Here is a 115,063-nt window from a genome sequence, read left to right as displayed (position 1 = left end):
GCTGTCTTCATCGTAACCCCATCTTGTACGGCTGTTACCGTGCCCTGGACAGAAATGACCCCTAAAAAAATGGTTAAAAAGATTCCCATTACAGCAAGCCCTGTCTTCCTAAGCAGTTCAGCGAGCTGATCAACTTTATAGGTATCATTCAACCCACCGATGATCAACAACAGTGCTGAAGATGCAAACAAAGGGATTAGAAGGTATTTAACCAAAAGCCCGCTCGATTGTACGAGTGCAACGATAATCGGATGGAAAAATGAAATCGACATCAGATGGCTAAATGAAGCCATGATGCCTAATAGTAAAGGAAGAAGTCCTATCATAAAGCTGCTCATTCTATCAATGGCATCAAGCGTATAACCAATCACTTGACGGAAACTTTCCAGTGCAAGTGTTAATAAAACCAAATAGATCACAAGATATGCAATTCTGCTCACAACAGAATTCTCAAAGGAAGATTGCACCGAGTGCAGCAATGTACTGAACAAAGTAAGAAACAATAGTGAAGCAAGGAGTTTACCATTCACCATCAGCTCGTGAAAGAAAAATTTTAGTAATCCAGAGAACCAATCCGACGATTTTATTGAGCCTTCGGATTGGATATATTCTCTAAAATTATCCATTGTGAAGGTAGGTACATATTCACCATATTTTTGACTCAATTCTTTCCAGCTAGCTTCCAACTCCTCTGTTGAAACATGATCTAGCATGGATGGTACTTCTTCTGGTGAAGTGGAAGGTGAAGTCGAAGCCAACGAAACCGACGGAAAACATATCAGAATAAATAGAACAAAGCTTATGATAGATAATCGTTTCATTGGATACCTCGCTATCTTATCCTAAGTGCCCGGGTATGAAATTCAGTATCGTTTCAATGACAGCTGTGACAATAGGAATCGCAAGCATGAGAATAAACAGCTTCCCTGCAAGCTCCACTTTTGATGCTAATGAATTCAAACCTGCATCTCTGATCAGTTGCGCTCCGAATTCTGCGATATAAGCAATTCCGATAATTTTTAAAATTGTTTTAAAATAGACAGGTTCCACTTGGGCCTGGTCAGCGATATAGGAGAGAAGAGTAAATATATATTTTACTTGGTCTAAGATGGACAAAAAGATAATAATAACCGTAAACAAAAGAAGCAAAAAAGCGGCGGAAGATTTTTGCTCTTTTAACAAGATAATTAAAAGTGCCGCTATTAAGCCCAGTGATACGACTTGGATAATATCCATAAGCTACCCTTGATACAGAAATACTGATTTTATTTGTTGGAACAAATCCGCCAGCCTGTAAAGTACGATAAAAAGTACAATAATGAAGCCAGTCAGCGTAACAGCTTGAGCAATTTCCTCTTTTCCCATCTGTTTTAAAATGCTATGAATCATAGCGACGATAATTCCGACACCTGCTATTTGAAAAAGAATCGTTGCATCCTGCAGCACAATGCCCCTTCCCCCTTTAAATGATAAGAATGATAACTAACAACCCACTCAAGACTCCCATTCCGCGTGCCATTCTTTGATATTGCTCGCAAACTTCCAGTGCTTCATTAAGTTCACGATCGAGATGATGAAGAGTTAGTTGGATCTGCTTCTGCTGCTGCTCTAAGTCGTGCTGTCCAAGAGTTTGGCCAAACTGGGTCAAAATTTCCCACTCACTCTTCGTCAGTGCATTCATGGACCAATGTTTTTTTAAATGACTCGTCCACCGTTCAGAGAAATCAGAACAATATTCTTTTTCTTCCGTGATACTTTTAAAAAATTTTCCAATCGGTTCAGGAAGATGGAGAGATAGGTTTTCACAAACTTCCCATAAGGACGATTGGCCGAACACCATTTCTGCTTCAATCATTTGAAGCGCATTTTTCCATTGCCTAATGTGTCCTGGCCTTTTTTTGTAACGAGCCGCTATATCAAAACCCGCCCAAGTGGTGACGGACAGGATTATTAGAGCTCCGAGCCACTCCATCGTTTCTCCTCCTTTCCATTTGTGCAATAACTTGTCCAGTTTCATCAAGAACCATTGTGGCTCCAGGTTTTTTGTCCGTAAGCCTCCCAAGTACTATATAACGATCAAACACTTTTTCCGTTATTAAAGAATTCGTTGACGGACGATTTCTTGCAGATTCGAAACTATCCCCGTGAATACTGCAAATGACCTCAACCCCCGTATAAGCAGCCTCTCGGACTGCATCAGCATCTTGTATCCCTCCAATTTCATCAACTACAATGACTTCAGGTGACATTGAGCGTATCATCATCATCATGCCTTCTGCCTTCGGACAGGCATCCATCACATCTGTTCTGGACCCTACGTCCAATTGAGGAACTCCTTGCAGGCTCGCTGCAATTTCTGATCTTTCATCGACAACTGCTACCTTTGAAGCTGGATAAATGCGGTTAGACCCTATCATTTGTGCCAACTCACGAAGTAAGGTAGTTTTTCCAGAATGTGGCGGTCCTATGATCAGAGTGCTTGTCCACCTGCCATCATGATATAGATAAGGCAGCAACGGTTCTACGTGGCCTCTTGTTGACCTTGCTACTCGGATATTCATAAAAGATACGTGCTTTACGGTATCCACTTTGTCGTTTATTGTGTTTACCTTTCCAGCAAGTCCTACTCTGTGGCCACCCTCAATGGTAATAAATCCATCTTTCAACTGATCTTTGAATCGGTAGAGTGAGAATTGACTGATCTGGTTTAAAACATAAGATAGATCTGCAGCTGATAAACAGCCTTGTGACAAACAAGCGTTAGTGGTCGAATCAAGGATTTCAATTTTGTGCTGGACTCTTAAACGAATTTCTTGGACTGTCTCCCAATTCACATTCTTTTTTAAGAGAAGTTGAAAGTGATCAGGAAACAACCTGATAATCTCTTTCATCCTTTCTAACTCCTTTATATGGTTTACTTCATATGTATGTCCCTCTCTCACTCTTATGACAGGTTAAATGATATAAAAATAGAATTTATAAGAGCTCTATTAAAAAAAGCCCGCTCCCATAAAGGGAGCGAGCTTATTCGTGTACTCTATTAATTTGCACGAGAAACATATTTTCCATCTGTTGTACTGATCACAAGAACTTCTCCTTGATTAATGAAGAAAGGTACTTGGACGATCAATCCTGTTTCAAGTGTTGCAGGTTTTGTGCCACCGCTAGCGGTATCACCTTTGATTCCTGGTTCTGTCTCTACAACTTCCAGTTCCACATTTTTAGGTAGTTCTACACCGATGGTCTCACTTTGATAGGACTGGATTTGCACTTCCATGTTTTCCTTCAAATAGTTCAACTGCTCTTGAATTAAAGCAGAAGGGATTTCCACTTGTTCAAAGGTTTCCATATCCATGAAAGCGTGCATATCTCCATTAGCGTAAAGGTACTGCATTTTTCTGTTTTCAATATGAGCACGCTCTACTTTTTCTCCTCCACGGAAAGTTTTCTCTTGGATATTTCCATTTCGAAGATTACGCAATTTAGAACGGACAAAAGCAGCCCCTTTTCCAGGTTTCACATGCTGAAAATCCATAACCTGCCAAATTCCTCCGTCTACTTCGATCGTTAAACCTGTTCGAAAATCGTTTACTGATATCATCAAATATTCCTCCTTAATTCCTTTTACAACTTACAACGTGATCAATTCTTTGGTGGATGTACTTAGACGTTCATTTCCTTCTTTGGTAATAAGGGCATCGTCTTCAATACGACATCCGCCTACATTAGGCACATAAATTCCCGGCTCTACAGTGACAACCATTCCTTCCTCTAACCGCTGGTCGGAACGGAACGATAATCCTGGACCTTCATGCACATCCAGACCGATTCCGTGACCGGTAGAGTGACCAAAGTATTCGCCATATCCTTTTTCTTTAATATAATCCCTAGTCAATGCATCCGCTTCTATCCCAGTAATACCTGCCTTTAACCCTTCCATACCCTTTAACTGGGCTTCTAGAACAGTATTATAGATATTTCTGAGCTCATCGCTGATTTCTCCAACGGCAACAGTTCTCGTAATATCCGAACAATAACCTTTATAAAGGGCACCGAAATCAAGAGTCACAAGCTCACCAGCTTGGATTTCCTTCTCAGAAGCAACTCCATGTGGTAGAGCTGAGCGATAGCCTGAGGCTACAATGATATCAAAACTGGAAGAAGTGGCTCCTTGCTTTCTCATAAAGAACTCTAGCTCATTGGATACATCAATTTCTTTTATGCCTGGTTTTATGTAGCCAAGGATATGCTCAAATGCATCATCTGCTATTTTTATTGCATCCTTTAATATACTAATCTCCTCATCCGTCTTAATCAAGCGTAACTTTTCCACAAGACCGGCAGTTGGTACTAGTTCTGCGCTCAATTCATCATTATATTGCTCATACGTATTATATGTAACATGATTTTTTTCAAAGCCAATTCGTTTTAAGCCTAGTTTCTCTACCTGATTCGAGATTTCCTTATGCATAGGATTCTTGTGTTCAATCACTTCAAATTCTTTTGCTTGCTCGGCTGCTTGACCAGTGTAGCGAAAATCTGTAACTAATTTTGCTTCCTTGTTCGTAATCAATAATGCAGCGGATGAACCGGTGAATCCTGAAATGTAACGCCGATTTTTAGGACTCATGATTAGTAGACCATCCAGTTCTTCTGTCATGATCGCTTTGCGTAAACTCTCCAACTTACTCATGAATCATTTCTCCCTTCATCCTCTATCTTCTTAATTAAACCGAGGGTGGCTAAACGATATCCATCTATTCCAAAGCCTACAATCTGCCCTGAACATACTGGTGCTAACATTGAATGATGGCGGAATTCCTCCCGGCTGTGCACATTCGATATGTGAATTTCGATAACTGGAACCGATATAGCACTAACCGCATCCCTCATGGCAATACTCGAATGAGTATAAGCAGCAGGATTGATAATTATTCCTGCCGCACGACCTACAGCACTCTGAATCTGATCTACTAGATCTCCTTCATGATTCGATTGATAAGCTTCAACTTCATACCCTTGTTCCCAAGCTGTATCTTTTACAAGGCGGACAACATCCTTGAGGGTATGGCGGCCGTATTTGTCAGGCTCTCTTTTCCCTAACATGTTTAAATTTGGACCATTGATCAATAAAAGTCGCTTCATACTGCCTTGCGCTCCCCACCTTTTTGAAATTGCTATTCACCTTCAGTTTATCATACTCCTTGCTCGTTTGAATACGATTTCGCAGTCTCATTGAACTCTCTGTATTCATACGAAATGGAATACCCTATAAATACACCATATAAAATGAACAAACACCCGGTTGTTACCCACGTGTCGCTATTCAAATCTAAGAATGCTGGGATTGCAGGAAACAAAGGTGTAAGGACGATGAAAATAAGCGCCCATAAGACTAATCCATAAACAAGGCCTGGCCATATACCGTTCTTGGTCTTTAGGAGCATGTAATAAATAATCGCACTTACCAGGGACAAAATACCTACTATGAGAATTGCAAGCACATCGGCAAGCCATGTCCCTGTCCATTCTGTCTGCAAGTAAGACCGAAATAGAAACGACGCTGGAGACACCTCAGTAAAGTTAAAATAATACGCAATGGTCGCTAGCCCGCTCCATAGAATGCCGGACGTAAAACCAGTGATCAGTGCTTTTGTAAAAACGCTTTGTTTTGGTTCTTGCTGGTTTTGTTGTTTTGGCTGATCTGTCATCTATATCACCTCATCACTTAGCATTTACCAACCTATAAAAATCATGCTAATATCGACAATTTTATCGCTAGTTATAGGGGCAGTTTTGAGGTAAAATAAAAGAAAGCTCAGCTTTATTACGTGTTTAATATTCCCCTTAAAATGGTATCGTTTAGAAAGACCGGTTGAGCTTTTGATAACATCATCCACATAGACTAAAACATCATAGTTTTGCATAATCCTAGAAAAAACGGAAAGACTCTAAAAGAACATGGGTGCTTCAAGCATAAATAATAAAACTACTCAGGCACTAAGCAAGTTGTCGAAAAAGCTCTATAAATGTTCTTGAGTATGATATAAAAAAAGATTTAGTGGTATATAAGTAATAAGACATATTTGATGATGACTTTCAAGAAGGGAGGAACTATAATATGCGTAATTGGATGACTCCTATCATCTATACACTTTTTGCCCTTGCCTTGCTATACGTAGGAATTCAGTTGTTTACAAACACATCAAGCTTTCTATCCTCAATTGCAATGATGATTGGGATTGCTGCATTGGTATATGGAGCCATTTACTTCTTGTTTCTTAGAAATCGAGGTTTCGGGGGCGGAGGCAACCGTACCGAGATGAAAAAATACAAGCAAGCTGTGAAACAATCGAAACAAAAATACAAACAGCCAGCACCGACTATCAAAAAAAGCAGTATGGCAAAACCGAAAGTAAAGCCTTCACCTGTAGGTAAAAAGACTCGTAAGCGCTCAAGCGCTCCTCACTTAAGAGTCATTGAAGGAAACAAAGACAAACATAAAAATCGAGCCACTTTCTAAGCCGGCTCGATTTTTTTATTTTTTCCATCTTTGCAGGAATTCTTTAGCGTGTTCTCTTCCTATTTCCATAAGGTATTCTTTTTCTTTCGGACTCATATTAAAATCTGTCGTTTGAACCCCCTTTACAGGTATGAATATCACGTCTTTACTAGACTTTGGTGAAATATACCTCGCATCATGAGCTTGCTGCATAGTCTTAAATAAAGCATGGAACATTTGAATAGCATTGCGGATTTTCTTTTCAGGGAGCTTATCCGGAGGATCGCTTAGCTGCATTCCAATTATAGGACGTTTTCGGCAAATCCCTTTCGTTTCCCATATCCAAATTGGAAAGTTACTCAAAACGCCTCCATCTACAATAACTGACTTACCTTTTTTCCCATGGATTTTAACCGGAATAAAAAAATATGGGAGTCCTGAGCTCATACGAACAGCCTTTGCTACTGAAAATGTAGCAGGGTCAATTCCATAGATACGTTTGAGATCATCGGGGAGAACAACAATACGTCCGAGGGTTAAATCAGAGCAGATAATCTTCAGGGAGTTGTTTGGCAAGTCGGCAAACGTTCGGACACCTTTCTCTTCCAGCCACTTCTCCAATGTAGCTTCTAATCGATTTCCTTTATATAGTCCTAAACGATAGTAGAGCATTAACCACTTCATAAAAGGGAGCAGCTGTTCTGTAAAAGGAATATCGACGAGCTTTTCAAAAGAGAGCGTTTTTAATTTCTGCTTTAGTTCTGGAGCGGTATAACCAGCTGCAGTAAGGGACGCTAAGATAGCTCCTGCTGATGTCCCGGCTACTCGAGCGAACGTGTATCCTTGATCTTCAAGCTCTTCCATAGCGCCGATAAAAGCGAGTGCCTTTACACCACCACCCGAAAAAACGCCATCAACCTTCATTTTACTCACCCCACTTATTTCATTTATAAACAGGTGAAGTTTGAATTAGAACACGTAAAAAAGGACGCATCCATATGCGTCCTTATTCTTCGCTATTTTGTTCTTCATTTTTTTGCTGGATTTCCCTTAATGCATCGACCCGCTTCGGTTGTTCATCGAAATACTGAACAAGATCACCGATCCTGTCTATTGAGTTCCAGCTCAAGTGGTGCTCGATACCTTCCACATCATCATATATGTTCTCATGGTCCACACCGATGATTTCTAAAAATTGTTCTAGAAGTTCATGGCGGTAGACAAGACGTTTGCCTACTTTTTTCCCTTTTGGTGTCAAAATTAGCCCTCTGTACTTTTCGTAATTCAAATACTGATCACGATCTAATTTCTGGACCATCTTTGTAACAGAAGACGGGTGGACCTGTAGGTTTTCTGCGATATCAGAAACACGAGCATAGCCCTTATCTTCTATAAGTATATAAATTTGCTCAATATAATCTTCCATACTTGGTGTCGGCATGATAAACCCCCAATATAACCTGTCCTATGTAGGTTCTTTCATAAAAAATCATACACTAGTTTCTTCGCTGTGACAAGAAAGCTACTGCTAAAAAAGGAAGACACCAGACCTTATCAGGTCTGATGTCTTGTTTGCTTTTGAAATTATAGTCCACATTTCAGTTGAGCATTACAATTCGTACATGTATTACATCCACCAATGTCCTCTACAGTTCCTTTTCTACAAACTGGACAAGTATCTCCCACTTCTGAACCAATGGTCACTTTCGTCTTTTCCAGTTCGTGAACAGTGTCCATAAGAACGACTCTCGGTTTCCTATCTTCTTCAAATTCAAAGGTTGTCTGTTCACCTTCGAAATCATTTTCCTCTGCTTTAAGAGATAGAACCTGACTGTCACGGCTGCCATCTACATATACCGTTCCACCTTTAGCTCCGCCACGATATAGTCTCTGATATACCTGCTCAACTTGTTCGACAGAATACCCTTTTGGTGCATTGACAGTTTTTGATATAGAGCTGTCAACCCAACGCTGAATAATGCATTGGGTATCTGCATGGGCTTCAGGTGACATTGTCATCGCAGTCACAAACCACTCTGGAAGCTGATTTGGATCTTGTTCAGGGTGTTCATCCAAATACTCCTTCACAATGTCAGCTTTAACTTCTATAAACTTCCCGAGACGCCCGCTTCGGTAATAAGAGAAAGAGAAATACGGCTCGAGACCTGTACTTACACCCACCATTGTTCCAGTACTCCCTGTTGGAGCTACTGTAAGCAAGTGTGAATTACGTATTCCGTGTTCCAGGATGCCTTCTCGGATATCTTCTGGCATTTCTTTCATATATCCAGTATTAATGAAATCTTCTCGAAGTTTGAATGTTTCCTTTTCTGTTTCTCCCACCAGGAACGGAAAACTTCCTTTTTCTTTTGCTAAGTCAATAGAAGCACGATAGGCTGTTGTCGCGATCGTTTCAAAGATCTGATCAACCAATTGGTTTCCTTTTTCCGATCCATATTCTGTCTCCGTATAAATGAGAAGGTCATGCAAGCCCATGACGCCTAGTCCTACACGACGCTCTCCTAATGCCTGTACTTTGTTTTCTTCCAGGAAATACGGCGTCGCATCAATTACGTTGTCCTGCATACGGACGCCTGTTCGAACAGTATGCTTTAATTTATCAAAATCGATGGATTTGTTTTTCTTATCGGCAACGGAAGCTAAATTGACCGCAGCTAGATTACAAACCGAATATGGAGCTAGCGGTTGCTCTCCACATGGGTTTGTTGCAACTACTTTTTGCCCGTAAGCCGTTGCATTAGTCTTCTCGTTCGCGTTATCGATGAAAAAGATCCCTGGCTCAGCAGAATATGTGGCGCAAATATTAATCAAATTCCACAATTCTTTCGCCTTTACTGTGCGGTAAGTTCGAATGCCGAACCCACGCTCCGCCCACTCACGAACATCTCCGCTCTGTTGCCATTCTTCATTGTAGATGTCCATCTCATCCATTGTATAGTTTTCTACATCTGGAAAACGAAGATGATACTCAGTGTCATTCTCAACAGCATCCATGAATTCTTTTGTAATACATACTGAGATGTTTGCACCGGTAAGGAACTCAGGGTTATGAACGGTATAATTACCGCCTGTGTTCAACTTGTCTTCTGCCTCCTGAAGGCTTTGTTCTGTGAACCCGCCCAGACCAGGCATATGTTTATAGTTTATTACACTTTGATACAAATCTTTTTCTGTCTCCGTAAGAGGGGTGAACTTCAATTTATCTTGTGCTAACTGTTTAATTTGTTCATCAGTCGTGTTTTCGATAAGGAACCTGAGAATTCTCGGATTTTGCATTTTAGAGATGATGAATTCAATGATATCTGGATGCCAGTCTGCTAGCATTATCATTTGTGCTCCACGTCTTGATCCCCCTTGTTCGACAAGGTGAGTCAGTTTTGCAATGTCATCAAGCCAGGAAACAGAACCGGAAGATTTTCCATTTACCCCTCTGGCTAGAGTATTACGTGGCCTTAGAGTTGAACCATTCGTCCCTACTCCGCCGCCGCGAGACATAATTTCCATCACTTGTTTACGGTGATCGGATATCCCTTCTCTTGAATCCTGGATATAAGGCATTACGTAGCAATTGAAGTAAGTCACGTCCGTGTTCGAGCCTGCTCCATAAAGTACACGGCCTGCAGGTATGAAATTCAAATTAGAGAGCTCTTCATAAAAATCTTTGAAGCTCTGATCTTTTTTCTCTGGGTCTACTTCTACCTCAGCAAGTCCTGTGGCATTCCTTAGTGCAATTTGCTCGTAAAATACTTCCAATGGTTTGTCAATCGTATCAAGATTTCGTGTAATTAGCCCTGTTTCCCTTTCTTCCTCACGATCAAGGACGTTTACGAATTCGTTCTCAACTTTTACGACAGCTTCGTGTTTTTGCCAGTCAATTGATTGTATAAAACCGAAACCGCGCGCTGGAAACTTAGGATCATCTTTTACCGTCAGAACGACAAAATCGCCTTCTGAAAGTGTAAGTTTCTCTGTGTCTTTAAAAGCATAACGGTCAAGCATGACCAGTCTTGATACCCCTTTATGGGTAATTGACATATCAGAAGTAATCTCATGAACTTGAGGAAACTGACGGATATCGGCGTTCAACCGTTCTAAATTAATTTTTGTATGGACGTCACTGGATGTAGTCGTCTGCATTGTAAACCTCTCCCTTACACTTAAAAATCAATCATTAAGTATCTTAATACTAGTAAGATACCACATATACAAAAAGTTAATCAATATATTGTGTTTGATATAATAAGTTTTTCTATATATTGTGTTTTTGAACGAATATGTAGAAACTTGTCAATCAGATAATCCTAAGGATATCATAAAGAACTGAAGATAATGAAAGAAAAAACATCATTTTATCATTCTGTTTACTTTTTTTATCGGTTGCACCATCTGCCTAGTTTAAAACCGCAACAGGACGAGAGTCAAAATATATGTACACAGAAAATTTTTTTTGAAATGCTGACCATTCCCTCCTATAATAGATTAAGGAAGAGAGAAATGGGGGGAAACTGTGATGGAATTATGGATCTTGATTGGAGCTGCTGTTCTACTAGTAGTATTCGGTTTGTATAGATTCTTCAAAGCCAGAAAAATTATGAAAACACTTACGGAAGAGGAGTTTCGCCAGGGCTACAGAAAAGCCCAGTTAATCGATGTAAGAGAGCCAAATGAATTTGACGGTGGTCATATTCTTGGAGCACGGAACATACCAGTTTCTCAAATGCGCAATCGTCTGGTTGAAATCCGTAAAGACAAGCCGGTCTATTTATATTGCCAAAGTGGAGCACGGTCGACACGTGCTGCAATGCTCCTAAATAAAAAAGGTTATGATGATTTAAATGTCCTGCAAGGCGGATTTAAGAAATGGACAGGGAAAATCAAATCCAAAAAATAGATCGTCAACCCTGTATGAACACAAAAAGATCGAAGCTCTCATTGAGCTTCGATCTTTTTGCTTATTACTCTTTTGAATACCTCAAAACAGGTTTACGAGCAGCTAATGTCTCGTCCATACGACTCACAATAGTCGTATGCGGAGATTCCTGAACCTTTTCAGGGTCTTCTTTTGCCTCTTCAGAGATTTGGATCATAGCGTCTATAAACGCATCCAACGTTTCTTTCGATTCCGTTTCGGTCGGCTCGATCATAAGTGCTTCTTCTACGTTAATTGGGAAGTAGATGGTAGGCGGATGGTAGCCGAAATCGAGTAGACGTTTGGCAATATCCAACGTACGTACACCAAGTTTCTTTTGACGCTTACCAGATAGGATGAATTCATGCTTACAATGACGATCAAATGGAAGGTCGTACTCTTCCTGTAAACGGCGCATCATGTAATTCGCGTTAATAACGGCATATTCACTAACCTTCTTCAATCCTTCTGGCCCCATTGTTCGGATGTAGGTATAGGCACGAACATTAATCCCAAAGTTGCCATAATAGGGTTTGACCCGTCCGATCGACTTAGGTCGATCATAATCAAATACATACTGCTCATTCTTCTTAGTTAAAATTGGCTTAGGTAAATACGGTTCTAATTCAGCTGTCACCCCTACCGGTCCTGACCCTGGACCGCCTCCGCCATGTGGTCCTGTAAAGGTTTTGTGAAGGTTCAAGTGAACGACATCAAACCCCATATCCCCAGGTCGTGCATACCCGAGAATCGCGTTAAGATTTGCGCCGTCATAATACAACTTCCCACCTGCACCATGCACAATTGCTGCCATTTCTTCAATGTCCTCTTCAAAAAGACCTAATGTATTTGGGTTAGTCAGCATTAGCGCAGCTGTCTGGTGGTCGACGACCCTCTTCAAATCATCTAAGTCCACCAAACCTCTATCATCTGATTTAACAGTGACAGCTTCAAAACCAGCAACAGTAGCAGATGCAGGGTTGGTTCCATGTGCTGAATCCGGTACGATCACTTTAGTCCGCTCGTAATCACCATTTGCTTCATGATAAGCTCTGATCATCATCAATCCCGTCCACTCTCCGTGAGCACCGGCGGCAGGTTGAAGAGTAACAGTTTGCATTCCCGTAATAGAAGTCAGTGACTCTTGAAGGTCATACATCAAGTGTAGCGCCCCTTGTACAGTTTCTACTGACTGATAAGGATGAATATGACTAAAGCCTGCTAAGCGCGCGACATCTTCGTTCATTTTAGGGTTGTACTTCATCGTACATGAACCGAGGGGATAGAAACCAGAATCAACACCATGATTCCTTTTTGAAAGAGCCGTGTAATGCCTCATAATCTGAAGCTCACTGACTTCAGGTAAATCTGGTTCACTTTTACGAATGAAACTAGAGCCAATCATACTGTCCACATCAGATTCAGGTACATCTAAATCAGGTAAGCTGAATCCTGTACGACTTTCTTGACTGAGTTCAAAAATTAATGGAAAGTCCTGATTAGTCATGAATATCCCCCAATTCTTTAACAAATTGATCAATCTCATCCTTAGTTCTAATCTCTGTTACAGCAATGAGCATATGACCTTTGAGCTCATCGTGTGTCTGACCAAGGTCATACCCGCCAATGAAACCTTTTTGAAGTAAATGACTGTTTAATTGAGTGACATCTTTTCCGATTGTAACTACCAGCTCATTAAAGAATGGGCCTTCAAACGCAACTTCAAAACCATTTGCAGTCAATTGCTTTTTCATATAGGTGGCTTTCTGAATATTCATCCAAGCCATTTTCTTAATTCCCTGTTTACCGAGTGATGACATAGCAACAGAAGAGGCAAGAGCATTTAGAGCCTGGTTTGAACAAATGTTGGATGTTGCTTTATCACGACGAATATGTTGTTCACGTGCCTGAAGGGTCAATACAAAACCACGACGGCCATCCTCATCCACCGTTTGACCCACAAGACGCCCTGGTACTTTACGCATGAGCTTTTTTGTAGTTGCAAAATAACCACAATGAGGCCCGCCAAACTGAGCAGGAATGCCAAACACTTGAGCATCTCCCACAACAATATCCGCGCCAAATTCCCCCGGCGGAGTAAGATAACCCAGGGCAAGTGGATTACTGGATGTAATCAACATTGCTTTTTTCTGAGAGTCAACGAGCGTTCTTACTTGATCAAGAGGCTCAATCTGTCCAAAGAAATTAGGATACTGCATAACAACACTAGCTGTACTATCATCCAATTCCTTTTCAAGCTGCACAAGGTCTGTGAGACCGTTTTTATGATCTATTTCAATTACCTCTACCCCAGGTCCTTTGACATAAGCATGAATGACCGCTAATGATTCCGGATGAATGGCTTTAGACACCAACACCTTCTTCTTTTTTGTTTGACCTGCGGAAAGGTTAACCGCTTCTGCTAGAGCTGTTCCTCCGTCATACATGGAAGAGTTTGCAACATCCATGCCAGTCAATTCGCAAATCATCGTCTGGAACTCAAAAATTGCTTGCAGTTCACCCTGAGAAATTTCCGGCTGGTAAGGTGTATAAGCTGTGTAAAATTCTGATCTTGAGATAACGTGATCTACAATTGATGGGATGTAATGATCATAAACACCAGCACCTAAGAATGAAGTGTGTGTTTTCAAATTTACATTCTGAGCGGCAAGTTCGGTTAATTCTTTCGTCAATTGAAACTCATTTCTTGGCTCTTTAATATCCAAATCACCTTTAAATCGGATAGATTCTGGAATATCAGAAAACAATTCCTCAGATGACTGAACACCGATGCGTTTCAACATATCTTTTTTATCTCGATCCGTCATTGGTAAATAGCGAAATTCCATTCGTGCTTCCCCCCAGTTCTTATCGTTTATAGAAAGGTGTAGCTACAACTTTAGCTTTAAGCTTCCTTTTACGGACTTGTACCGTTACCTCTGTCCCTATTTTTGTATACTCTTTGTTGAGCAGTGCTAAGCCGACATTTTTCCCAAGCGTAGGGGACTGTGTGCCTGTTGTCACAAAGCCAACTTTTTCATCACCATCCAGAACCTCATAATGGGTTCGGGGAATGCCTTTATCAATCATTTCAATTCCTACCAGCTTGCGGGAAGGACCTTCTTCTTTTTGCTTCTTTAACACTTCTTTACCAATAAAATCTTCCTCTTTATTTACTTTGACAGCAAAATTCAAGCCAGCTTCAATTGGTGATATGTCTTTACTGAGTTCTTGACCATACAGGGCAAGATTTGCTTCAAACCGCAGTGTATCACGAGCGCCAAGCCCAATTGGCTGGACTCCCTTTGACTCTCCAGCCTGTAAAATTGCCTGCCAAAGATCTGCACCCGAGCGGGAAGGCAAATAAATTTCAAAACCATCTTCACCCGTATATCCAGTACGAGATACGATGCCTCCATCTTTTACACCTTTGAATTGGACGTCAGATTTAAAACGGAAGAATTTGATCGTGGATAAATCTGTATCTGTTAACAATTGCAATGTTTCTTCAGCTGAAGGACCTTGAAGAGCGAGCTGTACATACTCATCAGATACATCTTCTAACTGAACGTCACCCTCAGCATGCTCTTTCAACCAATCAGAATCTTTCTTTCGATTCGCAGCATTCACGACAAGCAAGTAGTTCTCTACTTCTAATTGGTAAACGATCAAATCATCGACGGTCCCCCCGTCTTCGTAGCACATAATTGTATACTGCGCTTTACCTGGTTCTAGTTTGGACACATCGTTTGTAAGCATTTTTTGCAGGAAACTTAGACTATCTGTCCCTTTAACCGTTACTTCTCCCATGTGAGAAACATCAAACAGCCCTGCACGGCTTCGCGTTGCTTCATGTTCCTCTTTAATGCTAGAGAATTGCACTGGCAAGTCCCAGCCTCCGAAATCTATCGTTTTAGCTCCAAGCTTCTCATATTCAGGATAAAGCGGTGTTCGTTTTAGATCGGACATCCTAAATCACTCCTTCAAGACTTATTATTCCTATAAAAAAAGAGACTCCACCGTCATTTACGGGAGTCTCTGTCCGTTCACCAGAAAGTTTCACGACCGTCATACAACTAATGAAGCCGCTTGCTTCTTGGGTGGTTTACTTGATGTAAACTCTCTCCAGAGTTGCGTCCTACAGAGGTCTGTTTGCCTGAGAGATTCGCAATGTGCTTGCTCCTTCGGCGCTACAAGTGTAGTCTCTCCCCCTGCAGTCATTCGCTTTCGTATTTTCTAAGTTTCAGTTGGACATACTAACTGATAACGCATGGATTTACTCTTCATTATTCCCGTTCATTATATCACAGGGGATAATGAATTTGACATGTAATTCTACAATAATTCTCAATTTTTGCACATGAATACACAGAATCGATAGGGGTTTATGCATATGATCGAAATTCAACATGATAAAGCATTCATTCGTGCGCTGACCAATGACCTTGACCATCCTGAAAAACTGTCCAATTGGGATGGTTTTCGGCTTGCCTATCAGGCAGCAGGTTATAACACTGTCCCGCGATTCGATGGTTTACTAGCATTAGATCACTTGCCACACGTCAATTTCTTAGAGCATCAAATTAACGCTGCTGAAAAAGTCGTTCACCACATGAACGGAAGAGCCATACTTGCAGATGAAGTCGGGCTCGGAAAAACTTTAGAAGCGGGTCTGATCATGAAGGAATACATGATTCGAGGCATCGCACGTAAGATTTTAATTTTGACTCCCGCTTCCCTTGTAAATCAGTGGGTACAAGAATTAAATGAAAAATTTTATATTCAGGCTGCCTCTCCCAGGAAGAAGCAAGCGGCCTGGAAAGATTGGGACGTTACAGTCACTTCCATTGATATGGCTAAACGGGAAAACCATAAGGAAGAAATCTTATCAATATCCTATGATCTGATCATTATCGATGAAGCTCACAAACTGAAAAATCATCAAACGAAGAACTACCAATTCGTGCAATCTTTAAAGAAGACTTACTGTTTATTATTAACAGCAACCCCGATACAGAATAAGTTAAGTGATTTATTTAATCTTGTTTCAATATTAAAACCCGGTTATCTCGGCAATCTCACTCAGTTTAAGAAGAAATATCAATCAGATGCGAAAAAAGATCAAAACATTGAACATATCCATTCCTTAGTTGGAAAAGTAATGATTCGTAACCGAAGAAAAGATACGGGTCTTGATTCTTCTAAGCGTCTTGTAACAAATGAACGATTGACGTTTACAGATGAAGAGATGAAACTATACAGCGAATTAGAAACCTTAAAATCCAACCACCCTTCCTTTACTTGGCTTACGCTGGCTAAAGAACTATGTTCTTCACGTGAGGCTTGCTTTATGTCTCTAAAGCAAATGAAAGCTCAAGCGAATGGACAGCAAGCAGAATTATATGAGTATTTTATTGAGAATCTTGGTAAACTCCCCCATCACGCTAAAGCCAAACGTATGGTTGAGATTATAGAGAAATCAGATGATAAATTTATAGTGTTTACCGAATATCGCGCCACACAGTTTTATTTACAATGGTACTTACAACAGCACGGGATTTCCTCTGTGCCTTTCAGCGGCAAGTTCAATAAAAGTAAAAGAGATTGGATGAAGCAGCTTTTTAAAAATAAAGCTCAAGTAATGATTGCAACCGAAGCCGGTGGAGAAGGGATCAATCTTCAGTTCTGCCACCAAATGATCAACTACGACCTTCCTTGGAATCCGATGCGATTGGAACAGCGGATTGGACGTATTCATCGTTTCGGCCAGGAGCAGGACGTTAAAATCTACAATTTTGCCATTGAAGGAACAATAGAAGACCACATCATGCAGATGCTTTATAAAAAAATTGAGATGTTTAAAAACGCAGTGGGTGACTTGGATCAGATATTGGAGCAGATTCCTGGAGGTTCGTTTGACCAGCAAGTGCAATCGATTTTACATCAGTCTGAAAGTCAGGGAGAGATCGATATTAAACTGAAAAATCTCGTGAGCTATGTAGAATACTCTATAAATGAAAAGAGGGAATCGAGTTGAACGAAAATCCTTATTTTGATTTTGTCCAAAATTTCTTTATCTCGTACGGATGTTCAGTTGTCGAAAAAAGCAATTCCTTCTTAAAAATCCAATTAACTAGTGAAATGGACGAAGAGATTATGAACCGTCCTTTTTATTGGCATTACATGAAAAAAATGAAACGTGCCGGTGAACCGATGCAATTGACCTTCACCCATACTGATCGTTCAGAGGAAAAAGGGATTTATCTCCACGCAGGAACACCTAAGCTTCACACCCTTTATAAAACAGCTATAACTAAAGGGAAAACCTCCCGTTTATACGAATCAATCGATCAGCCTGTTGAGAACAGAGCTTTGACACCTTGGCTGGTCGTAAATATATTACTGCATTTTAGAGGTAAGCAGGCAAAAGATGAGAGGATTTCTATTGGCCTGAATCTTATCCACGGAACGATGCTTAAAGGAATGATGGAGCGTATTTGGGATATTGACTTTCATTCCACCGTTTCGGACTATACGTTTCCGATGACACCTGTCATTGGTATTTCTAGCGCTTATAAAAGAATTGAACAATATGTTGAAAATCATTTAAGTACCCTTGATGACCAGTGGGCTAAGGACTCTTTGCATCAAATGGATGAGGAAAGAGAACTATTGAATTCATTTTATGAATCAGAGGATATTGGGCTTGATTATTTTACAAAGGAGCAAGAGCAAATCGATAAACGCTATCTCCCCCGGGTGCAAGTAGAAGTCGTGAATGGAGGACTCTTTTACATTTCACAGCTAACCAGTCAAAATCTCCTCCAAAATAAAAAAGCCGTTCATTAACATCTGAACGGCTTTAAAAATTAGTGATTGGAAGTTTTCATTTTTCGACGAATCATTTTTAAGGCTAATGGAATCATTCCAAACCAATAGGAAGATGACTTCTTGGAGGGTTTTGCAGCCTTTCGCTGCTCTTTTTCCTGCTTTGACAATTGCATATATTTGACCATTTCCTCTGTTAAATACTTTACATAGTCATTACGATCCATGAAATCCCCTTCTTTTCTATACTAGTTACACTTAGTATGGACGGGATTTTAACCTTTTAGACATGCCTCAATCTCTTGAGCAATTTGCTTTGGAGTTTTTTTATCAACAGCAACGATGTAATCCGCGGTTCGTTCATAAATAGAAAGGCGCTCTTTGAACCTTGACTCTTTCTCTTCCAAATCCCCTTTCCAAAGCGGACGTTTTGTATCCTCTTCCAACCGCTCAAGAATCGTATGCCAGGAAGCTTTTAGATAAACCACCGTATTTTCTGACAATATCTCTCGATTTTCTTCTGACAGAATAACACCTCCGCCGGTTGAAACAATGCCATCTTCATTAATACTTTTTAGAAATTCTGTTTCTTTCTCTCTAAAATAAGATTCTCCATACTGGGAAAACATCTCAGCAATTGATAAACCCTCCTGTTTTTCAATACACTCATCCATTTCTATGTAGGGCCTGCCTAAGTCTGTACTTAATTGATGAGCCACAGTTGATTTTCCACTTCCCATAAAGCCAATTAAAAATATCACTATATACACTCCTTAAAAATATTTTTAGAAAAAGAAGGAAATTATCAAAATATGTCGAATACAAACTATTGTAAAACTAAAAAGTGAGGTGATCTTATTTTTGAAGTCTATAGCAATCTTTGCCCACGACATACTCATTTCCGCTATTCAGCAAACCGCCTCTGACATTCACTTCTCCCCGTACTCAGAAAATGCAAGTATTTATTTTCGCATTCATGGCGAAAGGATTTTCCACTCTTCTCTTCCATTACCACTTTACCAGAAACTTTTAGCATATTTTAAGTTCAAATCCGGGATGGATATTGGTGAACTTCAGCGTCCTCAAAACGGTACAATGCAGCACAGAGCTGACCAGCAGATTTTCGATTTAAGACTTTCCACTCTACCTATTACCGGAACAGAAAGCTTGGCCATCCGCGTCCTTTCTCCTATGAACTATACCCCACTTGAACAACTCTTTTTATTTCCTACACAAATTAAACGGATTGAGCAATGGTTGAATCATGCAAGCGGAATGATCCTATTTACAGGCCCTACAGGAAGCGGGAAGACTACAACATTATATGCCCTGCTGCAATCTCTGATGAACCAACGGTCCTTTCAAGCCATTACACTGGAAGATCCTATTGAAAAAGATTTGAATAACATTATTCAAGTTCAAGTCAATGAACGCGCAGGGATCACTTATGACACTGGCTTGAAGGCAGCACTCCGCCATGACCCTGATTTACTTATGGTCGGAGAGATAAGAGATCAATCTACAGCTCAATTCGCTTTCAGGGCAGCCTTGAGCGGCCATCTGGTTATCAGTACCATCCACGCGAAAGATGCTTATGGAACCATTCGTCGCTTGAAAGAAATGAATATCCAACAAGCCGATCTGGAACAGACACTGATTGCCATTGCAGCTCAGCAATTGATTCCCATCCATGGAAATGCCTTTCTTCCAAAACGAGCTGCAATCCTTGAGATGCTGGACGGGTCTCTGCTTGAACGTGCCGTTGGAGATCGTTCTCCTTACAATCATAAGAGATTCCAATCGTTTGCTGATCTAAGGAGGAAGGCTTATGCACTCGGTTTTATCGAGGATCTTAAAGTTTCAAATAAGGCGTGAAAAAATACTGTCCACTCCACAACAAGCCTTATTTTTTCACCGATTAAGTCATATTTTATCAAAAGGATACCCCTTACTGAACGCACTGAAAATGACCGGCTGGGATCCTGCCTTAAAACCGATTGCTGATGAGCTATCTATGTACCTTGTTAGAGGGGAGAAAATTGATACAGCCTTCCAAAAAGCAAGATTTTCATCAATGATTACTAACTTCCTCTATTTCGGAAGGGTACACCACGATTTACCGGTTATATTTAAACAGTGCGAGCAGCTTTTGCAAATGAAAAGAGATTATCAGCGAAAACTAATGCAAGTGCTTCGTTATCCTCTGCTGTTATTCGTTTTTCTCCTCCTAGCTTTTACGATCATCAAACAAACCATCCTCCCTAACTTTCTTTCACTTTTCCAAGACGACCAACAATCCTTATGGCTTATGATGGGAGTTAATTATCTCATCAATGGACTTGGTTTCATAGGTTTAGTCATTTTGTTTATCAGCATCACTTTTCCTTTGGTCATCCCTAGACTTCCCCTTGAAACAAAATTAAAGCTCTACCAAAGAGTGTTCTTCATCCAATATTACCACTCGTTCCATTTATCTTACCTCTTTACTACACACCTCCAATCCCTTCTGACAGCCGGTTTAACTCTAAAAGAAGCCTTGGAAGTTATAAGTGAACATGAAAAGTATGAAATCCTTTCTTATTATTGCAAGCTTATCCTCGAAGAACTTGGAGAAGGGACTACCATTGGACAAGCGATGCATTCCTGCCCTTTGTTAAGAAAAGAACTCACTTCTCTTTTCCACCATACCAATGACACCTATACACTGAAAGATGAATTAAGTATGTTGACTTCTTTTTTCATCGAATACTTTAACGACAAAGCAAGCAAGACGCTACAGCTCATCCAGCCTTTGTTTTTTATGCTCATCGCGGTTATAGTCATATGTATTTACGCTTCCATCATGCTTCCTCTCTATCAGTGGATGGGAGAAATATAAAACTTAAGGAGCCCTACTCATGAGAAAACTAATGAACCAAAAAGGATTTACACTTATCGAAATGTTAATCGTTTTGCTTGTTATATCCGTGCTCTTGATTATTACAGTCCCCAACCTCTCGAAGCATAATGAAACCATCAGAGAAAAAGGATGTGAAGCGTTAATTGTTACAGCAGAAGCTCAGGTAGAAGCTTATTATTTAGAAGAAAAATCTTACCCAACAATAGAGCAATTAACTACAGGGGGATACTTAAAAGACACTACATGTCCAAATGGGGATGAACTAACAATCAGCGATGGAAAAGTATCAGCTGTCACACCTATTGATTAATAAGTTATGACTTACAAGAATGGATATACTCTCACTGAAGTTCTAATTGTACTTACCGCCTGGTCAATCTTAATTGTCTGCCTCATCCCTCTTCATCTACGTACGTTCCTATCTGTTGAAGCCTCAACGTTCTTCGATCAGCTGGAGGAAGACGTCTTGCTGGCCCAGCAATTGACTGTACAAGACCACCCTTATTATTGGATGAACTTCCGACAAAGCTCAAATGATTATGTTCTATATGATGCGAAAGACAAAGAAACCATATTCATTAGGGAATTCCCTAAAGATTGGAGGTTTGATTTGATGACCCTTGAGAACCCAGTTCGATTTAATGCCAGAGGAATCATAGCAAAACCAGGCACAATGAAAGTTCACAGTCCTTCTTCTACTTATAAAGTCATCTTTCCTTTTGGAGCTAGCAGGTTATATATTGAGAAACAGTAGTGGATTCACTTTTGCAGAAACAGTTGCAGCCTTTAGCATCATAATGATTATCGCCTTCACTCTCTATCCAGCATTAATCGAGATTCGTCTTGAACAGAGGGAATTAGCAATTAAAAGGTATGCCATCGCAACTCTCCACGATCAGTTCCTGCTTCAATCTGAATCCCCTTCGTCTTATCCCCATTTGATAAGTGATTCAAATGATTATGATATCACTATCGTCTTCAAGAAAGAAAACCAGTTCATTAAAGGTTGTGCAGCCTGGACATCCATTGATCGGGAAAAGAAGGAGGTTTGTCTTAATGCTCCTCAATAGCAATAAAGGGTTCACATTGTCAGAGACGATGATAAGTCTGACACTACTCATGGTAATGCTTTCTCTTTCTTATCCTCTTCTACATTCTCTTGAGGGCCCCTCGTATTATAAAGAACTCTCTGCACGCCAGTTTTTCATATTCATCCAGCAGGAAGTTCATTATGCTCGTGAAGCATCGGTCGAGGGAAACAGTTTTCAAATAATTGATTCCAGGCATAGATCGATCACCATCGAACAGTATCAAAACATTGTAAGAAAAAGAGTAGGTGGCAAAGGACATGAAAGTTTATTATCCAAGGTAAAATTATTTACAGTCCAACAAACTGGTTCTGATTTCCTTGTTCAAGTTGAATTAGAAGGTGGTGAAGCTTATCAAAAAAGGATTCACTATGAAACTGTTCAATGACAAAGGAATGATATTCCCTTGGGCAGCAGGATTAGCTGCTCTTTTATTTATTCTGCTGTCCAGCTCACTTGTTCAATACAAGAACCAGATTATCGGAACAAAGGTGTACGAATCCCATATAAGAGAACAGCATTTACTATCAGTTGCAGAAACCCAATTTGTACAAGAATTGTCCAAGAACTATGCAGAGGCTGCCTATACCCCCTTCCACGTCTCTACACCAGACGGAAAAGCTATTGTTTCATGTATTGAAGAACAGGAAGACTCCATTGAATGTGAATGGCGTTTGACACCAATTGATAGAGATCCAAAAATCATAAAAATGTATTATCAAGTAAAAAATCAATAAAATAAAATAGGCATCGCTCCCACTTAAATAAAGGGGCGATACCTATTATGTCGCAAAGTTGGCCATATCTATTACCTCTTTGAATTGTTTATGAAATATTAGCTGTATATTCCATTCGATTATTCGTAATAGCTCTTAGTCCTTCTAAATTGTATCCAACTACAAGTTTTTCACCGTTTGTAAGGATGGGGCGACGAAGCAACTTCGGTTTTTCTATCACTAAATCTAAAAATTCGCTCAATGAGAGATCATCTACATCTATACCTAATTCTTTATATTCTTTACTACGTGTTGCCAATATTTCATCAATTCCTTGGGTAGTTAGAGACAAAATCTTTCTTAGTTCATCAACGTCAGGCGTCTCCCGAAATAAATGTTGCTCATTAAATTCTACTCCTTGGCTCTTTAACCAAGATTTTGTTCGACGACAGGATGTACAACTTGGGTAACTGTAAAATTTTAATTCATCCATTTTCAACGCTCCCTAATTAAGATTAAGTACATTTTATATTGTACAGTTAATGTATAACCTTTGTACAATATTTTAAACCCAATTTCTTAACTTTTTTTATTTAAGTCGTGTTTTTTCTACAAAATCAGGGAACGGTAATGAATAGATCCTCTACTTTAACACAGGAGGAACTCATCGATTTATTTACATTTAATTATAGGTCGTTTATAATATGAATGATAGTTTAACGATGAAAAAGGAGGGGGAAAAAGCATGGATCGTATGTTTAGAGTGCTGGCCTTTTGGACAGGTATTTTCGCTGTTATGTTTTATGCAGGCGATATGATGGAAGCGGCATTATTATCTTTAGTTCAAACGGCTTTTTTCCTTACTGTTGGCTACCTTAAACTGTCAGAACGTATGTATGTATACATATTTTTCTCATACTTGACAGTTTTCATGATTGGATTCACGTACTATTCATCATTTATTCTGGTACCGGGTTTCGGTGGTCACTAAAAAAATCCTGTTATCCTCATTGGATAACAGGATTTTTTTATTTTTTAAATAAAGAAAGGGTTCTCCCTTTTTTCCTCTTCAATTGTTGTTGGCAGTCCGTGCCCTGGATAAATACGCATATCATTACGGAGACTGAAAAGCTGCTCCTCGATACTCTTTTCGAGCTCTTCCCGACTTCCTCCTGGCAAATCAGTCCTGCCCATCCCTCGTTGGAATAAAGTATCTCCAGCTATCGTAAACCTTTGATTTCTAAATACAAAGGAAACACTGCCAGGGGAATGCCCAGGTGTATGACGAACTTCAAATGAGAATCCTGAGATTTCCATTTGTCCTATTTCAAAGAAAAAATCAGCAGGTTCTGCTTTGATTTCTCCTATTTGGAATAATCCTGAGCCATTTTGAGAAGGATCTGATAGCCAATCCGCCTCAGCTTCGTGTATATATACTGGCGCATTGTAAGCCTGTCTAACTTCGTCCCCCGCTCCAATGTGGTCAAAGTGTGCATGCGTCAAAAGAATCGCTTTTACAGCCAGTTCTCTTTCCTTAAGGAAAGCATCTAATTTGTTGAAATCTCCGCCAGGATCGATGACGACCGCTTGGTTATTTTCATATATTATATAAGCGTTTGTGGCCATCGGACCAAGTGGTAATCGAGAAATTTTAATCAATGGATGAACACCTCTCTGTAATTTAATAAAATCATCTAAGATCACTCGACAATTTACCTTTTATGCTATAAAATAAATATGGACTGAATTGAGCTACATATAGTATAACATCCGTACTTTAAGGATGATAATAAAGAAAAGGGATATTGGAGGTGCTGAACTTGGTAACAGCTATTCTTCTTTTACTCGTTGCAATTCTTTGTGTATTAGCCGTCTTCCGTGAGATGAAATCGAAAAATTTCTTTGCCGTTCTTTTTGCAGCCGTCTCAGCATTAATGTTTGGATGGTTCTCCATTATGACGATTTACTCTAATTTGTTTGGGTAAAAAAACAAATCGAGCCGCTCATAGAGCGGCTCGATTTTTTTATTTATCAGGATTGACTTCTGATTTCCTCCTCCGACTCTAACAACTGTTTACTCTTATTAAAGAAGTGCTTATACATCGTTAAAGTGACAAACATAGCACTTAATGAGACAGAAGAAAAAATGCTGAGGGAAATGACGAGTTGGTATTTAATCGCCATGACTGGTTCTACTCCACCTAAAATAAGACCTGTCATCATACCTGGCAATTGCACCAGCCCTATGGTTTTCAATCGATCGATATTGGGGATTAATGCCGCATTCAGCGTCTTTCGTACAATTAAATGTGAGGCATGTTTAGGCTCCGCCCCAAGTGATAAAGCAGCCAATAACCTCCCGTTGTTTTCCTTAAATTCACTTTTCATCCTTTCTAAAGCAAGTCCCATAGCCACCATACTATTTCCAATGACCATTCCACTCATAGGAATTACCTCAGATGGACGAAATTGAACCATATCAAATACAAGCCATAGTGTAAGCACACTTATTTCTATAATGACTAGTCCAATAAAAATGACAGGAAGCACATAAGGAAGCTCTTTTCCTTTCTGTCTTGCGTGGAAGGAAGCAACTATGATCATTACCCCAACCATTATGGGAATACCGACGATCGCCGGAAGGTCAAACAAATACGTCAATAAGTAGCCAATCGCAAATAACTGGACCGTCCCACGTAAGGTGGACCATATAACGCTTTTACTTAAGCCAAGCTGATAAATATAAGACAATGTTAATGGTACAACGACAAAAATAATTAGAAATAATAATGACTGGTTAGATACCTCGGGTGCCAAAATCCATCACATCCTCTACTCTTCCAAATACTTTGATAACTTTTCGGTTTTTGGATGGTCCAGCATATCAGGGATTAATCCATCTTCCTGAAGCTCCCCATCCATAATGAATAATCCTCTATCACCTAAACGCCTAGCTTGATTTAAGTTATGAGTTACCATGAGCATCGTAAGTTTATGCTCCCGAATTAACTCTTCTAACACTTCTTCTATTTCATCAGCTGTTTTGTAATCAAGTGCACTTGTAGGTTCGTCTAATAAAAGCACTTCAGGAGAATTAGCTAATGTCCTGGCAAGTGAGACTCTTTGCATTTCTCCGCCAGAGAGCTGATCAACATCACGTTCCAAGTAACTTTTGGGAAGTTGTACATATTCCAGTAATTTTTCCGCTTGTGTATCTCTCCATTCTCCGAAAAGCTGCGGCCCATATTTCAAATTATCCAGCACTGTTCCTGGAAATAAATTTGGAGACTGGAGCACTAGTCCGACATTTTTTCTTAGTTTGGTTATTGAATAATTCTCAATCGGTTCTCCTTTATAAAAGATAGAACCTTCTTCAGGATCACTCAAACGATTAAAAAGGAACAATAACGTACTCTTACCCGCTCCTGAAGGACCAAATAAAATGACCTTCTCATTTTTTTCAATCGAAAAATTAAGATTTCTTAATGGATCATGAGTAACTTTCTCAAATCGAAACATAACAATCCTCTCTTTCAACAAAACGATGTATGTATGTAAGTATCATTACCCGGTTGAGTATAAAAATATGTAATAAATAAAAAAACCACCATGACACAATGTGCCACGGTGATTTTTTAATAGCTCTTTTACTGATCGAAATCGTAAAAACGGAACAAGTCACCATAAATGATATTATCTGAATACTGTAATTCCTTATCGGCTTTTTCCTTTATAGGCTTACATGCCTCTGCTTCTTCTTCTTGAATTTGTTCTCCCGTAGAACGGTCGTAACATACCCCATCTGTGAAGACATACTGTTCACTCACAAAACTTCCGTCTCTCATGGCGATAAAATCTTTACGGTCTTTAGCAAACATATTATCACCAAAAGTTAAATCATCTTTATTACTAATACCAAGGAGATGAAGCAATGTCGGTTTCACATCAATCTGTCCCACGACTTCTTCCCTGACACCACCGTTTTCATATCCAGGAATGTGAACCATAAAGGGAACTTTTTGCAGTTGGATGTGTTCATATCCATTAATTTCTTTACCTAAGAACTGTCCCATAGCTTTGTTATGATACTCACTAATTCCATAATGGTCGCCCATTAGCACAATAATCGAATCTTCGTATAGTCCGGCTTCCTTCAATTGTTGGAAGAACTGCTCCAGAGATTCATCTGTATAACGTGCTGTTTGGAAGTAATGATTCAATGTTTTTGAACCGGAGTCGTATTGATCTATATTGGCTTTTTCCTCAGGCATCTCAAATGGAAAGTGATGGGTTAGCGTAATAAATTTACTGTAAAACGGTTGCTTTTGAGATTGCAGGTACTTGATCGATTGTTCGAAGAATGCCTTATCTTCAAGACCCCAGCCGAAAGAATTCTCCGGAGTCACTTCATAAGACTGTTCACCATAAAACTGATCATATCCTACATTCTCATACATAACATCACGATTCCAAAAGCTTTTATTGTTTGCATGAAATACGGAAGTTTCGTAACCTTTTTCATTCAGAATTTCAGGCAATGCATTATACTCATTTTGTGCATTCGTAAAGTATACAGCGCCTCTGCCAAGTGGATAGAGTGAATTTTCTACGATAAATTCAGAATCAGATGTTTTACCCTGAGCTGTCTGATGATAGAAATTCTTAAACCAAATGGTGTCTTTACTTTCTTTAAGATCGTTTAAGAATGGAGTAGTTTCCGTTCCGTTAATTTCAGAGTCAAACAGGAAATTTTGGAAGGATTCCACGCTGACAAAAATGACATTCTTGTCCTTAGCTACTCCGTATAAATCTGCATCTTTGGCTTGACCATCAGGAGAGTTTTTATCAAGATAGGATTCAATTTCACTAATCTCACTTCCGTCAGCTAAAACACGCTGCGCTTTCGTCTTTGTCTGCATAGAAGCATCATATAAATGATAATTATAAATCCCAATGTTTTTTACAAGGTATTCTCTGTCAAATGTCCTTACAAAAAGCATCGGACGCTCAATCTCTGCTAATACAACATTTCCAGCGAGCAACAAAAAAGTAACAGCCGTAGCAGCAATCTTCCCTTGAGTGGGCAGCTTAATGGACATATCAAGTTTCTGCTTACTTAAATACCAAATAATCACTACATCTAGGAAGATAAATACATCTTCAATGTGCAGCAAGGTCAAAAAACTTCCTGTTAAGTCAGCAGCATTATTCCCTTGAAACAAAACAGGGATGGTAATGAAATCCGTAAAGTTACGGTAGAAAATTAAGTTTACGAATAAAATTAGTGATCCAATCAATGAAGTCCAGCGCAAGTATTTCATTTGTCTTTTTGGATTAAGCCACACGCTTATCGCGAAAATTAAATACGCACTTGCGAGAGGATTCACAAAAAGGATGAACTCCTGCATAGAATTTTCAATTGATAAATCGAACATGAACCTGTAGACCACATAAGTTTTAATGCCGAATAAAATCGTGGCTAATATAAATAAAGGCATGCGAATTTTATTCAATTGCATGGTGGTTCCTCCCTCTTCTAATCTATCTGGTGGAAAAACGTTAACAGATCTTTTACCTCAATCCACAACTCTATTTACAAATTCCACTTAGAATAATTATTAAACAGCTTACTTTATTATGACGATTATTTTACCATAAAAGTTTCATAATAGGATGACATGCATATTACATACTTGTGACAGACAGATATTACTAAACGACTATGCACTTTATCTATCATATAAGAAAAACACTGGAAAATAAACTGTAATCAGAACTAAAACCATGAAAAAAGTTGGAGCATCTTCTGCTCCAACTTTTTTATTTTTGATTATTTTTTACTAGGTAAGCGCCGCCAATGACTCCTGCATCATTTCCTAGCTGGGCAATCTGAAAACTAGAAGCGGAAGCTGTTCTTCTCAAGGCATATTTTTTGAAGGCCTCTTGTAAAGGTTTTAATAGTTGTTCCCCTGCCTGCGAAACTCCTCCGCCTATAACTATCTTCTCTGGATTTATAGCAATTGCCAAATTAGCGATTGCCATCCCCAGTGTATCCATGACATCGTTTAGGACGGCTTGACTTGCTTCATCACCGTTTGAGGCCATCTCAAAAACATCTTTGGCTGTCAAAGTATCTGAGGATACGAGTGACTTAAGAGAAGACTCTGGATACTCTTCAGCTATGGCTTTTGCTTTCCTTACAATTCCTGTCGCTGATGCTTCAGTTTCTAAACAACCTGTTTTTCCACAATTACATGGAGCTCCACCTTCACGGATAACAGTGACATGCCCAATCTCTGCTGCCGTACCATTTGCTCCGTTTAATATCTGGCCATTAGAGATAATACCGCCGCCGACACCCGTTCCTAAGGTGACTGCAATGAGTTCCTGTGATCCATGACCTGCACCAAGCCAATTCTCTCCAAGAGCCGCTAAGTTTGCGTCGTTATCTACCCAGACTGGTAATCCAGATAACTCCTGTAGTTGATTGCCAAAATCAAAGTCCTTCCACCCTATATTAACTGCTTCATAAATGAACCCTGTATTGGTGTCAACAAAGCCTGGAGCACCTGCACCAATTCCAGCGATTTTCTCCTTAGTAATTTCTTGTGCAGCTAACGTTTCTTCAATCGATTTATGTATATCCTCTGGAATAGACTTTCCTTGGTTATCTGTGTTCGTATGAATTTCCCACTTGTATATAATCTCTCCGTTTTCCTTAATAATAGCTAATTTTACGGTTGTTCCTCCAATATCGGCTCCAATGAAATAGACTTCACTCATTTTATAGCCACTCCCCTTCTTTTTTGTCTCTCATCCTTGCTATTTCTCCCCGTAACAGGAGCATGGCCATTTGAAAGTCCTCTTGACTCATGCATTGAGATTTGTATAGCTCACGGACCTCATCTTCCATTAACTCAAGATCTGCCAGACGGTCGCCGACATATATGAAGGTCCCAAATTTTTTTAACAATTGTTGAATGTCATAAATCGTTTTCATTATTCATCACCTACTTCATTATACCAATTGCCAGTCACATTGAAAATGGAAAAAACCCTGACTTATTAACGGTCAGGGTCTTTAGGATGTAAAAACGCCGGTCTCCTGTTTTTGAGAGGAATTGGCGAACGTACAAGCACATCACGTAATGGCTTCCAAGAGAAAGGCAGAAAAGGCCAAAGGTAAGGCGTTTTAAATGTCTGCATGCTCGCAAGATAAATAAGCCAAAAGGTAACTCCGATGACATAACCTTTCAGACCAAAAAGGCCTGTGATAACAAGTAATGCAATTCTTGTAATTCGATCTGCTAACGCTAATTCATAACTTGGAGTAGCAAAGGTACCGATTGCAGCAAGTGCCAAATACAAGACAACTTCACTTGAAAACAAACCTACCTCGACCGCTACTTGTCCGATGAGAATTGCCGCAACTAAACCTAAAGCTGTAGCCAAAGATGATGGAGTATGGATCGCAGCCATTCTAAGCATGTCAATACCAATTTCCGCTATGAGAAACTGGGCAAGTAAGGGGATCACCCCAGCTTCAGAAGGCCCTAGAAACGACAAATTTTCAGGTAATAAATCAGGGTGCATTGACAAAAGGAAATAAAGCGGCAATACAAAGATAGAAGCAAAAAAGGCAATAAACCGAATCCATCTTAAGTAAGCACCGACAAGCGGCTTCTGTCTATATTCCTCGGCGTGCTGTAAATGATGCCATAGGGTAGCTGGTGTAATCATTACGCTTGGAGATCCGTCAATAATAATTAATATATGCCCTTCATATAGATGAGCGGCTGCTGTATCTGGTCTTTCCGTATATCGGATAACAGGATAAGGATTCCAATGCCGCCCACTGATAAACTCTTCAATTGTCTTCTCAGCCATTGGGAGTGCATCCGTGTCGATCTCTTTCAACACCCGCTGCAAGTGTTCTACTCGTTCCTGGTCAGCAATGTCTTTTAAATAGCAAAGACACACGTCCGTTTGTGACCTTCGCCCAATTTGAACATACTCCATACGAAGTGAACGATCTCTTATTCTTCTTCTTGTTAATGCGGTATTAAAAATGATCGTCTCAACAAATCCGTCTCGCGATCCTCTTACAACCCTTTCTAAATCAGGCTCTTGTGGTCCGCGAACAGGATAAGTCCTTGCATCAATCATAATGACTTCATCGATGCCTTCGACAACAAGCGCAGTCGGCCCTGCAAGTACGGTATCGGCCGCTTTGTTCAGATCCTTCTCCTGATCAAGCTCCACATAAGGCAAATGCGTTTGTAATAATTTTTTTAGGGGATCTGGATCAAGCTGATCAGGATCTAATCTTGACAAGAGCTTCATTAAATAGTGCAGAATGTCATCCTTTACGAAACCGTCAACTAGAAAAAGGGACATACCCCGGCCAGCGTATACGAGGTCGAGGTGAATCATATCAAAGCTTTCTTCCACACCTAAACGGTCCCGCATATAAGCTACATTTTTCTCGTAACTTTGAAAGAGAGGCTGCTTGTCTTCCATTGGATTTCCTCCTCTTTTCTTTATGAGGATTAGTTTTTGTTAATTGAAAGAAATCATACATGGAGACCGTTCGTTTTTTAGGCATGTCCCCTCAATTCCATACATATCTATAACCATATACATAACCACTTATAGGAAAGATTTTAAGGGGATGTTTTTATGAAAAAAGTGTGGTTGTACTGGGTGCTGGGTCCTCTTGTTCTAGCTTTGTTTATTGCTTTTTTGGGAGAGTATTTTCGTGAGGAAGCTGTCATTAAGTACTTTCCACTTGATGAAAAGAGTCAATTTACTTCCTATAAGACTAATTTACAATTTGCGTCGCAGGAAGATGAAGATGAGTATAAGGTTCTTTGGGATATGTCTTCAAAGACAGACGAGAAAATGTATCTGCGCCAAGATGTCTCTCTACTATATGTGAATGGGCGCTTAAAAGGAATTATGAGCAAATGGGAGGAAAACGTCTCAGAAATATCTAAGCAGACATCTCTGCATGGTGAGGATAGTAAGAAGTATGAGGCTATCAGTTTTCACCACGGCGAAATACATCGGGGAGAAGAACCGATAAAGAGTATCCAAGCGACGTCTAAAGATACTTTATATGTCATCGACTCCCCTCATTCTACTCGTACAGCATTCCATGAACCTTCTTCTTCTGAAGAAAAGGAATGGAAAAAGCGGCTGGACCATAGTATACAACAGCAAATCGAAGCTCAATGGGAGGAATTGCTTAATTACTACCAGGTTCCAAGAAACCAGTACACACTCGTTCCTCTGACAGCTTTAGCAGATTACGAGGACAAACCATTCCCAGGAACGACCGAAGAAAATTTCCAACGAATCAAGGGTCAGCTATGGGAAGGGCTTTACAAGAATTACATCCTGGGAATTGCTGATACACAAACCAATCATCCTATTCAAAGTTATATACCTTTAATTCTGTTCGATAAAAATGGCAAACATCTGATGGTCTTATTTGAAGATGACACAGGGAAAAAGCATCAGCTTATTCAATACTATTGAGATAGTTTATCTGCTAACTTTTTGAAATCCTCATTATCAGGGTTAAGCTCAGCAGCTGTTTTGGCAAAATCAGCTGCTTTTGCTTTATCTCCATTTTGCTGGTGTAAGATAGCAAGGTTGTAATAGGCTTCAGCAAGATCAGGTTCTTTTTCTACGACGACCTCTAAATCTTGCTTGGCCTTTTCTTTTTCTCCAATTTGAATATATGCATAGGACCTGTTGAACCTTAATGCCGCTTCGTAACTACCCGGTTCCTCCAAAGCTTGAGATGTAATTGAAATGACTTCTTCATACTCTCCACTTTTGTTCAATTCTTGAGTTTCCTGTACTTGACTAAGTGTCTGCTCGCCGTTAAAGACATTTTGAAGTCCCAAGTTAATCATTATAGCTAAAATCGCTAGGTAAGCAATAGAAGCAGTAGACTGAACGGCTATACTCTTCTTTTTAGGAAGACTGAAAATAATCGAAGCAATGAATCCTCCGACAAGTCCCCCCATGTGGGCACCGTTATCTACTTGAGGAACCAACACTCCAAAAGCAATATTTAACGCAATGACAAATAACAAATTCCAGCCCATTGTTCTGAAAAACAGCCTCCGGTTTCTCACTCCAAAATAAAGAAGAGCCCCAAATAACCCAAAGATAGCGCCGGAAGCACCTGCCGCAACGTGAGGGTTCAGCATGAAGCTTGCGATCCCCCCGAAGATCCCTGCTAAGAAATAGATCCCCGTGAAGCGAAAACTTCCATATATTCGCTCTACAGCATTACCCAAGTAAAACAAAGCAAGCATATTCATGAACAAATGGAGCAACCCGATATGAAGGAACATGGAAGTAACGATTCTCCACCATTCCCCATCTATTATTCCCGGGTTGTATTTAGCACCGAATTCGATAAGAGTCAAAACGGAGGTGCTGCTTCCCTGCCATTCTACATAAGCAAAAGCAAGCAGATTTATGGCTAACAGCACGTAAGTCATGATAGGCTTTCCAAATTGAAAAGCCTTTTGAGCTTCCTGTTTCCTTTCTTTATGTTTGGATACTATTTGCTGTTTCAAATAAGGAAGAATAGATTCCATTTCAAACTCAGTAATTTTGTGATCTAATATTGCATCCTCAATATCAAAGAAACTGTAGAAACGTGATCGTTCTTTCTCTTTATTCTCATCATCCAGATAGTAAATGTAAGAATCGAACCGTTCATTTTTTAATTCTTCTTTAATGTCTTCCCATTCGTCTACAGGGGGGAATTCAGATACATATAAATTGTGTAGCACGACTTTCCCACCACGAAAGAGCTGGCGATTCTGCTTCAATTGCTGATATGTAATCTGCACATCACGCTTCAGCTCATTTCTCCAATTGATTTGGTTATGCTTCAGTCTTACGACATGGGTTTTCCAATGGTATTCCTTTTCCAGCCATACTTCCTGGTCCTTCGTATTCATGTGAAGAACATCAAACTCCTGTACAACGACAAGGTCATGGATTAGCTTCCAAAAGAAATACTCCTGGTCTATATGCATCTCGTCTTCCCCCTTTCTTACACTCATCATACCATGGAGATTATCTCCCTCTCCATCGAACTGCTTTTAAAAAAAGCTGCCAATACGCTTGGCAGCTTTACTCTTTCCACTCTATTCCTGCTGAAAGATATTTGACAACAGTCGTTGTCTGAGCCACGGAATATTCATTGATGCTCTTACAAGTATTTTTCTTAATCCTGGAACCTGTGTAATGACATTCAACAGACGATACCGAAGTTGATAAAGCCCGAAAATAAAGGAACTAACAATAATTATCCATTGCATAAACCGGCGCAACACATCCACCCCTATTCGGTCTTTTGATGTGCTTATTTTCTGCCGGCATTGATGTATCTATACATATTGATTAAGTACAGGGGCCATGGTTTCTTTTAATACAGAAGCAGAGTTAGCGAATTTAGCTTTTTCATCTGGAGTCAAGTTCAATTCGATAATTTCATGAATGCCTTTTCGATTAACGATTGCAGGTACACCAATATATAAGTCATTCACATCATAAGGACCATCAACGTAGCCTGAGATTGTTAATACAGCATTTTCATTATGAAGAATAGCTTTCGTCAGTCTTACAAGTCCCATTGCAATTCCGTAATGAGTTGCTCCTTTTCGTTCAATGATGTGGTAAGCTGCATCCCTTACTTGCTCAAATATTTGGTCAAGGTCTTTTATATCATACTTCTCAGGATGGTCTTTGATCCGATCGAAAACAGAGCGACCAGCTACGTTCGCATGACTCCAGACAGGAAGTTCGGAGTCCCCATGTTCACCTAAAATGTAGGCGTGGACATTGCGGGAATCTAATTGGAAGTATTCACTTAATTGGAACCTTAAACGTGCTGTATCTAAAATGGTTCCAGATCCAATCACGCGGTGCGAAGGAAGCCCAGAGAACTTCCATGTCATGTAGGTCAGGATATCAACCGGATTCGTAGCTACGATGAAAATTCCATCAAACCCACTCCTCCTAACAGAATCAACGATCGATTTGAAGATAGCCGTATTTTTTTCCAATAAATCAAGACGTGTTTCCCCAGGTTTCTGGTTAGCTCCCGCTGTTATAACCACAATATCTGCCGACTGACAGTCTTCGTAATCCCCAAACCAAATCTTTTTATTGGCAGGTGCAAAAGCTAGGCCATGATTTAAATCCATAGCATCTCCTTCAGATTTCTCTTTATTGAGGTCGATCATAACGAGCTCATCCGCAACTCCCTGGTTCAGAAGAGCAAAAGCATAACTAGAACCTACAGCCCCTGTCCCAATTAAAGCGACTCGATTTACATGTTCCATCCATAACCACTCCCTATTTGATAACTTATCTATATTGTAAAACATTTCATGCTCGAATTGGGCAATAAAAAAAGATCCTTCATGAATATTTTGTGAAATCATTCACGTACTTTCAATCCCTTGTTCAGTTACAATATAGGAAACTTTTCTATCGAATTCTTCGACTGGAAGTTGTTCATGCCGTTGTTCTTCAGAAGCAATCATAACGGTAACACCTGGATAATCCGTTAAGAAACGGTCATAATAGCCTCCACCATATCCAATTCTATATCCTTCAGTGTTGAAAAGAAGGCCAGGCACGATTAATAAGTCAATATGCTGTTTCGGCAAGTGCTTGGTTTTAGCAGGATCGGGTTCCTTCAACCCGAAATAGACAGACTCTAACTCACTGTATTTGCTAAGCTGGTGGAAATTGAGCTCCTTAGTCTCTGGGTCGCATTTAGGTACGCTCACAATCTTTTGTTCAGCCCATCCCTGCTCGATAATAGGAAAAGTAGACCATTCATACGTTTGTGAGACTGTAACACCGATAGTTTGTGCCTTTTTCCATAAATCAGAATGAAACAAGTGTTTATACATAAATGCTTCCTTTTCTTGCTTCTCTGCTGGAGTCATGTTTTTCAGCACTATCTTACCTCGTTTTCTTAGCTCTGACTTGTCCATGGGCCATCCTCCTACAATATGGTATAAAAAAAACAGTAGGATGAATTCCTACTGTTTTACTTAGTTTCACGGTGAAGCGTATGCTTGCCTAGACGTGGGCTATATTTCATAAGCTCCAAACGTTCAGGGTTTTTACGCTTGTTTTTAGTACTAATATAATTACGGTCACCAGTTTCGGTGCAAGCAAGTGTAATATTTACACGCATTGTTATCCCTCCATGTCATCAAATCTTTTCACTGTCTTAATCCACATTATCAGACTTAATAATAATAACAAATTACACCCTTACTTTCAAGCACGATTATAGTTATTAACCTGTAGAATCTTGATGAATGATGAGAGTAATTATCCTTACCGATAGTAAAGGCTTAAGAAGGTAAGTGCTCTATTGAGTAAATGTCCCAGCCTTTCTTTTACATATACACCCTAATGATTTGTACGCTAATGCGTTAGTAGCACCCTTTATGCCCCAAACCGGCCAGATAAAGCCAGCAAATCTTCTTAAATCTATTAAATTAATATTTTTGCTTAACATCCTTCCAATTCAAGTCTTCTACTATCCAGCTATTATAATGAATAAAGCAATAACAGCACGCAGGATTATAAAATAAGAGGATGCCCCAAAGCATCCTCTCATTACATATTCTAATTTAGATCGTATTGCTTACCCTTAACAAGGTAAAAGATATTTTCACCGATGTTTGTAATATGGTCTCCGAAACGTTCAATATAACGTGCGATATAGGCCATTTGCATAATATGCTGAATTTGTTCATGATTGATGGCTGTGAGTTCAAGCATGTTCTTCACTACATCGCCGCATTTCTGATCTACAACATCATCCATTTCTCCTAGTTTATTGGCTAGAGAAATATCTTCATATTCGAAAGCTTTGATTGCTAAATCAACCATATCCATTACTAGAATCGCCATTTCACGGAGTTCTGGATCAATTTCAATTCCATGATCTTTACCCAGATGCAAAGTTGCTTTAGCTATATTCGTTGAGTGATCTGCCATACGTTCTAAATCCGATGAAATTTTGATAGCTGTAATCAGTCTTCTAAGGTCTCTTGCCACTGGTTGCTGCTTGGCAAGCATTAATATAGCGTCATCATTGATTTTTTCCTCTTTCTCATCAATGATGGAATCATCTTCAATTATTTTCTTAGCTTTCTCAACATCCCCCTGATACAGCACATGAATGGCTGAATCAAGAGAATATTTTGTATTAAGTGCCAAATCCTTAATTTGCTCTTTCAAATCATTTAAATCCTTTTCGAAATGAGCTCGAACAGACATTCGAATCCCCCTCTTTCTTAATATTTCAATTAACCAAAGCGTCCAGTAATATAATCTTCTGTTCGCTTGTCTTGAGGGTTTTGGAATAGGTTATCTGTTTCAGCGAACTCGATTAGTTCTCCATTTAAGAAGAACGCTGTCTTATCAGAAATACGTGCTGCTTGCTGCATATTGTGTGTAACGATGATAATGCTGTATTTTTTCTTCAATTCCTGAACAAGCTCTTCCACTTTAGCCGTGGAAATCGGATCCAGTGCGGAAGTTGGCTCATCCATCAGGATAACATCAGGTTCTACAGCTAGTGCTCGAGCGATACATACACGCTGCTGCTGTCCGCCTGATAAGCCGTAAGCATTCTCATTCAAACGATCTTTTAGTTCATCCCAGATCGCTGCATCTTTTAGACTTTTTTCTACAATTTGATCAAGCACTTCTTTCTTCTTAATGCCGTGGACACGAGGACCATACGCTACGTTATCATAAACAGACTTTGGAAACGGGTTTGGTTTTTGGAATACCATACCTACTTTCGTGCGCAGATATTCCTGCTTAAATTTACTGCTAAAAATTTCTTCATTACGATATTTGATAGAACCAGATGTCTTCACGATAGGTACCATCTCAACCATGCGATTCAATGTTTTTAAGAACGTTGATTTTCCGCAGCCAGACGGTCCAATAATCGCTGTCACCTGTTTTTCAGGCACATTCATATTCACTTCATACAAAGCCTGATCGGAACCGTACCAAAGATTTAAATCGTTCACTTCCATTACATTGTTTACTTTTTTTGGTGTGTGCTTCTTCTCTTTTTTTTCTACAGAAGGTGCAGTACTTGTAAATCCACCTACAGTTTCTTGATTCTCTTTAATTTTACTCATTATGAAACCCTCCTCATCCATAATTAAAGGCGTCGTTGAAATTTATTTCGAATTAAAACAGCAATTGAGTTCATTAATAGTAGAATAGCTAATAAGACAATAATTCCAGCACCAGCGACGAATTGCCATTCTTCCTGCGGTCTACCCGTCCAGTTGTAGATCTGGATCGGCATAACAGTGTATTTTGCTAATAGCGAGTCAGGAAGTGTAAAGATTGCCGTTGCTGCACCTACGATAATTAGCGGTGCGGTCTCACCAATTGCCCTTGATAAGGCGATAATTGTTCCAGTCAAGATCCCTGGCAAGGCTGCTGGCAAAATAACTCTAGCGATCGTCTGCCACTTAGAAGCTCCCATACCGTACGAAGCTTCCTGAATTTCTGAAGGTACAGACCTTAATGCTTCCTGAGATGCAACAACTATAACTGGCAAGATTAATAGTGCCATTGTCAAGCCACCAGCAATCAAAGTATAACCATAGTTGAACATATACACGAAGAAAGTCAGGCCTAGAAGTCCAAATACAATGGATGGTACTCCTGCCAGGTTTTGAATGTTCACTCTGATAAAATCAGTAAATTTATTCTGTGAAGCATATTCTTCTAAATAAATAGCAGATGCTACCCCTATGATTACTGATACAATCGCTACAATAACCATCAACATAATAGAGCCGATTAAACCTGCCCATATTCCTGCATCTTCAGGATAAGGTGCAGGGAAGCTTCTAATATAATCCCAGCTTAAATATCCAATTCCTTGAGTCAATACACGGTAAAATAGAAGCGCCAGGAATACAAGGCCTACGGTGGTCGCCAGGAAAAACAGCACCATCATGATCTTATTGAACAATACCCGGCCTTCCATACGCTTTTTAATTCCTTGTTCATTTTGTCCAAGCATTAATATTCCTCCCTGAACCTACGTGAAATATACTGTGCGATTAAGTTCATGATTAGGGTAAATACGAATAACGTCATTCCTACTGCATAAAGACTATAATAGATGGTAGATCCGAACGTCGTATCCCCTGTTGCTGCCTGAACGATAAAGGCAGTCATTGTTTGAATGGATTGTGTTGGGTCCATTGTGAGGTTTGGTGTAGCCCCAGCTGCAATCGTAACAATCATTGTTTCTCCGATCGCTCTGGAAATAGCAAGTACAATGGAAGCTACAATTCCTGAGAATGCAGCAGGTAGTACAACTTTAAATACAACCTCTAATTTAGTTGCTCCTAATCCGTAAGCACCTTCACGAAGAGCATTCGGAACAGAGTTCATCGCATCCTCAGATAGAGAAGCAACCATTGGTATAATCATAATTCCTACAACAAACCCACCACTCAATGCGTTGAATATTCCAAGGTCAGGAATAAATGACTGAAACATCGGAGTGACAAATGTCAAAGCAAAGTAACCGTAAACAACTGTAGGGATTCCCGCTAAAACCTCTAGAACCGGTTTGATAACGCGTCTCACCTTATCGTTTGCATATTCACTCAAAAAAATGGCTGACATGAGTCCAAGCGGGACAGCTACAACGGTAGCAATCAAGGTAATGAGCAGTGTTCCGCCAATTAATGGGGCGACTCCATACTCACCAGACCATGGTGACCAATTAGTGCCTGTATAAAAATTAACTAGTGATACATCTGAAAAGAAACCAATAGATTCACGCAATAAAGTAAATAAAATACCAACTGTAGTCAAAACACTAACAACGGCGCATAGCAACAAAAACCAAGGGATTATCTTTTCTATTTTTTCTCCTAGGCTTGTCTTTTGCTTTCTTTGTTCTATCATTTGTTGGACATTCAATCTATTTCCCCCGGATTGCAAGCTTTTGTCCATCAATAAAACTCCTTTCATCCATAACCATAAGGCAAGGTGAGACCAGTTAGGGCCTCACCTACCTTGATAGATTTTTAAAATCAGTCGTTACTCAGCCCAGCCTTCAACTTTATCAAGCTGTTCTTGATATTTTTCTTCTGGAAGAGCTACGTAACCAACTTCTTCAGCTGCTTTACCTGCATTGTTTAGCGTGTATTTTACAAAGTCCTGAACTTGTGGCTTTTCTTTATAAGCATTTACATTAACGTAAGTGAATAGCGGGCGAGAAAGCGGAGTGTAAGAACCGTCCTGGATTGTTTCACCACTAGGTTTAACAGCTTCTCCTTCGCCTTCAGAAATTCCTAGAACTTTAAGGCTGTCTTTGTTCTCAGCGTAGTATGCATAACCAAAGAATCCGATAGCGTTAGGATCGTTTTGGATTCCACGTACTAGTACGTTGTCATCTTCAGAAAGAGTTGTGTTTTCTCCTTCTTTCATTGGCTGTTCTTCAAGGATTACTTCGTTGAAGTAGTCAAAGGTACCAGAATCGTGACCAGGAGAGAAGATTTTAATTGTTTCATCCGGCCATTCCGGATTAAGATCAGACCATTTTTTCACATCAGATGATTCAAGGAAAATTTGTTTAAGTTGTTCAACAGAAAGCTCATCAACAAAATCATTCTTAGAGGAAACTACGACAGAAAGACCATCGTAAGCAAGAGTTAGCGGCTTAAGTTCAACGCCATTCTCTTCAGCAATTTTTTCTTCTTCTTGCTTGATTTCACGAGAAGCATTACTCAAGTCAATTTCACCTTTAGTGGATTTCTTGAACCCTCCACCAGAACCGGAGCTGTTTACAGTAGCGTTAACTTCTGGGTTTTCTGAGCTGTAAGTGTAAACTAGGTTTTCCATGATTGGGAACACTGTAGAGGAACCATCAATGGCAATTGGTCCCGATACTGATTCGGAAGAACCTTCCTCACCATTTGAAGATCCGCTTCCTTCTTCTGTATTACCTTCATTAGATCCGCAAGCTGCAAGTACTCCTAGTACAAGGATGAATGCTAGCATAAGAGCTAAACTCTTAAAGTTTTTCATGTTCTTTTTCCCCCTATGTCTTTGAATTGTTTTGGGTATTGGCTTGGCCAACTCACATTTTATATACTAACGAGAGAGTTTTAAGGACATATAAATGAAACGTTAAGGTTTTGTAAATTGACGATTTTTGCAGAAAAAAAAAGAGTGATACTTGTCGTATCACTCTTTCTCAGCTGCTTCATCTTCCTTATTTATATTCATATCAACGCCTTCTTTGGCACGCTTTTCTTTTAATTCAAAGTACGCTTGCCCAATTCGCGCTCCAATATTGTTACTTACACTGAACGTTTGTGAGGCGTCTACTCCCACATATGGTGTCATAACGGAAAACGCAATCTCTGGGTCGTCATAAGGCGCATATCCAATTAATGTTTTATTTAACGTATCCACTCCATAATATCCATCGCCATTTTCTCTTGGAATGTACTTCCTTGATTCTGCAGTTCCGGTTTTTCCAGCCATTCTATATTGAGCAAAAGGTTGTTTGGAGAAAACACTGCTGGCAGTACCTTGACTCGTTTGAAACACTTGCCGGAAGCCCTCTTGAACTCTGTCAATATAATCAGGATCCATTTCAATTTGATTTAACACTTTAGGTGAATAGTCTTTATAAATCGGACCAAGTCCTTCTGTCTTTCTAGATGGATCATGGATTTCTTTTACTAACTGAAGTTTGACGCGGTCTCCTCCATTAGCAATAGTAGAGACGTATTGGTTCAACTGCATAGCTGTATAAGTACTGTATTGGCCGATAGAAAAATCTAAAATGTTACCTGGCAATGGATTATCTCCTTTAAAGCCAGTTTCTTCGTATGGAAAATCTAATCCTGTTTCTACACCTAGCCCAAACTGATTAAAGTTGTATAGAAACTTTTCAAACGTTCCCTCTTCTAAACGAAGCGAAGGTCGATCGTATTGCATGTCATACACCCCGCCCATTCGCATGGCTAAGAAGAACATGTAAACGTTCGAGGATTGCTGTAAGGCAGAAACGTCATTAATCCATCCGATATTCGGGGTATAAGATCTTTTCACATCCCCTGCGATCGAAACGGGCTTGTCATTAAGTCCGAAACCAGGATCAATCGCACCTTCATGGAGACCAGTTAAAATGGTGGCCCCTTTTACAGTAGATCCAGGTGTATAAGCGTTATAAACTGCCTGGTGAGATGTATCAGAAAAACGGTCTTCTCCGTCTTTTGGATTCCGATTATAGGTTTGTCCAGAGATCGCAAGTACTTCTCCTGTATTAGGGTCAGAAACAACAGCTACGGAATTCTCTAAATACTTGTTATCCCCGGGAGCTTTAGCTATAGCATTTGCTAATTCTTCTTGAACAACCTGATCCACCTTTTTCTGAAGTTCCATATCAATTGATAAAACTAGATCTTTTCCACGTTGTCCTTCACGGATGACTTTTGTATCCACCACATTGTTGTTCTTATCTGTTTCGTATTGAACTTTTTCTTTTGTGCCCCGGAGTACTTCTTCATACTGTTGTTCAAGCCCGCTAATACCTACACGATCATTACGACTATAATCAAGGGACATGTAGTAGTCTAAATCGTCTCTCGGCACGCCTTGTTCTGTAGAAGTAATGCTGCCAATGTAGTTGCGGAATGTATTTTGAAAAGGATATTCCCTTTTCCAATCAGCTGTCACGTTAATGCCCGGTAAGTTTGCCAGATGCTCAGCTACAGCTGAGTATTCCTTCTCCGTAATATCTGCGTTTTTCACAGTATGAGGAGAAAGAGCATACGCCTTATCCAATTCTTTTTTAATGACAATAACTTCTTTAACAGCGTCGTCGTACCCCTCAATTTCCTCTTTCTTAATACTGTCTAACTGAAGTTGATAAACTTCACCATTATCTAAATCGGCGGTATCTTTGTCTGCAATTCGTTCTCGCATTTCATCACGATTTTTTAAGAAGTAGTACTCTTTCAAATCACGTTCGCTCAATTTATTTTCAAAATCCATATCGATATACTTAGCGAGTTTCTCAGCCAGCTCTAATCTGTCCTCAGGCTGGACACCCTTAGGCGGGGTATATGTAATGGAATAGAGCGGCTGGTTGTCAACAATGACACGTCCGAAACGATCGTACATTTCACCTCTTGGTACAGGAATGTTCGTCGTTGTATTTTCTGTACGGTCAATTTCGTCCTGAGCCTCTTCTCCATTTAATATTTGAACTACCCCAAGCTGCAAAATAATGCCAGCGAAAAGTAAAAACACTACAAAAAATACCACATTCAAACGAAAAGGAAGGTGTGATTTCTTATTAAAACCATTCTTCTTTTTCCCCATGATTGTCCTCTCCCTTTTTCAACAAAATCCGTATCTATTATAGCATCTTTTTCCTACTTAATAATAGACGAGCCTCATGGGAGAAATGTTTCAATTATGTGTCGTTTTCATCATTTTCGTGTCTATATTTTTTATAAAAAAGTAAATTACAAAGTGACCTCCGCCCACCAATAGCAGAATATAAGGGATTCCCGTTTCAGGTGTAATGACTGTGATTGCGCCTAAGAATGTAAGAATGGAGAGAACCCGTCCTATATTGAGAAATATCTCCCGCACCACAATATATTCAATTCTCATTTCACCTGCATTCCATGACTTTCCGATCACATCATACGTGAGGGATAAATAAGGAACATACAATAATGGGAAAAACACCCCCGCTATTCCTGCGTAAATGAGCAGCAGAAACATACTGTTACTTACTAATAAAATCAACACATTTAAATACAGAACTAGTCCCGCAAGAAATATAGCTTTCTTTCTTCGACGTGGTTTCACAATCCTACTTACTAAAAAATAAAAGAGGAAAGAACATCCGGAGTAAACAAGATTAAATACCCCAATGGAGAGTTCATCCCTTGTCATTAAGAAAATCCAAATAGAAACTGCGAATAAAAAGACACCTTCTCTGAATCCTTGAGCCACATGAGCATTTAAAATCCTTTTCCAGTTTACATTATTTCTTCGTTCATTAATAATCCTTCGAAAAGAGAAATTTCCGTTTGCTTTTCTTCTGGACAATCCAAAACTAACGAGAACGGCAATAATAAATAACCCAAAGGATATCGCAAATATAACAGTGTATCCTGTGAAGTTATTGAGCCGAGATATAATGAATCCTGCAAGCAAAGGACCACTCATTCCTCCAAGAGATTGCAGTACACCTAGAAACCCATTAAAAAAGTCCCTTGTTTCTGGTTCGGTAATCTCAAACGTCAAAACATTATAAGCAAGCCAGTAAAATCCATATCCAACGCCGAGCAGTGCACCCAGCATAATATTAAAAGTAGCTGCTTTCTCTCCTACAATGAGTACAGTCAAAAAAAACAATGACAGGACGGTTACACCTGTGCGAAGTACGATGACCCTGTCGATCTTTTTTGCACATTTGCCTGCAAATATAAAAGTTAGAGGCTGCAAAACATAGATGCTTAAATTATAGAGAGCAATGTCTGTATAGCTGTTAGACTGCTTCCATAAATAAATGTTCACAAATGTACTGGATAAAAATATGCCTAGGGAGTATAAGCCTCCTATTAATAACAGCAACAACAGATCCTTTGATACATTTTCGTGGCTCAGCCACGCACGTAGCTTACTCACCATATCCATGTCTCCTTTGCGTTCTTTCATAGTGTTGTCAGAACGAAAGGAGATATACAAAAAGAAAAGGCATGGATAAATATCCATGCCTTGCCTACGTCTTTTTATGCTTATTTAGCAGCGTCGAAACGCTTAGCTACTTCCTCCCAGTTTACTACGTTCCAGAATGCTGAAACGTAATCAGGACGACGGTTTTGGTAGTTCAGGTAGTATGCGTGTTCCCAAACATCCAAACCAAGGATTGGAGTTTTACCTTCCATGATCGGTGAATCTTGGTTCAATGTGTCAATGACTTCAAGGTTACCATTGTTCACAACTAGCCAAGCCCAACCTGATCCGAAGCGGCCTTTAGCAGTTTCTTCAAATTTTTCTTTGAATTGATCGAAGCTGCCAAACGTATCGTTAATTTGAGTAGCCAAGTCACCAGTCGGCTCTCCACCGCCATTCGGGGACATGATTGTCCAGAAAAGGCTGTGGTTTGCGTGACCGCCACCGTTACGGCGGACAGCCGTACGAATGTCTTCAGGTACTGCGGACAAGTTGTTTGAAAGCAGTTCCTCAAGAGACTTATCTTGAAGATCTGAATGTCCTTCTAAAGCATTGTTCAGCTTCGTTACATAGCCGTTATGGTGCTTCGTATGGTGGATGTTCATTGTTTCCTTATCAATAGTAGGTTCTAGTGCGTCATAAGCGTAAGGTAATTCTGGTAGTTCAAATTTAGCCATAATGAAAACTCCTCCTTTAAATTAATATGTAAAATTAAGAATGAGACTTGCCCGTCTCTTCTCAATTTTACATTATCAAACCGTACTTGCAGTTGCAAATGTTTTGCAACTGGAAAGATAACTTATCTTCCGATATTAAGAATTCCCTTAATATTGAAATTCAAACATAAAAAAATAACAAGCAAAGTAGCTTGTTATTCTAAAAGTGGCTCGGGACGGAATCGAACCGCCGACACACGGATTTTCAGTCCGTTGCTCTACCGACTGAGCTACCGAGCCGTAGTTATATATAGCATTGAGTTTTCCTCTCGCTCTCACTCTGGTTTCGATGCTGATTCTAAGACGTTTTGTGCTCGTCTCGTTGCAAGTCCTTTCAGTGATGTCTCGCTTCTCGCAAAGCCTACTATGATGACTAGGCAAAGATGTTTTACGGCTTCTCTACCGACTGAGCTACCGAGCCATGAGAGTATTATTTTTCTTAAATGAAGTACAACGCTCAAATACTGTTATGTATCATGGCGGAGGAGGAGGGATTCGAACCCCCGCGGGGCGTAAACCCCCTGGCGGTTTTCAAGACCGCTCCCTTCAGCCAGACTTGGGTACTCCTCCGGATGATAAAAAGTATGGTGGACCCTGCAGGACTCGAACCTGCGACCGATCGGTTATGAGCCGATAGCTCTAACCAGCTGAGCTAAGGGTCCACATGGGGCGGTTGATGGGAATCGAACCCACGAATGCCGGAACCACAATCCGGTGCGTTAACCACTTCGCCACAACCGCCATGACGCTTAGTTATGTATGAGAATAATGGTGGCGGTGGAGGGAATCGAACCCACGACCTCACGGGTATGAACCGTACGCTCTAGCCAGCTGAGCTACACCGCCATATGATGTCACTCTCTCGGAGCGACGTTTATTAATATATCATGTTTACTCTAAAACGTCAAGAATAATTTTTCTTGCTGTTTTTTTGCGACAAAAATAATATAGCACGGACTCGGATACCTTTCAAGGTTTTTTTAAAAAAGAACATTTAATAAGTTATTAGTCATATGATACTCTCTTTTTTATAACATGGACTCCTTCTTAAAGAAACGCCTCCTATCCCTGAAGACTTAGTTCCAAGATGACTAGTCACTTTGGTGAGATTGTTTCCGTTTTCTAAATACCAGGAAAGGTGTTCAGGGAAAGCGAGTTATTTTCCAGCCCTCTTACTCTTTTACAAGTGCAAACCCAAAACACCTCGGATTCGGATGTTCCAGAATACTGCTATATAATTGAATAAATTCTTTTAAGGTATAAGGTCATAAAGGCTCCAAAATATAAAAAGAAGCAGCTACTATTAGCAGCTGCTTCTCGTTTATCTTATAAGCTTTCTTTTTCTCCTAGCACTTCTTCAGCGATGTTAACAGCATGGTCTCCGATTCGCTCAAGATTGCTTATCATGTCAACGAATACGATTCCAGCTTGACCAGTACAAACCCCTTCATTCAAACGAATGATGTGCTTCTTACGGTAACTGCGCTCCATACGGTCCAATTCATTCTCTTTCTGCACAACAGCCAACGCTTCTTCTCGGTTCATATTTTCTAAAGCCTTGGTTGCTTGCTTAACTGTCATCAAGGTTAAATCGAACATCGTATTAAGATCATCAATGGCTTGAGGAGTCAAATTAACTTTATTTGAATTTTTATAATCAATGAGCTCGATGATATTTTCGAAGTGGTCTCCAATTCTTTCAAGATCCCTTACAGAGTCCATTAAAGCAGAGTGTTTATGGCTCTCCTCATCTGTTAAGGAAGCCTGAGACAAGTCCACTAAATAATCCGTAATTTTTCTATCTAAATTATTCAAGGCATCTTCGATTTGCATAGCAATTTCGGAGTGCTTTTGTTGTTTGTTGTTCAAGTAAAGGCTTGTTTCTTCTAATCCTTTATAAGCATATTCACCCATTCGGATAACTTCTTCTTTTGCTTGATCAAGAGCAAGTGATGGAGATTGCTCAATAAAGATTGGATCAAGGTGCTTCGGCTTAAATTCAATCATAGAGTCTTCACCAGGCACAAGTTTTACAACAATCCACGCTAATACAGCTACAAATGGGAATTGGACAATTGTGTTCGCGATGTTGAAAGATCCGTGAGCAAACGCAATGGTCATCTCCGGTTCAAGGTTCAAGGCCCCTTGTAGCCACTCTACATATAAGGTATAAGGTTTTAACAGTAATAGAAATACCGTTGCGCCAAGTACGTTGAAAATTACGTGTACGAATGCTGCACGTTTAGCTCCCACACTCGCTCCGATAGCAGCGAGGACAGCAGTAATCGTTGTTCCGATATTGTCACCAAATAATACTGGCAAGGCCGCGTCTAAACTCATGAGCCCTTCTCCAAATAATCCCTGAAGGATTCCGATAGTAGCACTTGAACTTTGTACAATAACTGTGAATAACGTTCCGATAACAACACCGAGCACTGGATTATCACTCATAGACAATGTGAGTTCTTGGAAAGCTTCCAATGAACGAAGTGGTTTCATTCCGCCACTCATCGTTTCCAGTCCAAAGAATAATGCACCAAGACCAAAAACGGTTTGTCCGATGTTGGTAACTTTTTTATTTTTAAAGAAGAAAATCAAGAAGGCACCAACCGCTAATATAGGAAGGCCATATTCTTTAATATCAATACCTATAATAAATGCAGTCATCGTCGTTCCAATATTGGCCCCCATAATAACACCGATGGCTTGTCTAAATGTCATAAAGCCGGCGTTAACAAGACCTACTGTCAACACGGTTGTTGTTGAACTACTCTGTACAAGCATAGTGACAACGGCACCAGCAACTACTCCCATCAAAGGATTGCTCGTAAATCGATCTAGTAGCTCCCTCAAGCGGTCCCCAGCTACTTTTTGGAGTCCATCTCCCATATACTTAATACCAAACAGGAAAATCCCGAGACCTCCGATGAATTCAAATATCATTTGCTGCACATTGATATCCAATTTATTCTCATCCCTTTCTTCACCCAAGTTTCTACATTTTTCTCTTTTTCAAAACACCTTATTCATTATTAACGATAGCTAATTTGTTTGTAAAGGATATACGTCAATCTTAACAATAAATTTACATTGCATTTATACCCACGTAAAATCAATATGTTTTGAAAAATCAAAAAAATAAAAGTGCCATCTTTAAGATGACACTTAGTTATGGTTTCTGATGGATTTTAACTTCCAATCGACAAGGCCAGATCTCCATTCTTTTTCTGGTTCAACATGAGATAGCTCTTCTGTTAACTTGCAATTGGCTTGGGATTTTTATTGATCCGCATTAAACCTTCTTCCAAAACACTTCGATATCTATTAGTTGTAATCACAGCTCACAGGAGATTGGAATGATTAACTCTTGAAATAAACATCCAGTTAATTCCCATCCCTTTTAACGAGAATTTTCGTCCCATCCACTGCAACTACTTTAATGGAATCTTGCCTTGAAATCCATTGACCATTAGAAACTGCGCTGTATTCCTCTCCCTCTATACTGATCGTTCCTACTGGTCTCATATCTGTAAGGGCCTCTCCTGTTTTCCCTACAAGGGACTGGTAGGTTTCTTTCATCGAATTATAGCCCATCTCTGAAGACAACTGATCAGCTAGAGTAATCTTCGTCCACATTTCGCGACGCTTAAATACTTTTAAGAAAAGGAAAGAGCCTGCGCCACCTAAAATAACTCCAATTACACTATAGAGACCTGCGACCCAGTTAGGAGCACTGAATCCGACAGCTACAATCATGGCTGCTGCTCCAATTGTAGCCAGGGTTCCATCATTTAATAATTTCCCATCAATAATCATTAATATGATCCCAAGGAAATAGACAAGCATCATAATAAAAAACATATCCATGGCCAAATAACTTGAGAAATACACAGTAATGAAACCTATTCCGAGTACAGCAAATGCCCCTCGCATGTTTACTAGCAATTCCCCAATTAGAAACATAGTTCCAAGCATTGTTATAAATAACGCAATCCAATCAAAAGAAAGCATGACCCTACCACCCTCTCTTCATTCTCTGAATACTTCATGTACGATTAAACAACCGTTTTAGTTTCATTATAATATATGATTTTTCTAATTCCCTGGCCCGTGATATAATTTGTGAGGCCTTAAAAAAGTACATTTACAATATTTTTACATGGAATAGGCAACAAATAAGTGTCTTGACTTCTCATTTAAGACAAAAGCCCTTATAATGAAGATTGGAATTTCATAAAGATACCTTTTTTGTAAGTATACAAAGGAGCGATTTTAAATGGCAATTACGCACAGAAAAGATACTCGTCCTGTAAAAGTCGGCGACATTACTATAGGTGGGTCAGATGAAGTTGTCATCCAATCAATGACAACAACGAAAACCCACGATGTAGAAGCAACAGTTGCAGAAATTAAACGTTTAGAGGAAGCTGGCTGTCAGGTCGTCCGTGTAGCATGTCCGGATGATCGAGCTGCAGATGCGATCCCAGAAATTAAAAAACGCATTAATATCCCACTTGTTGTAGATATACATTTCGACTATAAGAAAGCCTTGAAAGCCATTGAGGGCGGTGCGGATAAAATTCGTATCAACCCTGGAAATATTGGAAAACGCGAAAAAGTAGAAGCTGTAGTTAAAGCAGCTAAAGAAAAAGGTATTCCTATCCGAATTGGTGTAAACGCTGGTTCTTTGGAGCGCCACATCTTAGAGAAATACGGATACCCAACAGCTGATGGCATGGTGGAAAGTGCGCTTCACCACATCAAGATTCTTGAAGATCTGGACTTCCACGACATTATTGTATCCTTAAAAGCTTCCGATGTTAAATTAGCCATCGAAGCTTATGAAAAAGCCGCTGCAGCATTTAATTACCCGATTCATTTAGGAATTACCGAGTCAGGTACTTTATTTGCAGGTACAGTTAAAAGTGCGGCTGGTTTAGGTGCTATTTTAAGTAAGGGTATCGGAAGCACGGTGAGAATCAGTCTAAGTGCAGATCCAGTAGAAGAGGTAAAAGTAGCCAAAGAACTTCTGAAATCTTTTGGTCTTGCATCCAATGCTGCAACACTGATTTCTTGTCCGACTTGCGGTCGAATTGAAATCGACTTAATTTCAATCGCAAATGAAGTTGAAGAATATATTCAGTCCATCAAAGCCCCAATCAAGGTTGCTGTGCTTGGTTGTGCTGTAAACGGCCCGGGTGAAGCTCGGGAAGCTGACATCGGAATTGCCGGTGCCAGAGGAGAAGGTCTACTTTTCCGTCACGGGGAGATCATCCGTAAAGTTCCTGAGGATATTATGGTTGACGAACTTAAAAAAGAAGTAGATAAACTTGCCGAAGAGCATTATGAGAAACAACGGAAAGAAAAAGAAGAACAAAACGCTTAAATAAAAAGGTGGACCTGTCCAGGTCCACCTTTTTTATGCTAAATGAGATTATAAATCGGGGCAAAGAACAAGGCAAATGCGATGGAAACGACACTGACGATGATCGCCATGTTACCTAAAGTGTCAGCTCCACGACGCTTACCGATGATACCGAGGATGATTCCTGCTGCTCCTAAAATAATAGGAGCAAAGAAAAAGGAAAGGATGGCAGCTGTTAAACCTAACCACGCCATACCTACCTTGACATCATCTTCCATCCTTGTTTCCTGCTCCTCAGATTTTATCGGCTCGTGAACAGGAGCCACGGCGGCTTCCTGAGCGAACTCTTCCTCATAGCTTTCCCCGTAAACAGGCTGATTGGGACCGCGCCCATGATCATCAACCTCTTCTGTCACTTGCTCTAGCTCGTCTCCATGTTCTGGAGCTTTTTCTGTTTCTTCCTGATTCTCAACAGGATTCTTCGGATCGTACATAAGAACACCCTCACTTTCTGTTTGGAGAATCATAATTAGTATGTGAATTCTTCATCCGTTTTAATAAGGGATTTGATGGAATCGTTAGAAGGCAAAAAGGCATCTCAGAAGTGTGAGTTGCCTTTTTTATCTGATTTAACTGTGTCATATTTCAGCTCTCGCCTGATTTCTTTTAAAATGATCAGTTTAGGCTAAAAAAAACAATTAAGGTTTCTGAAGTTAGATATTGATACACATAACCCTAGTGGTTTTCATATCGTGTTGTAAGACATATGGAAAGGAAGTATGAGCCAATGAAAAATGTAGCACAACAATTTATTACGCAAAAGCTGAAGCAATTAACTGTCCGTGATATTCTTTCATACAGCAAAAAGTATCGGATTCCGGTTTCCGAAGCGGAAGCGGTAGCGATCGTTAAAGCGTTGAAAAAGAATAAAGAAAACCCTTTCGACCACGACGGAAGAAAGCGAATGTTAATGAAATTGGCTGCAATCACATCGAAAGATACAGCTCGCTCAGTTAATAAAATACTTATAAAGATGGCCAAGGAATATGGTGTCGAACACTGGTTAAAATAGGTTAAACATAATAAAGGAAGGCTGCCTTTAAAGGCAGCCTTCCTTTATTATTGTTCCATTATTTTTTCTTTTAATGCTTCGTCAAATGTTCCTTCTTTTATCATATTGATTTCAAAGCGATAAGGAGGCTGCTTGTTCTTTTTATCTTCCCCTACGTACGGAGTTTCTAGAATCTTCGGCAGTTCCTTCAACTGTGGATGGTGGATAACCTTATGAAGAGCTTTAAAGCCTATATAACCAAAGCCAATATTCTCATGACGGTCCTTTTGTGCCCCTTGAATGTTTTTACTATCATTGACGTGAATGACCTTGAGCCTATCTAACCCAACAATCCGATCAAATTCATCAAGAACGCCATCAAAATCTTCAACCACATTATATCCCGCATCGTGAATGTGGCAAGTGTCCATACATACAGAAAGCTTTTCATTCATAGTAACTCCATCAATGATTTGAGCTAATTCTTCAAAGCTTCTTCCAATTTCAGATCCTTTACCTGCCATAGTTTCTAATGCAATTTGAACGTTTTGATCTTTATGAAGGACTTCATTTAGTCCTTCGATGATTTTCGGTAGTCCTTTATCGACGCCCTGTCCAACATGAGAACCTGGATGAAGTACGATTTGCCTGGCTCCTAAAGCTTCCGTACGTTGGATTTCATTTCTTAAGAAGTCTACCCCTAACTGGAACGTTTCCGGCTTCGTCGTATTCCCGATATTGATGATATATGGAGCATGCACTACAATATCTGCGATTTTATTAGCTTGCATATGTTCTTGTCCAGCTTCAATGTTCAATTCTTCAATAGGACGACGTCTCGTATTTTGTGGTGCTCCAGTATAAATCATGAATGTATTGGACCCATAGGATGCAGCTTCTTCACTAGCCCCAAGAAGCATTTTTTTCCCTTTCATGGATACATGTGACCCTATTTTAACCATATCTCCCTCTTCCCCTTTCTATTTCTTTCTGTAACGCTCCCTTTTCAACTTCTTCAAGTTCTTATCAGCTTCTTGTTTCATTTTCTTCTTGTAACCAGGTTTTACTTTCTTTGGCTTACGAACCATCTGCTTGGCTTTTTTCTCTAAGTCCGTTTGTTTCTTCTCTCGCGTTTGACGCTCATTATATGAATTAACTTCTTTCCATTCTCCATTTTTCACTTCGTAAAAATCAAAGCTTAATCCTTTTTTCTCAAGCTTTTGAATTAGAGGAAGATCAGCTTCTTTATAAAGGTTAATCGCCGTTCCTTCTAGTCCAGCTCTAGCCGTCCGCCCTACACGGTGGATATAGAATTCTTCTTCTTTAGGCATTTGAGCATTGATGACATGGCTGACACCTTGAATATCAATTCCCCGGGAAGCTAAATCGGTTGCGACAATATATTGGTAACGCAGATTCTGTAGTTCCTTCAGCATACGTTTCCGCTCTCTAGGTGACAAGCCTCCGTGGATAACTCCTACTTCTAGACCGCGGCTTAATAATTCATCGGTTAGCTCATCTGCTTGTTCTTTCCCGTTTGTAAAGATAATAGCCAAATAAGGCTGGATGGCTTTTGTAATATCCATAATGACATCAGCCGGAGCTTTATGCCGGAGAGGTACTAATCGATGTTCCATTGACTCCGGTGATGGCTTTTCATCCTCAATTTGAATATAGGTAGGGTTTGTTAAATATTTTTTCAAAAACGGCTGCAACCGTTCAGGTATGGTAGCAGAGAAAACTAGAATCTGCAATTCCGGATCCATCCGAACAAGGATTTGGTCGACTTCTTCTATAAAACCAAGGTCAAGCATCAAATCAGCTTCATCAAGTACAAAAGCCTTAGCTTGATACAGATCAATAGCTTCCTCTTTGACCATATCCAAAATTCGGCCTGGTGTTCCTACAACGATATGTGGAGGTGCAGAGGATAGCTTATCCATCATTTTTTGCTTATCCGTACCTCCAATGACAAGCTTGGAGCGCCAGACTTGTTCCTTCTCCGCATATTTGATCGCTTTTTTTACTTCTTCATGTATTTGTATAGCAAGCTCTCTAGTTGGAGCTGTAATCACAAATTGTACGGTTTCCGCCTTTTCATCCAATTGATTAAACAAGGCCAGCAGATACGCATGCGTTTTACCTGATCCTGTGTGTGACTGACCGATCAAACTCTCTCCTCTTAAAGCTGCAGGTAGAACCTGCTGCTGTATCGGTGTCGGTTCTTTAAATCCTAACCCTTCAATCATCTGACTGACAACAGGTGTGATAGCAAATTGCTGAAATGTATGGTTACTCATATACGTACTCCTTTAAAGTTAAATATCCCTATCCTATTATAATAGAGGATAAAGAGAATTGCACGAAAGCTCGATGATTTGAAGGGATTCTTTGTCAACTTTGCCTTTAGGCTTTATAATGGAGGATGGTATTGAAAGTTATTCTATTGGATTGGATGAAGAGGAGGACTTTATATAATGGAAGTCATTAAAATCGCCCCTCGCGGTTATTGCTACGGAGTCGTAGATGCTATGGTCATTGCTCAAAACGCAGCAAAAGACCCAAATCTGCCTCGTCCGATATATATTTTAGGTATGATTGTCCACAACTCTCATGTAACAGAAGCCTTTGAAGAGGAAGGCATTATTACAGTAGATGGTAAAAACAGACTCGACCTTCTGGAAGGTATAAATGATGGTACTGTCATTTTCACTGCTCACGGAGTGTCACCTGAAGTTAAAGAGCGTGCAAAAGCTAAAGGCCTTATGACTTTAGATGCGACATGTCCTGATGTAACCAATACGCACAACCTGATTCGTAAGAAGGTTGCAGAAGGGTATGAAATCATCTATGTTGGTAAGAAAGGCCACCCTGAGCCAGAAGGAGCAATGGGTGTAGCTCCAGGAAAGGTCCATCTTGTTCAAACCGAAGAGGATGTTGAGCAGTTAGAACTCGATCACGACAAACTAATGATTACCAACCAGACGACTATGAGTCAGTGGGACGTCTACGATGTCATGGAAAAAGCAAAAGAGAAATTTCCTCAACTAGAAAAACAGCAAGAAATTTGCATGGCGACACAAGTTCGTCAAGAGGCTGTTTCTGAACAGGCTAAAGATGCTGATCTAACGTTGGTAGTCGGCGATCCAAAAAGTAATAACTCTAACCGTCTTGCTCAGGTTTCCAAAGAGAAAGCAGGTACAGAAGCCTATCGTATTGCTGACGTGACTGAGATTGACCTTGATTGGTTGGAAGGTGTAGAAAAAGTGGCTGTTACTGCAGGTGCTTCTACTCCAACACCAATCACAAAAGAAGTCATCAAATTTATTGAACAATATGATCCAAATGATGTAGACACATGGGTTCGAGAATCCAAGGTAGAACAAAAGAAAATTCTTCCTCGTGTCAAAGCAAAGAAGAAAACGAAAAAACAAGAACAAAAGAGTTGATCACAAAAAGTCCTGAACCATTTGCGTTCAGGACTTTTTATTATCCTCTATGATTGATTTTATTGCTGAGATTGATTAACCCACCTATTTTTAAGCCTCTATTCCGAGACTATTTTCTGAAATAGGGCAGATGAAAAAACGAATCGCCTTTCGTGGTCATATATTGAGCCTCCACCAACTATGTCTTCTGGCATGTAGCATGTTCATGTAAAGCTCACCATCTCCCCCATCCATCATCCTTGAAAAAGCTAGGGACACTCTACTCCAGAATGGAGCATTTGCGTAGCAACATCCCTAGAACCTCATATAGCAAGCGAATCCTTGCCCAACGTCCCTAAAACTCCACTAATTTCTCTTAAACAAGTCTTCCACTATCCTCCTATATATTGAAAAAGAAGGTAATGCAGAAAGAACTTAAAAAAAATAGAACTTTTATATAAACTCAAAAGGCTCTGTATTTGCTTCAGAGATCATAATATTTAATCTACTGTCTTGATTGCAATGCTTTTCTAAGTAGTCCTTCACTTTCTGACAGATGATTTTCTCTACATGGTGCCCTGGGTCAATGATAGAAAGGCCCATTTCCTTGGCGTCCTGCGCAAGATGGAAAGTTAAATCTCCTGTTATATAAACGTCTGCACCGCTTCTTTTCGCTTGATGGATGAACTTTTCTCCACTTCCACCAAGTAAAGCCACTTTTTTCACTGGCTTAGTATTCTCCCCTACAAAACGAACGGTAGGGACGCTATATTTTTCTTTTACAAGTCGACAAAGTTCTTCTAGGGATACCGGTTCTGGAAGACGTCCAATTCGACCAGCTCCAAGTGTTTCTCCCTCATTCAACAAAGGATACAAATCATAGGCTACCTCTTCATAAGGATGAGCCTCTTCCATCGCTTTTAGAACATCTTTTAATTTAGATTTCGGAACGATGGTCTCTATCCGTTTCTCTTTCACCATTTCAAGCTCGCCTTTTGAACCGATATAGGGGTTCGTACCCTCTAACGGCTTGAAAGTTCCTTCTCCGGAAAGCTGGTAAGTACAGTGACTGTAATTTCCAATATGGCCTGCACCTGCATTACTCACTGCATTTCTGAGCGCATCTGCATGCTCTTCAGGTACAAACACGGTCAATTTGACTAAGTCATCCTGTTGAGAAGAAAGGAGTGGTTTTACATTCTCTAAATTTAACGCTTCCGCCATTACATCATTGACCCCGCCTTTAGCCACATCCAAATTGGTGTGAGCCGCATAGACAGTGATGTCGTGTTGAATGAGTTTACGTATTACTCTTCCTTTAGGTGTATCAAAATTAATTTCGCTCAATTTCACAAAAAGTACAGGATGGTGAGCGATAATCAAATCCACATTCTTCTCAATCGCTTCGTCTACTACATTCTCTAGTACATCTAGTGTAACCATCACATTCTCTATAGGCTTATTAAGTGTGCCGATTTGCAAACCAACGTTATCCCAATCAAAGGCTAAGTGTTTCGGGGACCATTTCTCAAACTCTCGAATAACTTCTTGGGCGGTTTTAGTTTCTGTCATAATCAAGAACCTCCTTCAACCACATAATTTCATTGTTTAACCCCTCGATTTTTTTTGGGTCAACAGATGATGCTTTTTTCAATTGTTCAAGAACATACTTTTTCTTATCCATTTCCTCTTGACACTTTTTCCGAAACGTCACTCCACCTTGTTTAAGTAGATAAGGACCTAACCAAAGTTCTTTATCAATTTGTTGCTTGTCGTAAGGTTTACCTGCATCTCCTTGTTCCGCAACGAGGATTTCATAGATATGTCCGCTTTCTTCTAGAATGCTTTCATCAACAAGAGAGTACCCATTATTCAGAAACCAGCGTCTTATAGATCTTGAATCAATATTTGGCTGGGCGATTATTCGTTGTACAGTGCCAAGCTTCTTCTTTCCAGCTTCTAAAATATCTCGAATCAGCGGTCCACCCATTCCAGCTATTACTACTTGATTGACCTCATCTTTTTCCAACACTTCCAGTCCATTCCCAAGCCTTACATCAATTCGATCTTGCAGGCTATGTAAGGTTACTTCATTCCGTGCACTTTCATAAGGACCTTGATTGACTTCTCCTGCGACTGCCCGAGCTGTTTCATCCCGCAAGCACACGTAGCAAGGTAAATAGGCATGGTCTGAACCTATGTCAGCAAAATGGCTTCCTTCCGGCAAATAAGTTGCCACCTTATATAGTCTTTGTGATAAAGAATTGACATTCATAAATCAACGTTCCTTTCTTAAAAAAAGAAAAGCTTTCTGACTGATACAGAAAGCTTTTCCCCTTTTGTTGCTATTTCTTTTCTGCTAACCATTCAGCTAACTTAGTAGCCTCTTCACCTGTGTAAAGGCCAGCCGGCATGGCAGACCCTTTACCGTTTACAATGATATCTTTGATTTCTTCTGCAGAATATTTGCTACCAACCTTTTGAAGGTTCGGTCCAGCTCCACCGCTCAAATCGCCGCCATGACAACTTGCGCATTTGGATTGGAACATTTCTTCGGGATTAGCACTTGCTGCCTCTTCCTGTTGTTCTCCACCATTTTTCTCTTCATTTTGAATGGCTTCACGCTGGTTAATTCCAGCAGCTGATACGATGATCATAGCCACAATACCTAAGACTGCAATAATTGCAAATGGAATCACAGGGTTTCTTCTCATTCGGTTGCATCCTCCTTATGTATTCCCTAGAAATAGATTCGTGTCTATTCGACTATATTTATTTTACTTGAAAACCATTACTTATGAAAGGGATAACATGTGAAAACTTACAAAACAATAAAAATTATTACAAATACGAAATCAACTGAACCAAACCACACACTTCCCTCTCTTACCCAATCCACATTTAAACGATTTTGTTAGATGATTTCTAGATGAAACATAACTATAGTTTAACCACTAAGAATGTAAACATGCAATGGTAACAAAACTCGACAAAAGCCCTGTTTGCATTATGATGTCCATTTCAGTAAAATGAATGACAAGAAATGAAAGGGGTAACAAAAACAAATTTTAAAACGTATTGTACTTTAAAAGTTCTAAATATAGCTCATACAATAAAAACCCAGTAATCCATCAACGATGCCACAGTGATGAATTACTGAGTTCAAATGGTTTATTCCATGAAATCTTTAAGACGTTTGCTTCGGCTTGGATGCCTTAACTTACGAAGTGCTTTTGCTTCGATTTGTCGGATTCTCTCACGAGTTACACCAAACACTTTACCTACTTCTTCAAGGGTCCTTGTTCGGCCATCGTCTAGCCCAAAGCGTAAGCGTAATACGTTTTCTTCGCGATCTGTCAGTGTATCGAGCACATCCTCTAATTGTTCTTTCAATAATTCATAGGCTGCATGATCTGAAGGGGATGTTGCTTCCTGATCTTCAATAAAGTCTCCAAGATGAGAATCATCTTCCTCACCAATTGGTGTTTCCAATGAGACAGGTTCTTGAGCGATCTTCAGGATTTCACGTACTTTATCCGGAGTTAATTCCATGTCTTGAGCAATCTCTTCGGGTGTCGGCTCCCTGCCTAAATCTTGAAGAAGTTGACGTTGCACTCGAATCAACTTATTAATCGTTTCCACCATGTGAACAGGAATACGAATGGTACGTGCTTGGTCAGCAATCGCACGTGTAATTGCTTGGCGAATCCACCATGTAGCATACGTACTGAATTTGTAGCCTTTTCGATAATCGAATTTTTCTACGGCTTTAATGAGCCCCATGTTTCCTTCTTGAATCAGATCAAGGAACAACATTCCGCGACCTACATATCTTTTTGCAATACTTACTACAAGACGCAAGTTAGCTTCTGCTAAATCTCGTTTCGCTTCTTCATCACCGTTCTCAATCCGCTGGGCAAGACTGATTTCATCTTTTGCTGATAATAGATTGACACGACCAATCTCTTTTAAATACATACGCACAGGGTCGTTAATTTTAACACCTGGAGGTACACTAAGGTCATTAAGGTCGAATTCTTCTTCTTTATCGAGCTGCTTCATGCTTGGATCAGTTTCAGAATCACCTATAACCTCAACACCTTGGTCATTTAAGTGTTCATAAAATTCATCCATTTGATCGGAGTCAAGCTCGAAATTGGAAAGCTTCTCAGCTACTTCTTCATAGGCAAGGACTCCTCGTTTTTTCCCTATTTCCAACACTTGTTCTTTTGCTTGCTCAAGTGTCAATTCATTAGTATTTTCAGTTTCTTTAGAACGTGATGGCTGTTGTTGCTTATCTGCCATAAGTCCCCCTCCTTCCAACATATCTACACAAACTATGAATGAGTGCTTCTCAGTTCTTTCTTAAGGCGAATGATTTTCATAGCAATCTCAGCTGCTTTAATGGGTTCATTTTGTTGTTCTGCTCTTTTTAATTCAGCCTCAAGAGTCTTTATTTCTGTACGATCACTATTCTCTGCTTTAACAGCTGCAATATAATCGTGTAATTCTTGATCAGACACTTCTTCACTTAATGAGTTCATTGCTAATTCTATAACCAGATTCTTTAAAGCGGCATCATCCAGCTTTTCTACAAATTGACTTACATCTGAATCATTACCGTCTTCATAATATGCATAAAGATGAGTAACAATCACCTGATGATCGGAGATATTGAATCCGCCTCCTAATTCCTCCTGAACTTTATCAGCTATCAGCGGATCTTTCAACATATATGCAATGAGCTTCCTTTCTGCATTGTGAAAAGCGGGAAGCAATCTATTTTGAATAGGTGAATAGCTTTTACGATTAGTATGACGATTCTGCTCTACGTTATCCCGTGACGATGCTTTTTGCCCCCTGATCCGCTGAACTTCTTCTTTCAGCGTTTCAACAGACATTTCAAATTCATTAGCTAATTCATTAATGTAATGTTCTCGTTCTACGGCTCGTTCAAGTAAAGCGACCTCTTGTAATACGTTTTCGATATAAGCGATCCGATCTCCTTCTAATTGAAGGTTGTAATCCCTTCTAAGATAGCTCATCACAAACGAAATGTAAGTATCGCTTGTATCAAGCACCTCTTTCTGAAACCGATCTCCACCATTTTTTTGTATAAAATCATCCGGATCCAATCCATCTGGAATTCTGGCAACGAAGGTTTGGCATCCAACTGCCTTCATCGTTTTTGCAGCTTTAACTGCTGCTTCTATACCAGGCTGATCACCATCGTAGCAAATAATTACTTTGTCAACGTAGCGTTTCAGCAGGTTCGCCTGGCTGCTCGATAAAGATGTTCCCATCGTAGCAACTCCATTATGGACTCCGGCTTGATCTGCCGAAATAACATCTCCAAACCCTTCAAACAAGATGACTGCTTTTTGTTTCCTGATGGAGGATCGTGCCTGGTCAAAATTATAGAGTAGCCTTCCTTTATGAAACAGTTCGGTTTCCGGACTGTTTAAATACTTTGGCTCCTGGTTTCCAAGGGCACGGCCTGCAAATGCTACTGTTTTCCCAAGATGATTCCTCAGCGGGAAAATAACTCTTCCCCTGAATCTATCAGCGTATTCGCCCTGATCGTTTGAACTGAGCAACCCTGCTTTAACCATCGTCTGGGGATGAAAGCCTTTTTTCTCAAGAAACGTCACAACAAAATCTTTGGAGTTAGGAGAATAACCAAGCTGGTACTTTTTGATCGTATCTTCTGTAAATCCGCGATCAATTAAATATTGATAAGCTGCTTTTCCGTCTTTCGAATTCCGTAACAAATGGTTATAGAGCTTGGTAAGCCATTGATGAGCTTCTAATACACTTTGTGATTCTTCACTGTGTTGGGCAGGCTCTTCTTTAGTCCATTGTTCAGGCAATTCAATATCCGTCTGTTCAGCTAATTGCTTAACCGCCTGTATGAAACTGAAGCCTTCAATCTCCATGAGGAAGGTGTACACATTCCCTCCCTTTCCACATCCAAAGCAATGAAAGATTTGCTTATCAGCAGAAACGGAAAAAGAAGGAGTGTTTTCCCCGTGAAAAGGGCAAAGTCCAAAATAGTTTCTTCCTTGTTTTTTCAAGTCGACATATCCACCTATTATGTCAACAATATCCGTTGACCGGCGAATTTCATCTACTTTTTCTTCTGGAATGTGTCCAGCCATACTTCATCACCACTAAACAAATATTCGATGCTCTTTACTTAAAACCTTCAATTTGAGACAACATTTTTTCCAGTTGACCGCGAAAGTACTCTCGGTCTGCCTTCGTAAAAGCTGACGGACCCTTCCATTTCCTGGTGCGTTTCATCGTTTGCTGACGGATATGCTTTTGCTCCATTATAGTATTCGCTTCATCTTCTTTAACTAGTTTACCTCGCGGTGTAATTACATAAACCCCTTTGGATGTCAATAATACAGCGAGCGACAAATCTTGAGATACAACTAGATCTCCTGCCTTCGAATGATTAATAATGTATAAATCGACGGACTGGGATCCATGATCTAAAAATGTCCAATTTTGATCGAGTTTATCCGGGCTATAATGGTTTACTGTGGCTACAAATTTTGGTGTGACACAAAAGCTTGAACAAACCTCGACAATTTCATCTTGAACGGGACAGCTGTCGGCATCCACCCACACATTTTGAATTTGTTTTGACATAGTATCACTATTTCTACAATCAAACATAGAATCCTTCTTAATTTAGAATGTTTTATTTTTCTGAAAAGTGTTTCCTAGTCCCAAAGTTCTAACTGATCATCAACTCTATTTTGAAAATCAAACGTTTTTTTCACAAATAATTATTATAATACATTACCTCCATATTTGCTATATCTAATTTTACCTATTTTTCATTCTTCCCAACAAAAGTCGCGCTTAACCATAGCGCGACTTTTGTTCATTTGACTATTCTTGAGATTTTTCTCGTAATTTATTCATAATTACATTTGCTGTTTCCTCAACAGCCTTGTTGGAAACATCAATAACTTCACAACCAATCCGGTCAACGACCCGATTAAAGTGCTGAATTTCCTGTTCAATTCTATCAATATTGGCATAGCTGGCTTGAGAACCCAACCCAAGTGATCTCAGCCTTTCTTTTCTTATATCGTTCAGTTTTTCTGCACTGATTTTTAAGCCAATACATTTACTCTTATCTACCCGAAACAATTCTGAAGGCGGCTTGACTTCCGGCACAATAGGTACATTCGCAACCTTCAGCCGTTTATGGGCTAAGTATTGAGACAAAGGAGTTTTTGATGTGCGTGATACACCAATCAAAACAATATCTGCCTTCGATATTCCACGAGGATCTCTGCCATCATCATAACGCACGGCAAATTCTATAGCTTCTACACGTTTAAAATAATCCTCATCCAATTTATGAACTAATCCCGGTTCCAACCGAGGTTCGATGTCAAAATGTCGTTCCATCGCTTCCATCATTGGTCCCATAATATCAACGCATTCAATGTTATGTTTTTTTGCTTCCTCTAATAAATGCTTTCGAAATTCAGGAATAACTAAAGTAAATCCGATCATAGCTCCCTGGGCTTTTGCTTGCTGAACAGCTTCATTGATCGTTCCCTTATCTTCTACATAAGGAATGCGCTGAAGGTCAAAAGGACCGTCATCAAATTGACTTAAAGCTGCTTTAACAACAAGCTCTGCCGTTTCCCCTACCGAATCTGAAAGTACATAAATGAATGGTTTCCCCATCGTCACCCTCCTCACTATTGTATAACCTATATATGTTGATCACGGGCAAGCTCGACTAGAGCCTTTGTAATATTTGTCTTTGTTAATCTACCTATCACTTCTAAACCATCATCTGCGGTCTTTACTACGGGTAGAGCATCGATTTGTTTGTCTATTAATTTCTGCGCAGCATCGAGCAGAAGGTCGTCTTGTTCGCAAATGGTAATGTTAGGCATGCGTGTCATGATGATATGCACAGGAACTGAGGTTAGATCTTGGTTTCCAATGCTTGCACGCAGTAAATCCTTTCTTGAGAGCACGCCGGCTAGATGAGAAGCCTCATTAGTCACAAATAAAGTTCCGACATCCTCAAGAAACATCGTACAGATCGCGTCATATACAGAGACGTCCTCTTCTACTACGATTGGGACAGACTGATATTCCTGCACTTTAAACTTCTTCAGCTTTTCTGTTAACAATTCAGACCCAGTCTTTCCTGTAAAGAAATAACCTACACGAGGTCTCGCGTCCAAGAATCCAGCCATTGTCAAAATGGCCAGATCGGGACGCAAGGTCGCTCGTGTCAAGTTCAATTGGTCCGCTATATTTTCTCCGGTAATAGGTCCGTTATCTTTGACGATTTGAATTATCTGCTCTTGACGGTTGGAGAGTTCCAAACTTTCACCACCCTGATCACGTAATGTGACATACTATTTCATTATTATAGCTCATTTTCAATCCAGGGTAAAAGAAGGAGCCTTAGAATTGTTGTTTCCATTCAATCGCATTTAAATCAGCAAATGCTTTAATGTCCGAGGCTATTTTGTTTAGAAGACTCAATCTATTATTTTTGATTTTCTCATCCTCTGCCATGACCATAGTATAGTCAAAGAACTTGTGGATTGGTTGAGCCAACTGTGCCAAAACTTCAAGAGCACTTGCCGGAACCTCATGATTCAAGGCTTCTACAAAATCTTCATGCACCTCAGAATACGCTTGATAAAGTTCACGCTCTGACTCATTTTCAAATAAATCAGGGTTCACACTATAGCTGTCCGCTTTCTTCGCAAGGTTCAAAACACGGCCCAAGGCTTCATGCACAGGTTTAAAACTTACATCTTGTCGTTTGTCAACTAGTAACTTTGCCTTTTCCAATGTAGTTGGATAAATATGAATGCCATTTGTCAACACTGCTTCCACTACATCTGGATCAATCTGGTCCTCTCGCAGCAAATAAGCAGCTCGCACTCTAAAGAATTCATGAAGATCCTTTCTTATTTCACTCTCTTCTCGAGTCGGCAGCTCCAATTCTTGATAGAACTGATGAACGAGATCGATCAGTTTCTCAACTTCAATCTTCCATCCCTTATTGTTCAGCGTTTGCAAGATTCCAAGAGCCTGCCTTCTCAGTCCGTATGGATCCTGTGATCCAGTAGGAATAATACCAATAGAGATACTTCCGACAATCGTATCTAGTTTGTCTGCAATACTGACGATAGCGCCAATTGTCGTAGATGGGAGTTTACCATTTGCCTGTCTAGGCATGTAATGTTCGTTAATCGCCGCTGCCACTTCTTCATCTTCGCCAAACAGCCGGGCATACTTTTCTCCCATAACACCTTGCAGCTCTGTGAACTCATCGACCATTTGAGTAACAAGATCAAATTTGCATATTTCAGCTGCTCTTTTAGCTTGTTGTTTTTCTCTTTTCCCAAGATCAAGCCACTCGCTGACTTTACTTGTAATGGCGACAACCCGGTTTACTTTATCTGCAAGTGTACCTAGTTCTTCTTGATAAACCATTCTGTTAAGCTTAGCTAGTTTTTCATCAATGGAGCCCTTTTGATCTTCTTCATAAAAGAATTGAGCATCTTTCAACCGTGCTTTTAAGACCTTGTCGTTTCCTTTTGCAACAACATCTAAATGCTGATCGTCACCGTTTCGGACACCAACGAAGTAGGGAAGAAGTTCTCCAGTAGTTGAACGAACAGGGAAGTATCTTTGGTGTTCTTTCATCGATGTGATCAGTGCTTCTTCTGGAACAGCAAGAAACTCCTTGTTGAACTCTCCGCTGAAAGCCGTCGGAAACTCGACTAAATGCGTCACTTCATTTAACAAACCTTCATCGAGTATAAGTTTCCAGTTATTCTCCTTTTCCAGCTCCAACAGTTGCTTTCGAATCTCGTTTTTTCTGTCTTCTACTGATGCCATCACGTACTGATCCTTCAAAGACTCTTCATAATCTTCCGCCTGGGAAAGAGAGAACTGTTCTCCTAAGAAACGATGTCCAAAGGTAATTCGGTCTGTCGACACGTTCTCGATTGAAAAAGGAACCACATCCTCGCCAAACAGAGCAACTATCCAGCGAATTGGACGAATGTAGCGCATTTCGTAACTTCCCCATCTCATATTCTTAGGAAAGTTCAAATCGAGGAAAACAGCACGAAAGTCTTCTAGCAATTCTGACGTCGCTTGTCCTTCGATGAATTTCGTAACATGGACGTATTCTGTGCCTTTGATTTCCTTAAAGTAGATATCGTCTACTTCTTTCCCTTGTCCTTTAGAAAAGCCAATAGCTGCTTTTGTCCAATCACCATTCTCGTCTATCGCGATCTTTTTGGCTGGACCTTTGGCCTCTTCTTCAATGTCTGGCTGCTTCTCAGAGACATCTGAAACTTGCACTGCTAACCTTCGTGGGGTAGCGAAACCTTTAATATCTCCATAGGGAATGCGGTGGTTATCAAACCACGCTTGAGTTTTTGAAACAAGTTGAGTTAAGGCGTCATCGATAAACCTTGCCGGCAGCTCTTCTACACCCAGTTCAAACAAGACCGTTTTATTCATGCTTATCCTCCTCAATTTCAAGCATTGGGAATCCTAGTCGTTCTCTCTCTTCTACATAGGTGTTAGCAATCTTTCTTGCCAAATTTCGAACCCTTGAGATATAGCCGGTTCTTTCCGTTACACTAATGACTCCCTTGGCATCAAGCAGGTTGAATGTATGAGAACACTTAAGAACGTAGTCATAAGCTGGAAATACCAGCCCTTTTTCCATAATTCGTTCGGCTTCTTTTTCATATACTGAGAATAAATTAAAGAGCATTTCTTCATCTGACTCCTCAAATGTGTAGGTGGAATGCTCATATTCAGGCTGCAAGAAAATATCGCCTACGGTCACACCATTCGTCCACTCCAATTCAAACACGTTTTCTTTATCCTGGATGTAAGACGCAAGACGCTCTAAACCATAAGTGATTTCCGCGGAGACCGGACGAGCTTCCAGTCCACCAATTTGCTGGAAATAAGTAAACTGAGTGATTTCCATTCCGTCTAACCAAACTTCCCAGCCTAGGCCTGCAGCTCCTAAGGTTGGGTTTTCCCAGTTATCTTCCACGAAGCGAATATCATGCTTATTAGGGTCAATCCCAAGTGCTCTTAATGAGTCTAAATAAAGTTCCTGAATATTGTCAGGGGATGGTTTCATAATAACTTGGAATTGATGGTGCTGGTAAAGTCTATTAGGATTCTGACCGTATCTGCCATCTGCTGGACGTCTTGATGGTTCCACATAAGCAACGTTCCATGGCTCTGGACCTAGACTGCGCAACAGCGTCATTGGTGACATTGTCCCCGCACCTTTCTCTGTATCATAAGCCTGCATTAGCAGACACCCTTGATCTGACCAATGTTTCTGAAGTGTCAATATCATATTTTGAATATCCATGCGATCCCTCCTTGTTTAGTTGAGAAAAGAGGTAGAAGTACAACAAAAACCCCGTCTCTATGCCTTCGTAGACATAGGGACGGGGTTTCCGCGGTTCCACCCTATTTGCTTCCATATGTAATGGAAGCCGCTTTAAGAATGTTTGCTCCAGAACGCCTTCACCGATCCATAACGCTTGTCTTCCACCGTCACAAGCTCGCTATTGTCCTTGGGAGTCGGTTACTACTTTCCTTCAACACAATGTATTAGTAAGTAATAGAATCATACTGAATTCACAGATCGTTGTCAATCCATTCAATGACTTTGGAACAGTGTAAAGCTAAAGACTAGACCTATTCTTCTTTAAACAAATCAAGCTGCTTTAAGAACTTTCTAGACTTTATAAAATAACCACCATAACGATCATAGTACTCATCAATGATGTGACGCAATAACTTTTTATTTTGCTCTTTCATCGATATTTGGCCGAGCCGTTTGACATCCATATGTAAAAATAATCGTAAAAGCTTTGCAAGGGTTTCACTTAAACCGAAAGCATCTGGATCTCTGTGCTTGCATCGAAAACAGAGAAGCCCTCCTTCACTTAGGGAAAAATTGAAAGGACCTTCTTCTCTTCCACAGTTTGTGCATCGATCGACGATAGGTGCGAAACCTGCTTTTTTAAACAGTTTCAATTCGTACATAAGGGTAAGGATCTCAGCATCTTTTCCTTCATTCATCCACAGCAATGTTTGTAAAAATTGTTCATAGACAAAAGGATCCGGTTGTTTTTCATCGATCAGTTTATCTGTCATTTCAGCCAAATAGGAAGCATAAGCAGTTTTGACGATATCCTCTCGTATAGAGCGAAGGGAAGATATCATTTCCCCTTGGCTCAAGGAGCCCAATCCGGACCCTATCTGAATGAGATACATTCCATGGATAAAAGGTTGAGTCACCGATGACATGCGGCTTTTCGGCTTTTTGGCACCTCGTGCCATTACACCGATTTTACCCTTCTCTCTCGTCATCAAGGTGACTATTTTGTGTGTTTCTCCATAATCCCTTGTACGGATAACAATGCCTTCAATCTTTTCTAACAAAGCGTTCACCTGCTTCTGATGTTACAAATTCAGATCTTCTGAAGACTCTGGTTCAGGTGAGGAAATTTGTGTTTCACGAGACTGCTGATCTTGAGACTCCAATTCTTTCATCAATAAATAGCTCTCAATACTGCCTGTTTGTCTGAACATATTCCATGAAAGCTTATCGAGCACAAGAAACACCGCCTTTCGTATAATCATTTCAAAGTGTAGTGATTATGATCTTAGAATGCTTCCTCACACTGAATTCATAAGTCTTAAATTTTTCCAGATGTTAATATTCGTCCTCACGATAACCAAAATCACTGAGTTGAATTTGCTTATTTCTCCAATCTTTTTGGACCTTAACCCATAGTTCCAAATAGACTTTACTGCCTAGTAAAGATTCGATATCCTTTCTCGCTCGTTTCCCAATTTCTTTGAGCATGCTTCCTTGTTTTCCGATAATAATTCCTTTTTGGGATTTACGCTCAACAATGATAGCTGCTTGGATATAGACGGCATTTGAATTGTCCCTTGGTTCAATTCCCTCAATAACAACCGCGATGGAATGTGGAATTTCTTCTCTAGTCAGATGCAGGACTTTTTCACGGATGAATTCACTAATGACAAACCGTTCAGGATGATCTGTGATTTGATCCTCTGGATAAAACTGTGGCCCCTCAGGCAAGTGACTTTTAAGAACCTGGAGAAGGTTATCGACATTGTTCCCTTCTAATGCTGAAATAGGAACAATCTCTTCAAAGTCAAGCTTTTCCTTGTAGTGCTCAATTAGGGGAAGCAGCTGATCAGGATGAACTTTATCAATTTTATTAATGATAAGGAAAACTGGCTGTTCCACTCTCTGTAATCGATCAAGAATAAATTGATCTCCTCGTCCATAACCTTCTTCTGCATTAATCATAAATAAAACCGCATCTACTTCATTTAATGTGTTTTCAGCTACATTGACCATATAATCGCCAAGTTTGTGTTTCGGCTTATGAATACCAGGTGTATCGATAAAAATGATTTGAGAATCTTTGTCTGTCATGACACCCTGGATCTTATTTCTTGTTGTTTGGGGCTTATCACTCATAATGGCGATCTTTTCACCAATTACACGATTCATAAATGTTGATTTTCCAACATTCGGTCTGCCTACAATCGTTACAAAGCCCGATTTAAATTCTTCGGTCATAGATGTTCCTCCAATGATTACTTCATGTTACGCTCAATTTCATTTTACTACAAAACCATAGGACTTTCATTTGTTTAGAATAACTTTGAGCCAAAGATGAGAACAGCGATTATGACAGATGCTGCACTTGCAAGTAAGACGGCTCCCGCTGCTATATCCTTGATTAACCCTGCCATTGGATTCAGTTCAGGGGCAAGGTAATCAAGTAAAAGTTCAATGCTAGAATTAACCATCTCTAATGTCAAAACCAACGTGATTATCAGAGCAATGACAGCCCACTCTATTGGAGTCAAGCCTATCATCAGACCAGCGGCTAAGGCTGCTACCGCAGCCACCAAATGAAAGCGGAAATTCCTCTCTGTTTTATACACCTGTTTCAAGCCGTTCATGGCATAACGGAAGCCTATAGACTTCTTCTTTTTACGACCTTTGTAATCCGAATTCATGAAGGATTTCCTCTTGTCTATTGAACATTTCTTTTTCATCTTCATCATTCAAATGGTCATATCCAAGCAGGTGTAAGAATCCATGAAGAGCTAAAAATCCAAGCTCTCTTTCAAGAGTATGTCCATAATCTTCTGCCTGTTCTTTAGCTTTATCGATTGAAATGATAATATCTCCTAACATAAGAGGCATATCTTCACTTAAGATTTTCGTTTCTCCTTCTCCTTCTTCTTGCATGGCAAACGAAATGACATCTGTCGGTTGATCCTTTTGTCGGTAGTTCCGATTAATTTCCTGAATTTCCTTATTGTCCACAAAACTTATCGACACTTCGCCATTTTCCTTAACCCCTTCTTTTTCAGCTGCAAATAGAATAATACGTTGAATAAGATCTACAAATGCTTCATCTACTGAATTAGTTTCATCTTGAAAATCAATTTGAATCATTATTTAGCCTCCTTCACCAAAGTTTTTGCATCAGGGTACTTTATTCTTGAATGGAAGATGCCATTTAGTGTTTCACAAATAGCCTGCTCTAAAACCTTTAATTGTTTTAGAGTGAGATCGCATTCCTCGAACTGCCCGTCCAACAGCCTGTTCTCAATAATCCCGTGGGCGATTTGTTTAATTTTTTCCTCAGTTGGTTCGTCTAATGAACGGACAGCCGCTTCTACTGAATCGCATATATTAACAATCGCAGCTTCTATGGTCTGTGGTTTCGGGCCTGGATAGCGATATTCACTTTCCTCTACATGCTTTGATTCATGTTTAGCTTGGTAATAAAAGTATTTTAAAAGCGTTGTGCCATGATGCTGTTCTGCAATAGCTACAATTTCTTTCGGAATCTTTTTTTCCTTTAATAATTTTGCCCCATCATAGGGGTGTGCGATAATGATTTCAGCACTTTGTGCAGGGTCTAAGAAATCGTGAGGGTTTCTCATTCCCATTTGGTTCTCAATAAAGTAATTAGGTCTTATCGTTTTTCCTAAATCGTGATAATAGGAAGCAACTCGAGCCAATAAACCATTCGCTCCGATTGATTCACAGGCGGCTTCACTCAAGTTTGCGACCATCACACTGTGGTGATAAGTACCAGGAGCTTCCACTAAAATCTTTCGAAGTAAGGGGTGATTAGGATTTGAGAGGTTTAGTAATTGCTGGTCTGACAAGATCCCAAAGCCTGTTTCGATAAGCGGAAGCACACCAAGTGTCAACACCACTGAAAAGAATGCCGCTAAAGCTCCATATCCTATAAATGTGCTCCATTCTACCCATGAATATCTTTCGAAAGAAATGAATGAAAAGAACGTAATCATGCATATATTGATAAAAGCAATACCTGCACCAGCCCTCACAACAGCTGAACGATCTTTATAATGAACGAGAAAAATAATACCAGCAAGTTGTGACATCAACGTGTAAATCCCCGCTTGAGCGTTTAGAACACCAGCGATCTGTCCGTTAAATAGCAGACAAGCCATCAACGCGAAAACGATCGACATAACCATGGCCAAACGCTCATCACATAACAGTTTAATTAGCATCGCCCCTGCAGCAGCAGGTAAAAGAAAATAATAAGGTTGATCAATTGTGACAAATAAACTGCAAACTTTCATTACTAGTAGTGTGAACGCCGAAATGACTGCAAGAACTCCGATATGTCGCATTGTCATATTCCTTTTTCTTGCTTTTAAGCTTTCATAAATAACAACACAAGCAAGCAAACCACAAAATAAAACTAGACCGAGCATTGGCCAGCCGTTCTTGTGATCGGATAATAGCCCCGTTAATTGCAGTTCCTCCATAACTTCATTTGTGAGTGTAGAACCTTGAGTAACGATTACTTCACCGGACCGAATCAATACGGGGTCTACTCCTGCGGCCGCCTTTTTCCTAGCTTCCTGCGTACGTTCAGCATCAAAAAATGCATTTTCGACCAGAGCGAATTTCCCTAAATCAGTCGTCGCTTGTTTAACTGGATCAGGTAGAGAAGAATATTGAACCTTCAAATCAATGGTGCGCTCCGCTTCCTCAATACCTTCAGACCTTAATCCTTCGCTAAAAGCGCTCTTTAAAGAAGTTAGAAGAAGTGATTCTGCATTCTCCAATTCTTTTGTATCCGCTCTCAAAAATGCTTCAAATATTCCTTCAGGAAGCTCTTGAGCTACTTCTTCAGGTAAATAGGACTTTAAAGTAACAAGGTCCTCTTCTAATGACACATTTTCTTCTGTAGGGCTTTTCACTTCATTAATACCAGAGAACACCTCAGAAATTATCTCAGTTCTTTCCGCTTCAATATTTTTGGAGATTGTATAGCGGTCCTCGACTGCTTGTGTGGCTTCTCTTATAAGTTCTTCCGTTTTTCTTTCATTTTCCACTGTAAAGGGGGCACGTATCGTCTCAGGGGCAGGACTGTACTTCTCTAAATTATATGTAGGGGTGTAAATATTCGAAAGGGACAAAAAGAAAAAGAGCGTAACAATCCCAACTGAAAGAATAAATAGCAAAGTTCTTTCACGGTAAATAGTTAGATTAGTAAAGAATTCGCTTAATCTTTTCAAGTCCCCACCCTCTTTAGCTATTTATTCCTCATGAAACCAATAAATAAGACCCAAACTCTTGGGCCTTAAGCATCGTCACCTTCGTAAGCATCAATAATTCTTTGTACGAGCGGGTGTCTGACAACATCTGATTGATCTAAATGAATAAATTGTGAACCTTTTACATGTTTAAGACGTTCCTCTGCAACCTTCAGTCCTGACTTTACTCCTCTAGGCAGATCCACTTGGGTAATGTCGCCTGTAATAATCATTTTAGATCCAAAGCCTAGACGAGTTAAGAACATTTTCATTTGCTCCGGTGTAGTATTTTGAGCTTCGTCTAAAATCGCAAAGGCATCATCTAGAGTACGCCCTCTCATGTAAGCTAATGGAGCAATCTCAATCGTTCCCCTGTCAATCAGGCGAGCCGTGTGTTCTGCCCCGAACAAATCATGAAGTGAGTCATAAAGAGGACGTAAATATGGATCCACCTTTTCTTTCAAATCTCCAGGAAGGAAACCTAAACTCTCTCCAGCTTCTACAGCAGGACGTGTCAAAATAATTCGTTTTACGTCCCCGTTTTTCAAAGCGTTGACCGCCATTACGACTGCCAAATATGTTTTTCCAGTACCAGCAGGTCCTATACCAAATACAAGGTCATTCTTCTTTATAGCCGATACATAACTTCTCTGTCCAAGTGTTTTAACACGTATAGATTTTCCTTTAGTATTTCTAGTAATTTCATCTTCAAATAAAGCTTCAAATTGATTGATTTTACCTTTTTTCGCAAGCTCCACCGCGTACACGACATCACGTTCGGTGATGGTTAAACCTTTACGAATAATTGCCAGCACAGACATAAGAATGCCTTCAACCAATTGGACATGCTCTGCCGGCCCGGAGACACGAACTTGTTCTCCACGGGAAATGATGGTCACTTTTAGCTGCTCTTCTATCTGTTTTAGGTTTCTATCTTCAGTCCCAAAAAGGGCTAACGCTTCTGTTGTGTTATCTAACTGAATGTCAATGGTTTTTAAATCTTCTGGCATACTCAATCTCCTTGGCTTATATACTTGGTCACTGCTATGTTTTCATGAACCTTAAATAAAAGGATTAATTTTACTTTACCATTCTCATTCCGATGGTGCAAAACTTTTTGTCCCTTGATCTTGGAGTCTTTAGAGAGGTACTGCTGCAAGCTCTGTGCAGCGTTCTGAACACCTATTTTCTCTAATTCTTTTTTAGTACCTTCAAGCGTCTGCATATCTATTTTGTAATGGCTTAAGGTTAGCAGCTGAACAGGCATTTCTTTATTTAACATTTTCCATTTTGTTGTTTGAGTCTCTTCTCTGAAATTTCCTTCTTTTCCTTTCCACCATCCCCATACAGGAATTTCAAGAGAGCCTATGCGAAGAGAGTATTGATTTTCTACCTCTCCATTGGTAAGTTGAAGAACTTGTTTTAAAGGCAGATGTTGTTCAACTTTGTACCATGTTTCTGCTATAACTTCTCCTTCAGCATGAACGAAAGTATCTTCATCTTCGACAAGCACGCCTGTAGCGAGAGGCTGCCCTTTCTTTACTACATCGTACACATTGACGAGAGGCCGTCCTTTTTTAATGAACGCTTTAACAATCATTCCTTTTTTGGCAGCGACCAGATTAGATGGCCGATTGTTCTTATCCGTATCATGAATCGTTTTCTCCACTCCGTACAGTTGATAGCTCGTCCCCTGTTTTTTCACTCCAACCCAGAGAAGATCGGGAATGTCATTTAACAATTTACTTTGGATCTCATTCGGATCATTCATTCCTATAGTGAGTTTTCCAGGAGACACACCATAGCTCTTCAATTTGCTCTCTACATTTGCTTCTAATTCAGGAGTTAAGCCATCAACCTTGATTGACCATAAGGTATTTGATAATAAGAAAATGAAGATGACACCAATGATAAAAGCTATTACTAGAGAAGTTTTGTTTAGCATTTGCTTATATAGAAAAGGAATACCTTTTCCGTCGACGATTGAAAGCTTTATCCTGTATTTTCTTCTTAATTGGCGATAGATTGTCCATTCGTTTAAACGAATGGACATTAAAATTTCATCTTCACTGATTCTTTGCATATTTGTAATTTGGCAGCCTCTTCTTGTACAAGCCTGCAGGAAAGGTTCAATCAATTTTCCTCGGACACGAACGGTCATGATTCCTTTAAAGAAATCATGTTGATTTCCCATCCCTTCACCTCCGGTTATTATGAATTAGGCAAAAATTCCACTGATTTCAGTTCTCCTTCTAACAACAATTCTTCCTTTAACATCATTTTTATTCCAAGGTCTTTTCCTATAATCTTGACCTGTCCTTGCTTATATTGAATTCTTATCTCCCTATCTGAAAAGTGTACAAGGCCTGTGTGATTTTCTATGTAAAAGTGTATGGATCCAATAGTCGTAATCCTAGGTAGGTCGAGCATGACATCTGATGGTAAATCGAAATAGCGAGCGATCCAAGAACGGATGTTGTGTTGCCATTTAGTCATACGCCTTCCCCCTCTCTTTTTATTTATACGAAAAACGCACGAATTGTATCACTACAATTCGTGCGTTTCGATTATCTTTTTCTAGGATGAGAGCTATGAGGTTTATGCGCCCGAGGTCGACCGAGTATCTCAGCCATGACAATCCCTTCCGCGAGACGTTTTTTATCCCATTTTCGACTTTCTCCCCATCCATCCATAGAGATCTGCTTATTTTGTTTTTCAGAATTTGTAGTTCTTTGCATTAAACTGTGAACGTCTTTCTTAGGCGTTTCATAAGTGAAGTTATGTTGAGCATCTTCTTGTTTCTGGCGATGATCAGAAACTTCATCCAAACGCCTTTGTTTCTCTTCATAGTAATCCTTCAGTCGATCTTTACTCGATTTCGTGTCCATTCGTTCGGTAGTAGTCTGCGACGTCGTCCCTTGTGCAGGTCTTTGAGGTTCTGATGATGGTTCAGATAATGGTCCAGAGCGCGGAGAACCCATTGGACGCTGCTTACGATCCTCATCTTTTGTCATTCCGCTGAACCAGCTGATTAAGCCTCCGATGATTGCAGCAACGATCAAAAAATTACTGAATATCAGATCGAGAAGATCTCCCATATCCATTCTCCTTTACATGGAAGTGGAAGGTTAACTTTCTTCCCCTTCACTATTTTCATCGCCTGACATTTTACCAAGCGTATTTCTCATATCCGTATCTGCATTAATGTTCTGATAATTCATATAGTCCATTACACCCATTTTACCTGTACGCAATGCCTCGGCAAGAGCTTGAGGTACTTGAGCTTCCGCTTCGACCACTTTCGCCTGCATTTCTTGTACACGGGCACGCATTTCTTGTTCTTGGGCGATCGCCATAGCTCTGCGTTCTTCAGCTTTCGCTTGAGCGATATTTTTATCTGCTTCCGCCTGGTCAGTCTGAAGGATCGCACCGATGTTCTTACCGATGTCGATGTCAGCAATATCAATCGAAAGGATTTCAAATGCAGTCCCTGCATCCAAACCTTTCCCTAGAACGTTTTGTGAAATAAGATCAGGGTTTTCCAAAACTTTATTATGGTTCGTGCTCGAACCGATGGTGGATACAATTCCTTCACCTACACGAGCGATGACAGTATCTTCACCGGCACCACCCACTAAACGGTCGATATTCGCGCGTACCGTGATTCGCGCTTTAGCTTTCACTTCAATTCCGTCCATCGCTACACCTGCGATGAATGGTGTTTCAATTACTTTAGGATTCACACTCATTTGAACTGCTTCTAGCACATCTCGGCCTGCGAGGTCAATGGCAGCAGCACGTTCAAAACTTAGCTCAATGTTCGCACGCTGAGCAGCAATCAATGCATTTACGACTCGGTCTACATTACCACCAGCTAAATAGTGGCTTTCTAATTGGTTCGTATCTACATTCACACCCGCTTTATGTGCTTTGATCAACGGGTTGATGACTCTAGACGGAATGACTCGTCTTAAACGCATTCCAACAAGCGTGAAAATGTTTATTTTCACACCAGCAGCGAGCGCACTGATCCAAAGCATAACTGGAATGAACGTAAATAGTACAGCTAATACGATAATGATAATACCGATGATAATCAACGGCATAAGTTCTTGCAACGTCATTTCGTTTCCTCCTCATGTGTATCAGTTTTCATTTCTCTTACTACAATTCTTGAACCTTCCGTTTTCACAACCTTCACCGGATGATTTGCTGAAATGAAACCACCCTCGGTGACGACATCCAACCGTTTCCCATCAAAATCTGCCGTTCCAGCAGGTCTTAAAGGAGTGAGCGTTGTCCCTTCCATACCGATAAGTTCAAGGCGATTCGCTGTAGACACATACCCTTTTTCGGAGGTTGTGGCATCGTTTAAGATAATGTGGCGGAAAAACCCTCTTTCCAACCCAACTACTTTGAATAGGATGATCGACACGACAATTGTTACGATCAACGCAATTCCAATACTCATTGCCATATGTCCCATATCTGCTGAAGAGAGCATAAGCGAGGCCACAATGGCTACTATCCCGGCAATCCCTGCTATACCTCCTGGTAAGAAAAACTCCGCAACTACGAGCCCTATACCGAGTATGAGCAAAATAATCGCCTCGTAACCAGCCAGACCTGCTACGATATGACCATAAAAGAACAATACTAATGATAACACTCCCATAATTCCGGGTATTCCAAAGCCAGGGGAGTATAACTCTACAATTAGACCTAAACTAGCTACTGATAATAAGATAGGAATAACAATTGGATCTGTTAAAAATCTCGCAAGGTTCTCGGCTAAAGTCGGCTGTTCTTCGATAACCTTAGCATCGGAAAGGTTCAGTTCACTAAGTAATTCTGTGCGATCTTCGACAATTCCTTCCGCATAACCTACTTCTTCGGCATCTGTCGGCCCTAGTGTCAAAAATTCACCTTCCGCTGCCCCATATTTCGGAAGATCGACACTGCTATCAGCCATAGCCCTCGCATACAACGGATCACGACCATTAGACTCTGCTGCTGCAACCATGGCAGAAATCCACGCAGACTGCGCTTTTTTATCTGCCGCAGTACCATCAGAATTGATGACCCCTGAAGCTCCCATTGTTGCTTGAGGTTTCATATAGATTTGTTCAGCATTCAACGCAATGTAGGAACCTGCAGAGTAAGCACGACTTGTTATAAAAGCAGTGTTCGGAATGTCCAGACCTTGAAAAATTTCTCCAATTTCTCCTGCAGCATCGACCCGACCGCCAGGAGTATCGATCTCAAAGATGATATGATCTGCACCATTTTCAGCAGCTTCTTCGGTCGTCCGTTCTAAGAACGCAGCCATTCCTCGTTCGACTGTTTCCTTAACAGGTATGATATAGACTTGCTTTCCTTCTCCTGCTGCATTGGCAGACGATGAATACTGGAGAAGAGAAAAAGCAGCGGTTACAAGAATAAGCAAACCTAAGATTAACCTGCTGTATGAGCGCTTCACGAACGATCACCTCCTTATAGGATAGCTTACCCACGCAATACTAGTTATACGATATATATCTACATTTGGTTTCAAAATTTTTCGCACAAAGTTTATGTAATGTAATGAATCGGCAATTAAAAAGCATTGGCGTTATCTTTATATTATAATTTTCTATTTAATATAAAAAGACCTCCCTACGGAAGAGAGGTCTTTTAGTTTAAGATAATTGCTGAAGTACAAGCTTATTGACTTTGGAGCCATCAGCTTTGCCTTTGATTTTAGGCATTACAGCGCTCATGACCTTACCCATGTCAGCTTTGGAAGTCGCTCCTACTTCTTCAATCGTTTCTTGTACGATTTCTTCAAGTTCTTCATTTGTCAGCTGTTTCGGCATGTATACTTGCAAAATCTCGATTTCTTGCTCGAGTTCTTCTACAAGGTCTTCACGTCCAGCTTCTTTGAATTCTTGGAGGGAATCTTTCCTCTGCTTTACCTCACGAGATAAAACAGTCATTTCTTCTTCTTCAGATAATGAGTCTTTCCCCAGCTTTATGGCTTCATTCTGAAATGAAGCTCTGACCATGCGAATCGTAGACAATCGTTTTTTGTCACGTGCCTTCATAGCTGTTTTCATATCCTGGGTGAGACGTTCCGTAATAGTCATCTCATTCAACACCCTCTTAAATTACTTGCGCTTTCTAGCCGCCTCAGACTTTTTCTTACGGCGTACGCTAGGCTTATCGTAATATTCACGCTTACGATATTCAGCTAATGTACCACTTTTTGATACACCGCGCTTAAAGCGACGAAGAGCATCTTCAAGAGACTCGTTTTTACGAACGCGAGTTGTATTTGACATGCAATTTCCCTCCCTCCGAAGCAAAAAAACTGTTTCTCTCGTATGGGAACCTCCCATACCTTTGACAATTATATTATATGGTTTAGGTGTGGTCAACTTTTTTATGATGGATTGGGTCAGGAAATTCCTTTTTTCACACAATTGGCCTGCTTTTAATAAGTAGATCTACCTAAATACAGAGGTATTTCCAACCGTTTAATATCAGGCAGTCCATTCGGTAAAAAGAGTTCTTCATCATAGTAGCATTGCTGAATGTCACCTATTACCCAATCATGATCCCCCGTCGGAACAATTTGATGTACAGTACATTCATAAGCCAAGTACGCATCACTAAGTAAAGGGGAACTCTCATCTTCTTGAAACCATCTCTGATTAAATGTACCTGTTTTACTTAATTTTGCTCCTGTTTCTGTCCCGCTTTACTGAATAAATGCAGTTTCTTTGAATGGCAAAAAATTAATTGTAAAACGCCCTGTATGAACTACTTTATCATATGTAAATCTTTGACGGCCTATAGCCACCCCATACATCGGAGGTGCCATCGATATATACGCATGCCATCCAGCTGCCATAAACGTAGGTCCATCTTCCGCCATAACTCCAACAACGGCTACCATACTTGGATAACTGTGCATTTTCACATAATCCTGTTTCCTCATGGTTCACCCCTTCCCTTCAAAAATTATTATATCATGAGTACAACAATGCAACCGTTTTGCGAACCCTCACATACATCTTACAAGCGATGGGATCGGATAGCTTTTTACACAAAGTCTATTGACTTAAGGACGAGGAGGACTACTCGATAGAACTGGATGTACCTTTATTCGGCAGAGAGTTCTTGGACATGAATTCCTTTTATAATCTTTTAGACACATAAAAAGACCGAATGCTATCCTAAACATACGGTCTTTATCATCTAAGTTATGTTTTAATAATCAGAGGTTCCCTGTTCCCCGTTTACTATCTCGATACCAGAAGACGCTCCAATTCTAGTAGCACCAGCTTCGATCATCGCTTTTGCACCTTCGTAATCACGGACACCGCCAGAAGCCTTCACACCCATTTCAGGGCCCACTGTCTTACGCATTAAGCTTATGTCCTCAACGGTAGCTCCTCCGCCTGAGAAACCTGTGGAAGTTTTAACAAAGTCTGCTCCTGCTGCTTTAGCAAGCTCAGATGCTGTTTCTTTTTCATCCTCAGATAAAAGAGAAGTTTCGATGATCACTTTTACTAATGCTTTTCCTTGAGCTTCACGGACAACTGCTTCGATATCTTCTTTTACGACATCTGTGTTGCCAGATTTAAGTTCACCGACGTTTATGACCATATCTACTTCTGTAGCACCTTTTTCAATCGCCTGTCGTGTCTCAAAAGCTTTAGTTTCTTTAGTAGTAGCGCCTAGCGGAAAACCGATAACCGTACAAACTTTCACATCCGTATCTTTTAAAAGCTTAGAGCAATACTCTACCCAATGCGGGTTTACACATACAGAAGCAAATTGTTGCTCTTTTGCTTCTTCACAAATTTGTGTGATTTTATCTTTAGGAGTGTCAGGCTTCAATTGTGTATGATCAATCATTTTTGCTAGATTTTGTTCCATTATTTATATCTTCCCTTCGAATTAAGTTGTTCGTACATCTATTGTATCATAGCATGAAAGCGCTGAAAACGCGAACAATCTAAGCGTTCACTCTTTACATTTCTTCCAATTGATAGGAGATGCTGGACAGGAAATATAAAGGGGCTGTTTCCATTCGCAAAATCCTTGGGCCAAGCCTTACTGATGTGAAATGATTCTCTCTAAGGCACTCCACTTCCTGTTCAGAGAATCCTCCTTCTGGCCCAAACATGATCAAGACCTTATCGCCTCTTTTTACTTCCTTAAGCTTTTCAGATAGTAAATGATAACTTTTCTTTCTAGCTTCATCTTCATAGGCAAACAGACAATGATCATACTTGTAAGAAATGGAAACTAAATCAGACAGGGAATGAAGTTCATAAATTTCCGGAATGTGAATTCTTTCTGACTGCTCACTCGCTTCTTTAGCAATTTTACTTAAGCGCTGAGTCTTCTTTTCAGCTTTTTTTGGATCCCATTTGGCTACTGACCTATCCGCTTGATAAGGAATGAAGGCAAAAGCACCAAGCTCAGTACCTTTTTTCACTACCTGTTCCACCTTGTCGCCTTTTCCTAAACTCTGAACAATCGTAATGGCAGCTGGCAGCTCACTGTTTTCATTTAACCATTCTACTACTTCACACTGTACTTGATCCTCTTTCACGTTTGTGATCACACAAATGGCTGGTCCTTTTTGTGGATGAACCGCTGTCAAATGTTCCCCTTCTTTCATACGCATGACCGTATAAATATGGTGAACATCATCTCCAGTTATTTCTAGGAAGTCATATCCCCAATTTTCAGTTGCTACGAAATATCTTTGCATGATTCAATCACCTTTATTCTGGCTTTCTTGCTACAATGCTAACCCAATCTTCCATTTTATTCGTTTCTACTATCTCAAAGCCTGATTCAATCAACTGACTTCTGACTTCTTCTTTTTTACCAGCTATAATCCCTGAAGTTATAAAATAGCCCCCAGATTTAACGACACGAAAAGCGTCATCTGTAAAGCGTACAATAATCTCTGCCAGTATGTTCGAAACGATTAGATCCGCTTCCATCTCAATTCCATCAAGAAGATCATTCAGTTTAGAAGTAACTTGACCCTCTACCTGATTTAATTTTGCATTATTCATGGTACTAGTAACCGCAATATCATCTAGATCAAAAGCATAGGAATGGCTGGCTCCCAGTAATATAGATGCTACGCTCAGGATCCCTGAACCTGCACCAACATCCATTACCAGATCGTCTTTTTCTAAGTATTGTTCCAAAGCCTGAATACTAAGTACCGTTGTCGGGTGTGTACCTGTTCCGAAAGCCATTCCTGGATCCATTTCAATGATGATTTCATCACTGGAAACAGGCGTATACTCTTCCCATGTAGGGATGATGGTAATCTTCTCTGAAATTTTGACAGGCTTATAATATTTTTTCCAAGCTGTTGCCCAGTCTTCTTCATTGATTTCACTAATCGTTACATGGTTATGCCCCAAGTCGATATTAAACTCCGTCAAATGATTTACTGACTGTTTGATTTCCTCGACTGTTTCTGCTAAGAAGCTGTTGACTGGCAAATATGCTTTCACATAGACGCCTTCCTCTGGATAGTCGTCTGGATTCAATTCATAGATCTCTCCAAGGGGGGCTGTATCTCTTAATAAATCTTGCGGATCTTCAATGACAACACCACTGGCACCAGATTCATGAAGAATATTGGAGACAGGTTCAATTGCTTCATTGGTAGTATGGATACAAATTTCAGACCATTTCATTTGTGATCAACTCACTTTGCTATTTTTTTCAAAAAGAAAAGTGTCTGCACGAAGACAAGGGAATATTTAAATTCGTAAACCCCTGAGAACCGTTTCGTTGCAGACACTCTCCTCTTGCTTTTATTTATTAGTCACCTTTAAACGCACGTTTCATGCGTTCAAAGAAATTTCCATGTTGCTCGTCAGTTACTTCATTTCCACTGATATCATTAAACTCGCGTAACAGCTCTTTCTGACGATCTGTTAAATTCTTCGGTGTGATTACCTTTGTTCTAACATGCTGGTCTCCTTGACCACGGCCATGAACATTAGGAGCACCCTTATCTTTCAAACGGAATGTTTTACCTGTCTGGGTACCAGCAGGAATTTTCAACTTCACTTTGCCATGTACCGTTGGGACTTCAATCTCGTCTCCTAAAGCAGCTTGAGCGAAAGTCAACGGGATTTCACAGAAGATATGGTCTCCCTCTCGCTGGAAGAATTCGTGAGGCTGGACGCGGATGACTACGAATAGGTCACCAGCTGGACCACCATTCACACCTTCTTCTCCTTTTCCTTGTACGCGAATTTGCTGGCCATCATCAATACCTGCAGGAATATCAAGATGAATCTTCTTGCGACTCTTGACGCGTCCGTCTCCTCCGCAATTGTTACATTTATCTTTTACGATTTTACCGCTGCCTTGACAGTGATGACAAACTCTACGGTTAACTACACGACCAAATGGCGTGTTCTGTTCCTGATTGATTTGACCGCTTCCCTGACAATGCGAACATGTCTCAGGTGACGTTCCTGGTTTAGCACCAGAGCCGTCACACGTATCACAATCTTCTTCAACTGGAATCTCGATATCTGTACTCTTACCGAAAATTGCCTCTTCGAATTGAAGAGTCATCGTGTACTGAAGATCGGCACCTTTACGCGGAGCATTTGGATCGCGTCTGCGTCCGCCTCCTCCGAAGAACATATCAAAAATATCTCCGAAGCCACCAAAGTCTTCTGCTCCGCCAAAACCGCCAAAGCCTCCCTGATTCGGACCGGCATGGCCAAATTGGTCGTACTGCGCACGTTTTTGCTGATCGCTTAACGTTTCATAAGCTTCTTTAGCCTCTTTAAATTTTTCTGAGGCATTTTCTTCTTCACTGACGTCTGGGTGATATTTACGCGCCAGTTTTCGGTAAGCTTTCTTTATTTCATCCTTTGAGGCATCTTTTGAAACACCAAGAACCTCATAATAATCGCGTTTACTCACTTGTGAATCACTCTCCCGGGCGCTATTACATAACGTTTATATTACCATTCACATAAGGTTCAGGCAAATCTGTTCAAACACAGGCTTTACGTGAAAAAAGTCAAAGTCAAGAAGAACCTGACTTTGACTTTTCTTTTCTCACCTATTCTTACTTCTTATCGTCTTCGTTGACTTCTTCATAGTCAGCGTCGACAACGTCTTCTTCAGAACCGCCAGCTTCTTGACCTTGCCCGGCTTCAGCTTGGGCTTGAGCCTGCTCATAAAGCTTCACAGAAAGAGCCTGAACTTGTTCTTGAAGGGCTTCTTTCTTTTCTTTGATGGCATCAAGGTCTTCACCTTCAAGTGCTGTTTGAAGCTCTTCTTTTGCAGATTCAGCTTTTTGTTTCTCTTCTTCACTGACTTGTTCACCAAGATCTTTGATAGTCTTATCAGTTGTGAAGATCAGCTGATCTGCTTCATTGCGAAGTTCGATCGCTTCACGTTTCTTCTTGTCTTCCTCAGCATTTTCTTCTGCCTGACGTACCATTTCCTCTACTTCTTCATCAGATAAACCGGAAGAAGACTTGATGGTAATGGATTGTTCTTTGTTTGTACCCATATCTTTGGCACGAACATTTACAATACCATTTGCATCAATATCGAAGGACACTTCGATTTGTGGCACACCACGCGGTGCTGGTGGAATGTCCGTTAACTGGAAACGGCCAAGTGTCTTGTTGTCTTGTGCTAATTCACGCTCACCTTGAAGGACGTGGATGTCAACTGCTGTTTGATTGTCTGCAGCAGTAGAGAACACTTGAGAGTGACTAGTTGGAATCGTTGTATTTCGCTCAATCAATTTCGTTGTCACACCACCCATGGTTTCAATTCCTAGTGATAGTGGTGTAACGTCTAGTAGGACAACATCTTTAACGTCACCTTGAAGCACGCCACCTTGGATAGAAGCACCAAGTGCAACAACTTCATCAGGGTTTACGCCTTTAGATGGTTCTTTTCCTACTTCTTTTTTGATTGCTTCTTGAACAGCTGGGATACGAGTAGACCCACCAACTAGAAGGACTTTATGAATGTCGCTAGCGCTCATGCCAGCATCTTTCATCGCTTGACGAGTCGGCTTCATGCTTCGTTCGATCAACTCTGCAGAAAGTTCTTCGAATTTCGCACGAGTCAAGGTCATTTCAAGGTGAAGCGGTCCAGCTTCTCCAGCTGTAATAAATGGAAGTGAAATTTGCGTTTGTGCTACACCTGAAAGATCTTTCTTCGCTTTTTCAGCAGCATCTTTCAAACGCTGTTTTGCCATTTTATCTTGTGATAGATCGATGCCGTTTTCTTTTTTGAATTCTGCAACCATGTGGTCGATAATGACTTGGTCAAAATCGTCACCACCTAGACGGTTATCTCCGGCTGTGGATACTACTTCGAAAGTACCTTCACCAATGTCTAGGATGGATACGTCAAACGTACCGCCACCAAGGTCATATACAAGAATGGTTTGGTCCTGATCTTCTTTATCAATACCGTAAGCCAGTGCTGCGGCTGTTGGCTCGTTAATGATACGCTCAACTTCGAGACCAGCAATCTTACCAGCGTCTTTAGTAGCTTGACGCTCCGCATCGTTGAAGTATGCAGGAACTGTAATAACTGCTTTATCTACTGTGTCACCAAGATAGTCTTCTGCATAGCTCTTAATGTACTGAAGGATGATCGCAGAAACTTCTTGAGGTGTGTACTCTTTACCTTCAACTTCAACTTTATAATCCGTTCCCATATGACGCTTGATGGAAAGAATCGTGTTTGGGTTCGTTATTGCTTGACGCTTCGCAACCTCACCTACTTGACGCTCTCCGTTCTTAAACGCAACAGCTGATGGAGTCGTACGGTTTCCTTCCGGGTTAGGAATTACTTTCGCTTCTCCACCTTCCATTACTGCTACACAAGAGTTTGTTGTACCTAAGTCAATACCAATGATTTTACCCATGGTTAAAAATCCTCCTTTACATTCTCATCTATCATCTTTTATTGATTTACTTTTACCATAGAAGGGCGGATGACCCTATCTTTTAAGCGATACCCTTTTTGAAGTTCTTCAACCACAATATTTGAATCGTAGTTTTCATCTTCTACTTGCATGATCGCCTGGTGTAAATGTGGGTCAAATTCTTCCCCAACGGCTGGAATTTCCTCCACGCCTTCTTTATCGAGAGCTGCTCTGAATTGCTGGTAGACCATTTTCATGCCTTCTGCAAACTTTTCAGCAGCTTCTCCGTCTACTTCCACTTGCAAAGCACGGTCGAAATTATCCAGTACAGGGACTAATTCCTCAACAAGGCTTTGTGATCTATATTTCCGATCTGATTCTTTTTCCTTTTGGGTACGACGTCGGAAATTATCATAATCAGCTTGAAGACGAAGTAATCGATTATTGATCTCTTCTTTTTCTTGACGTAACTGCTCGAGTTCGTCATTACCTTCTTCAGCTGGCTTTTGTTCAGCTTCATTTTGATCAAGTTCTTCTTCAACGATTTCCTCTTGCTTGTTCTCTTCCACGACTTCCACCTCCTACTTTACCGTTACTGACTATAACATGAATGAATGCCTTAAAAAAAGCAATAGACAAAAAGAAGCGATGGGAAGAAATCCCCATCTTTGATTGTGCCGGTCATTAATACCAGCCTTGAAATGTATTCGTCATGTGCTTGGATAACACATTCATTAAAGAAAACATCCGGTTATACTCCATACGAGTCGGACCTAGCAGGGCAATTGTTCCTATTTGATCGTTTCCAAGTCTATAGCTTGCTGTAATCAAACTACAGTTTTGCATAGCGTCAAAAGGATTTTCTTGTCCGATTCTGAAATGAATCCCTTCTTCGCCTGAGCGTAATAGATCGGCCATTTCATTTTCCTGTTCAATCGTGGCATAAAGGGATCGCACCTTTTCCAAGTCTCTAAACTCAGGCTGCATGAGGATATTCGTTTTACCTCCGATATAAAGCTTCGTCGGCTGTTCATCCATTAACGCAGCCTTTAAATAAGAAAAGGCTTGTTCATGCTGTTCCGTATGAGCCTCGAGCAAATCACTTATTTCAGTAAGTAATTTTTCATGAAGCTTCACGAGCGGCACCCCTTGCAAACGGCTGTTTAAGATGTTCACCATCTTTTCAAGATCTGAAGGTTTAATCTCAACCGGAACATTAAAGGCGCGGTGTTCGACATGTCCTGTGTTTGTAACTAAGATGGCAATAGCAGATTGTTTAGTCAATGGAACGATCTGCAATTGTTTCAGTTTCGTTTCAAACACTTCAGGACCTAAAATGATGGAGGTGTAGTTCGTTAATTCTGAGAGAATTCCCGCAGATTTTTGTACGACTCGTTCAAACTCCATCATTTTATCATCGAAGGCATCACGTATGGTGCGGATTTCATCTCGTGACAGACGCAGCGGAGAAAGTAAATGATCCACATAAAAACGATATCCTTTTTCAGACGGTACTCTGCCTGAAGAAGAATGCGTTTTTTCAATGAAACCCATCTCCTCTAAATCTGCCATTTCATTTCTAATGGTTGCGGAGCTGAAAGTCACAGCATCCTTTTTTGCGATTGACCGTGAGCCTACTGGCTGTGCGGTCAGGATGAAATCATCAATTATGACTTGCAAAATGAGCAGTTGTCTTTCTGTTAACATCGATGATCACCTCTGTTAGCACTCGGTTTAACTGAGTGCTAAATCTAATAATAAATTATCAAAAGGGTATGAGGATGTCAACGGGTAAGTTCTCATTTTTAATCGTCAAGCAGAAATTCCCTGAAGACTTCATTTCCAAGGATGCGTCCCCGATCCGTCAGGCGGACCAAACCATTGTCCTCCACGATTAAATTCCTCTGTTTAAGGGTAGGAAGTGCTTCTCCAAAAACGTCTACTAACTTCCGGCCATATTTCCGTTCAAACCTTGCTTCAGACACACCTTCTGTCTTTCTTAAACCGAGGAACATTTCTTCTTCCATCTGTTCTTTTACGCCTACTGGTTCTTCATGAAGGATTGGCTGTCCATTTTCCATTGCTTGTTTTACATAAGCGGGCAATGGACGAATATTAATCGTTCTTTTCCCAGGCATATACCCGTGTGCACCGGCTCCAATACCATAATAATATTCATTATTCCAGTATGTCAGGTTGTGTTTGCTTTCAAACCCAGGCTTGGAGAAATTGCTGATCTCGTATTGATTAACTCCTTGGTCGGCTAATTTTTTCTGAAGCAGTTCATACATTTCCGCTTCATCTTCTTCTGGTGGCTTGACTAAGGTTCCTTTTTTATAGCGCTGATAGAAGATCGTTTTAGGCTCAATTTGAAGTGAATAGGAAGAATAATGAGGCAGTCCGAATTGCATAGCCTCATCGATCGTCTTCTCAAAATCACGTACTGTTTGTCCCGGCAGAGCATACATCAAATCGATACTTATATTGGATAACCCCACCTGAAGAAGACGGTCAATATTTGTGTACACGTCTTTCACCTTGTGTACACGTCCAATTTTTTCTAGCATCTCGTCATCAAACACCTGTACCCCTAATGAAATTCTATTAACACCATATGCCTTTAATAGTCTTACTTTTTCTACATCCAGATCTCCTGGATTCGCTTCAAACGTATATTCTTCGCAACCAGCAATATCAAAATGGTCGTCAATCATCTTGAGCAGTTTGTCCAGCTGACTATGATTGACAGCAGTTGGCGTTCCTCCTCCGACAAAGATGGTATTCACCTTTGCTTTATCTTCAGGAATGTAAGTATGGATCTCTCTTTCCAAGGCAACCAAATATTCGTCGGCGAGCCGCTCGTTATAAAAGAATTTCGTAAAATCACAATAATGGCAGATTTGCTGACAAAAGGGGATGTGTATATATGCGGATGGGATATTCATTGATGTTCCACCTTTCATAAGGAAAACCGCAAGAGATGAACTCCTGCGGCTTCTTGTTTTCAAAAATTTGATTAATCTTCGCTCAAGTCAAGCACTGACATGAAGGCTTCCTGAGGCACCTCAACTGATCCTACCATCTTCATGCGCTTCTTACCTTCTTTTTGTTTCTCAAGAAGTTTACGTTTCCGGGAAATGTCTCCTCCGTAACATTTGGAAAGAACATTTTTACGCATCGCTTTAATGGTACTGCGGGCCACAATTTTATTACCGATAGCCGCTTGGACAGGAACTTCAAATTGCTGTCTTGGAATCAGCTCTTTGAGTTTCTCGGCAATCAGTTTCCCTCGTTCATAAGCAAAATCACGGTGGACAATGAACGATAATGCATCGATGGTATCTCCATTTAGAAGAATATCCATTTTCACAAGGTTGGAGGTCCTGTATCCGATGAGCTCGTAATCGAATGATGCATATCCCTTTGTCTGTGACTTTAGAGAGTCAAAGAAGTCGTAGACAATCTCTGATAAAGGAATCTCGTACACTACATTCACCCGGTTATCATCCATGTACTGCATATCCATGAAGTTTCCACGTTTCCGCTGGCAAATTTCCATTACAGGCCCTACATATTCATTAGGGACCATGATGGTTGCCTTTACGTAGGGTTCTTGTACTTCTTCAAGCTTTTGGTTGTCAGGCATCATAGACGGATTATCTACGTTGGTTTCCGTACCATCTGTCAATTTCACTTTATAAATTACACTCGGTGCTGTTGTAATCAAATCGATTTTGTATTCTCTCTCAATACGTTCCTGTATGATCTCCATATGAAGCATTCCAAGGAATCCACAACGGAAACCAAACCCTAACGCTTGGGAAGTCTCCGCTTCAAATTGCAAGGAAGAATCGTTCAATTCAAGACGCTCCAAAGCATCTCTTAAATCATTGTATTTATTAGCATCTACCGGATACATACCACAGAAAACCATTGGATTTAACTTCTTATAACCAGGCAGCGGTTCTGCGGCTGGGTTGTTGGCAAGGGTGATCGTATCTCCGACCCGGCTGTCTCCTATATTTTTGATAGAAGCTGTCAAATAACCTACATCTCCGACAGTAAGTTCTTTCAAAGGCGTGGGTGTAGGTCTGAATACGCCCACCTCATTTACTTCGAACTCTTTGCCTGTTGCCATCATTTTGATCTTATCTCCAACTTTAATCGAACCTTCTCTCACACAAGTGTAGGCAATAACACCTCGGTAGGAATCGTAAAGAGAATCGAAAATCAATGCTTTAGTGGGATCCTTAACGTCACCCACTGGTGCAGGAATATCTGTCACAATCCGCTCTAAGATCTCATCAATTCCGACTCCTTCCTTCGCAGATGCTAAAATCGCATCGGAGGCATCGATCCCTATCACATCTTCTATTTCTTGTTTAATGCGTTCTGGGTCGGCCCCTGGAAGGTCAATTTTATTTATGACCGGAATAATTTCGAGATCGTTTTCCAATGCCAAATAGACATTGGCAAGAGTTTGAGCTTCAATTCCCTGTGCAGCATCTACAACTAATATAGCTCCTTCACAGGCAGCCAGGCTTCTAGACACCTCATATGTAAAATCGACGTGTCCAGGGGTGTCAATCAAGTGGAATGTATAATCTTCACCATTGTTAGCGTGATAGCTTAATTGTACAGCGTTCAGTTTTATTGTAATTCCCCGCTCACGTTCCAGATCCATTGCATCGAGGAATTGTTCTTTCATTTCCCTTTGGGTCAAAGCTTTTGTTTTTTCAAGAATACGGTCAGCTAGTGTCGATTTCCCATGATCAATATGGGCGATAATCGAAAAGTTACGTACCCTTTCTTGTTTATTTTGACTAGTCAACTTAAATCACTCCTACTAATTTCGGCACAGATCGCTAGCCTGATTATAGCAATAGAAGCGCCATTATTCAATGTTTAGAACAAAGCACTTGCAGATTTTATGCCGCCCCTGAATGAATGATCTCTGATAAAACTAATAGAATGCCGTTGAAGGTTGCAGCAACACCTTCTCCAATTCCTCCGGCTATCTCTACAATCCATGGATAGTCTGTATTCTCTGTAACTGGTCTGCAATCATCTGCAGAGGAGGCTTCTTCTTGTTCTTTTTCTTGAACTTTGACAGCAGGGGTGATCTCCTCTAGTTTTTCATTATTTTTATCGATGCCATAGAAAGCACCTGAAATGAATAGTGCTGCACCAATAATCAACCCGATCAACCATTTCAGCATAACCCTTCCTCCTTAGTCCGCTGAAACTTTTTCATCTTCGAAATAGTACTCACTGAACACTTCTGCCATAACATCCGCTGATCGGTACAATTCATCCAAGTGGTTATAGACTCCTCCAAATTCTATCAGGATTGCATTGGAGCTTATGTCCTGGTTATACACCCCATCGACGCCTGATCCTTTCTTCGTGATAACCCCCCTGCTAAGTCCGGGATATTTATCTTCAAGCCGCTTGTGCATCTCTGAAGCGAGCTTAAGGTTTTCTTCATAGTTTTCATTTTCTGCTCCAATAACGAAAATGGTTCGACCATAATCCTTCCCATTGATAGTAATCGTTGTTTTGTCTCTTGGTAAACTGTCTCTATGCAAATCAAAGAAGTAAGTCAAAGATTTATTTTGAGCCAATGCTTCCTTAACTACAGGTCTCATTGCTTCATAAGATTGATAATGCTTCATACCATTTTCTTTTAAAATACTTGCTACATCTGTTTGGTCAACCGTCGCTCCAATTCCTTTTTCCTCCAGGCTTTGAGCCAATCTTTCACCTACTAATGAGATATTTACTTTTCCATCGTAGGCTGTAGATTTATCTGGTAGGTGAGGGTAAAAAGATTCTGTATTATGGGTTTGATAAATAAATACTTTGTCTTCCAATGTATTGTCACTTGGTTCTTTCTGCTTTTCTTGAACTTCTCCTTTTTCTCCTTTGTCCTCAACATCTAAAGGTGGCTCTGACTCTATTGGAAGGGTCGAAAAATCGGTTCCTTTACCGGCAATAATAATTTGACTGTTATAAGAATATAGCCCTGGAATCTCTCTGCCTAATAGACTTCTTGGATCATTGGGAGTCAAGCTTGTCAACAACTGGAAAGATAATGTGGTAAAACTTGGCAATTGGTTTCCTTCTGGATGAGCATCAGCATAAAGTCTGTTTTCCATTTCAAATAAATAAATGAACGAACTTCCTTTCAGTTTTGTCGTCCATTCTTGAATCGTATCTGAATATATTCTATAGGTGGTTTTTGCGCCAGTCAGGATGCCAATACCTATAAACAGCAATAGTAATATAACGGTGGCTAAACCTAACCATTTGGACCAAAGCTTAAAAGGATTGGAGCGCTTACCTTTCCATTTTTTATACTTAGGCATTAAAAAATCCTCTCCTCATACGAACTCTATCTAGTAAATCGTATGAGTGAGAGAATTTTAATAGAACAACTCTATAGTATTTTATTTACTTATCGTGAATAGGATTGAGCTTCTCCATCTTCAACCCCGGGATGAAGCGCACCATTGATCCCTGTGGCTATAACGTGAGCCATATCCTTAATAAACCCGTCCACTTCCTTTGGTGTAACCATTAGGTTGTGCCCCAGTGGGGTAAGTACTTCTTTTATAAGCTGTTTCTTTTCAGCCTCCTGAAGCTGACCAAACATACCGAGGACAGCCTTACTCTGTTCTTCCGATGGATGATCTTCTTCTGTCAGCGTTTTTCTCTCAAATGGATTAAGAGCAGGTGATAGAGCGTTAGAAGGACGGTCTTTTTCTTTCCATTCCCTTCCAAAGTGTTTGAGCACATAATCAATCGTGTCACTTGTTATGGTGACGGCATCGACAACCGTAGGAACACCGATGGAAATAACCGGAATGCCGTAAGTCTCTTTGCTGATCTCTTTACGCTTGTTCCCAACACCTGACCCAGGGTGGATACCAGTATCGGATAGCTGGATAGTAGCATTGATTCGGCTGATCGATCGAGAAGCAAGGGCATCGATGACCACTACAAAATCAGGCTTGATTTCTTCAATGATCCCGTGAACCATGTCGCTTGTCTCAATTCCAGTTACCCCCATGACACCAGGTGTGACAGCTGATACCGGACGATATCCATCTGCAACGGTCTCAGGATGCAATTCGAATAGGTGACTTGTTACCAGTACTTTTTCGGTAACCAAAGGACCCAAAGCATCAGGTGTAACGTTGTGATTTCCCAGTCCCACAATCAACCCACGAGCTTCTTCATTTACTCCTGTATCCAGAAGCAGTTTACGCAGCTGGCCGGAAAGAGTTTTAGCCAAGTTGGCTTGAAGTTCTGTATCCTGCTTACGAATGGCCTGTGATTCGAGAGTAATGTAGTGACCAGCTTTTTTGCCAATACGCTCCGCTCCTGCTTCATCTACAGTGACATAGGTGATTTTAATATCGTTCTTCTCATTTTCCTCTACTTCTACCCCGTCGGAGTCAGAAGAAGAAGGGTCATTTTTTACATTCATTTCTTGAGCTTCTAAAGCTAAATCTGTACGTATGGTATAGTTGAATAAATCGTCCATTTCATTCACCTTCCTTAAGCCCATCTTCTCCCATTCTCGATTAAACTATGCAAAATACAGAGTATGAATGAGATAACTATTGAAAACACCTATGCGCTCTGGTAAAATGTCTCTTGTTCGATATGAATCAGTCTTTTGTTTTTACCTAGGAGGTGAAACCATGCCTAACATTAAATCAGCAAAAAAACGTGTACGTGTAAACGATGATGCTCGCGCTCTTAATGCAGCCTTTAAATCTGACATGCGTACAGCGGTTAAACGTGTAGAGAAACTTGTAAGTAGCAAGGACGCTGAAGGAGCTAAAGAAGCTCTTCAAACAGCTGTTAAGAAAGTTGACAAAGCTGTTCAACGCGGAGCCCTTCACAAAAACAACGGTAACCGTACAAAATCACGTCTTACTAAACAAGTAAACGCATTATAATTTCTTCGTTAATTATGACCAACAGACGATCCGTTTATTAGAATGGGTCGTTTTTACTTAAAAGAAGCCATCCAGTATATCTGGATGGCTTCTTTACTATATAGAAATTTTCTGTTGTTTGATGTGTATTAATCGATAGAGAAGCATTTCAAACGCCAAAGACTTTTCCATTTTCCCTTGTTTAAGAATATAATCCGTTTCAGCAAGCTCTTCCATAATTCTGTCTAATTCCTCAGAGTTGAAATACCGTTCCCTTTTCAACGCCATTTTTATGACATAAGGGTGAGCCTTAATATAGCCACGCATTTGATTTTGAGCGTACCCTTTCTGCTTCAACACCTTCGCTTGACTGATAATCCGAAACTGAGAAGCAAGCAGGGCTGTAAGTGCAATCGGCTCTTCATTTAATTTCTCGAGATCTTTATAAATTTGAATTGCTCTAGCGAGGTTTTTTTCCATGACAGCATCTACAAGCTTTAATCCGGAAGCTTCTGCGCTATGAGAAAGCAGCTGTTCAGCTAACTCTCTTGTCACTACGCCTCCTTCACCTACATTCAAAGCGAGTTTTTCCATTTCTTTTCTTAATGCCATCAAGTTCGTACCAACCTCTTGGGCAAAAAGCTCATGGATCTCTTCAGGAATAGTGATATTCAACTCACCAGCTAAAGTCTGCACCCATTTATCCATATCCCATTCCTTGACTGGCTGACAGGATATAATCTCTGCATTCTTTTTTAAGGATTTAAATATTTTTTTTCTTTCATCCAGCTTTTCATATGGTGCAATGACAATAAGAACTGTATAATCAGCAGGATTTTCTATGTATTCAAGAAATGCATCTGTATCATGTTCGAAAGCCAGCTTGTCCGGCTTTGCTTTTAAAAAAACAGGGTGATAAGCGATGACAACCTTTCCTTCTCCCAAGAAAGGGAAGGTTTCTGCATCTGTAATTGCATCTTCAATTGGTGTCTCTTCTAAATCATATTGAGATATATTAAATTCTCGATCCTCTTTCTTTAATGTCTTTTCGATGATTTTATTTCTATTCTCCTGAATTAGATAAGATTCTTCTCCATATAATAAAAATACGTGTGATTGTTTTGGATTTCCCATTTTATCCATAATCCTCTCTCACAAAAAATAAATACGGCGACCCACTTAAGTGGTCAGTGTCACTATTTTATTGCGCAATGACATATCTGTCAAAAAAGTGAACACAGTCGCCGCATAAACCATCTATATAAACGCCATTCCAGAAGTCCCGGGTACTTCTGAAGAGGACGATGTTGTTCCTCTCTTGAATGTAGTTTGACCTCATATGAAATAATTATCTGTGACAAGTCTTGCTAGCAGTGGCAAAACGTATGAACCAAGAGAAAATTTTTTTCCTTCTAGTTCCATGTAGATTTTTACACTAATTTGGCTTATACTTAATAATTGATATAGGAGGGGTCACAATGAACGAATTCAGGAAGGATATCCAGTCCAAAACTAATGACGTTATCGACTCTGGTTTAGGTTTTGTATTTTCCTTTGTTTTCTTTTTCGTCATTTTCTTTATCGGAGTTGTATTCTCAGTAATCGGACAATAATTGAATACAAAAGTGAAGAGACTGCATTTGCAGTCTTTTTTTATTCTCTGCTCGCATTATACGGTAGGAAGCTGGAAAATGTTCCTCTTTCCGAAGAGAAATCATAGTGAACAGCGCCATGGTCAGGGGTTGAAAACAATACAACACCTTGAGCTGATAACCTTTCCACCACTTCTTCATGAGGGTGTCCATAACGGTTATCCAAACCTGCAGAAATGAAAGCGACCGAAGGTGAAACTTGCTTGACCCAATTCTCTGATGTAGATGTATGGCTTCCGTGGTGCCCAACCTTTAAAACATCCGCCTTTATATTACTTCCTTTCTTTGTCAATAACTTTTCTATCTCAGCCGACGCATCTCCAGTAAATATCCACTCAAGTCCACCTAAAGTAATGGTTAGTACAATCGAGTTATCATTCGCATCGCCCGTATCTTCATAAGGATGTAAAAGGTTAAAATTCTGGTCCGCAATAACTAGTTGCTCACCTGCCTTTACTCGTACCACATTTTCAACAGTTTCTATCTTTGGATAATAAAGGCTAACAACGAGATTGCCTACTTCCATTTCGTTAACAAGCGTTTTCACACTTCCGCTATGATCAGTATCCTCATGAGTAATAATGATGGCATCAAGCTTAAAAATTCCACGCGACTTCAAATAAGGCAAAATAATCTGCTCAGCAGTTTTTGATTCATCACTTGTAAACACAGGTGGTCCAGCTGCATCGATCATGATTACTCCTCTTCTGTATGGAAGTTCAATTACAAAAGAATCCCCTTGACCGACATCAAGCATCGTTACTCTTCCATAAGGAGAAATATACGGAAGTACACAGTAAACCATCACAACTCCTACACTTGCTACTCCAGCAGCAAAAGCGAAACCAAGTTTTTGTTTAATCCATAACCTCATCATTATAATAAATAAAACAAGGTAAACGATGATAAAAGATCTGTGGATCTCCCCAACCACCCACTGGATATCAAACATATCGCTATGGGTTTCGAGAAAAGATAAAAAGCTAGTATGAACAGGCAGTAAAGTTTTAGACAAATGTAAAGAGATCTGAGGAAGAACGAATGAACAAAGAAGCAGCATCATCAAGAAGGGAATAACTAAGAAGGAAAAATAAGGGACTAGGAGAAGGTTAGCGAAGAGCGATAGAGGATTGAATTCAAAAAAGTAATACAACTGCAGAGGAAGAATGGAAAACTGGCTTATAAAGCTGATTAAGGCTGACAGCGCAATGGGATTTTCTGTTCGTTTCAACAAGGGGAAGGATAAGATCAAACTCATGGTTACTAAAAAAGAAAATTGAAATCCAACGTGATCCAGGTAACTAGGCGATAGGATTAGTAAGAATAAAGCAACAAGGGAGAGAATGTCTGTTAAGGGTACTTTCCACTTTAAAAAAGTTAACAGCATAACAATTCCAGCCATGAGAGTGGCTCTTAATACGGATGGAGCAGCTCCGGCGAGAAAAGCATATAGAGGAAGAAATATAATGATAAGAACTTTTGCTCCCTCTTTAGTCGCCACGCCCGTTCGATAAAGAAAAAAGTACAACCCTGTTATAGTCAAACCAACATGAAGTCCGGAAATAGCAAGAAGGTGTGACAAATTGAAGTTCTGAAAAAAAGTTAAGATCTCTTCATCTAAATATTGTTTTTCACCAAATATTAAAGCGGCCATCCACTTAAAGGCAATAGGATCTACGTTTTCATTAACAGAGTTTATAATCAAGTTCCTAAAATCATATCCATAGCTAAACCACGAACTCCCTTCACAAGTGATAGAGGAATAATTATCCAATTCCAACTTCGAATAAATTTTTTTGGCAGCCATGTACTCTCGATAATCAAATTGACCTGGATTTCTTGCATTTTCAATCGGAACTCTTTCACCAACAACTTTACATTCAGCCCCGTGCTTCCAAGTTAGAGGAATATGTTGATCCTTCTCGTCAGGATCATTAAATAAAACTAAGAGGATTTTCTCATTAGTAGTAGAGGAATTCAATTTACCTACCATCTGTATGGTGTGTGGGGTCTGTTCCACTTCTGAAATAATGGTGAGGGATAAGGGTCCATCAATTGAAGGTAGTTGAGGAATTGGAACAGGAGATAGGTAAAAAAAACCAAAAGTCATAAAAATGGTTAAGAAGAGGATAATCATCCATCGGTTTTTTAAAAAATATAACCAAATGAGGAAAAGAAGGCACATTAAATAAAAAGGGATGGCAGGTAATCGTGAAAGTACCCCGCCAATCACAAATGCAATGACGGGAAAGTGACATACTCCTTTCACGTTTTTTGTTTATGAGGATACTCGAAAAGATCCTGCGCTTTCTTTTCGTACTTTTCAACCTCTGGTTCGCCTAAAGTTTTCAGCTTCTCGAGCATTTCATCTATAAGCTGCCGCTGTTCAAAATGCATAGGCTCCGTTTCAACCGGAACTTTTTTCGTTCTCACACCTGCTTGCTGAAGCAGTTCTATAGCATATGGATCATTTTTGTAATCTTCACTATAATATACAGCTTTTATCCCAGCCTGAATGATTGCTTTTGTACAATGGACACAAGGAAAATGTGTCACGTAAATTTCAGCTCCATCCGTCGCTACACCGAATTTCGCACATTGTAACAGGGCGTTCATTTCCGCATGTATGGTCCTAACACAATGACCATCCACGACATAACACCCTTCATCTATGCAGTGAACACCACCTGAGACACTGCCATTGTAGCCTCCTGCAATCATCCTTTTATCTCTGACAATAACTGCCCCAACAGCGAGTCTTTGACATGTACTTCTTGATTTTAGTAAATAACTTTGTGACATAAAATATTGATTCCATGAGATGCGGTCCATTTATGTATCCCCCTGTTCATTTTTCATTCAGTTTACCCTTTCCACTGTTCCTCAGTCAAACGGTCAAGGAACCCTGATATCTTCCTTAATATTTTCTATAGTTTTCTCTCCAATTCCAGATACATTTACCAGGTCCTCTACCGTTTTAAAAGGTCCGTTTTCCTGCCTATACTGAATGATTGCTTCAGCTTTAGACGGACCTATGCCGTTCAATGTTTGTATCTCTTCAACAGTCGCCTGATTTAAAACAACTTGATCATTTGAGTTGGGGATTCGAGGCTTTTCTGAAGCTCCATCGGAAGTTACTGATTCTGATGAATACACATGAATGACCATTTCATCAATCAGCTTTTGAGCTAAATTTACACTTGAGGGGTCTGCTTTATCTGTCATCCCTCCTGCCAGTTGAATAACATCATCCACTCTCATCTCACTTTTTACTTCGTACACTCCTGGTTGGTTCACTTCACCTTTTACGTCAACCTTTATTCCATTTTCTTCAGATGAATCAGGTATAGTTTTTTCATTGCTTTTTTCTATTTTTGAGCTAGCAGCTTCATGATCGACTTCTATTTCAGATCCTGGTGGTCTTAAAGACCATATCACCAGCCCAATGAAAATGATTAATAGTATAAATCCATAACGTCTTATTAATTTGTTCATGAAAGCCCGACCTTCTTTCATATTTTGAATTTAATGGAATAAAGATAGTTAGGTAAGCAAATTAGAGGAGGGATAGACCTATGAAATGGGGAATCATCGGTACAGGGAATATGGGGAGTATGTTAACCTCGTCCCTATTGAGCAGTAAAGCGTTGGAACCTCACGACATGATACTCTATAATCGCTCTTCAGAAAAAGCCCTCAAACTAAAAGAACAATTTCCAGCCATTCATGTAGCAGCTTCACTAAAAGAAATACAAAAAAACTGCGATATCCTATTCATTTGTGTGAAGCCACATCATTATAAAACAATCCTTGAAGAGTTAAAGAGCGATTTCACAGAAGAACAATGTCTTATTTCCATAACTAGTCCAATATCTGTTAATGAATTAGAGAATCACACGCCTTGCCAAGTGGCAAGAATTGTTCCTTCTATAACGAATCACGCTCATGCAGGAGTGAGCCTATTTACGTTCGGAGCAAGAATGAAAAAGGAACGAAAAGAACTTCTGCTTGAAACTTTTAAAGCCATATCCACGCCCGTAGAAGTTGAAGAAGAACACATTCGTGTAGCTTCTGATATCGTATCATGTGGTCCAGCGTTTATCAGTTATTTATTAAGCAATTGGATAACAGCTGCCCAGGACGTGGCAGGGATAAGTGAAGAACAAGCAACTGAACTAACAGAGAATATGATGATCGGATTAGGTGAGTTGTTATCTAAAAGAATATTCACTTTAGAGGAATTAATGGAAAAGGTGACGGTAAAAGGCGGAGTAACAGGTGAAGGGTTGCAAGCGATTGAAGACCATTTAGGTGATTTGTTTTTTGAAATGTTTAAAGCTACACAAAGAAAACATAAAGATGACAAGAAGAGTATCGAGCTTTGAAATAAATAATTCGACATCAATCCAAATAATCCTGCAAAAAATAATAAAAAAGGAGCCGGGAATCCGACTCCTTTTCTATTATGCTTTTTGACAAACGAAAAACAATCGGTCACCTACAGTTGAAGGTTTCTCATCAAAATCAGCGCAAATCCGTTTAATCTTAAAACCTGCCTCTTCCAGCCAATGTTGTAGATCATTAATTGGATACCCTTTTTGATTGTGCCTCTCGTCAAACCGAGTATACTTATCACCGTCTTTAAGGAAAAAAGTCAGGTCATGAACTACGCTGTTATCAGTTTCGCCTGGATCACAAAACCATACATAAGAAAGTTCATCATACACTTCCGCAAAAGTGGAACCATATAGATCTTCATGAATATGATCTATAGAATGCACATCAAATAAGAATAATCCTTTAGAATTCAATGCGTCATATATAGAGGTAAAAGCGTTTCTAACACTAATTTCATCTGTTAAATAATTGAGAACGTCGCAATAGCTAATCACACAATCGTAATGATTGATTCCCTCTAATTGAGTCATGTCCTGATGTAGCCATTGAATGCCAGAGCGAGGATTTTTTTGCTGAGCCATTGCCAGCATTTCTTCTGATAAATCCACTCCAGTAAGCACGAACTCTCCTCCATGTAATCGGTGAGTAATCTCACCTGTACCGCACCCTGCATCCAGGACGGCCTTCACATGAGGGTGAAACTCCTTGATCATATTTTTTGTGAACTTTACCCAATCATCGTACGGAGCATCCGCCATAAGGCGGTCGTACACTTGTGCCATTTGATGATAACTCATCGATTAGCCTTCAATGCCTTCGACAGCGATGGTTGATGCGTCGCCCCATAGTCGTTCAAGGTTGTAATAATGGCGTTCATCTTTGTGGAAAATATGGCAGACAACGTCATTTAAATCAACAAGGATCCAGCGTGCCTGCTCAAAACCCTCCATTCTTTTAATTTCAATTCCATGTTCTTCAGCCTGATTTTTTAATTCGCGTGCAATAGCTTGTACTTGACGTTCATTAGAACCTTCACAAATCAGAAAATAATCAGCTATAAGTGACACATCAGACATATCTAAAACAACGATATCCCCCGCTCTTTTTTCGTCACAGGCTTGCGCTGCCAAAGTAACTAAATCTTTACTTTCCATAGTCTTCCTCCCTTATTCATCATTTTTATCTGTCTTAATGATATTATATTAAATCATTGTACGCATGGAACGTGTCCGGATAAACTGTTCGTTCTTTATCTACCAGAAAATGAATCGTGTTCTTCAATGCCATGGCGCACGCATCGTCAAGGTTTTCTTTTGCCTCATTCCTGACTTCCTCAACACCTGGAAAATCCCTTCCTGGTTCAATGTAGTCTGCTAAAAAGACTACCTTATCCAAAACAGTCATATGTTTCTTACCAGTAGTATGACACTGAATAGCCGATTTCACTTCTTCATCATTCAATCCGATTTCCTTTTCAAGCATTAAAGCTCCTACTGGACCATGCCACAATTCATGATGATAATCCAATAGATCTTTAGGTAACCTTCGTTCCTCCAAAATCCAACGCTTCATCTCCACTAAAGGTTTATACTTAGCATAATCGTGTAAAGCTGCGGCTATTTCCGTTTTCCAGACATCTGCTCCGAATCTTTCAGCAAGCTCCACAGCTTGATCTGTAACCCTAATGGTATGTTCATACCTCTTCTGTTTCAAATATGGTTTTACAAATTCTAAGGCTTTTTCACGATTCAGCTCCATATAGCTTATGCTCCTTTATGAAATGATAAACGGAATCCGGCACCAAATACCGTACACTATTTCCAGAATAAAGCCGTTCTCTGATTTTTGAAGAGGATATTTCTATCAGTGGAATTTCCACGGCGTGTACAGGGATTTCAGGACTCCATCTATAACCTGAACGTTTAACACCTACAAATTTGATGATTTTTCGTAATTCATCAATTTTATGCCACTGTGGAAGATGCTCAACCATATCCCCACCTATAATAAAATAAAAATCATTTTCGGGAAACTGGTCCTTTAAGTACTTCATAGTATCTACCGTATAAGAGGTGCCTTTCCTTGTGAGCTCCACATCGCTAGCTTGGAAATAAGGATTCGATTCAACAGCTTTTTGAACCATTCTTAACCGATCTTCTCCTGCCACCTTTGCTCCTTGCTTATGTGGAGGAACATGAGAAGGAATAAACCAAACTTCATCCAACCCTAAATCGTTGCGCGCATATTCTGCCATAATAAGGTGCCCATGGTGAGGCGGATCAAATGTACCTCCTAGAATTCCGATCCTTTTCATAGCAGGTCTCCTTTAAGGCAATTCTATTTGCTTATTTTCTCTTGATTCTTTATAAAGAATAATCGTATTTCCGATAACTTGAACGATATTTGCCTTCGTAGCCTCTACAATTTCTTCGGCAACTTGTCTGTTATCTTCAAAGCAATTTTGCAAAACGCTCACCTTAATAAGTTCACGCTTCTCAAGTGCTTCATTAATTTGTTTTGTCATATTTTCATTTACGCCTGATTTCCCAACTTGAAATATCGGCTGTATATTATGGGATTCAGCACGTAAATGCTTTTTTTGCTTACTTGTTAACATTCTATACCCCTTTCAATTTCTTTTCGAACTCTTCTAACAGTTTAGATGCATCTGGATCGGTTTCTGTCCATATTTTAAATGCATAGACAGCTTGCTGCAAAAGCATTTGATGACCGAAATGCAAACGCGCGCCCCGCTTTTTAGCTTCTTGTAAAAACCTAGTTTCCATTGGACGGTAAACAATATCACTTACAATGGTATCTTTTGTCATGTGATCAACAGGGATAATCAACTGATCGTCGTTTGGACTCATTCCTACAGTCGTTGTTTGGATGACCACATCATAATTGGCAAGATGCTCTGAAGCTTCTTCTAAAGTCAACACTGTTGAGTTTATCTTCTGCGATCCATCTTGAATAATATCCATTGCACGCTGCGTTGTACGATTGGCAATATCGATTGCCGCCACTTCTTTTTTTGTAAGAGCATAGTAAATCCCTCTACAAGCCCCTCCGCTTCCTAATAAAAGAATACGTGTGCTGCTCTTTAGGCTAGTTGGATAATCATTAGTCAATGAATCCGCAAAACCTATTCCATCCGTGTTATAACCAATCCAACCTTCGGATGTGTTCTTAACTGTATTCACAGCCCCCATCTCTTTGGCACTTTCGTCAAGCTCTGCCAAATGAGGGATAATTTTTTCCTTAAATGGTACTGTTACGTTAAACCCATCCAGTTTTTTTATTTCAGGTGACTGAATCTGTTGATCGAATTCCTCTGGTTCTAAATCAAATAATTCATAACTGCCTTGTAAGTTTTGCTGATCCAGTAATTTCCCGTGGATCCATGGTGACATTGAGTGGCCGACAGGATGGCCGATTAGTCCAAGCTTCAACAATATTGACCCTCCTATATTAAAGATTCACGTAAGGACACTTTTACCCCTTCAGGAACATGAGCGGTCACTGTTATGTTTCCCTCAGGGATAGTGACCCATCCTAAGCCGGAAAACACAATATCCGTTTTCTCGCCTTTGATCTTAAAGGTATGCTCTTTGAGAGGTGGCAGTTTTTCAATTGTTTCTTTATCAGGAGGTGTAAGAAGTTCACCTAAGTGATTATTGTACAAATCATCCGCTTTTTCCAGCTTCGTGCGATGAATGTTTAATTCATTGGAGAAGTAGCAGATGAATGAACTGCGCTCACCAATATTAAAATCTAATCTTGCTAGTCCACCAAAGTATAAAGTCTGCTCACCATTCAATTGGTATACCTTTGGTTTGATCTCTTTTCGAGGCGTAATAACCTTTAAATCTTGATCTGAAACATAATGGGCCATCTGATGACGATGGATGACTCCAGGAGTGTCATAAAGAGAACTTGCTTCATCTAAAGGTATATCGATAAAGCCCAGAGTAGTACCTGGGAAATAGGAAGTCGTAATCGCCTCTTTTACGCCGGAAGTGTTAGCAATTAATGTATTGATAAACGTGGATTTACCTACATTTGTTGTACCTACGATATAAACGTCTCGTCCTTTTCTCAACTTATCGATAGCTTGTGAAAGTTCTTCGACACCCTGATTTTTTTCAGCTGAAATCAGGTACACATCCTCTACTTTTAACCCTAATTCTTTCGCAGACTTTTTTAGCCATTGCTTTACTTTTCCTTGATTCACTGACTTCGGAAGGACATCCATTTTATTTCCTACAAGGAGAACTGGATTGTTTCCTGTTAACCGTTTTAAACCTGGAATAAAGCTTCCATTAAAGTCAAAGATATCTACTAATTGAACGACTAAACCTTCATTATTACTAATTTGGTTCAGCATTTCTAAGAAGTCATCGTCCTGGTATGGTACATCTTGAACTTCATTATAATGCTTTAAGCGAAAACATCTTTTACAAATGATGTCTTCTCTCTCTAATGCTGATGCGGGTGCATAACCCGGCTGCTCAGGATCTGTTGTTTGTATAGCGGCTCCGCATCCTTGACACTGTATATCACTCATGAATGGTGTCTCCTCTCCCAGGTTATTTTTCCTTTTTTCCTCATCCAGTTTAAGATTCTACGTTCAACTTTTCTGTTGATTCGAGTAAAGAAACCATCCGTTTCTACAATAGGGACCACAAGAATAGTATGGAAGCCAGCTAAGTTTCCACCTAATACATCTGTTAAAAGCTGATCTCCCACAACCACTACTTCGTCTTTCGTTAATCCCATCTGTTTTTGAGCCTTTTTAAAAGCTTTGGATAACGGCTTTCTTGCGCTGTATATAAACCTTGTCTTCAGAGGTTCCGAGAACAGCTTCACACGTGTTTCTTTATTATTCGATGCAATCGTCACCTGGATTCCATGACTCTCCATCTTTAGAAACCATTTTTTAATATCGTCCGTAGCATCTCTGACATCCCAGGCCACCAATGTATTATCAAGATCCGTGATAACACCTTTGACACCTTTTTCTTTCAATTCTTCAGGATCTATATCAAACACGCTCGGTACATGTTCATTTGGTAAAAAATTATTTAACATTTGGTTCACTCCATCCATATATACCGGCAAAATCTCCTTACTCATCATATACAAAATTACTTCATGTTTCAAAATCTTCTTTTGAAATGACAGATATAACAAAAATCGTTCGACAATTACTGACATAAGCAGGTTGTGGATAACTTTATACACAAAGTCCACACAGTTTTTCCTTTGCTACTCCTTGTTCGAATATTTTATCCATAAAGTTATCTACATTTCCTTGTAGATAACTGGCATATTGTAGGGAATTCCGGGTCATGGTAAGGTTAGAATACGATTTCGATAAAGCAATGAAACAACAGGAGGTGGCTGTCACATGAGTGACAGAGGTATGAAACAATTATCTGATTCCCTGTTAATACAATCTTACCACAAAGCTATTGAACTCAACCTTTCTGAAGAGTTTATCAATCAAATTAGAGAAGAAATCAGAAAGCGATCCATCCAGCATTTAATCAATGATTTTGTCACACAAGTAGGATGAATTTTAACAAATCTAAACAATATCTTACATGAATATACAGAAACGAAGCTCGCTGAAGTATTTAAAGCGAGTTTTTTTTATCTTTTTAAATTTAATTTTTGTTGTGTCTCTTCTTATTTAATAGGGAACACTAAATTGTATGTCTTCAGCATCTTCGTCCATGTAATACAGTTGAATGTTAGTCCTTTTTTTGATTACAATTGAGTCTATAGACAGTACTGGACAACTTTAATATAGATATTTGAAACTTTTTGTCGAGGGAGGAAAAACCACATGTTGGTGGCTGTATTATTGCCTTTCATCATTGCGATGATCATTCCATTTTTAAGTAAGTGGAAACATACGATTCACACAGGATATTTTGTCACAATTGTTCCTGTAATTGTGTTTATTTATTTTGCTCGTTATTTAGGGCATGGGTTTGAACCTGTTTCAAGAGAGTATGCTTGGATACCTTCATTGGATATGAATATCCTCTTCTATCTAGATGGTCTCAGCTTATTATTTGTTTTATTAATCAGCGGGATAGGTGCCCTAGTTGCCTTTTATTCGATTTACTACTTACATAAATCGGAGCAACTGGGACATTTTTATGTATATTTCCTGATCTTCATGGGATCAATGCTTGGGGTTGTTCTATCAGACAACGTCTTTGTCCTATACACTTTTTGGGAGTTTACATCCTTATCATCATTCTTGCTTATCGGATATTGGAATTATAAAAAAGAATCACGTTATGGAGCCCTAAAATCGATGCTGATCACCGTATTTGGTGGATTAAGCCTGCTTGGTGCTCTAGTGTTTATGACTGTTTTGACGAACACGACTAGTATTCAGGAAATGATTAATCAGCAGCAGCTCATTTTAAACAGTGATTTTTTCCCACTTATCTTGTGTTTATTACTTTTAGGAGCCTTTACCAAATCTGCTCAGTTCCCTTTTCATATCTGGCTCCCAGATGCAATGGAAGCTCCTACTCCTGTCAGTGCTTATTTACACTCTGCTACAATGGTTAAAGCCGGCATATATTTAGTAGCTCGTTACTCCCCTATGCTTTCATCTAATGATTGGTTCTTCATCATAGTATCGACTATGGGGATTATTACATTGTGCTGGGGATCTTATATGGCAGTAAGGCAAACTGATTTAAAAGCGATTCTTGCCTTTTCAACGATAAGTCAGCTGGGTATGATTATGGCCATGCTGGGTTTTGGAACAAAAGTAGCAGTATTTGCTGCTGTTTTTCATATTTTAAACCACGCAACATTTAAAGGAAGTCTGTTTATGGTTGCAGGTATTGTTGACCATGAAGCCGGTACAAGGGACATTCGAAAGCTTGGAGGATTAATGACATTTTTACCAATTACAGCTACGTTAGCTGTGTTTGCTTCTTTCTCCATGGCTGGTGTGCCTCTACCATTTTTGAACGGGTTCTATAGTAAAGAATTATTTTTCGATGCTGCCATACACCTTGAGGTGACGAAAGAAGGATTTATTGGTTTATTAAGAACGATCCTTCCATATCTAGCTGTCTTTGGGAGTATTTTCACCTTTGTTTATTCCATGTACTTTTTCTTCGGAACATTCCGTGGAACGGCTAAGATTGACCAACTGCCTAAGAAGCCACATGAAGCACCCATTGGAATGCTGATTTCTCCACTGATTTTAGTCCTTGGAGTTGTAATTATCGGTTTATTTCCACACCTAGTAAACGAGCCGTTCATCGCTCATGCTGCTTCAGCAGTTAAAGGTGTTGAAATTGAAAAGCATATTAAATTCTGGCATGGCATTACTACTCCATTGATTATGTCTTTGGCTGTTCTTGTTTTCGGTACGATATTGGCGCTGTCCAGAAAGATCTGGCAACCTGTTTATAATTTCGTTCCAGGCGTACTGAGTATGAATAAATTTTACGATGGTACGGTTGACCGGTTAGAAATTTATTCTGAGAAAGTTACGAAGGGCTACATGAACGGATCTCTTAGTCGATATGTTCGTCTCATATTGGCGGCAATCATTGTGATTACATTTGCCTTCATGGCCATTACTGGCGGGTTCTCGGTCGATACCGACCATTTATCACGTGTCTCTCTTCCAGCAGTGTTTGTAGCTATTATGATGGTCATCGCTGCTGTCGGAACCATTATTACGAATAATCGAATTACTGCAATATTGATCTTAGGTGTAGTAGGCTATGGACTCTCTATGCTGTTTGTATTATTTAGAGCACCAGACTTGGCCTTGACACAGTTGATCATTGAAACAGTAACAGTAGCCTTGTTCTTGCTCGTTTTCTATCATTTGCCTAAGTTAAGAACGAAAAATGAAACGGCAAGTACTCGCACGTTAAACCTTGTCATTTCCATAGGGTTCGGAGCTCTGATGACAATGATTGCGATCTCTTCTCACAGCAGTAAATGGTTTGATTCTATATCAAGCTATTTTATTGAAAAATCCCACTCTCTCGGAGGAGGAGATAACGTAGTCAACGTTATCCTAGTTGACTTCCGTGGATTAGATACCTTATTTGAGATCGTCGTGCTTGGAATTGCAGCTATGGCAATATTTGGGCTTGTAAGGCTACGCAACCGAAAGGAGGAGGATTAACCAATGGAATTAATTATGGCGATTCTTGCAGGAATCCTATTTACCACAGGAATCTATAACCTCCTTCAGAAGCAAATGCTGCGTATTATCATCGGGACAGGCCTCATTTCTCACGGTGCTCACTTGTTCATTCTTACCATGGGTGAGCTTGAAACCGGAGAAAGCGGGGCTCCCCCGATATTGACTGAAGGGGTAGAAAGTTATACAGATCCACTTCCGCAGGCTTTGATTTTGACTTCAATTGTTATAAGTTTCGGTGTAACAAGTTTATTACTAGTGTTGGCATACCGAGCAGCGCAGATTAATGGAACAGATAATATGGAGCAATTGAGAGGTACAGATTATGAGTAATTTAGCAGCACTACCTATTATTTTACCGCTGCTAGCTGGTATTCTAGCGGCTTTCATTCCCAAAAAAAGAACCCTAGTTCGAATTGGATCGCAAATTTTTACGGTCACTCATCTTCTATTGGTTATATGGATCTTCCTGCAAGTTAAAAACCATGGTTCCCTTGTCCTTGAAACCGGCGATTGGGCTGCGCCGTATGGTATTATTCTTGTAGGCGATATGCTATCCATGACTTTAGTTCTTACAACGAACATTGTAGCGGTTGCTTGCGTTTTTTTCGCACCGAAATCACTCTCTGAGCAACAGGAAAGCTTCTATTTCTACTCATTCTTCCTGATGCTGATTGCTGGTGTAAGTGGCGCCTTTCTTACAGGAGACTTATTCAACCTCTTCGTCTTCTTTGAAGTTCTGCTCATGGCCTCATACGGACTGATCGTATTAGGAAATGGTAAAGCACAACTGAGAGAGTCATTAAAATACGTTTTAATCAACCTCTTTTCTTCCATGCTCTTCGTTACGACCATTTCGTTCCTTTATTCCGTAGTAGGAACGGTAAACATGGCTCAAATCGCTGAACGAGTTCAGGAAGTTGAGCAAAGAGGTGTCTTAACAACCATTGCTATCATGTTCTTTTTCGTCTTTGCTACGAAGGCTGCAGTCTTTCCGCTTTATTATTGGCTGCCGAGACCGTATATCTCTCCGAACCCGGTTGTGTCCGCTTTATTCGGTGCGTTATTAACAAAAGTTGGGATTTATTCAATCCTTCGAACTTTTACTTTGATTTTTAATCAGGACGTCGAGCTGACACACACATTGTTTATTTACTTAGCTGGTTTAACTATGCTATTCGGGGTCATTGGAGCGTTATCCACCAATAATGTGAAGCTCATCATCGCTTATAACATTATTCCCGCTGTTGGATTCATGCTGATGGGAATCGGTTTATTTTCTGAAGTTTCGATCAGTGGTACAATTTATTATCTTGTTCACGATATGATCATCAAAGGTGTACTGTTCTTATTGATCGGTGCCATCGTTTACGTTGCTGGAACATCCGATCTAAGAAAAATGGGCGGCCTTATCCACCACTATCCGGTACTGGGATGGCTGTTCTTTGTAGCAAGTCTTGTTCTGGCAGGAATTCCACCATTCAGCGGTTTTATCGGCAAACTTCTTCTTCTTCGCGGCAGTCTTGCCCAAGAAGAGATCATCATCGTTATTGTGGCACTCGTATCAAGCCTGCTTATACTGTTCTCGATGATCCGGATTTTCATCCGTGGTTTCTGGGGAGAGAAGACAGAACTCTCCTACCCTGAACGAAAACGGAAAGGCAATAAGATGGCTTGGCCCGTAGCCGGACTCTTATCCTTGTCCATTCTACTTGGAATGGGCGCTGAGTGGTTTTACCCATCCATACAGTCCATTGCTGAGTATTTGATGAACCCGGAAATTTATATTGATTCTGTGCTAAAGGAGTAGAAGCTGATGCCATTACAAATTGTTATAAACATTATTATTGCCGTCATGTGGATGTTCCTTAGCGAGAGCTATGCATTTTCTACATTCTTTGTAGGTTACCTATTAGGGATCGGACTTCTTTTTATCCTAAAGCGTTTTATTCCAGATTCTTTCTACATGAAACGCGTTTGGAAGTTCATCAAACTGATTCTTTTATTCATACGTGAACTCGTGCTTTCCAACTTGGATATTGTTAAGCTCGTTTACAAGCCAAAACTTGATATTCAGCCTGGAATATTCGCACTACCCATTGATTTGAAAAGTAATTTTGAAATTACTTTACTTGCAAACTTAATTACGTTGACACCGGGAACATTATCCATCGCGGTAAGCGAAGACCATACGAAAATCTACATTCATGCGATGGACATTCCTGACGTTGAACAATCCATTAATGATATTAAAGAAACATTTGAGAAAGCGATCATGGAGGTGACTCGATAATGGAAAACACCTTAGATATCACCCAGTCGCTGATTGAGTACTCTTCCTTGATTTCAATTATCGGAGTATCTGTCTCTGTACTTATATTGTTGTACAGGGCAATAAAAGGGCCAACAAATCCAGATCGTGCCGTAGCTTTGGATATTATAGGAATTAACCTGATGGCTTTAGCAGGACTAATCGCCATTCTGCTAGTCACTACAAAATTCAATGACGTTATTCTGCTAATTGGAATTTTGTTATTCATTGGAACGGTAGCGTTGGCGAAATTCTTAGAAAAGGGTGTTATCATTGAGCGGGACATGGATTAATTTATTGTTCGATATCATAATCTGCATATCCCTTCTGGGCGGAACCTTCTTTATTCTGTCCGGGTCCATCGGAATTCTCCGATTCCCTGATGTGTACTCAAGATTACACGCAGCTACCAAGAGTTCCACGTTAGGCGTAGCAGGGATCATGATTGGTGCTTTTCTTTTCCTGTATATTGAGCATGATATCGTAAGCGGGAAATTACTTCTTGGAATTCTATTCGTCCTGCTGACGGCTCCTGTATCAGGACATGTGATTTCACGGGCTGCTTATCGAAGCGGTGTTCCCCTGTGGGAAAGAAGTGTAAAAGACGACTATGCCACTGCACTAAAAGTTGAAGAAAAACAAAATCAGTCTAAATAGACAAGAAGCATGGCCCTTTGAAAAAGGCCATGCTTTTTTATTTCTATAAGCTTTTTTCTTCTTGAACAAGCACAGGACTCCATTTTTCTACATAAGTATGAGATGTGGGCATTTGCCTAATACTTGAGGAGGTGCGCGTCCATGAGCAGTCTTATCGCTTCGATCCTGTATTTTTTCAAAGAATCCTTATGGTTCATGTCTTACGTAAAAAACCAAGCCTTCCCCAACCCCCTTTCCCCTGAAGAAGAAGCGAAACAACTTCAATTGATGCAAGAAGGCAGTCAAGATGCTAGGAATAAGTTAATCGAACATAACTTACGTCTGGTTGCTCATATTGTGAAGAAGTTTGAAAACACAAAGGAAGACTTTGAAGATTTAATCTCAATCGGTACAATCGGATTGATCAAAGGTATTGAAAGCTATTCGTTAGGAAAAGGTACGAAGCTCGCTACTTATGCAGCACGCTGTATTGAGAATGAAATCTTAATGCATTTACGTTCAACGAAAAAAACAAACAAGGATGTGTCCCTCCAGGATCCTATAGGTCATGATAAAGAAGGAAACGAACTGAACCTTCTCGATATTCTTCAAGCTGACGTAGCCGATATCGTGGAAGAAATCCAGCTTCATATGGAACTTGAGAAGATCAAAGACTTTATTACCATTTTGGATGATCGCGAGAGAGAAGTTATCATTTTCCGCTATGGTTTAAACCAGACCGAAGAAAAAACACAGCGGGAAATTGCGAAAGAATTAGGAATTTCCAGGAGTTATGTATCACGGATAGAGAAAAGGGCGCTCATGAAGATCTTTCATGAGTTTTATAAACAAAGCAAGCAAGGTAAAAGTATATAAAAAAGGACCACTACTTACTTAGAAGTAGTGGTTCTTTTCAACTTACTCCGACAAGACTTGTTTCCATTTTCTAACTTTTAGTATCATCAGAAAGGCTGTCGCAAGTCCAATCAAAATAAGTGGATATAGGTAAAAGTGTAAAGTTGTTCGATATTCATATATGCTGATTAAAGTTCCGGCATATAAATAACTTGAAAAGATTAATAGAGTTAGAATAAATCGCTTATAATCTTTAATTTTTTTTTCAATCCATTCGGTAGATTGCATAGATGTCCACCTCCTGCACAACTATGATTGTAACACATGATTCACTGTGCGGAGATGGTAATTATTTTCAATGAAAGATATCTACGTGTATTACCGCTTAGCAGCAAACAACGTTTATCCTAACGAACCAAAAGCTTCCTATTAGAAAACAGGCAAAGAGTTATTTAAGAGATTCTACCATAGTCATTATCATGACAGCAGCATTTTCTGCTGCTTTCGGCAAGAACTCTTCAAAAGAGACAGATGATGCTTTACCTGCTATATCTGAAAGTGCACGGATGACCACAAAAGGTGTACCGTATTTATAGCACACCTGAGCAATAGCTGCTGCTTCCATTTCCGCAGCAATCATCTCTGGGAACTTGCCTCTAACAAAATCAACACGGGACTGTTCATGCATGAAAGAGTCCCCAGTAGCTATAATCCCTCTTTTTGCTTTTGCGTTTGTTTTTTCAACCGCAGCTATCGCTTGCTCAATTAACTTTTCATCAGCAGGATACATGCTAGGCATACCAGGAACTTGTCCATATTCATATTGAAATGCCGTTACATCAACATCGTGATGGGTCACAAGGTTGGAAATAACTACATCCCCTACTTCCAAATCTTTTGCGAAGCCGCCGGCAGACCCGGTGTTGATCACTGAGTCAATATTAAATCTCTCGTGCAGAATGGTTGCGGACATGGCCGCATTAACCTTACCAATTCCTGACTTCAAGAGTACCACTGATTTTCCATGAAGTGTTCCTTCAATAAAGAGGACTCCTGCGATCTCTTGTTGAGTTGTGTCTTCCATTTTACTTTGAAGCAGTTCTATTTCTTCATCCATTGCTCCGATAATTCCGATTGTCATTCTAAACTTCCTCTCTACCTTTAATTACGCGGATTCGAATTCAGCACTTCCACTTGGGTTGGCTTGTACCCTTTACCGTCTACCCATTCAATGTAGACACGGTAATTCTCTGTCTTAGCTTTGTTCGACACTGTAGCTTTAGCCTTTGTTGGACTGTTGTTATTCCCAATAAACCAAGTAATCATATCACCTTCAGAAAGCCCTGTAGCGTTTCTGGCAGCTTGCTCTAGTTCTTCCCAGTCTTGAGTGCCCTCTTTATATAAGATGCTGTGAGAACCATCTGTTTCCTGCTCAGTCGGTACGGGTTCCCAGTCTTTGGTGATGACACGATCTACATTCTCCTTATCACTTTCTGTTACTGTTCCTTCTTCTTCCTTATCACTTTCTTCTTTATTCTCTTTTTTCTCTTTATCATCACTACTATCTTCTTTACTCTTTTCCTCATTCACTTTTAGATCTTCTTGAGGTTTTTCATCAGAGGATCCTTCATTTGAATTCTCTTCCTCTGCTTTTTCCTCAGTTTTGTTATCATCAGATACAAGAGCTTTACCCGCTTGATTATTATTAACACCAAAAATCATGACAGAAATATACACAACAATTATAAGACCTGCTGCTCCCAAGAGCATGGTCAGCATCTTAGTTCCCTTTATTCTTTTCTCAGTGCGAGAAGAACGGGAATAAGGTTTGTTTTGATTAGCCATGTGATGCCTCTCCTCCTTTAAACTCGTTGTATATTATACATCATTCAAGACGTGCTACCAATACTTTTATTGACAAAATAAGGTGACATTATTCTACCCTTTATGCCTCCCTATTCCCCGGGAAATGGGGGCTCAGAACATGTCCACGCAAAGGAAGTCGTTTTCATATCGAGCATCAACTACATCCACACCTCTAAACTGACCCTTCAGGTGAAAGAGGCTTTTTCAGAACATGAGAAGGACCATATTATGTTTAGTATTATGAGGTTTTAGCAAGTTAAAAAGGCAGAGGACTCGTCCCCTGCCTTCTTACTCATATAACTACTCTACTGTAATAATTTTTACGTCAATCTCTCCGCCAGGTGTAGCAACTTTCACTTGGTCGCCAACTACGTGGCCAATTAAGCTTTGCGCCATAGGAGAGTCATTAGAAATTTTACCTTCAAAAGGATCCGCTTCCGCGCTTCCTACAATCTTATACGTTTCTTCATCACCGTCAGGGAGTTCCTGGAACGTAACCGATTTACCCATAGATACTGTATCAGGGTTATCATTATCGTTCTCGATGATTACAGCATTGCGGATCATATTCTCCACCTGAGTGATTCGCGCTTCAACGAACGCCTGCTCATCTTTGGCCGCGTCGTACTCAGAGTTCTCGGATAGATCTCCGAAACCGCGAGCGATTTTAATACGCTCTACAACTTCTTTACGTCGTTCAGTTTTTAAATGATGAAGCTCTTCTTCTAATTTTTGTTTTCCTTCTTCTGTCATGTAGTAACTTTTTTCTTCTGCCATAATCGTTTATACACTCCTTTAAAAATGCACCAATAATGGATTATTCCCCACATATAGGAAATGAGCGGTACGACCTGTACGCTCATTAAAGAATTACTATACTTTACCCGAGGACATAATAATTTAGAACTACTAGTGAAAACTATGCCAGATTTCTGCCAGCATTTCAACTATTTTCTTTGCTTATTGCCTGTCCCTTTTCCTGGAGTACTGTTTGTATTTTAGTAGCCATAAGGTCAATAGCCACGTGGTTTTGTCCACCTTCAGGGATGATAATGTCTGAATACCTTTTTGTTGGTTCGACAAACTGCAAATGCATAGGTCGGACGACATTGATATATTGATCAATTACAGAGTCAAGGGTACGCCCACGTTCATTAATATCACGCAGCATACGCCGAATAATGCGGACGTCTGCATCCGTATCGACAAATACTTTAATGTCCATCAAGTCTCTTAAACGCTCATCTTCTAAGACTAAGATGCCCTCAACAATGATGACTTCTTTCGGTTCAACATGGATCGTCTCTTCTGATCGCGTATGAATTTTATAATCATACGTAGGTTTTTCTACTGGCTTCTGATCAATTAACTGTTTCAAGTGCTCAATTAATAGGTCGTTATCGAACGCCAAAGGATGATCGTAATTTGTCTGAAGTCTTTCTTCGAAAGGAAGATGACTCTGATCTTTGTAGTAATAATCTTGCTCGAGCATGAGTATTGATTTATCTGCAAAACGTTGAATGATGGATCTGGTCACGCTTGTTTTTCCTGACCCAGTTCCTCCAGCGACTCCAATTACAACAGGTTTATCCTTCATTTTCTTGGGTTCTCCTTTCATCCCTTATCTACTCTTCTATCTTTTATTTTTTCATCGTAATGGCGACTCCATCCCCCACTGGAACAATCGTCGTGTGATAATCAGGGTGGTTTACAAGCCATTCATTGAACTTGCGAATTTTACCAGCTATTTTTGCCATTCGTGGACTCGCTTGTTCATCATCTGCCACGTACCCTTTAAACAATACATTATCTGAAATGATCACTCCATGTTCAGTAAGCATAGGGGAATACAAATGAAAGAATTCTTCATATTTACCTTTAGCTGCATCTATAAACAACAAATCATAAGGTCCTTTTTCTGCAGCTTCTTTCTCTAATTCCAAAGCATCTCCATGAAGGATCTGTATTCTATTTTCAACCCCAAGCTGCTTTACGTTTGATACCGCTTCTGAGTATCTAGTAGGGTCTCTTTCTATCGTAACAATTGTACTGTTTTCTGATGCTTCTAACATGCGTATGGCAGAATAGCCGATAGCTGTTCCGATTTCAAGAATATGGGAAGGCTGATGCAAGCGAATGAGCTGCATCAAAAACTCTATGCCTGTTGGTTCCATAATGGGTACACC

At 40.0% G+C, this 115,063-nt stretch carries 125 protein-coding genes, 5 tRNA genes, 1 pseudogene, 2 riboswitches and 1 other annotated feature (2 of these 134 only partly in view); of the genes and pseudogenes, 28 read left to right on the top strand and 103 right to left on the bottom strand.

All coding sequences use genetic code 11. The annotated features are described in order from the left end of the window. From spoIIIAE to ACRYKC_RS13730, 9 genes are all read right to left on the bottom strand, one after another. Positions 1-821: the 5' portion of a stage III sporulation protein AE gene (gene spoIIIAE, locus ACRYKC_RS13770; protein WP_433807294.1), read on the bottom strand. The gene continues 355 nt to the left of window position 1, outside the view; only the first 821 of its 1,176 coding nucleotides appear in the window; it begins with the start codon at positions 819-821; its stop codon lies off the left edge, out of view. 16 nt (positions 822-837) lie between these two features. Beyond that, positions 838-1,236 carry a stage III sporulation protein AD gene (gene spoIIIAD / locus ACRYKC_RS13765; protein WP_085029564.1) on the bottom strand — a complete coding sequence of 133 codons (399 nt, stop codon included), beginning with the start codon at positions 1,234-1,236 and terminating at the stop codon, positions 838-840. 3 nt (positions 1,237-1,239) lie between these two features. Beyond that, a complete protein-coding gene (gene spoIIIAC, locus ACRYKC_RS13760) occupies positions 1,240-1,446 on the bottom strand; it encodes a stage III sporulation protein AC (RefSeq protein ID WP_035547729.1) in 207 nt (68 codons plus the stop codon). A gap of 16 nt (positions 1,447-1,462) precedes the next feature. Beyond that, positions 1,463-1,972: a stage III sporulation protein SpoIIIAB gene (gene spoIIIAB / locus ACRYKC_RS13755; protein WP_433807293.1), complete on the bottom strand. Its 510-nt coding sequence runs from the start codon at positions 1,970-1,972 to the stop codon at positions 1,463-1,465. Then, positions 1,917-2,891: a stage III sporulation protein AA gene (gene spoIIIAA, locus ACRYKC_RS13750; protein WP_433807292.1), complete on the bottom strand. Its 975-nt coding sequence runs from the start codon at positions 2,889-2,891 to the stop codon at positions 1,917-1,919. The genes spoIIIAB and spoIIIAA overlap by 56 nt, the downstream gene beginning before the upstream one ends. Positions 2,892-3,040: 149 nt before the next feature. Continuing rightward, positions 3,041-3,601 (bottom strand): elongation factor P, encoded by a 561-nt coding sequence (gene efp / locus ACRYKC_RS13745; protein ID WP_433807291.1) that lies wholly within the window; start codon positions 3,599-3,601, stop codon positions 3,041-3,043. A gap of 30 nt (positions 3,602-3,631) precedes the next feature. After that, positions 3,632-4,693, bottom strand: a complete 1,062-nt coding sequence (locus tag ACRYKC_RS13740; protein ID WP_433807290.1) for a M24 family metallopeptidase — start codon at positions 4,691-4,693, stop codon at positions 3,632-3,634. Next, the gene (aroQ, locus tag ACRYKC_RS13735) at positions 4,690-5,145 is read right to left on the bottom strand and encodes a type II 3-dehydroquinate dehydratase (protein WP_433807289.1); all 456 of its coding nucleotides are present in this window, start codon (positions 5,143-5,145) and stop codon (positions 4,690-4,692) included. Before aroQ ends, ACRYKC_RS13740 begins: the two co-directional genes overlap by 4 nt. A 50-nt stretch (positions 5,146-5,195) precedes the next feature. After that, positions 5,196-5,711, bottom strand: coding sequence for a YqhR family membrane protein (locus ACRYKC_RS13730; protein ID WP_433807288.1), 516 nt, complete (start codon positions 5,709-5,711; stop codon positions 5,196-5,198). Positions 5,712-6,121: 410 nt separating this feature from the next. Between ACRYKC_RS13730 and ACRYKC_RS13725 the strand changes: the two genes are divergently transcribed. Beyond that, complete coding sequence (locus ACRYKC_RS13725; protein ID WP_433807287.1) at positions 6,122-6,523, top strand: SA1362 family protein; 402 nt, start codon at positions 6,122-6,124, stop codon at positions 6,521-6,523. Between the two features lie 15 nt (positions 6,524-6,538). On the opposite strand, the gene ACRYKC_RS13720 is transcribed toward ACRYKC_RS13725, so the two are convergent. The 3 genes from ACRYKC_RS13720 to ACRYKC_RS13710 all read right to left on the bottom strand — a co-directional run bounded on the left by ACRYKC_RS13720 (position 6,539) and on the right by ACRYKC_RS13710 (position 10,660). Beyond that, positions 6,539-7,426: a patatin-like phospholipase family protein gene (locus tag ACRYKC_RS13720; protein WP_433807286.1), complete on the bottom strand. Its 888-nt coding sequence runs from the start codon at positions 7,424-7,426 to the stop codon at positions 6,539-6,541. An 82-nt stretch (positions 7,427-7,508) separates the two neighbouring features. Further along, positions 7,509-7,943, bottom strand: coding sequence for a transcriptional regulator MntR (gene mntR, locus ACRYKC_RS13715; protein ID WP_085029555.1), 435 nt, complete (start codon positions 7,941-7,943; stop codon positions 7,509-7,511). A 143-nt stretch (positions 7,944-8,086) separates the two neighbouring features. Next, the gene (locus ACRYKC_RS13710; RefSeq protein WP_433807285.1) at positions 8,087-10,660 is read right to left on the bottom strand and encodes a vitamin B12-dependent ribonucleotide reductase; all 2,574 of its coding nucleotides are present in this window, start codon (positions 10,658-10,660) and stop codon (positions 8,087-8,089) included. Between the two features lie 373 nt (positions 10,661-11,033). On the opposite strand from ACRYKC_RS13710, the gene ACRYKC_RS13705 reads away from it, so the two are divergent. Continuing rightward, the gene (locus ACRYKC_RS13705; protein WP_433807284.1) at positions 11,034-11,414 is read left to right on the top strand and encodes a rhodanese-like domain-containing protein; all 381 of its coding nucleotides are present in this window, start codon (positions 11,034-11,036) and stop codon (positions 11,412-11,414) included. Positions 11,415-11,478: 64 nt separating this feature from the next. On the opposite strand, the gene gcvPB is transcribed toward ACRYKC_RS13705, so the two are convergent. The 3 genes from gcvPB to gcvT are packed head-to-tail and all read right to left on the bottom strand — an operon-like array spanning position 11,479 to position 15,401. Continuing rightward, complete coding sequence (gene gcvPB / locus ACRYKC_RS13700; RefSeq protein WP_433807283.1) at positions 11,479-12,939, bottom strand: aminomethyl-transferring glycine dehydrogenase subunit GcvPB; 1,461 nt, start codon at positions 12,937-12,939, stop codon at positions 11,479-11,481. Further along, the gene (gene gcvPA, locus ACRYKC_RS13695; protein WP_433807282.1) at positions 12,932-14,281 is read right to left on the bottom strand and encodes an aminomethyl-transferring glycine dehydrogenase subunit GcvPA; all 1,350 of its coding nucleotides are present in this window, start codon (positions 14,279-14,281) and stop codon (positions 12,932-12,934) included. The genes gcvPB and gcvPA overlap by 8 nt, the downstream gene beginning before the upstream one ends. A 19-nt stretch (positions 14,282-14,300) precedes the next feature. After that, complete coding sequence (gene gcvT, locus ACRYKC_RS13690; protein WP_433807281.1) at positions 14,301-15,401, bottom strand: glycine cleavage system aminomethyltransferase GcvT; 1,101 nt, start codon at positions 15,399-15,401, stop codon at positions 14,301-14,303. Positions 15,402-15,468: 67 nt separating this feature from the next. Continuing rightward, positions 15,469-15,563: riboswitch (glycine riboswitch) on the bottom strand. A gap of 3 nt (positions 15,564-15,566) precedes the next feature. Then, a riboswitch (glycine riboswitch) is annotated at positions 15,567-15,653 on the bottom strand. A gap of 172 nt (positions 15,654-15,825) precedes the next feature. Here gcvT and ACRYKC_RS13685 point away from each other — a divergent pair. Then, complete coding sequence (locus ACRYKC_RS13685; RefSeq protein ID WP_433807280.1) at positions 15,826-17,469, top strand: DEAD/DEAH box helicase; 1,644 nt, start codon at positions 15,826-15,828, stop codon at positions 17,467-17,469. Beyond that, a complete protein-coding gene (locus tag ACRYKC_RS13680) occupies positions 17,466-18,281 on the top strand; it encodes a YqhG family protein (protein ID WP_433807279.1) in 816 nt (271 codons plus the stop codon). The genes ACRYKC_RS13685 and ACRYKC_RS13680 overlap by 4 nt, the downstream gene beginning before the upstream one ends. A gap of 20 nt (positions 18,282-18,301) precedes the next feature. On the opposite strand, the gene ACRYKC_RS13675 is transcribed toward ACRYKC_RS13680, so the two are convergent. Beyond that, complete coding sequence (locus tag ACRYKC_RS13675) at positions 18,302-18,487, bottom strand: YqzE family protein (protein WP_433807278.1); 186 nt, start codon at positions 18,485-18,487, stop codon at positions 18,302-18,304. Between the two features lie 48 nt (positions 18,488-18,535). Then, the gene (locus ACRYKC_RS13670) at positions 18,536-19,021 is read right to left on the bottom strand and encodes a shikimate kinase (RefSeq protein WP_433807277.1); all 486 of its coding nucleotides are present in this window, start codon (positions 19,019-19,021) and stop codon (positions 18,536-18,538) included. Between the two features lie 100 nt (positions 19,022-19,121). Between ACRYKC_RS13670 and comGA the strand changes: the two genes are divergently transcribed. Genes comGA through ACRYKC_RS13635 form a run of 7 tightly spaced genes read left to right on the top strand, consistent with a single transcriptional unit; the run spans position 19,122 to position 22,984 of the window. Next, complete coding sequence (gene comGA / locus ACRYKC_RS13665) at positions 19,122-20,135, top strand: competence type IV pilus ATPase ComGA (protein WP_433807276.1); 1,014 nt, start codon at positions 19,122-19,124, stop codon at positions 20,133-20,135. Continuing rightward, entirely contained in the window at positions 20,089-21,138 is a 1,050-nt protein-coding gene (locus tag ACRYKC_RS13660) for a type II secretion system F family protein (RefSeq protein ID WP_433807275.1), read from the top strand. The genes comGA and ACRYKC_RS13660 overlap by 47 nt, the downstream gene beginning before the upstream one ends. A 19-nt stretch (positions 21,139-21,157) precedes the next feature. Beyond that, complete coding sequence (gene comGC, locus ACRYKC_RS13655; RefSeq protein ID WP_433807274.1) at positions 21,158-21,469, top strand: competence type IV pilus major pilin ComGC; 312 nt, start codon at positions 21,158-21,160, stop codon at positions 21,467-21,469. Positions 21,470-21,475: 6 nt separating this feature from the next. Further along, on the top strand, positions 21,476-21,913 hold the full coding sequence (gene comGD / locus ACRYKC_RS13650) for a competence type IV pilus minor pilin ComGD (protein WP_433807273.1): 438 nt from the start codon (positions 21,476-21,478) through the stop codon (positions 21,911-21,913). Next, a complete protein-coding gene (locus tag ACRYKC_RS13645) occupies positions 21,900-22,229 on the top strand; it encodes a hypothetical protein (RefSeq protein WP_433807272.1) in 330 nt (109 codons plus the stop codon). The genes comGD and ACRYKC_RS13645 overlap by 14 nt, the downstream gene beginning before the upstream one ends. Then, positions 22,216-22,635 (top strand): competence type IV pilus minor pilin ComGF, encoded by a 420-nt coding sequence (locus ACRYKC_RS13640; protein ID WP_433807271.1) that lies wholly within the window; start codon positions 22,216-22,218, stop codon positions 22,633-22,635. The genes ACRYKC_RS13645 and ACRYKC_RS13640 overlap by 14 nt, the downstream gene beginning before the upstream one ends. Next, entirely contained in the window at positions 22,619-22,984 is a 366-nt protein-coding gene (locus tag ACRYKC_RS13635; RefSeq protein ID WP_433807270.1) for a hypothetical protein, read from the top strand. The genes ACRYKC_RS13640 and ACRYKC_RS13635 overlap by 17 nt, the downstream gene beginning before the upstream one ends. 88 nt (positions 22,985-23,072) lie before the next feature. Here ACRYKC_RS13635 and ACRYKC_RS13630 read toward each other — a convergent pair whose 3' ends face one another. Continuing rightward, positions 23,073-23,456 (bottom strand): Spx/MgsR family RNA polymerase-binding regulatory protein, encoded by a 384-nt coding sequence (locus ACRYKC_RS13630; RefSeq protein ID WP_433807269.1) that lies wholly within the window; start codon positions 23,454-23,456, stop codon positions 23,073-23,075. Between the two features lie 252 nt (positions 23,457-23,708). On the opposite strand from ACRYKC_RS13630, the gene ACRYKC_RS13625 reads away from it, so the two are divergent. Next, the gene (locus ACRYKC_RS13625; RefSeq protein ID WP_433807268.1) at positions 23,709-23,954 is read left to right on the top strand and encodes a DUF2626 domain-containing protein; all 246 of its coding nucleotides are present in this window, start codon (positions 23,709-23,711) and stop codon (positions 23,952-23,954) included. A 44-nt stretch (positions 23,955-23,998) separates the two neighbouring features. Here the strand turns inward: ACRYKC_RS13625 and ACRYKC_RS13620 are convergent, their stop codons facing one another. Further along, positions 23,999-24,622, bottom strand: a complete 624-nt coding sequence (locus ACRYKC_RS13620) for an MBL fold metallo-hydrolase (protein ID WP_433807267.1) — start codon at positions 24,620-24,622, stop codon at positions 23,999-24,001. A 161-nt stretch (positions 24,623-24,783) separates the two neighbouring features. Here ACRYKC_RS13620 and ACRYKC_RS13615 point away from each other — a divergent pair, with 161 nt between their 5' ends. Next, the gene (locus tag ACRYKC_RS13615) at positions 24,784-24,948 is read left to right on the top strand and encodes a DUF2759 family protein (protein WP_433807266.1); all 165 of its coding nucleotides are present in this window, start codon (positions 24,784-24,786) and stop codon (positions 24,946-24,948) included. 46 nt (positions 24,949-24,994) lie between these two features. Here the strand turns inward: ACRYKC_RS13615 and ACRYKC_RS13610 are convergent, their stop codons facing one another. The 6 genes from ACRYKC_RS13610 to ACRYKC_RS13585 form a co-directional block, all read right to left on the bottom strand. Beyond that, positions 24,995-25,780: an ABC transporter permease gene (locus ACRYKC_RS13610; protein WP_433807265.1), complete on the bottom strand. Its 786-nt coding sequence runs from the start codon at positions 25,778-25,780 to the stop codon at positions 24,995-24,997. 15 nt (positions 25,781-25,795) lie between these two features. After that, the gene (locus ACRYKC_RS13605) at positions 25,796-26,482 is read right to left on the bottom strand and encodes an ABC transporter ATP-binding protein (protein ID WP_433807264.1); all 687 of its coding nucleotides are present in this window, start codon (positions 26,480-26,482) and stop codon (positions 25,796-25,798) included. 128 nt (positions 26,483-26,610) lie between these two features. Continuing rightward, entirely contained in the window at positions 26,611-28,482 is a 1,872-nt protein-coding gene (locus tag ACRYKC_RS13600) for an LTA synthase family protein (RefSeq protein WP_433807263.1), read from the bottom strand. A gap of 301 nt (positions 28,483-28,783) precedes the next feature. Next, complete coding sequence (locus ACRYKC_RS13595; RefSeq protein WP_433807262.1) at positions 28,784-29,746, bottom strand: ROK family glucokinase; 963 nt, start codon at positions 29,744-29,746, stop codon at positions 28,784-28,786. Between the two features lies 1 nt (position 29,747). Next, a complete protein-coding gene (locus ACRYKC_RS13590; protein WP_433807261.1) occupies positions 29,748-29,963 on the bottom strand; it encodes a YqgQ family protein in 216 nt (71 codons plus the stop codon). 65 nt (positions 29,964-30,028) lie between these two features. Continuing rightward, complete coding sequence (locus tag ACRYKC_RS13585) at positions 30,029-31,483, bottom strand: spore germination protein (RefSeq protein ID WP_433807260.1); 1,455 nt, start codon at positions 31,481-31,483, stop codon at positions 30,029-30,031. A gap of 159 nt (positions 31,484-31,642) precedes the next feature. Here ACRYKC_RS13585 and ACRYKC_RS13580 point away from each other — a divergent pair, with 159 nt between their 5' ends. Continuing rightward, entirely contained in the window at positions 31,643-32,503 is an 861-nt protein-coding gene (locus tag ACRYKC_RS13580; RefSeq protein WP_433807259.1) for a hypothetical protein, read from the top strand. Here the strand turns inward: ACRYKC_RS13580 and ACRYKC_RS13575 are convergent. The 20 genes from ACRYKC_RS13575 to ACRYKC_RS13480 form a co-directional block, all read right to left on the bottom strand. Next, positions 32,497-34,056, bottom strand: a complete 1,560-nt coding sequence (locus ACRYKC_RS13575; RefSeq protein ID WP_433807258.1) for a rhomboid family intramembrane serine protease — start codon at positions 34,054-34,056, stop codon at positions 32,497-32,499. The two genes, ACRYKC_RS13580 and ACRYKC_RS13575, sit on opposite strands and share 7 nt — an antisense overlap. Before the next feature lie 84 nt (positions 34,057-34,140). Continuing rightward, positions 34,141-34,314, bottom strand: coding sequence for a hypothetical protein (locus ACRYKC_RS13570; RefSeq protein WP_433807257.1), 174 nt, complete (start codon positions 34,312-34,314; stop codon positions 34,141-34,143). Between the two features lie 69 nt (positions 34,315-34,383). Beyond that, positions 34,384-35,340: an L-lactate dehydrogenase gene (locus ACRYKC_RS13565; RefSeq protein WP_433807256.1), complete on the bottom strand. Its 957-nt coding sequence runs from the start codon at positions 35,338-35,340 to the stop codon at positions 34,384-34,386. Positions 35,341-35,442: 102 nt separating this feature from the next. Next, entirely contained in the window at positions 35,443-36,003 is a 561-nt protein-coding gene (locus ACRYKC_RS13560; protein WP_433807255.1) for a 5-formyltetrahydrofolate cyclo-ligase, read from the bottom strand. A gap of 56 nt (positions 36,004-36,059) precedes the next feature. Beyond that, on the bottom strand, positions 36,060-36,209 hold the full coding sequence (gene rpmG, locus ACRYKC_RS13555) for a 50S ribosomal protein L33 (RefSeq protein WP_035551360.1): 150 nt from the start codon (positions 36,207-36,209) through the stop codon (positions 36,060-36,062). A gap of 440 nt (positions 36,210-36,649) precedes the next feature. Further along, the gene (gene phoU / locus ACRYKC_RS13550) at positions 36,650-37,306 is read right to left on the bottom strand and encodes a phosphate signaling complex protein PhoU (protein ID WP_433807254.1); all 657 of its coding nucleotides are present in this window, start codon (positions 37,304-37,306) and stop codon (positions 36,650-36,652) included. 29 nt (positions 37,307-37,335) lie between these two features. Further along, the gene (pstB, locus tag ACRYKC_RS13545) at positions 37,336-38,187 is read right to left on the bottom strand and encodes a phosphate ABC transporter ATP-binding protein PstB (RefSeq protein WP_433807253.1); all 852 of its coding nucleotides are present in this window, start codon (positions 38,185-38,187) and stop codon (positions 37,336-37,338) included. Between the two features lie 23 nt (positions 38,188-38,210). Beyond that, positions 38,211-39,089: a phosphate ABC transporter permease PstA gene (gene pstA / locus ACRYKC_RS13540; RefSeq protein WP_433807252.1), complete on the bottom strand. Its 879-nt coding sequence runs from the start codon at positions 39,087-39,089 to the stop codon at positions 38,211-38,213. Further along, entirely contained in the window at positions 39,089-40,036 is a 948-nt protein-coding gene (pstC, locus tag ACRYKC_RS13535; RefSeq protein ID WP_433807251.1) for a phosphate ABC transporter permease subunit PstC, read from the bottom strand. The genes pstA and pstC overlap by 1 nt, the downstream gene beginning before the upstream one ends. Before the next feature lie 87 nt (positions 40,037-40,123). Then, positions 40,124-41,113 (bottom strand): PstS family phosphate ABC transporter substrate-binding protein, encoded by a 990-nt coding sequence (locus ACRYKC_RS13530; RefSeq protein WP_433807250.1) that lies wholly within the window; start codon positions 41,111-41,113, stop codon positions 40,124-40,126. A 159-nt stretch (positions 41,114-41,272) separates the two neighbouring features. Continuing rightward, positions 41,273-43,423 (bottom strand): peptidoglycan D,D-transpeptidase FtsI family protein, encoded by a 2,151-nt coding sequence (locus ACRYKC_RS13525; protein ID WP_433807249.1) that lies wholly within the window; start codon positions 43,421-43,423, stop codon positions 41,273-41,275. Positions 43,424-43,513: 90 nt separating this feature from the next. Next, positions 43,514-44,749 carry an MFS transporter gene (locus tag ACRYKC_RS13520; RefSeq protein WP_433807248.1) on the bottom strand — a complete coding sequence of 412 codons (1,236 nt, stop codon included), beginning with the start codon at positions 44,747-44,749 and terminating at the stop codon, positions 43,514-43,516. A gap of 107 nt (positions 44,750-44,856) precedes the next feature. Then, positions 44,857-45,471 carry a superoxide dismutase gene (locus ACRYKC_RS13515; protein ID WP_433807247.1) on the bottom strand — a complete coding sequence of 205 codons (615 nt, stop codon included), beginning with the start codon at positions 45,469-45,471 and terminating at the stop codon, positions 44,857-44,859. Positions 45,472-45,677: 206 nt separating this feature from the next. After that, a tRNA-Phe gene (locus ACRYKC_RS13510) sits at positions 45,678-45,750 on the bottom strand. 237 nt (positions 45,751-45,987) lie between these two features. Then, a tRNA-Ser gene (locus ACRYKC_RS13505) sits at positions 45,988-46,080 on the bottom strand. Positions 46,081-46,095: 15 nt separating this feature from the next. Continuing rightward, positions 46,096-46,172 (bottom strand) — tRNA-Ile (locus tag ACRYKC_RS13500). A gap of 3 nt (positions 46,173-46,175) precedes the next feature. Next, positions 46,176-46,251 (bottom strand) — tRNA-His (locus tag ACRYKC_RS13495). Between the two features lie 28 nt (positions 46,252-46,279). Beyond that, positions 46,280-46,356, bottom strand: a tRNA-Met gene (locus ACRYKC_RS13490). Between the two features lie 480 nt (positions 46,357-46,836). Further along, the gene (locus tag ACRYKC_RS13485) at positions 46,837-48,474 is read right to left on the bottom strand and encodes a Na/Pi cotransporter family protein (protein WP_433807472.1); all 1,638 of its coding nucleotides are present in this window, start codon (positions 48,472-48,474) and stop codon (positions 46,837-46,839) included. A 420-nt stretch (positions 48,475-48,894) separates the two neighbouring features. Then, on the bottom strand, positions 48,895-49,521 hold the full coding sequence (locus tag ACRYKC_RS13480; protein ID WP_433807246.1) for an NfeD family protein: 627 nt from the start codon (positions 49,519-49,521) through the stop codon (positions 48,895-48,897). Between the two features lie 271 nt (positions 49,522-49,792). Between ACRYKC_RS13480 and ispG the strand changes: the two genes are divergently transcribed. After that, on the top strand, positions 49,793-50,896 hold the full coding sequence (gene ispG / locus ACRYKC_RS13475; RefSeq protein ID WP_198162773.1) for a flavodoxin-dependent (E)-4-hydroxy-3-methylbut-2-enyl-diphosphate synthase: 1,104 nt from the start codon (positions 49,793-49,795) through the stop codon (positions 50,894-50,896). A 38-nt stretch (positions 50,897-50,934) separates the two neighbouring features. Here ispG and ACRYKC_RS13470 read toward each other — a convergent pair whose 3' ends face one another. After that, positions 50,935-51,369 carry a hypothetical protein gene (locus ACRYKC_RS13470; RefSeq protein WP_433807245.1) on the bottom strand — a complete coding sequence of 145 codons (435 nt, stop codon included), beginning with the start codon at positions 51,367-51,369 and terminating at the stop codon, positions 50,935-50,937. Between the two features lie 293 nt (positions 51,370-51,662). Between ACRYKC_RS13470 and ACRYKC_RS13465 the strand changes: the two genes are divergently transcribed. Further along, complete coding sequence (locus ACRYKC_RS13465; RefSeq protein WP_433807244.1) at positions 51,663-51,947, top strand: DUF2624 family protein; 285 nt, start codon at positions 51,663-51,665, stop codon at positions 51,945-51,947. A 47-nt stretch (positions 51,948-51,994) separates the two neighbouring features. Here ACRYKC_RS13465 and ACRYKC_RS13460 read toward each other — a convergent pair whose 3' ends face one another. Together ACRYKC_RS13460 and ACRYKC_RS13455 are read right to left on the bottom strand one after the other, a co-directional pair. Further along, positions 51,995-52,888 (bottom strand): deoxyribonuclease IV, encoded by an 894-nt coding sequence (locus ACRYKC_RS13460; protein WP_433807243.1) that lies wholly within the window; start codon positions 52,886-52,888, stop codon positions 51,995-51,997. 18 nt (positions 52,889-52,906) lie between these two features. Further along, positions 52,907-54,226, bottom strand: coding sequence for a DEAD/DEAH box helicase (locus ACRYKC_RS13455; protein WP_433807242.1), 1,320 nt, complete (start codon positions 54,224-54,226; stop codon positions 52,907-52,909). A 177-nt stretch (positions 54,227-54,403) separates the two neighbouring features. Here ACRYKC_RS13455 and ACRYKC_RS13450 point away from each other — a divergent pair, with 177 nt between their 5' ends. Then, on the top strand, positions 54,404-55,375 hold the full coding sequence (locus tag ACRYKC_RS13450; RefSeq protein WP_433807241.1) for a 4-hydroxy-3-methylbut-2-enyl diphosphate reductase: 972 nt from the start codon (positions 54,404-54,406) through the stop codon (positions 55,373-55,375). Between the two features lie 432 nt (positions 55,376-55,807). Here ACRYKC_RS13450 and ACRYKC_RS13445 read toward each other — a convergent pair whose 3' ends face one another. From ACRYKC_RS13445 to gpr, 37 genes and pseudogenes are all read right to left on the bottom strand, one after another. Next, a complete protein-coding gene (locus tag ACRYKC_RS13445) occupies positions 55,808-56,926 on the bottom strand; it encodes a Nif3-like dinuclear metal center hexameric protein (protein WP_433807240.1) in 1,119 nt (372 codons plus the stop codon). Further along, the gene (locus ACRYKC_RS13440; protein WP_433807239.1) at positions 56,913-57,629 is read right to left on the bottom strand and encodes a tRNA (adenine(22)-N(1))-methyltransferase; all 717 of its coding nucleotides are present in this window, start codon (positions 57,627-57,629) and stop codon (positions 56,913-56,915) included. The genes ACRYKC_RS13445 and ACRYKC_RS13440 overlap by 14 nt, the downstream gene beginning before the upstream one ends. Positions 57,630-57,699: 70 nt before the next feature. Continuing rightward, positions 57,700-58,068, bottom strand: a complete 369-nt coding sequence (gene cccA / locus ACRYKC_RS13435; protein ID WP_433807238.1) for a cytochrome c550 — start codon at positions 58,066-58,068, stop codon at positions 57,700-57,702. Between the two features lie 457 nt (positions 58,069-58,525). Next, positions 58,526-59,659 (bottom strand): RNA polymerase sigma factor RpoD, encoded by a 1,134-nt coding sequence (rpoD, locus tag ACRYKC_RS13430; RefSeq protein WP_085029509.1) that lies wholly within the window; start codon positions 59,657-59,659, stop codon positions 58,526-58,528. Between the two features lie 32 nt (positions 59,660-59,691). Next, positions 59,692-61,512 (bottom strand): DNA primase, encoded by a 1,821-nt coding sequence (gene dnaG / locus ACRYKC_RS13425; protein WP_433807237.1) that lies wholly within the window; start codon positions 61,510-61,512, stop codon positions 59,692-59,694. A gap of 34 nt (positions 61,513-61,546) precedes the next feature. Beyond that, positions 61,547-62,011: a YaiI/YqxD family protein gene (locus ACRYKC_RS13420; RefSeq protein WP_433807236.1), complete on the bottom strand. Its 465-nt coding sequence runs from the start codon at positions 62,009-62,011 to the stop codon at positions 61,547-61,549. 246 nt (positions 62,012-62,257) lie between these two features. Continuing rightward, positions 62,258-63,070 (bottom strand): pyruvate, water dikinase regulatory protein, encoded by an 813-nt coding sequence (locus tag ACRYKC_RS13415; protein WP_433807235.1) that lies wholly within the window; start codon positions 63,068-63,070, stop codon positions 62,258-62,260. A 26-nt stretch (positions 63,071-63,096) separates the two neighbouring features. After that, a complete protein-coding gene (gene ccpN, locus ACRYKC_RS13410) occupies positions 63,097-63,726 on the bottom strand; it encodes a transcriptional regulator CcpN (RefSeq protein ID WP_433807234.1) in 630 nt (209 codons plus the stop codon). Between the two features lie 82 nt (positions 63,727-63,808). Next, positions 63,809-65,893, bottom strand: a complete 2,085-nt coding sequence (glyS, locus tag ACRYKC_RS13405; RefSeq protein WP_433807233.1) for a glycine--tRNA ligase subunit beta — start codon at positions 65,891-65,893, stop codon at positions 63,809-63,811. Next, complete coding sequence (glyQ, locus tag ACRYKC_RS13400) at positions 65,886-66,773, bottom strand: glycine--tRNA ligase subunit alpha (protein ID WP_433807232.1); 888 nt, start codon at positions 66,771-66,773, stop codon at positions 65,886-65,888. The genes glyS and glyQ overlap by 8 nt, the downstream gene beginning before the upstream one ends. Positions 66,774-66,845: 72 nt before the next feature. Then, positions 66,846-67,018, bottom strand: a binding site (T-box leader). Positions 67,019-67,105: 87 nt separating this feature from the next. After that, positions 67,106-67,855, bottom strand: a complete 750-nt coding sequence (gene recO / locus ACRYKC_RS13395; protein WP_433807231.1) for a DNA repair protein RecO — start codon at positions 67,853-67,855, stop codon at positions 67,106-67,108. Positions 67,856-67,876: 21 nt separating this feature from the next. After that, positions 67,877-68,005, bottom strand: a complete 129-nt coding sequence (locus ACRYKC_RS13390) for a YqzL family protein (RefSeq protein ID WP_433807230.1) — start codon at positions 68,003-68,005, stop codon at positions 67,877-67,879. A 124-nt stretch (positions 68,006-68,129) separates the two neighbouring features. Next, positions 68,130-69,035 carry a GTPase Era gene (gene era / locus ACRYKC_RS13385; protein WP_433807229.1) on the bottom strand — a complete coding sequence of 302 codons (906 nt, stop codon included), beginning with the start codon at positions 69,033-69,035 and terminating at the stop codon, positions 68,130-68,132. A 74-nt stretch (positions 69,036-69,109) separates the two neighbouring features. After that, the gene (locus ACRYKC_RS13380) at positions 69,110-69,481 is read right to left on the bottom strand and encodes a diacylglycerol kinase family protein (RefSeq protein ID WP_433807228.1); all 372 of its coding nucleotides are present in this window, start codon (positions 69,479-69,481) and stop codon (positions 69,110-69,112) included. Beyond that, positions 69,456-69,929 carry an rRNA maturation RNase YbeY gene (ybeY, locus tag ACRYKC_RS13375; protein WP_433807469.1) on the bottom strand — a complete coding sequence of 158 codons (474 nt, stop codon included), beginning with the start codon at positions 69,927-69,929 and terminating at the stop codon, positions 69,456-69,458. The genes ACRYKC_RS13380 and ybeY overlap by 26 nt, the downstream gene beginning before the upstream one ends. Continuing rightward, positions 69,926-72,040 carry an HD family phosphohydrolase gene (locus tag ACRYKC_RS13370; protein WP_433807227.1) on the bottom strand — a complete coding sequence of 705 codons (2,115 nt, stop codon included), beginning with the start codon at positions 72,038-72,040 and terminating at the stop codon, positions 69,926-69,928. Before ACRYKC_RS13370 ends, ybeY begins: the two co-directional genes overlap by 4 nt. 65 nt (positions 72,041-72,105) lie before the next feature. After that, positions 72,106-73,068, bottom strand: a complete 963-nt coding sequence (locus tag ACRYKC_RS13365) for a PhoH family protein (RefSeq protein WP_085029498.1) — start codon at positions 73,066-73,068, stop codon at positions 72,106-72,108. A 2-nt stretch (positions 73,069-73,070) separates the two neighbouring features. Then, entirely contained in the window at positions 73,071-74,252 is a 1,182-nt protein-coding gene (yqfD, locus tag ACRYKC_RS13360) for a sporulation protein YqfD (protein ID WP_433807226.1), read from the bottom strand. A gap of 17 nt (positions 74,253-74,269) precedes the next feature. Further along, complete coding sequence (gene yqfC, locus ACRYKC_RS13355) at positions 74,270-74,554, bottom strand: sporulation protein YqfC (RefSeq protein ID WP_433807225.1); 285 nt, start codon at positions 74,552-74,554, stop codon at positions 74,270-74,272. A 71-nt stretch (positions 74,555-74,625) separates the two neighbouring features. Continuing rightward, a complete protein-coding gene (locus ACRYKC_RS13350; RefSeq protein WP_433807224.1) occupies positions 74,626-75,156 on the bottom strand; it encodes a hypothetical protein in 531 nt (176 codons plus the stop codon). 30 nt (positions 75,157-75,186) lie between these two features. Further along, positions 75,187-76,182 (bottom strand): flotillin-like protein FloA, encoded by a 996-nt coding sequence (gene floA / locus ACRYKC_RS13345; protein WP_433807223.1) that lies wholly within the window; start codon positions 76,180-76,182, stop codon positions 75,187-75,189. Next, on the bottom strand, positions 76,179-77,498 hold the full coding sequence (locus ACRYKC_RS13340) for an NfeD family protein (protein ID WP_433807467.1): 1,320 nt from the start codon (positions 77,496-77,498) through the stop codon (positions 76,179-76,181). Before ACRYKC_RS13340 ends, floA begins: the two co-directional genes overlap by 4 nt. 238 nt (positions 77,499-77,736) lie before the next feature. Then, complete coding sequence (locus tag ACRYKC_RS13335) at positions 77,737-78,183, bottom strand: GatB/YqeY domain-containing protein (protein WP_433807222.1); 447 nt, start codon at positions 78,181-78,183, stop codon at positions 77,737-77,739. 21 nt (positions 78,184-78,204) lie between these two features. Next, a complete protein-coding gene (rpsU, locus tag ACRYKC_RS13330; RefSeq protein ID WP_035546781.1) occupies positions 78,205-78,378 on the bottom strand; it encodes a 30S ribosomal protein S21 in 174 nt (57 codons plus the stop codon). Between the two features lie 152 nt (positions 78,379-78,530). Further along, a pseudogene (locus ACRYKC_RS13325) lies at positions 78,531-79,013 on the bottom strand (flavin reductase family protein). A gap of 296 nt (positions 79,014-79,309) precedes the next feature. Then, positions 79,310-79,981, bottom strand: a complete 672-nt coding sequence (deoC, locus tag ACRYKC_RS13320; RefSeq protein ID WP_433807221.1) for a deoxyribose-phosphate aldolase — start codon at positions 79,979-79,981, stop codon at positions 79,310-79,312. Between the two features lie 94 nt (positions 79,982-80,075). Beyond that, the gene (locus ACRYKC_RS13315; RefSeq protein ID WP_433807220.1) at positions 80,076-80,825 is read right to left on the bottom strand and encodes a 16S rRNA (uracil(1498)-N(3))-methyltransferase; all 750 of its coding nucleotides are present in this window, start codon (positions 80,823-80,825) and stop codon (positions 80,076-80,078) included. 13 nt (positions 80,826-80,838) lie between these two features. Next, entirely contained in the window at positions 80,839-81,777 is a 939-nt protein-coding gene (gene prmA, locus ACRYKC_RS13310) for a 50S ribosomal protein L11 methyltransferase (protein ID WP_433807219.1), read from the bottom strand. A gap of 127 nt (positions 81,778-81,904) precedes the next feature. Further along, a complete protein-coding gene (gene dnaJ, locus ACRYKC_RS13305) occupies positions 81,905-83,029 on the bottom strand; it encodes a molecular chaperone DnaJ (RefSeq protein ID WP_433807218.1) in 1,125 nt (374 codons plus the stop codon). Positions 83,030-83,177: 148 nt separating this feature from the next. Further along, the gene (gene dnaK, locus ACRYKC_RS13300; RefSeq protein ID WP_433807217.1) at positions 83,178-85,007 is read right to left on the bottom strand and encodes a molecular chaperone DnaK; all 1,830 of its coding nucleotides are present in this window, start codon (positions 85,005-85,007) and stop codon (positions 83,178-83,180) included. 38 nt (positions 85,008-85,045) lie between these two features. Further along, positions 85,046-85,576: a nucleotide exchange factor GrpE gene (grpE, locus tag ACRYKC_RS13295; protein ID WP_433807216.1), complete on the bottom strand. Its 531-nt coding sequence runs from the start codon at positions 85,574-85,576 to the stop codon at positions 85,046-85,048. A 115-nt stretch (positions 85,577-85,691) separates the two neighbouring features. Further along, positions 85,692-86,714, bottom strand: a complete 1,023-nt coding sequence (hrcA, locus tag ACRYKC_RS13290) for a heat-inducible transcriptional repressor HrcA (RefSeq protein ID WP_433807215.1) — start codon at positions 86,712-86,714, stop codon at positions 85,692-85,694. Positions 86,715-86,812: 98 nt separating this feature from the next. Beyond that, the gene (gene hemW / locus ACRYKC_RS13285; RefSeq protein ID WP_433807214.1) at positions 86,813-87,952 is read right to left on the bottom strand and encodes a radical SAM family heme chaperone HemW; all 1,140 of its coding nucleotides are present in this window, start codon (positions 87,950-87,952) and stop codon (positions 86,813-86,815) included. 71 nt (positions 87,953-88,023) lie between these two features. After that, positions 88,024-89,838 carry a translation elongation factor 4 gene (gene lepA, locus ACRYKC_RS13280; protein ID WP_433807213.1) on the bottom strand — a complete coding sequence of 605 codons (1,815 nt, stop codon included), beginning with the start codon at positions 89,836-89,838 and terminating at the stop codon, positions 88,024-88,026. 97 nt (positions 89,839-89,935) lie between these two features. Next, the gene (locus ACRYKC_RS13275) at positions 89,936-90,226 is read right to left on the bottom strand and encodes a hypothetical protein (protein ID WP_433807212.1); all 291 of its coding nucleotides are present in this window, start codon (positions 90,224-90,226) and stop codon (positions 89,936-89,938) included. A gap of 12 nt (positions 90,227-90,238) precedes the next feature. Then, positions 90,239-91,375 (bottom strand): stage II sporulation protein P, encoded by a 1,137-nt coding sequence (spoIIP, locus tag ACRYKC_RS13270; protein ID WP_433807211.1) that lies wholly within the window; start codon positions 91,373-91,375, stop codon positions 90,239-90,241. 89 nt (positions 91,376-91,464) lie between these two features. Then, the gene (gpr, locus tag ACRYKC_RS13265) at positions 91,465-92,556 is read right to left on the bottom strand and encodes a GPR endopeptidase (protein ID WP_433807210.1); all 1,092 of its coding nucleotides are present in this window, start codon (positions 92,554-92,556) and stop codon (positions 91,465-91,467) included. Between the two features lie 160 nt (positions 92,557-92,716). Between gpr and rpsT the strand changes: the two genes are divergently transcribed. Next, entirely contained in the window at positions 92,717-92,977 is a 261-nt protein-coding gene (gene rpsT, locus ACRYKC_RS13260; RefSeq protein WP_433807209.1) for a 30S ribosomal protein S20, read from the top strand. Between the two features lie 96 nt (positions 92,978-93,073). Here the strand turns inward: rpsT and holA are convergent, their stop codons facing one another. Continuing rightward, a complete protein-coding gene (gene holA, locus ACRYKC_RS13255; protein ID WP_433807208.1) occupies positions 93,074-94,090 on the bottom strand; it encodes a DNA polymerase III subunit delta in 1,017 nt (338 codons plus the stop codon). 344 nt (positions 94,091-94,434) lie between these two features. Between holA and ACRYKC_RS13250 the strand changes: the two genes are divergently transcribed. Next, on the top strand, positions 94,435-94,569 hold the full coding sequence (locus ACRYKC_RS13250; protein WP_085029477.1) for a YqzM family protein: 135 nt from the start codon (positions 94,435-94,437) through the stop codon (positions 94,567-94,569). Between the two features lie 40 nt (positions 94,570-94,609). Here the strand turns inward: ACRYKC_RS13250 and ACRYKC_RS13245 are convergent, their stop codons facing one another. The 3 genes from ACRYKC_RS13245 to ACRYKC_RS13235 all read right to left on the bottom strand — a co-directional run bounded on the left by ACRYKC_RS13245 (position 94,610) and on the right by ACRYKC_RS13235 (position 98,103). Beyond that, positions 94,610-96,793 (bottom strand): DNA internalization-related competence protein ComEC/Rec2, encoded by a 2,184-nt coding sequence (locus ACRYKC_RS13245; protein WP_433807465.1) that lies wholly within the window; start codon positions 96,791-96,793, stop codon positions 94,610-94,612. A gap of 80 nt (positions 96,794-96,873) precedes the next feature. Then, a complete protein-coding gene (locus ACRYKC_RS13240) occupies positions 96,874-97,440 on the bottom strand; it encodes a ComE operon protein 2 (RefSeq protein ID WP_433807207.1) in 567 nt (188 codons plus the stop codon). 63 nt (positions 97,441-97,503) lie between these two features. Then, positions 97,504-98,103 carry a helix-hairpin-helix domain-containing protein gene (locus tag ACRYKC_RS13235; protein ID WP_433807206.1) on the bottom strand — a complete coding sequence of 200 codons (600 nt, stop codon included), beginning with the start codon at positions 98,101-98,103 and terminating at the stop codon, positions 97,504-97,506. Between the two features lie 80 nt (positions 98,104-98,183). On the opposite strand from ACRYKC_RS13235, the gene comER reads away from it, so the two are divergent. Further along, positions 98,184-98,993: a late competence protein ComER gene (gene comER, locus ACRYKC_RS13230; protein WP_433807205.1), complete on the top strand. Its 810-nt coding sequence runs from the start codon at positions 98,184-98,186 to the stop codon at positions 98,991-98,993. 78 nt (positions 98,994-99,071) lie between these two features. Here the strand turns inward: comER and ACRYKC_RS13225 are convergent, their stop codons facing one another. The 8 genes from ACRYKC_RS13225 to ACRYKC_RS13190 are packed head-to-tail and all read right to left on the bottom strand — an operon-like array spanning position 99,072 to position 104,223. Further along, the gene (locus tag ACRYKC_RS13225; RefSeq protein WP_433807204.1) at positions 99,072-99,803 is read right to left on the bottom strand and encodes a class I SAM-dependent DNA methyltransferase; all 732 of its coding nucleotides are present in this window, start codon (positions 99,801-99,803) and stop codon (positions 99,072-99,074) included. Positions 99,804-99,806: 3 nt separating this feature from the next. Next, positions 99,807-100,160: a ribosome silencing factor gene (gene rsfS / locus ACRYKC_RS13220; protein WP_433807203.1), complete on the bottom strand. Its 354-nt coding sequence runs from the start codon at positions 100,158-100,160 to the stop codon at positions 99,807-99,809. 43 nt (positions 100,161-100,203) lie between these two features. Next, positions 100,204-100,764, bottom strand: coding sequence for a bis(5'-nucleosyl)-tetraphosphatase (symmetrical) YqeK (yqeK, locus tag ACRYKC_RS13215; protein ID WP_433807202.1), 561 nt, complete (start codon positions 100,762-100,764; stop codon positions 100,204-100,206). Then, positions 100,748-101,320, bottom strand: coding sequence for a nicotinate-nucleotide adenylyltransferase (locus tag ACRYKC_RS13210; protein WP_433807201.1), 573 nt, complete (start codon positions 101,318-101,320; stop codon positions 100,748-100,750). Before ACRYKC_RS13210 ends, yqeK begins: the two co-directional genes overlap by 17 nt. Positions 101,321-101,332: 12 nt before the next feature. After that, positions 101,333-101,623 carry a ribosome assembly RNA-binding protein YhbY gene (yhbY, locus tag ACRYKC_RS13205; RefSeq protein ID WP_433807200.1) on the bottom strand — a complete coding sequence of 97 codons (291 nt, stop codon included), beginning with the start codon at positions 101,621-101,623 and terminating at the stop codon, positions 101,333-101,335. 1 nt (position 101,624) lies between these two features. Further along, complete coding sequence (gene aroE / locus ACRYKC_RS13200; RefSeq protein ID WP_433807199.1) at positions 101,625-102,461, bottom strand: shikimate dehydrogenase; 837 nt, start codon at positions 102,459-102,461, stop codon at positions 101,625-101,627. An 11-nt stretch (positions 102,462-102,472) separates the two neighbouring features. Further along, positions 102,473-103,573: a ribosome biogenesis GTPase YqeH gene (gene yqeH / locus ACRYKC_RS13195; protein WP_433807198.1), complete on the bottom strand. Its 1,101-nt coding sequence runs from the start codon at positions 103,571-103,573 to the stop codon at positions 102,473-102,475. Continuing rightward, positions 103,570-104,223, bottom strand: a complete 654-nt coding sequence (locus tag ACRYKC_RS13190; protein WP_433807463.1) for a YqeG family HAD IIIA-type phosphatase — start codon at positions 104,221-104,223, stop codon at positions 103,570-103,572. The genes yqeH and ACRYKC_RS13190 overlap by 4 nt, the downstream gene beginning before the upstream one ends. A 193-nt stretch (positions 104,224-104,416) precedes the next feature. Here ACRYKC_RS13190 and sda point away from each other — a divergent pair, with 193 nt between their 5' ends. From sda to sigK, 8 genes are all read left to right on the top strand, one after another. After that, on the top strand, positions 104,417-104,584 hold the full coding sequence (sda, locus tag ACRYKC_RS13185; protein WP_433807197.1) for a sporulation histidine kinase inhibitor Sda: 168 nt from the start codon (positions 104,417-104,419) through the stop codon (positions 104,582-104,584). A gap of 273 nt (positions 104,585-104,857) precedes the next feature. Continuing rightward, a complete protein-coding gene (locus tag ACRYKC_RS13180; protein WP_433807196.1) occupies positions 104,858-107,191 on the top strand; it encodes a Na+/H+ antiporter subunit A in 2,334 nt (777 codons plus the stop codon). 3 nt (positions 107,192-107,194) lie between these two features. Further along, on the top strand, positions 107,195-107,542 hold the full coding sequence (locus ACRYKC_RS13175) for a Na(+)/H(+) antiporter subunit C (RefSeq protein ID WP_085029463.1): 348 nt from the start codon (positions 107,195-107,197) through the stop codon (positions 107,540-107,542). Continuing rightward, entirely contained in the window at positions 107,535-109,019 is a 1,485-nt protein-coding gene (locus tag ACRYKC_RS13170) for a Na+/H+ antiporter subunit D (RefSeq protein ID WP_433807195.1), read from the top strand. The genes ACRYKC_RS13175 and ACRYKC_RS13170 overlap by 8 nt, the downstream gene beginning before the upstream one ends. A gap of 6 nt (positions 109,020-109,025) precedes the next feature. Beyond that, positions 109,026-109,502, top strand: coding sequence for a Na+/H+ antiporter subunit E (locus ACRYKC_RS13165; protein WP_433807194.1), 477 nt, complete (start codon positions 109,026-109,028; stop codon positions 109,500-109,502). Then, complete coding sequence (locus ACRYKC_RS13160; protein ID WP_433807193.1) at positions 109,502-109,813, top strand: Na(+)/H(+) antiporter subunit F1; 312 nt, start codon at positions 109,502-109,504, stop codon at positions 109,811-109,813. The genes ACRYKC_RS13165 and ACRYKC_RS13160 overlap by 1 nt, the downstream gene beginning before the upstream one ends. Before the next feature lie 4 nt (positions 109,814-109,817). Beyond that, positions 109,818-110,177 (top strand): monovalent cation/H(+) antiporter subunit G, encoded by a 360-nt coding sequence (gene mnhG / locus ACRYKC_RS13155; protein ID WP_433807192.1) that lies wholly within the window; start codon positions 109,818-109,820, stop codon positions 110,175-110,177. Positions 110,178-110,318: 141 nt separating this feature from the next. Next, on the top strand, positions 110,319-111,032 hold the full coding sequence (sigK, locus tag ACRYKC_RS13150; protein WP_085029458.1) for an RNA polymerase sporulation sigma factor SigK: 714 nt from the start codon (positions 110,319-110,321) through the stop codon (positions 111,030-111,032). Between the two features lie 42 nt (positions 111,033-111,074). Here the strand turns inward: sigK and ACRYKC_RS13145 are convergent, their stop codons facing one another. The 6 genes from ACRYKC_RS13145 to ACRYKC_RS13120 form a co-directional block, all read right to left on the bottom strand. Beyond that, positions 111,075-111,299 carry a YrhC family protein gene (locus tag ACRYKC_RS13145; protein WP_433807191.1) on the bottom strand — a complete coding sequence of 75 codons (225 nt, stop codon included), beginning with the start codon at positions 111,297-111,299 and terminating at the stop codon, positions 111,075-111,077. Positions 111,300-111,459: 160 nt separating this feature from the next. Further along, a complete protein-coding gene (mtnN, locus tag ACRYKC_RS13140) occupies positions 111,460-112,152 on the bottom strand; it encodes a 5'-methylthioadenosine/S-adenosylhomocysteine nucleosidase (protein ID WP_433807190.1) in 693 nt (230 codons plus the stop codon). A gap of 20 nt (positions 112,153-112,172) precedes the next feature. After that, entirely contained in the window at positions 112,173-112,856 is a 684-nt protein-coding gene (locus tag ACRYKC_RS13135; protein ID WP_433807189.1) for a YrrS family protein, read from the bottom strand. A gap of 321 nt (positions 112,857-113,177) precedes the next feature. After that, positions 113,178-113,654 (bottom strand): transcription elongation factor GreA, encoded by a 477-nt coding sequence (gene greA / locus ACRYKC_RS13130; RefSeq protein ID WP_085029454.1) that lies wholly within the window; start codon positions 113,652-113,654, stop codon positions 113,178-113,180. Between the two features lie 166 nt (positions 113,655-113,820). Then, the gene (gene udk, locus ACRYKC_RS13125) at positions 113,821-114,474 is read right to left on the bottom strand and encodes a uridine kinase (protein WP_433807188.1); all 654 of its coding nucleotides are present in this window, start codon (positions 114,472-114,474) and stop codon (positions 113,821-113,823) included. A gap of 43 nt (positions 114,475-114,517) precedes the next feature. Then, positions 114,518-115,063, bottom strand: the 3' portion of a protein-coding gene (locus tag ACRYKC_RS13120) for an O-methyltransferase (RefSeq protein ID WP_433807187.1). 84 nt of this gene lie beyond the right edge of the window; the window shows 546 of its 630 coding nt (coding positions 85-630); its start codon lies off the right edge, out of view; it ends in the stop codon at positions 114,518-114,520.

Origin of the sequence: Halobacillus sp. A1-3 (assembly GCF_050971765.1) — a bacterium.
GTDB lineage: Bacteria > Bacillota > Bacilli > Bacillales > Halobacillaceae > Halobacillus > Halobacillus mangrovi_B.
The sequence above is the reverse complement of the archived record's forward strand: the minus strand, read 5'-3'. Positions and strand labels throughout refer to the sequence as shown.

Bases quoted from the DNA above. Each gene is read 5' to 3' on its own strand.
- pstC (WP_433807251.1), bottom strand. From the start codon at position 40,036: ATGGACAAAAGCTTGCAATCCGGGGGAAATAGATTGAATGTCCAACAA.
- ACRYKC_RS13190 (WP_433807463.1), bottom strand. From the start codon at position 104,223: ATGTCAGTAATTGTCGAACGATTTTTGTTATATCTGTCATTTCAAAAG.
- dnaK (WP_433807217.1), bottom strand. From the start codon at position 85,007: ATGGGTAAAATCATTGGTATTGACTTAGGTACAACAAACTCTTGTGTA.
- ACRYKC_RS13560 (WP_433807255.1), bottom strand. From the start codon at position 36,003: ATGGACAAGTCAGAGCTAAGAAAACGAGGTAAGATAGTGCTGAAAAAC.
- ACRYKC_RS13740 (WP_433807290.1), bottom strand. From the start codon at position 4,693: ATGAGTAAGTTGGAGAGTTTACGCAAAGCGATCATGACAGAAGAACTG.
- pstB (WP_433807253.1), bottom strand. From the start codon at position 38,187: ATGAGTAAAATTAAAGAGAATCAAGAAACTGTAGGTGGATTTACAAGT.
- gcvPA (WP_433807282.1), bottom strand. From the start codon at position 14,281: ATGGAATTTCGCTATTTACCAATGACGGATCGAGATAAAAAAGATATG.
- spoIIP (WP_433807211.1), bottom strand. From the start codon at position 91,375: ATGCCTAAGTATAAAAAATGGAAAGGTAAGCGCTCCAATCCTTTTAAG.
- ACRYKC_RS13365 (WP_085029498.1), bottom strand. From the start codon at position 73,068: ATGCCAGAAGATTTAAAAACCATTGACATTCAGTTAGATAACACAACA.
- ACRYKC_RS13580 (WP_433807259.1), top strand. From the start codon at position 31,643: ATGAAAAAAGTGTGGTTGTACTGGGTGCTGGGTCCTCTTGTTCTAGCT.
- ACRYKC_RS13480 (WP_433807246.1), bottom strand. From the start codon at position 49,521: ATGCTTTCTTTTGATTGGATTGCGTTATTTATAACAATGCTTGGAACT.
- yqeH (WP_433807198.1), bottom strand. From the start codon at position 103,573: ATGAGTGATATACAGTGTCAAGGATGCGGAGCCGCTATACAAACAACA.
- ACRYKC_RS13660 (WP_433807275.1), top strand. From the start codon at position 20,089: ATGCACTCGGTTTTATCGAGGATCTTAAAGTTTCAAATAAGGCGTGAA.
- hemW (WP_433807214.1), bottom strand. From the start codon at position 87,952: ATGAATATCCCATCCGCATATATACACATCCCCTTTTGTCAGCAAATC.
- ACRYKC_RS13585 (WP_433807260.1), bottom strand. From the start codon at position 31,483: ATGGAAGACAAGCAGCCTCTCTTTCAAAGTTACGAGAAAAATGTAGCT.
- ACRYKC_RS13315 (WP_433807220.1), bottom strand. From the start codon at position 80,825: ATGCAAAGATATTTCGTAGCAACTGAAAATTGGGGATATGACTTCCTA.
- deoC (WP_433807221.1), bottom strand. From the start codon at position 79,981: ATGGAACAAAATCTAGCAAAAATGATTGATCATACACAATTGAAGCCT.
- ACRYKC_RS13170 (WP_433807195.1), top strand. From the start codon at position 107,535: ATGAGTAATTTAGCAGCACTACCTATTATTTTACCGCTGCTAGCTGGT.
- ACRYKC_RS13630 (WP_433807269.1), bottom strand. From the start codon at position 23,456: ATGGATGAATTAAAATTTTACAGTTACCCAAGTTGTACATCCTGTCGT.
- comER (WP_433807205.1), top strand. From the start codon at position 98,184: ATGAAATGGGGAATCATCGGTACAGGGAATATGGGGAGTATGTTAACC.
- comGD (WP_433807273.1), top strand. From the start codon at position 21,476: ATGACTTACAAGAATGGATATACTCTCACTGAAGTTCTAATTGTACTT.
- ACRYKC_RS13225 (WP_433807204.1), bottom strand. From the start codon at position 99,803: ATGAGTTATCATCAAATGGCACAAGTGTACGACCGCCTTATGGCGGAT.
- ACRYKC_RS13275 (WP_433807212.1), bottom strand. From the start codon at position 90,226: ATGCTGAAATGGTTGATCGGGTTGATTATTGGTGCAGCACTATTCATT.
- spoIIIAB (WP_433807293.1), bottom strand. From the start codon at position 1,972: ATGGAGTGGCTCGGAGCTCTAATAATCCTGTCCGTCACCACTTGGGCG.
- ACRYKC_RS13350 (WP_433807224.1), bottom strand. From the start codon at position 75,156: ATGGGAGATCTTCTCGATCTGATATTCAGTAATTTTTTGATCGTTGCT.
- ACRYKC_RS13590 (WP_433807261.1), bottom strand. From the start codon at position 29,963: ATGAAAACGATTTATGACATTCAACAATTGTTAAAAAAATTTGGGACC.
- efp (WP_433807291.1), bottom strand. From the start codon at position 3,601: ATGATATCAGTAAACGATTTTCGAACAGGTTTAACGATCGAAGTAGAC.
- rpsT (WP_433807209.1), top strand. From the start codon at position 92,717: ATGCCTAACATTAAATCAGCAAAAAAACGTGTACGTGTAAACGATGAT.
- ACRYKC_RS13380 (WP_433807228.1), bottom strand. From the start codon at position 69,481: ATGAATTCGGATTACAAAGGTCGTAAAAAGAAGAAGTCTATAGGCTTC.
- ACRYKC_RS13625 (WP_433807268.1), top strand. From the start codon at position 23,709: ATGGATCGTATGTTTAGAGTGCTGGCCTTTTGGACAGGTATTTTCGCT.
- yqeK (WP_433807202.1), bottom strand. From the start codon at position 100,764: ATGGAGCTGAATCGTGAAAAAGCCTTAGAATTTGTAAAACCATATTTG.
- ACRYKC_RS13595 (WP_433807262.1), bottom strand. From the start codon at position 29,746: ATGAGTGAAGTCTATTTCATTGGAGCCGATATTGGAGGAACAACCGTA.
- glyQ (WP_433807232.1), bottom strand. From the start codon at position 66,773: ATGGATATTCAAAATATGATATTGACACTTCAGAAACATTGGTCAGAT.
- rpsU (WP_035546781.1), bottom strand. From the start codon at position 78,378: ATGTCAAATACAACTCGCGTTCGTAAAAACGAGTCTCTTGAAGATGCT.
- ACRYKC_RS13420 (WP_433807236.1), bottom strand. From the start codon at position 62,011: ATGTCAAAACAAATTCAAAATGTGTGGGTGGATGCCGACAGCTGTCCC.
- ACRYKC_RS13685 (WP_433807280.1), top strand. From the start codon at position 15,826: ATGATCGAAATTCAACATGATAAAGCATTCATTCGTGCGCTGACCAAT.
- ACRYKC_RS13440 (WP_433807239.1), bottom strand. From the start codon at position 57,629: ATGAATGTCAATTCTTTATCACAAAGACTATATAAGGTGGCAACTTAT.
- udk (WP_433807188.1), bottom strand. From the start codon at position 114,474: ATGAAGGATAAACCTGTTGTAATTGGAGTCGCTGGAGGAACTGGGTCA.
- pstA (WP_433807252.1), bottom strand. From the start codon at position 39,089: ATGCTTGGACAAAATGAACAAGGAATTAAAAAGCGTATGGAAGGCCGG.
- glyS (WP_433807233.1), bottom strand. From the start codon at position 65,893: ATGAATAAAACGGTCTTGTTTGAACTGGGTGTAGAAGAGCTGCCGGCA.
- rpoD (WP_085029509.1), bottom strand. From the start codon at position 59,659: ATGGCAGATAAGCAACAACAGCCATCACGTTCTAAAGAAACTGAAAAT.
- ACRYKC_RS13235 (WP_433807206.1), bottom strand. From the start codon at position 98,103: ATGAACAAATTAATAAGACGTTATGGATTTATACTATTAATCATTTTC.
- ACRYKC_RS13445 (WP_433807240.1), bottom strand. From the start codon at position 56,926: ATGACAGAAACTAAAACCGCCCAAGAAGTTATTCGAGAGTTTGAGAAA.
- ACRYKC_RS13465 (WP_433807244.1), top strand. From the start codon at position 51,663: ATGAAAAATGTAGCACAACAATTTATTACGCAAAAGCTGAAGCAATTA.
- spoIIIAA (WP_433807292.1), bottom strand. From the start codon at position 2,891: ATGAAAGAGATTATCAGGTTGTTTCCTGATCACTTTCAACTTCTCTTA.
- sigK (WP_085029458.1), top strand. From the start codon at position 110,319: ATGAGCAGTCTTATCGCTTCGATCCTGTATTTTTTCAAAGAATCCTTA.
- spoIIIAD (WP_085029564.1), bottom strand. From the start codon at position 1,236: ATGGATATTATCCAAGTCGTATCACTGGGCTTAATAGCGGCACTTTTA.
- ACRYKC_RS13450 (WP_433807241.1), top strand. From the start codon at position 54,404: ATGGAAGTCATTAAAATCGCCCCTCGCGGTTATTGCTACGGAGTCGTA.
- sda (WP_433807197.1), top strand. From the start codon at position 104,417: ATGAGTGACAGAGGTATGAAACAATTATCTGATTCCCTGTTAATACAA.
- cccA (WP_433807238.1), bottom strand. From the start codon at position 58,068: ATGAGAAGAAACCCTGTGATTCCATTTGCAATTATTGCAGTCTTAGGT.
- yhbY (WP_433807200.1), bottom strand. From the start codon at position 101,623: ATGTTAACAAGTAAGCAAAAAAAGCATTTACGTGCTGAATCCCATAAT.
- ACRYKC_RS13730 (WP_433807288.1), bottom strand. From the start codon at position 5,711: ATGACAGATCAGCCAAAACAACAAAACCAGCAAGAACCAAAACAAAGC.
- phoU (WP_433807254.1), bottom strand. From the start codon at position 37,306: ATGTCTGTTCGAGCTCATTTCGAAAAGGATTTAAATGATTTGAAAGAG.
- gcvT (WP_433807281.1), bottom strand. From the start codon at position 15,401: ATGTCCGATCTAAAACGAACACCGCTTTATCCTGAATATGAGAAGCTT.
- greA (WP_085029454.1), bottom strand. From the start codon at position 113,654: ATGGCAGAAGAAAAAAGTTACTACATGACAGAAGAAGGAAAACAAAAA.
- yqfC (WP_433807225.1), bottom strand. From the start codon at position 74,554: ATGACTAAATGGCAACACAACATCCGTTCTTGGATCGCTCGCTATTTC.
- ACRYKC_RS13725 (WP_433807287.1), top strand. From the start codon at position 6,122: ATGCGTAATTGGATGACTCCTATCATCTATACACTTTTTGCCCTTGCC.
- ACRYKC_RS13635 (WP_433807270.1), top strand. From the start codon at position 22,619: ATGAAACTGTTCAATGACAAAGGAATGATATTCCCTTGGGCAGCAGGA.
- ACRYKC_RS13245 (WP_433807465.1), bottom strand. From the start codon at position 96,793: ATGTGCCTTCTTTTCCTCATTTGGTTATATTTTTTAAAAAACCGATGG.
- mntR (WP_085029555.1), bottom strand. From the start codon at position 7,943: ATGCCGACACCAAGTATGGAAGATTATATTGAGCAAATTTATATACTT.
- ACRYKC_RS13165 (WP_433807194.1), top strand. From the start codon at position 109,026: ATGCCATTACAAATTGTTATAAACATTATTATTGCCGTCATGTGGATG.
- ACRYKC_RS13470 (WP_433807245.1), bottom strand. From the start codon at position 51,369: ATGTACGATCCGAAGAATCCTGTTGAGAATCAGGAAGAAACAGAAAAA.
- prmA (WP_433807219.1), bottom strand. From the start codon at position 81,777: ATGAAATGGTCTGAAATTTGTATCCATACTACCAATGAAGCAATTGAA.
- ACRYKC_RS13210 (WP_433807201.1), bottom strand. From the start codon at position 101,320: ATGAAAAGGATCGGAATTCTAGGAGGTACATTTGATCCGCCTCACCAT.
- ACRYKC_RS13415 (WP_433807235.1), bottom strand. From the start codon at position 63,070: ATGGGGAAACCATTCATTTATGTACTTTCAGATTCGGTAGGGGAAACG.
- ACRYKC_RS13525 (WP_433807249.1), bottom strand. From the start codon at position 43,423: ATGGGGAAAAAGAAGAATGGTTTTAATAAGAAATCACACCTTCCTTTT.
- ACRYKC_RS13640 (WP_433807271.1), top strand. From the start codon at position 22,216: ATGCTCCTCAATAGCAATAAAGGGTTCACATTGTCAGAGACGATGATA.
- yqfD (WP_433807226.1), bottom strand. From the start codon at position 74,252: ATGGGAAATCAACATGATTTCTTTAAAGGAATCATGACCGTTCGTGTC.
- comGC (WP_433807274.1), top strand. From the start codon at position 21,158: ATGAGAAAACTAATGAACCAAAAAGGATTTACACTTATCGAAATGTTA.
- ACRYKC_RS13145 (WP_433807191.1), bottom strand. From the start codon at position 111,299: ATGCAATCTACCGAATGGATTGAAAAAAAAATTAAAGATTATAAGCGA.
- hrcA (WP_433807215.1), bottom strand. From the start codon at position 86,714: ATGTTAACAGAAAGACAACTGCTCATTTTGCAAGTCATAATTGATGAT.
- mtnN (WP_433807190.1), bottom strand. From the start codon at position 112,152: ATGACAATCGGAATTATCGGAGCAATGGATGAAGAAATAGAACTGCTT.
- ACRYKC_RS13335 (WP_433807222.1), bottom strand. From the start codon at position 78,183: ATGACTATTACGGAACGTCTCACCCAGGATATGAAAACAGCTATGAAG.
- ACRYKC_RS13600 (WP_433807263.1), bottom strand. From the start codon at position 28,482: ATGCAATTGAATAAAATTCGCATGCCTTTATTTATATTAGCCACGATT.
- era (WP_433807229.1), bottom strand. From the start codon at position 69,035: ATGACCGAAGAATTTAAATCGGGCTTTGTAACGATTGTAGGCAGACCG.
- dnaG (WP_433807237.1), bottom strand. From the start codon at position 61,512: ATGGCTGGACACATTCCAGAAGAAAAAGTAGATGAAATTCGCCGGTCA.
- holA (WP_433807208.1), bottom strand. From the start codon at position 94,090: ATGGGAAATCCAAAACAATCACACGTATTTTTATTATATGGAGAAGAA.
- rsfS (WP_433807203.1), bottom strand. From the start codon at position 100,160: ATGGAAAGTAAAGATTTAGTTACTTTGGCAGCGCAAGCCTGTGACGAA.
- ACRYKC_RS13530 (WP_433807250.1), bottom strand. From the start codon at position 41,113: ATGAAAAACTTTAAGAGTTTAGCTCTTATGCTAGCATTCATCCTTGTA.
- floA (WP_433807223.1), bottom strand. From the start codon at position 76,182: ATGACGTTGCAAGAACTTATGCCGTTGATTATCATCGGTATTATCATT.
- ACRYKC_RS13240 (WP_433807207.1), bottom strand. From the start codon at position 97,440: ATGGACCGCATCTCATGGAATCAATATTTTATGTCACAAAGTTATTTA.
- ACRYKC_RS13180 (WP_433807196.1), top strand. From the start codon at position 104,858: ATGTTGGTGGCTGTATTATTGCCTTTCATCATTGCGATGATCATTCCA.
- ACRYKC_RS13515 (WP_433807247.1), bottom strand. From the start codon at position 45,471: ATGGCTAAATTTGAACTACCAGAATTACCTTACGCTTATGACGCACTA.
- ACRYKC_RS13455 (WP_433807242.1), bottom strand. From the start codon at position 54,226: ATGAGTAACCATACATTTCAGCAATTTGCTATCACACCTGTTGTCAGT.
- ACRYKC_RS13460 (WP_433807243.1), bottom strand. From the start codon at position 52,888: ATGGTTAAAATAGGGTCACATGTATCCATGAAAGGGAAAAAAATGCTT.
- aroQ (WP_433807289.1), bottom strand. From the start codon at position 5,145: ATGAAGCGACTTTTATTGATCAATGGTCCAAATTTAAACATGTTAGGG.
- ACRYKC_RS13575 (WP_433807258.1), bottom strand. From the start codon at position 34,056: ATGAGTGTAAGAAAGGGGGAAGACGAGATGCATATAGACCAGGAGTAT.
- gpr (WP_433807210.1), bottom strand. From the start codon at position 92,556: ATGGACGATTTATTCAACTATACCATACGTACAGATTTAGCTTTAGAA.
- ACRYKC_RS13605 (WP_433807264.1), bottom strand. From the start codon at position 26,482: ATGTTTCGATTTGAGAAAGTTACTCATGATCCATTAAGAAATCTTAAT.
- ACRYKC_RS13520 (WP_433807248.1), bottom strand. From the start codon at position 44,749: ATGGTGAGTAAGCTACGTGCGTGGCTGAGCCACGAAAATGTATCAAAG.
- ACRYKC_RS13675 (WP_433807278.1), bottom strand. From the start codon at position 18,487: ATGGATCGTAATGACTATGTAAAGTATTTAACAGAGGAAATGGTCAAA.
- ACRYKC_RS13250 (WP_085029477.1), top strand. From the start codon at position 94,435: ATGAACGAATTCAGGAAGGATATCCAGTCCAAAACTAATGACGTTATC.
- gcvPB (WP_433807283.1), bottom strand. From the start codon at position 12,939: ATGACTAATCAGGACTTTCCATTAATTTTTGAACTCAGTCAAGAAAGT.
- ACRYKC_RS13160 (WP_433807193.1), top strand. From the start codon at position 109,502: ATGGAAAACACCTTAGATATCACCCAGTCGCTGATTGAGTACTCTTCC.
- ACRYKC_RS13710 (WP_433807285.1), bottom strand. From the start codon at position 10,660: ATGCAGACGACTACATCCAGTGACGTCCATACAAAAATTAATTTAGAA.
- ACRYKC_RS13390 (WP_433807230.1), bottom strand. From the start codon at position 68,005: ATGTTCAGACAAACAGGCAGTATTGAGAGCTATTTATTGATGAAAGAA.
- rpmG (WP_035551360.1), bottom strand. From the start codon at position 36,209: ATGCGTGTAAATATTACACTTGCTTGCACCGAAACTGGTGACCGTAAT.
- ACRYKC_RS13705 (WP_433807284.1), top strand. From the start codon at position 11,034: ATGGAATTATGGATCTTGATTGGAGCTGCTGTTCTACTAGTAGTATTC.
- ACRYKC_RS13570 (WP_433807257.1), bottom strand. From the start codon at position 34,314: ATGCAATGGATAATTATTGTTAGTTCCTTTATTTTCGGGCTTTATCAA.
- ACRYKC_RS13565 (WP_433807256.1), bottom strand. From the start codon at position 35,340: ATGGAACATGTAAATCGAGTCGCTTTAATTGGGACAGGGGCTGTAGGT.
- ACRYKC_RS13720 (WP_433807286.1), bottom strand. From the start codon at position 7,426: ATGAAGGTTGATGGCGTTTTTTCGGGTGGTGGTGTAAAGGCACTCGCT.
- ACRYKC_RS13135 (WP_433807189.1), bottom strand. From the start codon at position 112,856: ATGGCTAATCAAAACAAACCTTATTCCCGTTCTTCTCGCACTGAGAAA.
- ACRYKC_RS13175 (WP_085029463.1), top strand. From the start codon at position 107,195: ATGGAATTAATTATGGCGATTCTTGCAGGAATCCTATTTACCACAGGA.